This is a genomic window from Zhihengliuella alba (assembly GCF_039538765.1).
Lineage (GTDB): Bacteria > Actinomycetota > Actinomycetes > Actinomycetales > Micrococcaceae > Zhihengliuella > Zhihengliuella alba.
In genome coordinates this window covers 287,001-402,343 of sequence record NZ_BAABCJ010000001.1, presented here as the reverse complement: position 1 = coordinate 402,343, position 115,343 = coordinate 287,001, and the positions used below count along the sequence as shown (strand labels likewise).

The following is a 115,343-nucleotide window of genomic DNA, read 5'->3' as shown; positions in this document are numbered from 1 at the left end:
GCTGGTGGCGCTCGACGGCGGCCCCGTGGTCGCCGAGGGGATCTTCGGCGACCTCGTCCTCGCACCGCTGAGGCGTCAGGGAGTTCCCGTCGAAGCGATCTACGTGGATACTCCGCGCCTGCTCACGGCAGTGCGCCGTCTGGTCCGGGACGTGTCCGAGCGGCGCAAGCCGCTCCCGTTCCTGCTCAAGCGCGGATGGGCCCTGTTCCGTGCGGAGGGCGCGGTGCGCCGGCGCTACCTGGAGGCAGGTTTCGAGCCGATGCCCAAGCCTGCCGTGAAACGGCGTCTGGCGGAACTCGGCGCCTAGGACGCCAGAGATCAGGGCCGGAGCCGGCTCGGTCCGAGAACGGGCTCAGCCCAGGGGGCGCACCGTCAGGATCTGCTCGCTGCGCCCGAACGGTCCCTGCTCGTCGTGCAGGACTGCGGACGTCAGCCCGATCCCGTCCGTCCCGTAGGTCTGCTGTGACTCCAGTCCGAGCCACTCGCCCACCGGGGCGCGGTGCATGTGGATCTGGAGGTCCACGTTGGGGAACATCCAGGAGCCCGGTCCGGGCTCGGCGCGGGGAGCCACGCCATTGGCCGTGTCCACCATGCCCATCAGATGCGTCAGGGCCGAGGTCTCGTGCCCGTCGACCATGGGCAGCTCGTTGCGGATCCAGACGACGCCCCGGCCGGGACGTTGCCCGCCGGGCGCCACGCGGAACTGGAGCGACTCGATGTACCCGCCCGGCCACACACTCATTCCGGTCCAGTCCGGTAGATCATGCGGTCCCGCCACGGGAGCGTCCTCGAGCCCGGCGACCACGGCGGAGTCGCCGGTCTTCAGGCGCCACGCGCGGGCGACGATGCTCGTGCGGCCCTGCGCGACCATCTCGGCCTCGATCAGCTCGATCGTCCGGCCGGGGCGGACCATCCGCGTGCGGACCTCGAACTCGCCCCCGTGGATGATGCCGTGGATGTCCAGGCTGATGCGGGCCATGCGCATGTCGTCCCGGGGCTGGAACCGCTCCAGGGCGTGCGTCAGGATCCCCGTCGCCGGCGCCATGTGCTGCTCGTGCGGGTTCCAGGCGCCCTGGGCGTGGACGGTCGACCGGTAGCGGCCGTCGCCGAGGTCTCGGTAGAAGAAGTCGCCCACCGCGAGCTCGGGCAGGGCCTCCTGGGCCGACGTCTGCGTCATAGTCCTTCTCTCCTGGTCCGTGCCGTACCGTGCCATGTCTCGTCTCTCATCTCAGCGCAAGCGGCACCGCAACGCAAAACGCGCCTCGGCGTCGCCGCTAGGCTGGCCGGATGTTCGCTCTCGGATCGTCCCCGCGGCGGCTCCGGCGCCGCTCGGCTCTCGTGATCGCCGGCGCGGGCCTCGTGCCGCTGGGACTCGCGTCGCGCTTCCTGCTCGACGGCTGGCTCGGAGATGCCGCCGGCGGCGCCCTCTACGCTGCCCTCGTCTATCTGCTCGTGGCCCTGGTGCGCCCGGACCAGCGAGCGCTACCGATCGCCGCCCTGGCCTGGGGGCTCTGCTGCGCGGTGGAGCTGCTGCAGTTGACTGCCCTCCCCCGCGAGCTGGCAGCGTCGTTCCCACCCGCCGCGCTCGTGCTGGGGTCTACCTTCGTGGCGACCGATCCCATCGCCTATGCGGCCGGAGCCGCGCTCGCTGCATTCGCCGATCGGCTGTTGACCCCGGTGGGGCCGCGGGACGGTAGCGCCAACGAGGAGGGGCCAGGGGCCGATCGCAAGAAGCGATCGGCCCCTGGCCCCTCCGGGCCGCCGCGCCGGCGCTGAGGGCGGCGCGGCGAGCGGGATCAGCTCAGAAGTCCCAGTCCTCGTCCTCGGTGTTCACGGCCTTGCCGATCACGTACGAGGAGCCGGAGCCGGAGAAGAAGTCGTGGTTCTCGTCGGCGTTGGGGCTCAGCGCAGAGAGGATGGCCGGGTTCACGTCGGTGACGGACGTCGGGAACATCGCCTCGTAGCCCAGGTTCATCAGCGCCTTGTTGGCGTTGTAGTGCAGGAACTTCTTGACGTCCTCGCTCAGGCCCACGCCGTCGTAGAGGTCGTGCGTGTACTGCACCTCGTTCTCGTAGAGCTCGAAGAGCAGCTCGAACGTGTAGTCCTTGAGCTCCTGACGGCGCTCCTCGGTGAGCCGCTCCAGACCCTTCTGGTACTTGTAGCCGATGTAGTAGCCGTGGACGGCCTCGTCGCGGATGATCAGGCGGATGAGGTCGGCCGTGTTGGTGAGCTTGGCCCGGGAGGACCAGTACATCGGCAGGTAGAAGCCGGAGTAGAAGAGGAAGGACTCGAGCAGCGTCGAGGCGATCTTCTTCTTCAGCGGATCGTCGCCGTGGTAGTACGACTCGACGATGGTCGCCTTCTTCTGCAGGTTCTCGTTCTCGAGCGACCAGCGGAAGGCCTCGTCGATCTCCTTGGTGGAGCACAGCGTGGAGAAGATCGACGAGTAGCTCTTGGCGTGCACCGACTCCATGAAGGCGATGTTGGTGTACACGGCCTCCTCGTGCGGGGTCAGCGAGTCCGGGATCAGGGAGACGGCGCCCACGGTGCCCTGGAGGGTGTCCAGCAGCGTCAGGCCCGTGAACACGCGCATGGTGAGGGTCTGCTCCTCCGGGGTGAGCGTGGCCCACGACTGGACGTCGTTGGACAGCGGCACCTTCTCCGGCAGCCAGAAGTTGTTGACGAGGCGGTTCCACACCTCGACGTCCTTGTCGTCCTGGATCCGGTTCCAGTTGATGGCCTGAACGTGGCCGTGCAGCGCGACCTTATCGGTCATGTCCTCCCCTGACTTCCCTGGGTTCGTGTCTTGAGCGTACGACGGCGGGCGGGCTCGCCCGCCGTCGTACCGATTGGTTGCCGCGGGGCGACTACAGCATGCAGCTGACGCAACCCTCCACCTCGGTGCCCTCGAGGGCGAGCTGGCGGAGACGGATGTAGTAGATCGTCTTGATCCCCTTCTTCCACGCGTAGATCTGTGCGCGATTGATGTCGCGCGTCGTCGCCGTGTCCTTGAAGAAGAGGGTCAGGGACAGGCCCTGGTCGACGTGCTGCGTGGCAGCGGCGTACGTGTCGATGATCTTCTCGTACCCGATCTCGTACGCGTCCTGGTAGTACTCCAGGTTGTCGTTGTCGAGGTAGGGGGCCGGGTAGTAGACGCGCCCGAGCTTGCCCTCCTTGCGGATCTCGATCTTCGAGGCCACTGGATGGATCGAGGAGGTCGAGTTGTTGATGTAGGAGATCGAGCCGGTCGGCGGCACCGCCTGGAGGTTCTGGTTGTAGATGCCGTGCTCCATGACGGAGGCCTTCAGCGCGCGCCAGTCCTCCTGGGTGGGGAGGTGCGTGTCCCCGAAGAGCTCCTTGACCCGCTCGGTCTTCGGTGCCCACTCCTGCTCGGTGTACTTGTCGAAGAACGTGCCCGAGGCGTATTCGGAGTCCTCGAAGCCGCCGAACGGGCTGCCCGTCTCGATCGCCATCTGGTTGGAGACCCGCAGCGCGTGGAACAGCACCGTGTAGAAGTACATGTTCGTGAAGTCCAGCCCCTCCTCGGAGCCGTAGTGGACGCGCTCCCGTGCGAGGTACCCGTGCAGGTTCATCTGCCCCAGGCCGATGGCGCGCGAGGAGCGGTTGCCCTCGGCGATCGACGGGACGGAGGCGATGTAGGACATGTCGGCCACGGCCGAGAGGGCGCGGACGGCGGTCTCGATGCTGCGGCCGATGTCGGGCGAGTCCATCGTCTTGGCGATGTTCATCGAACCGAGGTTGCAGGAGATGTCCTTGCCGACGACCTCGTAGGTCAGGTCCTCGTTGAACGTCGACGGGGACGAGACCTGCAGGATCTCCGAGCACAGGTTGCTCATGGTGATCTTGCCGGCGATCGGATTGGCCCGATTGACCGTGTCCTCGAACACGATGTACGGGTAGCCCGACTCGAACTGGATCTCCGCCAGGGTCTGGAAGAACTCGCGGGCGTTGATCTTGGTCTTCTTGATCCGCGCGTCGTCGACCATCTCGTAGTACTTCTCGGTGACCGAGACATCGGAGAACGGCATCCCGTAGACGCGCTCGACGTCGTACGGCGAGAACAGGTACATGTCCTCGTTGCGCTTGGCCAGCTCGAACGTGATGTCCGGGACGACCACGCCGAGGGAGAGCGTCTTGATGCGGATCTTCTCGTCCGCGTTCTCCCGCTTGGTGTCCAGGAAGCGGTAGATGTCCGGATGGTGCGCGTGCAGGTACACGGCGCCGGCGCCCTGACGGGCACCCAGCTGGTTCGCGTAGGAGAAGGAGTCCTCGAGGAGCTTCATGACGGGGATGACGCCGGAGGACTGGTTCTCGATCTGCTTGATCGGCGCGCCGTGCTCGCGGATGTTGGTCAGCGAGAGGGCGACGCCGCCTCCCCGCTTGGAGAGCTGCAGCGCGGAGTTGATGCCGCGGGCAATCGACTCCATGTTGTCCTCGACACGGAGGAGGAAGCAGGAGACGAGCTCGCCGCGCTGGGCCTTGCCCGCGTTCAGGAACGTCGGGGTCGCCGGCTGGAACCGGCCCTCGATGATCTCGTCGACGAGTCGTTCGGCCAGGGCCTCGTCGCCGCGGGCCAGGTGCATGGCGACCATGCACACCCGGTCCTCGTAGCGCTCGAGGTAGCGCTTGCCGTCGAACGTCTTCAGCGTGTAGCTCGTGTAGAACTTGAACGCGCCGAGGAAGGTCTCGAAGCGGAACTTCTTGGAGTAGGCCCGCTTGTAGAGCCCGCGAATGAAGTTCATGGAGTACTGGTCGAGGGTCTCGCGCTCGTAGTACTCGTTCTTGACCAGGTACTCGAGCTTCTCGTCGAGGTCGTGGAAGAAGACCGTGTTGTTGTTCACGTGCTGCAGGAAGTACTGGCGCGCAGCGGCGCGGTCGGCGCCGAACTGGATCTTCCCCTCGGCGTCGTAGAGGTTCAGCATGGCGTTGAGCTCGTGATAGCCCAGCCCCTGCCAGGCTGCGGGGAGTTCCTTGCCGTCCTGGTTCACGGTCGACTCCGCGACTGGTGTTTCCAAAACTCTTCCAATCCTTGACGTACGTTGGCCACGTCTTCTGGCGTGCCCATCAGTTCGAACCTGTACAGCAACGGCACATCGCACTTCGCGGAGATCTTGCGTGCCGCGAGGCAGTAGGCCGAGCCGAAGTTCGTGTTGCCGGCGCCGATGACGCCTCGGAGCAGGCTCCGGTTCTCCTGCCGATTCAGGAACCGCATCACCTGCGGCGGGATCGAGTGCCTGCCGTCCTCGCCACCGTAGGTGGGGAGGAGGAGCACGAACGGCTCCGTGGCCACCAGCTCCGGCTCCCATCCGTAGAGCGGGATGCGTGCCGCCTCGACCCCGAGCTTGTCGATGAACTTCGCGGTGTTCTCCGAAGTCGACGAGAAGTAGACCAGGTGGCTGTCGGTCTGCGTCGGCCCGTCAGGCAACGGAGGTTGCGGCCTCGGCCAGCTCCTCGATCTTGTCCGGGCGGAACCCGGACCAGTGGTCGCTGTCGGTCACGACGACCGGCGCCTGCATGTAGCCCATCGCGCGGACCTGCTCCAGGGCCGACGGGTCCTGGGAGATGTCGACGCTCTGGTAGACGATGCCCTTCTTGTCCAGCGCGCGGTAGGTGGCGTTGCACTGCACGCAGGCCGGCTTGGTGTACACCGTGACGGTCATGGCTGTAATCCCCTTCGTCCCTGTTCGTTGGTGAAGTTGTCTCGAGAAGTCTGTTGCGACGTGCTGCCGCGATGGCCGTGGGCCGCTTCGCTGCGCGTCGTCGGTGGGGCGGATCTGCGTCCGTCGGGGCCGATTCCCGGGCCCTTCGGCCGGACGGATCCGCTTCGGCTCCGTCGCGATATCGATACTACATCTAGTGCTGACCCCATGGAGCGACCCCTAGATCTTGTCTTACAAGTATGTCATTAGACGGCTCGTGGGTCCACAGGCAGTGTGGAGAAACGAGGCCATTCCTGCCGCAGGAACTCGGCGTTCGCGTCCCTCTGTCCACATCCTGTGCAGACACCACCCACAACTTGGACCCGCCGCGTGTCGCCGCCGCGTCGGCGTGTCGTCCGCGGTGCCGGATCACCCCTCCTTGCGAGCAACCTCACCCGTGGCGTAGGAAGAGCGCATGGACTCCCCCAGCGCCCCCGCCCACGACCTCGAGCACGCCACCGTGCTCACCCTCAGCGTCTCCGAGATGGACAACAACGTGTACCTGGTGACCTCCAAGGCCACCGGCGCCCAACTCCTCATCGATGCCGCCGCCGACGCCCCGGCCATCGAGGGCCTGGTCCGGTCCGGCGCCGGCGACGCGGCCGCCCCGGCCCGCGTCGAGGTCATCGCCACCACGCACCAGCACTGGGACCATGTCCGCGCACTGGCCTCCCTCGCCCGGTCCACCGGTGCCGAGCTGGCCGCCGGGACGGACGACGCCGCCGCGATCGAGGAGAGCGAGTCCGTCACGGTCGGGCACCGGCTCGCCCACGGCGACACGCTCTCCGTCGGAGACCTCGAACTGTCCTGCGTGCACCTGCGCGGCCATACCCCCGGTTCCATCGCCCTGGTCCTGCGGGACCGGCCCGCCGGATCGCCCGAGGACGCCGAGGCAGCGACCCTCGTCTTCTCCGGGGACAGCCTCTTCCCCGGCGGCGTCGGCAACACGGGCGGGGACGCGTCCCGCTTCGCCCAGCTGTACGACGACGTCTCGAGCCGCCTGTTCGACGCGTACGACGACGCCGTCGTCCTGCCCGGGCACGGCGCCCCGACCACGCTCGCCGCCGAGCGCCCGTCCCTCCCGGAGTGGCGCGCCCGCGGGTGGTAGCTGCCCGGGCGCGCCCGGATAGGGTGGAGGCACCATGAATCTCATCGACTTGCTGCCCTCCGGATCCCACGGTGCCACACCGGAGACGACCTACGAGTCCTTCCTGCGGTGGGTCGAGGACCGCGGCATCGGACTCTACCCCGCACAGGACGAGGCCGTCATGGAGCTCGTCCAGGGGAACAACGTCATCCTGGCCACACCCACGGGGTCGGGGAAGTCGCTCGTGGCGGTCGCCGCGCACTTCTACTCCCTCACGCGGGGTGAGGTCAGCTTCTACACGGCGCCGATCAAGGCGCTCGTCTCCGAGAAGTTCTTCGCCCTCTGCGACATCTTCGGCGCCGATAATGTCGGCCTCATCACGGGGGACTCGTCGGTGAACGCCGATGCGCCGATCATCTGCTGCACGGCCGAGATCCTGGCCAACATGGCCCTGCGCGAGGGCGACCAGGCCGATGTCGGCACCGTGGTCATGGACGAGTTCCATTTCTACTCGGATCCGCAGCGCGGCTGGGCCTGGCAGCTGCCGCTGCTCGAGCTGCCCCAGTCCCAGTTCCTCCTGATGTCGGCCACGCTCGGTGACGTGACGCGGTTCGAGGACGAGCTCACCGCCCGGACGGGACGGCACACCACGACGGTCGCCCACGCCGAGCGCCCCATCCCGCTGCACTTCTACTATTCCGAGCAGCCGGTGCAGGAGCAGGTCGAGGAACTCCTCAGCACGCGCCAGACCCCGGTCTACATCGTGCACTTCAGCCAGCTCGACGCGATCGAGCGCGCCCAGGGGCTGTTGAGCGTGGCGATCTGCACGAGGGAGGAGAAGGAGCGCATCGCGGAGCTCGTCGGCGGCTTCCGCTTCTCGGCCGGGTTCGGCAAGACCCTCAACAAGCTCGTCCGGCACGGCATCGGCGTCCACCACGCCGGGATGCTGCCCAAGTACCGCCGGCTCGTGGAGCAGCTCGCCCAGGCCGGCCTGCTGAAGGTCATCTGCGGAACCGACACCCTCGGCGTCGGGATCAACGTGCCCATCCGGACCGTTCTCATCACCGCGCTGACCAAGTTCGACGGCACACGCATGCGGGCCCTGAACGCCCGCGAGTTCCATCAGATCGCCGGCCGCGCCGGGCGGGCCGGTTTCGACACCGCCGGCACGGTGGTGGTGCAGGCGCCCGAGTACGTGATCGAGAACAAGAAGGCCATAGAGAAGGCCGTCGCCAAATTCGGGGACGACTCCAAGAAGCTCCGGCAGATCCCCAAGAAGAAGGCGCCCCAGGGATTCGTCTCCTGGAGCGACAAGACCTTCGACCGGCTGGTCTCGGCGACCCCGGAGCCGCTCACCTCGAGCTTCAAGATCACGCACGCGATGATCATGAACCTCTTGGAGCGCCCCGGCGACTCGTTCGCCGCGGCCCGACGGCTGCTCACCGAGAACCACGAGACGCCCACGCGCCAGCGGGTCCTCCAGCGTCAGGCCCTCGGGATCCTGCGCGAGCTCATGGCGACCGGCGTCGTCGTCCGGCGGCAGGAGCCCGATGAGTACGGCAACATGCTGGCGCTGACCGTCGACCTGCCGCAGAACTTCGCCCTCAACCAGCCCCTCTCCCCCTTCGCCCTGGCGGCCTTCGAGCTGCTGGACCGGGAGGCGCCGTCGTACGCGCTCGACGTGGTCTCCATCGTCGAGGCGACCCTCGACGACCCGCGCCAGGTGCTCTCGCTGCAGGAGAAGAAGGCCCGCGGCGAGGCGATCGCCCGGATGAAGGCCGACGGCGTCGGCTACGACGAGCGCATGAACGCTCTGGACGAGATCACCTACGCCAAGCCCCTCGCGGACCTCCTCGAGGAGAACTTCGAGACGTACCGCCACGGAGCCCCGTGGCTGGGCGACTTCGAGCTGGCGCCCAAGTCGGTGGTCCGGGACATGTACGAGCGCGCGATGTCCTTCACCGACTACGTGAACTTCTACCAGCTGGCCCGTTCCGAGGGCGTGCTGCTGCGCTACCTGACCGACGCCTACAAGGCGCTGCAGCAGACCGTGCCGCAGGACGCGCTGCGCGAGGACCTCGAGGACCTCGTCGCGTGGCTCGGCGAGATGGTGCGCCAGATCGACTCGAGCCTGCTCGACGAGTGGGAGCAGCTGTCCCGCGGCGACATGCCGGAGGACCACCGCGACGAGATCGTGCCGCCCGAGCCGGAGCGGCTGACCTCCAACGAGCGCGCGTTCCGCGTGATGGTCCGGAACGAGATGTTCCGGCGCGTGCAGCTCTTCGCCGACGAGCAGGAGCAGTCGCTGGGCGAGCTGGACGCCGCCGCCGGGTTCGACGCCGACGCCTGGGCCGACGCGATGGACGAGTACTTCGACGAGCACGAGGACATCGACGACGGCCCCGGCGGGCGCGGCCAGGAGTACTTCATCCTCACGCAGGGCCGCGAGCGGTGGACCGTGCGCCAGATCTTCAAGGATCCGGCCGGGCACAAGGACTGGGGCATCGATGCCTACGTCGACCTGGCGGCCTCCGACGAGGCGGGCGAGGCGGTCGTGACCGTCACGCGCATCGGACGCCTGGACGGCTGACCCCCGGGCCCCGGCGACCGCGGAGGCGGAACGGGTCCGTCAGACGGTCCTCCGGAGCTCCGCGGCGCTGGATCCCGACGGCCCGGGTCCCGACGGGTCCCGACGGCTCGCGGGTCAGCCGCCCGTGGCCGCCGCGATCATCGTCGCCACGCTGATGCCGGTCCCGAGCAGGGCGTAGGCCGCCACGGGCACCGAGAACACCCACTCGCGCCAGGAGCCGGTGGCTCCGAGCACGGGGACGGCCACATGCCCGTTGCGGCGCCAGACACTGTTCACCACGGGGGCGTGGTGGAGGCTCCGCGGTCGCTTCCAGCGCAGCGGCCAGAGAGGATTGACTCCCCCGATCGTCAGCATGTCGCCGAGGATGTGGGCGGCGACGCCCACGCCGATGGCGGCGACGAACCACCGCGGGTCCTCCGGGCTGAAGAGCGCGACGGCGGCCCCGCAGAGCGCACCGACGACCCACGGGGTGCGCTGGAGCCGGTCCGGGATGAAGCGCAGGGCCTTGGCCGCGAGCGAGGCGAGCAGGATCGTGCAGAGCCCGGGCCCCACGTCGATCCGGCCGACGCCGGGCGAGTCGAGCTGCCAGAGCCCGGCGAGCCAGGCGACCACCATGAACGCGGCGATGCCGAGCAGCGAGTGGGTGCCCTGCCGGTGTCCGCCGGCGATCCGGCCGAGGAAGACCGACAGCGCATTGGTCACCGGCGGCAGCGAGCGGGCGATGGTCGCGTGCCGGTGGTCCGCGTCGGGCAGCAGCGCGGCGCCGGCGCAGACTAGTGCACCCGTCGCCACCCCGCCGGGTGCGTCGCCGAAGAGCCCGAGGCCCAGCGTGAGCGACTCCGGGACGGCGGCCCCCAGGACCGGGACGGCGTGGAGCCAGTCGAGGCGCACGGTGGCCTCGGACGCGAGCGCGACCCAGGCCGCCGCCCCGCAGGCGGCGTGATTTCCTCCCAGCACTACGGGGTGAGGACGAAGTCCCAGGGATCGGTATTGATCCCGCTGACCATGAGCTCGACGTCGAAGTCCTGGTCCAGCAGGACGTTCTCGAGCGCCTCGGCCGCCGCCGGCAGCCACAGCCACTCGCTGGCGAAGTGGGAGACGTCGATCAGGAACGGCCGTTCCCCGCGCGCGGTCTCCCGGGCCTCGGAGGCGGGGTGGTGACGCAGATCGGCCGTGACATAGACGTCGGCGTTCGCGCCGCGGACGGCGTCGAACAGGCTGTCACCGGCGCCGCCGCACACGGCGATCCGGCTGACGACGGCGTCGGCGTCTCCGGCCACGCGCACTCCCCCGGCGACGGCCGGCATCGCCGAGAAGACCCGCCGGGCGAAGTCGCCGAGCGTCGTCGCCTGCTCGAGGCGCCCCACCCGCCCGATGCCCTCCTCGGGGAGTCCGGCGTCGGCGACCGCGAGCGGTTCGACGTCCGTGAGCCCGAGGATGTCGGCCAGGACGTCGGAGACGCCCCCGACGGCGGAGTCACCATTGGTGTGGATCGTGAGCAGCGCGCACCCACCCTCGATGAGCTCGTGGACCACCTCGCCCTTGGCCGTGTTGTCGGCGACGGAGTTCACCCCGCGGAGCAGGAGGGGGTGGTGCGTGATGAGCAGGTCGACCTCGCGGCGGACGGCGTCGCGCGCGACCTCCAGCGTCGGGTCGACGGCGAACATGATGCGCCGCACGGGGCGGTGGATGCGGCCGGCCACCAGGCCGACGCGGTCCCACTGCTCGGCGAGCGAGGCGGGCCAGAGCTCCTCGACGGCCACCAGGACATCGCCCAGCGTGGGAGCCGGTCCGCTCTCCTGGTCCTCGGCCTCCGGGCCCGCCGTCTCCGCCGCTGAACCCGAGGCGGCGTCGGCCACCGGGGTGCCCTGGCCGTCCGCGGAGGCCGGATCCACCGGGGCCCCGCCGTCGTTCGTGGAGGCCTCCGGCGCGTCGGCCTGCTCAGCGGTCGTCCCGTCCTCCACCGCACCGGCCTCGGCCGTCCGGTCGGGCGATCCGTCCGTGGGCGTGGACTCCGGTCGAGTGGCCTGTGGATCCTCAGGCGTGGCGGCGTCGTTGCGCGATTCGTCCTGCATGCGTCTACCGTACCGGCGGGCGGCCGCACCGGGGCGCTGCCGTGCCGTTGCACCATCGTGCGCCACGTCACAGGCGCCGCGAAGGAATGCCTGCCCGGACCCGGACGTTGACCAGACTGTGACTGATACGAACCGCCAGCCATCGGACCGTGCCGCGACCTACTACCTCGGCGGAGGGTGCTTCTGGTGCCTCGACGCCGTCTACCGGAAGATCCGCGGCGTCGTCGACGTCGTCTCCGGATATCAGGGCGGGCACACGCCCGATCCCCACTACCGCGAGATCTGCGGCGGTCACACCGGCCACGCGGAGGTGGTCGCCGTGACGTTCGATCCGGAGGTGGTGCCGAGCGATGTCATCCTGTCGATCTTCTTCTCGATGCACGATCCGACCACGCTGAACCGTCAGGGGTACGACGTCGGCACGCAGTACCGCTCCGTCATGTTCTACACGGACGAGGAGCAGCGCAGGACCTTCCAGGCCGCGATCGAGCGGCATCAGGGAGACTGGGCCGCACCGATCGTGACCGAGGTGTCGCGGGCGCCGAGATTCTATCCAGCCGAGGACGTCCACCAGGACTTCTACGCGAAGAACCCCGGCGAGGGTTATTGCCAGGTCATAATCAACCCCAAGTTGAGCAAGGCGAGACAGTATTACGCCCCGTGGCTCATGGCCGCTCAGCACTGACTGGCGAACCTCGCGCCGGAGAATAGGGTGGACGCGTATGTGAGGGCGCGTCAGAGGCATCGCAGCACGCCCCGCTCCGAACCATCAGATAGGACAGTTCATGGGCAAGATCTATGACAACGTGACCGAACTCGTGGGCCGCACGCCGCTCGTGCGGCTCAACCGGCTCGCCGAGGGGCTCCCCGGGGACATCGCTGTGAAGCTGGAGTTCTTCAACCCCGCCAACAGCGTCAAGGACCGCATCGGCGTGGCGATCATCAACGCCGCCGAGCAGGCCGGCGAGCTCCGTCCGGGCGGGACCATCGTGGAGGGCACGTCCGGCAACACGGGCATCGCGCTGGCCATGGTCGGCGCCGCCCGCGGTTACCGGGTCATCCTGACGATGCCGGAGACCATGTCCACCGAGCGTCGCGTCATGCTCCGCGCCTTCGGCGCCGAGATCGTCCTGACGCCGGGCTCCGAGGGCATGCGCGGCGCTGTCGAGAAGGCCAAGCAGATCGTGGCCACGACGGAGAACGCCATCTGGGCGCGCCAGTTCGCGAACCCGGCCAACGCCGAGATCCACCGCGCCACCACCGGCCAGGAGATCTGGGACGACACGGATGGCGCGGTCGACGTCCTCGTGTCCGGCATCGGCACCGGCGGCACCATCACCGGCGCGGGCAACCTCCTCAAAGAGCTGAAGCCCTCCGTGAAGGTCGTCGCGGTGGAACCCAAGGACTCCGCCATCCTCAATGGCGGGACGCCCGGCCCGCACAAGATCCAAGGCCTGGGCGCGAACTTCGTGCCCGAGATCCTGGACACCAACGTCTACGACGAGGTGCTGGACGCGACCGTCGAGGACTCCGTCTCCACGGCACGCGAGCTCGGCACGCAGGAGGGCATCCTGGGCGGCATCTCCTCGGGTGCGGCGGTCTGGGGGGCGCTGCAGATCGCTGCTCGGCCCGAGAGCCAGGGCAAGCTGATCGTGGCCGTCGTGCCGGACTTCGGCGAACGCTACATCTCCACCCTGCTGTACGACGACATCCGCTGAACCGAAGGCTAGGCACCCCCACGTGAGTTTCCTGTCCCGGCTGAAAGAGGATCTGGTCGGCGCCCGCGCCCACGACCCCGCGGCGCGCGGCGACGTCGAGAACTTCCTGGCGTACCCGGGCCTTCACGCGATCTGGTTCCACCGCATCGCGCACCGCCTGTGGCAACGGCCCGGGCTGCGCCTGCCGGCCCGGTTGCTGTCCCAGTTCGCGCGGTTCCTGACGGGGATCGAGATCCACCCGGGAGCGACGATCGGCCGGCGGTTCTTCATCGACCACGGTTCCGGGGTCGTGATCGGCGAGACGGCCGAGGTGGGCGACGACGTGATGCTCTACCACGGTGTGACCCTCGGCGGCCGCTCGCTGGCCAAGACCAAGCGGCACCCCACGATCGGCGACCGGGTCGTGATCGGTGCGGGCGCCAAGGTCCTCGGACCGATCACGATCGGCTCGGACTCGGCGATCGGCGCGAACGCCGTGGTGGTGAAGGACGCTCCCCCGCACTCGATCGTGACGGGCATCCCGGCGACCAACCGTCCGCGGCGTCCGGAGGAGCACAAGCCTGCCGTCGATCCGGCGGAGTACGTGGACCCGGCCATCTGGATCTGACGGGACCCGGACGCGAAGAAGCCCCGCGGCGACTGCCGCGGGGCTTCTTCGCATGAGGCCGTCCCCACCCGGAGGTGGGGACGGCCTCCGATCCCGAGGGATCAGCGGGCGTAGTACTCGACCACGAGGTTCTCTTCGCAGGTCACGGGGACCTCGGAGCGCTTCGGGCGACGGACGAGCGTGGCCTGCAGCGACTCGAGCTTGACGTCCAGGTAGGACGGCACGGTCGGGAGGACGTCGCGGTGGGCGCCGGCCGCTGCGAGCTGGAACGGCTCGAACTTCTCGGAGCGCTCGTGGACCGCGATGACCTGGCCCTCGGTGACGCGGAAGGACGGGCGGTCCACGCGCTTGCCGTCGACGTTGATGTGGCGGTGCACGACCAGCTGGCGGGCGTGGGCGATGGTGCGGGCGAAGCCGGCACGCAGGACCAGGGCGTCCAGACGCATCTCGAGCAGCTCGACCAGGTTCTCACCGGTCAGGCCGGAGGTACGGCGGGCTTCCTCGAAGACGCGCGTCATCTGCGCCTCGCGGATGCCGTACTGGGCGCGCAGACGCTGCTTCTCGCGCAGACGGACTGCGTAGTCGCTGTCCTGCTTCTTGCGGGCGCGTCCGTGCTGGCCGGGGCCGTACGGGCGACGCTCCATGTACTTCTCTGCCTTGGGGGTCAGAGCGATGCCGAGGGCTCGCGAGATGCGAACCTTGCGGCGGGCACGGGTGTTGTTAGCCACGTGTCTCCTACTTTCGTTCGGCGGCTGCTTCCACGCTGGCCTCCATGATGGAGAGTTTCGGGGAGCCGCGCCCCGGAGTCCTACAACCGTCGAACCGGCCGGCCGCCGGAGCGGTCATCGGGCACGGAAAATCAACGGCTTGCCAGCCGACGTACCATCCTAGCACGCACGCCCGGGCGGCCCCGGGCGGCGGCCTCCGGGTTCAGCGGCCGCGGATGATCTCCCGCAGCCGGGCCAACCGCTCGGAGATGGAGCGCTCGGCGCCGTTCCCCGTCGGCGAGTAGTAATCGTGGCCCACGAGGTCGTCGGGGGCGTACTGCTGCTCCGCGACCCCGTGCGGTGCGTCGTGGGAGTACTCGTACCCGGCCCCGTGGCCGAGCTGCTTGGCCCCGGGGTAGTGGGCGTCGCGCAGATGGGCGGGCACCCCCTTGCCCCGTCCCCCGCGCACATCGGCGATGGCCGCGTCCAACGCCTTGTACGAGGCGTTCGACTTCGGGGCGGTGGCGAGATGGACGACCGCCTGCGCGAGCACGATACGGCCCTCGGGCATGCCGATGAGCTGCACCGCCTGCGCCGCCGACACCGCCATCGGCAGGGCGGTCGGGTCCGCCATGCCGACGTCCTCGCTGGCGCTGATGATGATCCGCCGGGCGATGAACCTCGGGTCCTCGCCCGCCTCGATCATCTTGGCCAGATAGTGCAGCGAGGCATCCACGTCGGAACCGCGGATGGATTTGATGAACGCACTGACGACGTCGTAGTGCTGGTCCCCGGCGCGGTCGTAGCGCTGGGCCGCCACATCCATGGCGCGCTCGGCGTCCTCCAGCGTGACGACCGCGCCGTCGCCGTCCGTCCCCTCGCCCGGCGCACCGTCATCCCCACCGCCCTCGCCGGCCACAGGACCTCCGGGCCCGCTGAGAGCGACGGCGGCGGCCGCCTCCAGGGCGGTCAGCGAGCGCCGCGCGTCGCCTCCGGAGAGCTTGACCAGGTGCTCGAGTGCCTCGTCGGTCAGGCTCACCGAGCCGTTGAGGCCCCGCTCCTCCTCGACCGCCCGGACCAGCAGGCTGCGGATGTCCTGGTCCTCCAGCGGCTTCAGGGTCAGCAGCAGCGAGCGCGAGAGCAGCGGCGAGACGACGGAGAAGGACGGGTTCTCGGTGGTGGCCGCGACGAGGACCACCCAGCCGTTCTCCACGCCGGGCAGGAGCGCGTCCTGCTGCGCCTTGTTGAACCGGTGGATCTCGTCGAGGAAGAGGACGGTGGTCCGTCCGTTGAGATCGCGGTCGGTCAACGCCTGGCTCATGACGCGGCGGACGTCCTTCACGCCGGCGGTGATGGCGGAGAGCTCCACGAACTTCCTGCCGGGCCCTCGCGCGATCACGTGGGCGAGGGTGGTCTTGCCCGTGCCGGGCGGGCCCCAGAGGATGACGCTGGTCAGGCCCGCGGGGCCGGCCTTGGCGCCCTGCGCCAGCTGGCGCAGGGGCGAGCCGGGACCGAGCAGATGCTGCTGCCCCACCAATTCGTCGAGACTGCGCGGGCGCATGCGCACCGCGAGCGGGGGCAGGGGACGGGTCCCGCCGTCGTCCGGCTCGCCGTCGTCGAAGGCCGCCAGGCCGCTGAACAAGTCACTCACGACTCCACCCTACTCATCCGGACCCACCGGATGGCCCGCGTTCGCCCTCGGGTGGAGCCCCGGTAGAGTCGCGTCCGGCACACCACGGACCGGACCACGGGAGGGACGAGCATGAAGGCGGTCGCGCAGCGCGTAGCGGAGGCACGGGTGACGGTCGAGGGCGAGCTCGTCGGATCGATCGGACCCGGCCTGCTCCTGCTGTTCGGGGTCACGCACGACGACGGCCCGGACGAGGCCGTCCGGCTCGCCGAGAAGATCTGGCGGCTCCGGATGCTCGAGGACGAGCAGTCCTGCGAGAGCGCAGGGGCCCCGTTGCTCGTCGTCAGCCAGTTCACCCTGTACGGGGACGTGCGCAAGGGGCGCCGCCCCTCCTGGTCGCGGGCCGCCGGGCGCAGCCACTCGGAGCCGCTCTACGAGGCGTTCGTCGAGCACCTCCGCTCGCTGGGCGCGGAGGTCGAGACCGGCGCGTTCGGGGCCATGATGGACGTGGCCAGCGTGAACTCGGGGCCGTTCACCCTCATCGTCGACACCGCTGACCTGCCGTAGGCCGCGCGCGCCCGGCTCCTGAGACACCGCCTGCTCGGTCACGCGGGTGAACCCCGGTCCCGACGCAGAACGACGGCGGCCGCGCCACCTCGCCGATCCCGGGTCCTGGGTCCGATCCGAGCGGGAGGGGCGCGGCCGCCGTCGTGCGTCCGGCACGCGGTGCCGGGGCGCCGCCGCTACTTGGCGGCGGCCGTCTGCTCCGCCGTCTCCGCGGAGTCTGCCTTCTTCGGCTCCGGCCGGGCATCCACTCCGGCCTCCTTGCGCTGCTGCGGCGTGATGGGGGCCGGGGCACTGGTGAGCGGGTCGAAGCCGCCGCCGGTCTTCGGGAACGCGATGACGTCGCGGATCGACTCGGAGTCGGTCAGCAGCTGCAGCACGCGGTCCCAGCCGAACGCGATGCCGCCGTGGGGCGGGGCGCCGTACTTGAAGCCCTCGAGCAGGAACCCGAACTTGGTCTGCGCGGACTCCTCGTCCAGGCCCATCAGGCGGAAGACGCGCTCCTGGACCTCGCGGTCGTGGATACGGATGGAGCCGCCGCCGATCTCGTTGCCGTTGCAGACGATGTCGTAGGCGTAGGACAGCGCGCTGGCCGGGTCCTGGTCGAACGTCTCCAGGTGCTCCGGCTTCGGCGACGTGAAGGCGTGGTGGACGGCGGTCCACTTGCCGGCGCCGACGGCGACGTCGCCCGAGGCGACCGCGTCCTCGGCGGACTCGAACATCGGCGCGTCCACGACCCACACGAACGCCCAGTCGCCCTCGGCGATCTGGCCGGTGCGGTGGCCGATCTCCACGCGGGCGGCACCGAGCAGCGCGCGGGAGGTCCGGGCCTCGCCCGCGGCGAAGAAGATGCAGTCGCCCGGCGCGGCGCCGACGGTGCCCGCGAGGTTCTCGCGCTCGAACTCCGTCAGGTTCTTCGCCACCGGGCCCGTGAGGGTCCCGTCCTCCTGGACGAGCACGTACGCGAGGCCCTTGGCGCCGCGCTGCTTGGCCCACTCCTGCCACGCGTCGAGCGTGCGGCGCGGCTGCGAGGCGCCGCCCGGCATGACCACGGCACCGACGTACGGGGCCTGGAAGACCCGGAAGGTGGTGTCCTTGAAGAAGTCGGTCAGCTCCGTCAGCTCGAGGCCGAACCGCAGGTCCGGCTTGTCCGAGCCGTACTTCTCCATCGCCTCGGCGTAGGTCATGCGGCGGATCGGCGTCTCGATGTCGACGTCGATCAGCCCCCACAGGGCCTTGACGATCTTCTCGCCGAGCTCGATGACGTCGTCCTGCTCCACGAACGACGCCTCGATGTCCAGCTGCGTGAACTCGGGCTGGCGGTCCGCCCGGAAGTCCTCGTCGCGGTAGCAGCGGGCGATCTGGTAGTACTTCTCGAAGCCGCCGACCTGCAGGAGCTGCTTGAACAGCTGGGGCGACTGCGGCAGCGCGTACCAGGAGCCGGGGGCCAGACGCGCCGGGACCAGGAAGTCGCGGGCGCCCTCCGGCGTGGAGCGCGTCAGGGTCGGCGTCTCGATCTCGATGTAGCCCTCGGTGTGCAGGACGTCGCGCGCCACCCGGTTGGCCTCGGAGCGGAGCCGGATGTTGCGGGCCGGCCGCGGACGGCGCAGGTCCAGGTAGCGGTGGCGCAGACGCGCCTCCTCGCCGACCTCGACGTGCTCGTCGATCTGGAACGGCAGCGGAGCCGACGTGTTCAGCACGGTCACGGTCTCGGCCATGACCTCGATCTCGCCCGTATCCAGCGCCGGGTTCTCGTTGCCCTCGGGGCGCCGCTCCACGGTGCCGACCACCTGGAGGACGAACTCGTTGCGCAGCGCGTGGAAGTCGTCCTCATTGCGCACCACCACCTGGGCCACGCCGGAGGCGTCGCGCAGGTCGAGGAAGGCCACGCCTCCGTGGTCCCTCCGCCGGGCGACCCAGCCTGCCAAGGTGACGGTCTGGTCAATGTGCTCTGCCCTGAGGGTTCCCAGGTCGTGAGTGCGCAGCACTGCGGTCCTTTCATAAGGGGTGAAGTCGAATCCCGCACGAGTTTACCGCTTCGGGCCAGCGCGCTCGTTTACCCTCTGTACAGATGCGCGCGGCATGCTGGGGCGTCGACCGGGCAGCCGCGGGGTGCCGGACTGGAGGAAGCGCATGACGGGAAGCAGCGTGGCCCACGGCCGGCTCGAGCGACGCCTGGGCGTCCTGGACGCCAGCGCGATCGGCGTGGGGTCCATGGTGGGGGCCGGCGTCTTCGTCGTGCTCGCCCCCGCGGCCCGGGCGGCAGGCGATCTCCTGCTGGCCGCCGTGCTCGTCGCGGCCGCGCTCGCGCTGGCGAACGCCCTGTCGACGGCGGCGCTGGCCTCCGTGCATCCGACCTCCGGGGGCGCCTACGCCTACGGTCGGGAGGAGCTCGGCGCCTGGCCCGGCTTCATCGCCGGGTGGGGCTTCGTCACCGGCAAGACGGCTTCCTGCGCCGCCATGGCTCTGGCGCTGGGCGCGTACCTCCAGCCCGACGCCGCCCGGCTGTGGGCCTCGGCCGCCGTCGTGCTGGTGACGGCGGTGAACCTGCTGGGCGTCACGCGCACGGCGGCCGCGGCGAAGATCCTCGTCCTGCCGGTCCTCGCGGTCCTCGTGTGGATCGCCGTGGCCGCGCTGGGCGCCGATCCCTCCGCCGCGGCGGCCGCGGCCCCGCAGCCCGGCACGCCCGGCGACGGCCCGGCCAGCGGATCGATGACCGGCATGCTCCAGGCGGCAGGACTCCTCTTCTTCGCCTACGCCGGGTACGCCCGCGTAGCGACGCTCGGCGAGGAGGTCCGGAACCCGCGGCGCACCATCCCGCTCGCGGTGATCGCGGCGCTGACCACGACGGTCGCGCTGTATCTGCTGCTCGCCATCGCCCTGTCCCGGTTCCTCGGCCTGCCGGGGCTCGCGGCCAGCGCCGCGCCGATCGCCGACGCCGGCCGGGCACTCGGCCTCCCGCCCACCGTCGTCGTGGCGGCGGCGTGCGTGGCGATCCTCGGCGCCCTGCTCTCTCTGGTGGCGGGCGTGTCCCGGACGCTGCTGGCCATGGCCCGGGAGGGTGACGTCCCGTCGGCCCTGGCCCGGATCGCCTCGCTCCGCGAGCTCCTCTCCCCCGGCACGCGCACCTCGATGCCGGCCGGGAGCCCGTCCGGTCGGCACCCCGTGCCCTGGGCGGGACAGGTCGCGGTGGGCCTGCTGGTCCTGGTGCTCGTCCAACTCGGGGACCTGGCCACGGTCATCGGGTTCTCGAGCTTCGGCGTCCTGGTGTACTACGGCGTCGCGAACCTGTCGGCCTGGCGGCTGGGCGCCCGGCGCCCCTGGTACTGCCCACGCTGGGTACCGGCCCTCGGCGCCGTCGCGTGCACCGTGGTGGCCGTCCTGCTCCCGCCGGCCTCGGTGCTCACCATGCTGGGCGTGTTCGCCGCCGGACTCGCCTACCGGTGGGCGCGGCTCCGGCGGGGGCGGTCCAGCGGTTGACGCGACGGCGGCCGACGCCCGGACGGACGCGAGCAAGAGCCGGCGCCCCAGGCGGCTCGGACGCCCCCCTCCTCGTGCCAGGTCCGCGGCCGAGCCCCGGCGGGCCGGATCAGTTCGCGACGATGCGCGGAGCCAGGTCCTCGGCCGGCGGGGCCCAGGACGCCGGATCCGCCGGGATCTGCTCGCCGGAGCGGATGTCCTTGACCTCGTGCGCGCCGTCGGAGCCGGTGAACCAGACGAACGGGATGCCGCGCCGGTCGGCGAACTTGATCTGCTTGCCGAACTTCTCCGCAGAGGCGGCGACTTCCGCACTGATGCCGCGCGAGCGCAGCTGGGCGGCGACGTCCTGGGCCTCCGACCAGGCGTCGTCGTTCGCGAGGGTCACGTAGACGGCGGTGGGCACGCTGCGCGACGCCACTGCCGTCCCCTCGGCGAGCAGCCGCGAGACGAGTCGGCTCACACCGATCGACAGGCCGACGCCGGGGAACGTGCGGCTGCCCTTCGAGGCCAGCGACTCGTAGCGGCCGCCGGAGCAGATCGATCCGAGCTGCTCGTGGCCGACGAGCATGGTCTCGTAGACCGTCCCGGTGTAGTAGTCGAGCCCGCGGGCGATGCTCAGATCGGCGACCACGCGCCCCGGGGCGCGGCGGACCGCCATGGAGACGACCTGCGAGAGCTCGTCGAGGCCCTGCTCGAGCAGCTCGTCCTGCACGCCGAGGGCGCGGACCTGGTCCACGAAGGACATGTCCTCGGTACGGATGGCCGCGAGGGCGAGCGCAGCGTCGGCCTGCTCGCCCGTGGCGCCGAGCTCCTCCCTGAGGAGCTCCTTGACCCGGGCGGGGCCGACCTTCTCCAGCTTGTCGATGCTGCGCAGCACCCCGGCGGTGTCGTCGAGGCCCAGGCCGCGGTAGAAGCCCTCGGCGAGCTTGCGGTTGTTCACCCGCAGTTTGAAGTCGCCGATCGGCAGGGCGGAGAGGGCCTCGGCGATGACCAGCGCCAGCTCGACGTCGTACTTGAACGGCAGCGCCCCGTCGCCGACCACGTCGATGTCCGCCTGCGTGAACTCGCGGAAGCGGCCGTCCTGGGGGCGCTCGCCGCGCCAGACCTTCTGCATCTGGTAGCGCCGGAACGGAAAGTTCAGGTGCCCCGCGTTCTCCACGACGTAGCGGGCGAAAGGCACGGTCAGGTCGAAGTGCAGGGCCAGCCCGTTAGGATCCTCCGCGGTCGCCGGCTCGTCGCCCTGCAGCCGCGAGAGGCCGTAGACCTCCTTATCGATCTCGCCCTTGCGCAGCAGCTGCCCGACGGTCTCCACGGCGCGGGTCTCGACGCTGCTGAACCCGTGCAGCTCGAAGATCCGGCGGAGCGTGTCCAGGACATGGAGCTCCACGAGCCGCTCGCCGGGGAGCCATTCGGGGAAGCCGGACAGGGAGGCCTTGCGTGCCATGGGCGGGAGTGCTCCTGAGTCGAATCGGTGGCGGGTTCGGGCCGGCGCACCAGGAGGGGCGCACTGCCTCCGGACGACGCGGACGGCGGGGCGCCCGGGGGCCGGACCGCCTCATTCTAGCGTCATGCCGGCCGCCGGTTGGGTGACAGAACGCGACTCGGTAGAGTGATGGACGAGACATGAACCCGCGGTGGCCCGGCCATGCGCGGCACGAGTGAAAGAGTTCCAGCGGTGACCGACAGTCAGCAATCCGACGACCAGCAGACCACAGGACCGACCCCTGCGGCCCCGACCCCCGCGGCGGTGAAGCCCTCGGCCGTGAAGCCCTCCGCGATCAAGCCGTCCGCCGTGAAGCCGGCGGCGAAGCCGGGTACCGGGACGAAGCCCGCCGCGGCGGCGGAGCCCGCGGTGACGCCCCCGCCGTCGTACTCCACGCCGCTGGACGAGGCACGGCGCTTCGCCCGGGTCACCGAGGACGGCCACGTGTTCGTCCTCGTCGACGGGCAGGAGCATCCCGTCGGCCAGTACCCGGACGCACCGCAGGACGAGGCGCTGGCGTACTTCGTGCGCAAGTACGACGACGTCGTGAACCAGGTGCTGCTGCTGGAGCACCGCGTGGCCGCCAAGGCCCCGACCACGGACATGGAGAAGACGCTCTCCGGGCTCGCCGAGCAGGTCGCGGCCCGCGGGATGGTCGGCGATCTGAAGGCGCTCGAGGAGCGCATCGCCAAGGCCCGCGAGGACGTCGCGGCCCTGCACGAGGCGGAGAAGCAGGAGCACGAGAAGGCCCGTGCCGCGCACCTCTCCGAGCGGGAGGCACTGGTCGCCGAGGCGGAGGAGCTCGCCGCGCAGGACCCGCAGAAGGTCCAGTGGAAGCAGGCCAGCCAGCGCATGAACGAGCTCTTCGACGCCTGGAAGCACGCGCAGAAGTCGGGCCCGCGGCTCGGACGCGGCACCGAGGACGCGCTCTGGAAGCGGTTCCGCGCGGCCCGGACCACGTTCGACCGGCACCGTCGGGGCTACTTCTCTCAGCTCGACGCGGACCATGCCGAGGCCAAGCGCGCCAAGGAGGCCCTGATCGCCCGGGCCGAGCAGCTCTCCTCGTCGACCGACTGGGGCCACACCGCCGCCGAGTACCGCAAGCTCATGGACGAGTGGAAGGCCTCCAAGCGGGCCGCCCGCAAGGACGACGACGCCCTGTGGGCGCGCTTCCGCGCGGCCCAGGACGTGTTCTTCAACGCCCGCAACGCCGCCAACGCGGCGATCGACGCAGAGTACGAGGACAACCTGAAGGTCAAGGAGCAGCTCCTCGAGGAGGCGCGGGCCATCCTTCCCGTGAAGGACCTGGGCGCGGCCAAGAAGGCGCTGGACTCCCTCCGCGAGCGCTGGGACCAGGCGGGCAAGGTCCCCCGCTCGGCCATGCAGCGCATCGAGGCCGGCCTCCGCCAGGTGGAGGACGCCGTGCGCGACGCCGAGGACGAGCAGTGGCGCCGTTCCAATCCGGAGACCAAGGCCCGGTCCAACAGCATGTTGGTCCAGCTGGAGGAGTCGATCGCCCAGCTCGAGCGCGAGCTCGAGGAGGCCAAGGCCGGCGGCGACGAGCGCAAGATCAAGAAGGCCGACGAGGCGCTGCAGGCCCGCAAGACCTGGTTGGAGACGGTCGCCGCGTCGGCGCAGGACCTCTCCTAGCGCCCCGCCGGGGCCGTTCTCCACAGGTCCGCCGGAACCAGAGGCCGCCGTCCACACCCGGACGGCGGCCTCTGGTCCGTCCGGGGCCGTCGGAGCCAGGCTGGGCGCATGACAGTTCCTCCCCCGAAACCCGGCCGCGGTCCGCACCGCCGGAGGGCGGCCCACGGACTCGCGCCCGTAGCAGCCCCCGCCGCTGCAGCCCGTCCCGGCTCCGGCGGCCCCGGCGACTCGAACGAGCCCCTCGTCGTGTTCCGTGCGTCCTCCCCCTTCGTGGTCGGGGAGCTCTCCGCCATGGCAGGCGAGGGCCTGCTGCGCCAGGTGCTCTCCGGGCTCTGGGTCGCCGCCGACGAGCGGGACTCCCCGCAGATCCGCGCCCAGGTCGCCGCCGGGGCGGCGGACCCGCTCGCCTTCACGGCCATCGGCGGGTTCTCCGCCGCCTGGATCTATGGGTGCGCGCCCGCACCCCGGCGTCTCGAGCTGTGCGTCGCCTCATTCCAGCGCCTCCCCCGGCCCGTGGCCGAGCGGACACCGGTGCGCTGCCTGGAGCAGGCGCTGGATCCGGCCGAGATCCAGCGGGTCGCCGGGGTCGCTGTCGTGGCCCCGCCGCGCACGGCGTTCGACCTGCTCTGGCGCGCCGAGGCCGACGACGTGGTGATTCGAACCATCAGCCGCCTGGTGGCGCTCCCGGTCCTCGGCGTGGACGCCGAGGCGGTGCGCCATGCGGTGGAGTCGACAGTGCGCCGACCCGGCAAGGCGCGGGCGCTCGGACGCCTCGACGAAGCCCGGCGGACCGCACTACGACTGGTCGACCCGCAGCCGCCGTCCGATCAGCCGCGCTGACCGGACGCCGTGGCCCGGTAGACGTCGTAGACGCCGTCGATGCGCCGGACCGCGTTGAGCACGTGGCTGAGGTACTTGGGATCGCCCATCTCGAAGGAGAACCGGCTCAGCGCGACTCGGTCGCGCGTCGTCGTGACGCTCGCAGAGAGGATGTTGACGTGGCTCTCGCTCAGCACACGGGTCACATCGGAGAGCAACGACTTCCGGTCGAGCGCCTCCACCTGGATCTCGACCAGGAAGAGGCTGGTCTTCGTCGGGGCCCATTCGACCTCGACGATCCGCTCCTTCTCCTCCGAGAGCGCCAGGAAGTTGCTGCAGTTGGCCCGGTGCACCGAGACGCCCGCACCACGGGTGACGAAGCCGGCGATCTCATCCGGCGGCACGGGGCCGCAGCAGCGCGCGAGCTTGGTCATGACGTCCCCGGCACCCTTGACGATCACGCCGGAGTCGCCGGTGGCGCTGCGCGGCTTGGCCGGGGACGTGAGCGGGACGTCGTCGAACTCCGACACCTCGTCCGGCTCCGCCGTCAGGGCGATCAGGTGCTCGATCACGTTCTGAGCGGACGTGTGGCCGTCGCCCACGGCGGCGTAGAGTGCGGCGATGTCGTTGTGCCGGAGCTCGTGCGCAACGGCGGAGAGCGTCTCGTGGGTCATGAGCTTCTGCAACGGCAGGTTGTGCTTGCGCAGCTCGCGGGTGAGGAGGTCCTTGCCCTTGTCGATCGCCTCCTCGCGGCGCTCCTTGCTGAACCACTGGCGGATCTTGTTGCGCGCCCGAGCACTCTTGACGAACCCGAGCCAGTCCTGGCTGGGGCCCGCGCCCTCGGCCTTGGAGGTGAAGATCTCGACCCAGTCGCCGTGGTGGAGCTCGCTGCTCAGCGGCACGAGCTTGCCGTTGACGCGCGCACCGATGGCCCGGTTGCCGACCTCCGTATGGACGGAGTAGGCGAAATCGATCGGCGTCGAGCCGGCGGGGAGGGCCATGACCTCGCCCTTGGGCGTGAAGACGAAGACCTCGGCCGCGTTGATCTCGAACCGCAGGCTGTCGAGGAACTCTCCCGGATCCCGGGTCTCCTCCTGCCAGTCGAGCAGACTGCGGAGCCAGCCCATGTCCTGCTGGCCCTGCTCCGGGGCCGCGCCCTTGTTGTGCTCCTTGTACTTCCAGTGCGCCGCGACGCCGTACTCGGCGCGCCGGTGCATCTCGTGCGTCCGGATCTGGATCTCCACCGGTTTGCCCTGCGGGCCGATCACCGTGGTGTGCAGCGACTGGTACATGTTGAACTTGGGCATCGCGATGTAGTCCTTGAACCGTCCGGGCAGCGGGTTCCACCGCGCGTGGAGGGTTCCGAGGGTCGCGTAGCAGTCGCGCACCGAGTCGACCAGGACGCGCACGCCCATCAGGTCGTGGATGTCGTTGAACTCTTTCCCGCGCACCACCATCTTCTGGTAGACGGAGTAGTAGTGCTTGGGCCGGCCGGTGACCGAGGCCTTGATCCTGGCCTGGTGGAGATCCTCGCCGATGAGCCGCCGGACCGTCGAGAGATACTTCTCGCGTTCGGGGGTGCGGTCCCCGACGAGCCTGACGACCTCCTCGTACACCTTCGGGTGCAGTGCCGCGAAGGACAGGTCCTCCAGCTCCCACTTGATGGTGTTCATACCCAGCCGGTGCGCCAACGGGGCGAAGATCTCCAGGGTCTCGCGAGCCTTCTTCGCGCTCGACTCCGGCGAGACATAGCGCCACGTGCGCGCGTTGTGGAGGCGGTCGGCGAGTTTGATCAGCAGAACGCGGATGTCCTTGGACATCGCGACGACCATCTTGCGGACCGTCTCGGCCTGCGCGGCGTCGCCGAACTTGACCTTGTCCAGCTTGGTGACGCCGTCCACGAGCATGGCCACCTCGTCGCCGAACTCCCGGCGCAGGTCGTCGAGCGAGTAGTCGGTGTCCTCCACGGTGTCGTGGAGCAGGGCTGCCGCCAGCGTGGTTCCGGTCATGCCCATCTCGGCCAGGATGGTGGAGACAGCGACCGGGTGGGTGATGTACGGGTCGCCGCTCTTGCGTTTCTGCCCCTCGTGGCTGCGCTCGGCGACAGCGAAGGCGTGCGTGATGAGGTCCAGGTCCTCGCGCGGGCTGTTGGCGCGGACCGTGCGCAGGAGCGGTTCGAGGATCGGCGGCTGCCCCATGGGCGAACGCCCCGCGAAACGGGCGAGGCGGGACATCGTCCGCCCGCGGCGCTGTCCATCGGCACTGGTTCGGTTCTCTGCCACAGCGTCTCCTTTCGAACACGGTCCGTCAGGTCAACGCACCCCTGACCTGCAGTGGGGTACCCCAAGGTTACTGCAGCCCGGAGGCCGCAGCGGACCAGGCCCGGAACGGGACCCTAGATGACGTGCGGGCCTTGAGGGCAGCTTGAGGCCGCGGTACCGTCCGGGCCGGCGCACACGGAAGCCCGCCCCGTTCGTGAGGAACGGGGCGTGCCCAGGGGTCTGTGACGCTGGCCGCTCGGCCAGCGTCGTGGTCCCGCCGTCGGGGGTGGAGCCTAGACCGCGGGGGCCGGATCCGCTGCGGAGCCCCGGGAGCCCGTGACCTCGTCGGCGTGCCGGCGGATCTCCGGCTCGCCGGCGCGCAGCTGCGCATACAGGGGCGCCTGGACGAAGAGCGTGGCGAGCGTTCCCACGATGACACCGACGAAAAGCGCGAGCGCGAGGTCCTTCAGCGTGCCCGCGCCGAGCAGGAACGAGCCGATGAAGAGGATCGAGCCGATCGGCAGGATGGCCACCACGGAGGTGTTGATCGAGCGCACCAGCGTCTGGTTGATCGCCAGATTCACGAGACCGTGGAAGGTGTGCTTGCGCTGGTCGCGGTAGTCCGCCGTGTTCTCTCGAATCTTGTCGAAGACCACCACCGTGTCGTACAGGGCGTAGCTGAGGATGGTGAGGAATCCGATGATCGCGCTCGGCGTGACCTCGAAGCCCGTGGCCGCGTAGATCCCGGCCGTGACGACCACGACGAAGAGCAGTCCCATGACCGCCGCCGCCGACATCTTCCAGGTACGGAAGTACACCGCCATGAGCAGTCCGACGAGGACGACGAAGGCGATCAGGCCGATGAGTGCCTGCTGGGACACATTCTGGCCCCATGTGGGCCCGATGTAGGTGCTGGTGACGTGATCCGCGGAGACGCCATACGCCGCCGCCAGCGCCTTCGCCACGGCCAGGGTCTCGTCGTCGCCCATCCGGTCGGTCTGGACCCGCATCGTGTCGCCCGTGATGGCGGTGACGCGGACGCCTTCGGCGTCGACCACCGACTCCACGGCCTCCTCGCCCGTCTCCACCGCCGTGTCAGCCACGCCGGAGACGACGAACTCGGAGCCGCCGCGGAAATCGATGCCGAGATTGAATCCGCCCTTGACCACCGGGACGAGCACGGCGGCGACGAGCAGCACAGCGGCGATGGCGAACCAGAGCCGCCGCCGGCCGATGAACTCGTAGGACTTCTTGCCCGTGTAGAGGTCGTTGCCCCACTGCGCGAGATTACGCATCGTCTGCTCCCTTGCCGCCGGTTCGGCCGGCGTCGGCTCTCGTGTCCCCGGATACTGCGGCCTCGACGTCGTCGGCGCCGTCCGGGCGCGAGCCCTCGTCTGCTCGCTCGGCGGCGAGCCGACGCCGCTCCGCGATCGTCATGCGGCGCTCCGCCTCGGCGTCGGACTGGCGCTTCGCCTTCTTCTTGCCCGCCGCGACGTCCGGGCTCGCAGGGAGCACCGGACGGACCTGGCCGGCGCCGCGGTAGAACGCGGCCACGCCCAGTGTCCGCGGGTCGAGACCGGAGGCGGGGTGCCCCTGGCCGAAGAAGCGCGTGCGCGCCAGGACCTGCAGCACCGGGTGGGTGAAGAGGAAGACGACGACGAGGTCCGCGATGGCGGTGAGGCCCAGCGTGAAGGCGAAGCCGCGCACGCTGCCGACTGCCATCACGTAGAGGACGACTGCGGCGAGGAGGTTGACCGCCTTGGAGGCCAGGATCGTGCGACGCGCCCGCAGCCAGCCGGCCTCCACGGCCGCGACGAGGTTGCGGCCGTCGCGCAGTTCGTCGCGGATGCGTTCGAAGTACACGATGAACGAGTCCGCGGTGAGTCCGATGGCGACGATGATGCCGGCGATGCCGGCGAGCGAGAGCCGGTAGTTCTGGGCCCAGCCCAGCAGCACCAACGCCAGGTAGGTGAGGATTCCGGCGACGACGAGCGAGGCCAGTGTGACCAGCCCGAGGGTTCGGTACTGGAAGAGGGAGTAGACAGCGACCAGGATCAGGCCGATGACGCCGGCGATCATGCCCATCTTGAGCTGGTCGGCGCCAAGGGTGGCGGAGATCTGCTGCTCCGACTGGATGTCGAAGCTGATCGGGAGCGCGCCGTACTTGAGCTGCTCCGCGAGTTTGGCGGCCGTCTCCTCGGTGAAGTTGCCGGTGATCTGCGCCCGGCCGTCGGGGATGACGACGTTGCTCGCCGGTGCCGAGACGATGACGCCGTCGAGCAGGATGGCGAACTGGTTCTGTGCTCCCTGGAGCGCGGTCAGCCGCTCGGTGACGTCCCGGAACTGCCGGGTGCCCTCGGAGTTGAACTCGATGTTCACGGCCCAGCCGCCCGAGACGTAGCCCTGGGCGTTGCGGACCTGCCCGTGCGAGGCATCGGCGATGGTGTCGCCATCGACCTCGACCGGGCCGAGAATGTATTTGGCCTGGTAGGCGGGGTCGCACGCGACCGTCGGCTCGCCCTCGGGGGCCGGCTCGATGGCGCGCTCCTGGATGGCCGTCTCGCAGTCGTACGCCTCGAACTCACGGTAGAGCTCGGGCGAGACCCAGTTGGTGTCCGAGGCCGACTCAGGCTCGCCGGTGGGCTTCGGGAGCTCCTCGTCCGTGGCCCGCTGGTCCTCGGGCGTCGGCCCGTAGCTGCCGCCCATGATGACCGGACGGAATTCCATGTTGGCCGAGGCCTGGATGAGCTCGCGGGTGCGGTTGTCCGGGGTCCCGGGCAGGGACACGACGATGTTGCTTCCGCCCTGGGTGGTGATCTCGGCCTCGCTGACGCCGGAGCCGTCGACGCGCTGCCGGATGATCTGCACGGCCTGCTCGAGCTGCTCCTGCGTGATCGCCTCGCCGCCGTCGACCCGGGGCGCCAGGATCATCTGGGTGCCGCCCTCGAGATCGAGGGCCAGCTTGGGGGTGGCCGCCGTCTGTCCGGTGGCCACCCCGGCGACGAGCGCGCCGCCGAGGGCCACCGTGAGGACGAACAGCCAGATGAGGGCACGCCGAGCGTGCCTGATGGGTTCGGCCATTGGTGGTGTTACTTTTCCTCGTCGTTCAGGCGGCGCTCGGTCTCCTCCGGCGTCTCGACCGCGGTCTGCGCGGGTGCTTCCTCCGCGGCGACGGGCTCGACGACCTTCGCGATGGCACCGGAGTGAACGGTGGCGGTAGTGCCCGGCGAGAGCTCGAGGACGACCTGGTTCTCCTCCGGGTTCTGCTCGAGGACGGTGCCGAACAGACCGAAGTTGGTCATGACCTGGGCGCCGATGTGCAGCTTGGAGCGCAGCTCCTCCTGGGCCTTCTTCGCCTTCTGCCGGCCGCGGAACATCATGAAGATCATGAAGGCCAGGGCGACGAGCAGGATGAGGTTCATGGGGTTGAAACCGGTGGCCTGCGTCTGCTCTGCGGACGCGGCGGTCAGAAGGGAAGTCAAGAGTCTTTACCTGTTTCTATAGAGGATCGGTTCCGATCGGGCCACGGCGCGCGCAAGCGCGGGGCCGCGGCCAGTCTAACGGGCCGGACTGTGACGCGCGGGACCTACGCCCCGGGCGAACGAGTTACTCCTCGAGCTCGAGTCGTTCCTGCCCCGCGATCGACGGGTTCGTCGTCGGCGCTGAGCCGGGGGCGTTCCGGGGCATGTCCAGGCCCAGATGGGACCAGGCCTCGGGCAGCGCGATCCTGCCCCGCGGGGTGCGCCCGAGGAGTCCCTCGCGGACGAGGTACGGCTCGGCGACCGTCTCGACGGTCTCGGTCTCCTCCCCCACCGCGATGGCCAGCGTGGAGAGGCCGACCGGCCCGCCCCCGAACTTCGTGCAGAGGGCCTGCAGCACCTGGCGGTCCAGCCGGTCGAGGCCACGGGAGTCGACCTCGTACATGTCCAGGGCCGCCGAGGCCAGCCGGGCGTCGATCTGCTCGACGTTGTGGACGAGGGACCAGTCCCGCACGCGGCGCAGCAGGCGGTTGGCGATGCGGGGCGTTCCCCGGGAGCGCGAGGCGATCTCGGTGAATCCGGCGGAGTTGATCCGCAGGTCCATCAGCATCGCGGAACGGCGCAGGACGAGTTCGAGCTCCTCGACCGAGTAGAACTCCAGGTGGCCGGTGAACCCGAAGCGGTCGCGCAGCGGTCCGGGCAGGAGGCCGGCTCTCGTCGTCGCGCCGACGAGGGTGAAGGGCGGCAGTTCGAGCGGGATCGCGGTGGCGCCGGCTCCCTTGCCGACCACGATGTCGACTCGGAAGTCCTCCATGGCCATGTACAGCATCTCCTCGGCCGGCCGGCTCATCCGGTGGATCTCGTCGAGGAAGAGGACCTCGCCCTCGCTCAGCGAGGAGAGAATCGCGGCCAGGTCTCCCGCGTGCTGGATCGCGGGTCCGGAGCTGATGCGCAGCGGGGCGTTCATCTCGGCCGCGATGATCATCGCCAGCGTGGTCTTCCCGAGCCCGGGCGGCCCGGAGAGCAGCACGTGATCCGCCGTGCGCTCACGGATCTTCGAGGCTTCGAGGACCAGTGAGAGTTGTTCACGGACGCGGTGCTGACCGACGAAGTCGTGCAGGTTCTTCGGGCGCAGCGCCGCCTCGAGCACCCGCTCGTCGGGTTCGCTCGTCGCCGCGGTCAAGGGGCCCTCCATCAGCGCATCCTCCCTGTGTGGGTCGTCGGCCATGGGTCAGCGCCCGGCCCGCTGCGGCCGCCGGCCGAGATCCGCCAGGATAGCGCGCAGGATCTGCGGCATGGTCCCGGTCGCGACGAGTTCGGGGTTGTCCGTCTCGAAGGCCTCCATGGCGCGGGTCGCGTCCTTCTCGTTCCATCCCAGACCGGTGAGGGCGTCGAGGACCGGTGCCTTCCAGCTGCTCTCGTCGGCAGGGGCAGTCGGCTGGTCCGTCGCCTCGCCGGTCGGCACGAGCTTCCCTGCGAGCTCCAGGACCATCCGCTGTGCCCCTTTGGTCCCGATCCCGGGGACCTTGGTCAGCGTCTTGGCATCGCCCTGAGCGATCGCGACCCGGACCTCCTCGGGGGTCAGGACCGCCAGCACGGCGAGAGCGATGCGCGGCCCGATGCCCGAGACGGACTGCAGCGTCTCGAACACCTCGCGGGCCCCGGTGTCGGCGAAGGCGAAGAGCGTCATCGACTCCTCGCGTACCACCATCGTCGTGTAGAGCGTCGCGTCCTGGCCCACGTGCAGCCCGGACAGCGTCTGGGGCGTGGCCTGCACCAGCATGCCGAACCCCCCGACCTCGATCACGGCGGAATTGAGTCCGACGTGCTGAACCACGCCCGCTAGCGAACTGATCATGCGTCCAAGAACCTCCGGCATCCGAACAAATCTACGAATACCCTACCCTCCGGTCGCCCGGGAATGGGGCAGCCTGGCCGGTGCGGAGTGCCTCAGCGGTGGGGGCCCCGCGTCGCCCGGCCTCCACGGGCCGCGCCCTTCCGGGCGGCGGCCTCGGCCTGGGCCCAGGCCCGCTGGGCGGGCGTCAGGCCACTCGAGCCACCGTTCGCCGTTCCGGAGGCATGTGAGCCGGGGGCGGCGCCCCGCCAGCCGTGGGTGATGGCCAGTGCCGCCGCGTCCGCCGCGTCCGCCGGCGTCGGCGGGGCGTCCAGGCGGAGGATCTTGGCGACCATGTACCCCACCTGGTCCTTGTCCGCCCGGCCGCTGCCCGTGACCGCGGCCTTCACCTCGGTCGGGGTGTGGAGGGCGACGGCGATGCCGCGCTTGGCGGCCTCGGCGATGACGATCCCGGAGGCCTGCGCCGTCCCCATGACGGTGCTGACATTGGTGTGGCTGAAGACCCGCTCGACCGCCAGAGCGTCGGGTGAGTACCGGTCCAGCCAGGCCTCGATGCCGCGGGAGATGCGGAGCAGACGCTCGTCGAGCGACGTGTCGGCCGAGGTGCCGATGACCATGACGTCCACGAGCGTCGCCCGGCGATCGGACTCGACGTCGACGACCGCGAGCCCGCACCGAGTCAGGCCCGGGTCGACCCCCACCACCCGCAGGGCCACCGGCTAGTCCTGCTCCAGCTCGGCCAGGACGTCGGCCGGGATGTCCACGTTCGAGTACACGTTCTGGACGTCGTCGAGCTCCTCGAGGGCATCGGCGAGCTTGAGGAACTTCCGCGCCGAGTCGGCATCGAGCTCCACCTTCATGGACGGGACGAACTCGACCTCGTCGCTCTCGTACTCGATGTCGGCCTCCTCGAGGGCGGTGACCACGGCACGCAGATCCGTCGGCTCGCTGATGACCTCGAAGTTGTCGCCGGCCTCCTGGACCTCGTCGGCGCCGGCATCGAGCACGGCGAGCAGGAGGTCGTCCTCCGTGAGGCCGTTCTTCGGCAGCGAGACGACGCCCTTCCGCGTGAAGAGGTAGCTCACCGAGCCCGGATCGGCGACGGTTCCGCCGCTGCGCGTGATCGCCAGCCGGGTCTCCGAGGCCGCACGGTTCTTGTTGTCGGTGAGGCACTCGACCAGCAGCGCCGATCCCTGGGGGCCGCGGGCCTCGTAGATGATCTCCGCGTAGTCGACCGCTTCACCGGTCAGACCCGCGCCGCGCTTGATCGCCCGGTCGATGTTGTCGTTGGGCACCGAGTTCTTCTTGGCCTTCTGGACAGCCAGTTCGAGCGCCGGATTGCCGTCCATGTCCGGCCCGCCGGCGCGGGCTGCGACCTCGATGTTCTTGGTCAGCTTGGCGAAGGCCTTCGCGCGCTTGGCATCGATGGCCGCCTTCTTGTGCTTGGTGGTTGCCCATTTGGAGTGGCCTGACATGCCTACGCTTCTCCTCTGATGATCTGGATGAATAGCCGGTGGATCCGCCGCTCGCCCGTGACTTCCGGATGGAAGCTGGTGGCCAGCAGATTGCCGGAGCGAACTGCAACGATTCTAGCGACCCCGCCCGCCTCGACTCCCCCGGCGTCGGGCTGGGCGTCGCCCGCACCGTGCTCGGCGGCCTCGTGCGCGTGCCGGTAGGTCACTGGGACGCTGGCGAGGACGTCCACCCCCTCGCCGACGGACTCGACCCATGGGGCGCGGATGAACACCGTGCGGACGGGCAGCGGGTTCCCGGGGTCGACCGCGTCCACCGACGGGATGTCGAGGTCCGCCTCGAACGAGTCCACCTGGCGCCCGAACGCGTTGCGCCGGACGAGCATGTCGATCCCGCCGAAGGTCTGCTGGGGCGCGCCGGAGAGATCGGTCGCCGGATCGGCGAGTCGGTCGGCGAGCAGGATCATGCCGGCACAGGAGCCGTAGACCGGCAGCCCCTTCGCGATCCGCTCCTTCAGCGGTCCGGCCACGCCGAACGTCCGGGCCAGCTTGTCGATGGCAGTGGACTCGCCGCCCGGCAGGACCAGCCCGTCGAGCCGCTCGAGCTCCTCGGGGCGGCGGACCTTGACGACGTCGGCGCCGCCGTCGCGCAAGGCGTGCTCGTGCTCTCGCACATCGCCCTGGAGGGCGAGGACGCCGACGAGCGGCCGTTCGAGGGCCGACCTGGGTGCTGGGGCGGGGGTCTGGTGCATTCCTCATCCGTTCTCGGAACGGTCCGGACGCCTCTGGTCCGGCCCGGACAACGGGTTACACCCTAGGCGGGTGGACCCGGACACCGCATCTCGGGGCGTAAAATCCGCCGTCCGGCGCGCCACCTGTGAAAGTCTTGCTGCATGAGCAATCCGTTACTGCAGCCGAGCCTCCTGCCTTTCCAGATGCCCGACTTCGCGGGTATCGCGGCCGACCACTACGTGGAGGCCATCCGGGCGGGCATCGAGGAGCAGTCGGACCAGCTGCGCGCCCTCTGCGCCGACACGGCGGAGCCGACGTTCGAGAACACGATCGAGGCATTCGAGCTCACCGGCGAGACCCTGCGGCGCGCCGTGCAGGCCTTCGGGGTCGTCAAACCCTCCCACGGTACCGAGGAGGTGCTCGCAGCCCACGCGGAGATCCAGCGGATGCTCTCCGCCCACCACGACGACGTCCACCTGGACGCGCGCCTCTACGCCCGGCTCTGCCAGGCGCCGAGCGAGGGGCTCGAGCCGGAGCAGGCTCGGCTCCGCGAGGAGACCCTGCGTCGCTTCCGGCAGGCCGGCGCGGATGTCGACCCCGAGGCGCAGCAGCGCCTCCGCGAGCTCAACGCCGAGCTCTCGGAGCTGTCCGCCGAGTTCTCGCGTCGGCAACTGGCCGGCCAGAACGCGGCCGCCGTCCATTTCGAGGACCCCGCGGACCTGCAGGGCCTCTCGGACGCGGAGACGTCCGCGGCAGCCGCCGCCGCGCTCTCCGCAGGGTACGACGGCGGCTACCTCCTGACCCTGGTGCTGCCGACGGGACAGCCGGCGCTGGCCCGGCTGAACCAGGCCTCCTCTCGCAAACGGCTCTTCGAGGCGTCGGTCGGACGCGGGCAGGACGGCGAGTACGCGACCCTCCACCTGGCCCGCGACATGGCCCAGCTCCGGGCGGTCCGGGCCGATCTGCTCGGCTACGCCAACCATGCGGAGTACGTCCTCGAGTCCCAGACGGCCCCCTCGCTGGAGGCAGTCCGGGAGCGTCTCCTCGGGCTCGCCGAGCGGGCCATGGCGAACGCCCGGGCGGAGCACGAGCTGCTCGAGCAGTACGCCGAGCTCCCGGTCCGGCCCTGGGACTGGTCCTTCTACTCGGAACTGGTCAAGCGGGACCGGTACAACCTGGACACCGCGGCGCTGCGGCCATGGTTCGAACTCAACGCCGTCCTCGAGCGCGGCGTCTTCGAGGCCGCCCACCAGCTCTACGGCCTCACCTTCGCCGAGCGCTACGACCTGCCCACCTACCATCCCGACGTGCGGGTCTGGGAGGTCTACAACGAGGACGGATCGGCCCTCGGCCTGTTCCTCGGCGACTTCTTCGCACGGCCCACCAAGGCCGGCGGCGCCTGGATGAACTCGCTGCGCCTCGGGGCGAGCGCGTTCTTCGAACTGCCCGTCGTCGTCAACAACTCGAATATCGCGCCCCCGGGAAACGGGCCGGCCCTGCTGTCCCTGGACGAGGTCCGGACGCTGTTCCACGAGTTCGGCCACGCCCTGCACGGGCTCTTCTCCGCGGCGAGGTACCCGTCGCTGGCCGGGACGGCAGTGCCCCGCGACTTCGTGGAGTACCCGTCCCAGGTCAACGAGATGTGGGCCCTGCACCCGCGGATCCTCGCGACCTACGCGTTCCACTACGAGACGGGCGAGCCGCTCCCCGAGGGGACCGCGGAGGCCATCGAGTCGGCCGCTCTCTGGGGCGAGGGGTACGCGACGACGGAGTACCTGGCCGCCGCGCTCCTCGATCTGGCCTGGCACACGCTCGCACCCGGCGAGCACATCGACGACGTTCCGGCCTTCGAGGACCAGGTCCTCCGCGACGCCGGGCTCGACCCCGACCTAGTACCGCCCCGGTACCGCACCGGCTACTTCAAGCACATCTTCGACGGCGCCTATGCGGCCGGCTACTACTCGTACATCTGGAGCCAGATCCTCGACGCCGACACGGTCGAGTGGTTCGAGGAGAACGGCGGCCTGGAACGTGCCAACGGGGACCGCTTCCGGCACGAGCTGCTCTCCCGGGGGAACACGCGCGACCCCCTCGACTCCTTCCGCGCCCTGCGCGGCCGGGATCCCGAGATCGGGCCGCTCCTCGCCCGCCGCGGCCTCGGCGACTGACCGACCCGTGCCCCCGCACGACCGACGCACCAGCAACAACTGAACAGAAGGATCCGATCAGGAACGTGGGCGGAATCTCTGCGGCACAGGCCGCACAAAAGTCGTGGCTCCAGGCCCTGGCCCTGGCCAGCGACGGACGCGTCTTCTCGACGCACGGATGCGACTGGGCCTGGCTGCCGACCCGGCGGCGTCTCGTCCTGCTCTTCCCCGAGCGTGTCGGCATCGCCGGCCTGCGCCCGGCACTGGCCGAGGGTGCCCGGCTCGGGGCCGCCCGGGTCGACGCCTGGCTCAACGCAGCCACTGCGGATGCGCCCCTCCGCGACCTCGGCTTCCGCGAGGGCGCCCCGGTGCTCTGGCACGAGGGTGCGCTCCACCGACGGGCCGGCGGGCGTACCGCCGGTGCCGCCTGGGCCGGTCGCGTGCGCCTCTCCCCCGACGTCCCGGAGGCCGCTGGCCGGGACCGGCTGGAGCTGAACGTCGCCACGCATTGGCGCAGCAGCCTCGGCGGGCGGCGGCACCCGGCGACCCAGCGCCGCATCGAGCACGCGGTCGCGCGCGAGGACGGCGTGCTGCGCGGGCGCGTATTCGGCCAGTTCACCCTGGATGGGGCCGTCTCCGTCCACGGACTCGCGGTCGCACCAGCGGAGCGCCGCCGCGGCATCGGCCGGGCGTTGCTCCACGGGCTCGTCGACTCGCTCTCGCGGTCTAACCTCCACGCGCTCGAACCGGGCGGCGGAACCGGCGCGGGCGGCGAGGCCGCGATGCCCGACGGCGGCGCGGGAGCCCGCGTGATGGTGGCGGCGACGCCGGCATCCGCCGGCTTCTTCGATGCTGCGGGCCTGCAGCTGGTCGGCCGCGGCCGCCTCCTCCGCCTGGACTGACGGCGAGCAGCCCCGGGCCCGGGGCGGGGGACCCCTCCGACGACGACGGCGCCGCCGCCCGCAGCGTGAAGCTGGGGGCGGCGGCGCCGTCGTGCTTCTCCCGCGCCGCTCGAGGCGGAGCGGGGACGTGCGTCCTACCAGCCGCGCTCGGCCAGGCGGTGCGGCTCCGGGATCTCGTCCACGTTGATGCCGACCATGGCCTCGCCCAGGCCGCGGGAGGCCTCGGCGATGACCGACGGGTCGTCGTAGAACGTGGTGGCCTTGACGATCGCGTTGGCGCGCTGCGCCGGGTTGCCGGACTTGAAGATGCCCGAGCCCACGAAGACGCCGTCGGCGCCGAGCTGCATCATCATGGCGGCGTCGGCGGGCGTCGCGATGCCGCCGGCGGTGAAGAGCACCACCGGCAGCTTGCCGGTCTGGGCGATCTCGCGCACCAGCTCGTACGGAGCCTGCAGCTCCTTGGCGGCCACGTACAGCTCGTCCTCCGGCAGTGAGCCCAGCCGCTGGATCTCGGCGCGGATCTGGCGCATGTGGGTGGTCGCGTTGGAGACGTCGCCCGTGCCGGCCTCGCCCTTGGAGCGGATCATCGCGGCGCCCTCGTTGATGCGGCGCAGGGCCTCGCCGAGGTTGGTGGCGCCGCAGACGAACGGCACCGTGAACTGCCACTTGTCGATGTGGTGCGTGTAGTCGGCCGGGGTCAGGACCTCGGACTCGTCGATGTAGTCGACGCCGAGGGACTGCAGGACCTGCGACTCGACGAAGTGGCCGATGCGGGCCTTGGCCATCACCGGGATGGAGACCGACCCGATGATGGACTCGATCATGTCGGGGTCGGACATGCGGGACACGCCGCCCTGGGCGCGGATGTCGGCGGGGACGCGCTCGAGCGCCATCACGGCGACCGCACCGGCGTCTTCGGCGATGCGGGCCTGTTCGGCGTTGACGACGTCCATGATGACGCCGCCCTTGAGCATTTCCGCCATGCCCCGCTTGACGCGATTGCTGCCGGTGACGGGTGCCTGCGAGGCTTCATTGGTGGACACGAACTACGTCCTTTCACAAGGGCTTGCTGAGTGGGAGCGGTGCAGGTGGACGCGACCGCGGAGTTCTCACGCGAGGGGCGTGACAGCAGGACTCTACAAGACATCGGCCGTGCGGACGTGATTTGGATGAAGGCCGCCCCGTCACCGCGGGCAACGTACGACGACGGCCGCCGCGGCTAGCGCTGGGCGGTCACCTGCGCGCGCACCCGGGCCATGCGCTGGACGATCGTCACGGCGCTGGCCGCGGCGAGCAGCAGGAGGACCACGAGCAGCACGACGGGCGGGAGCCCCAGGCCCACGAGCCCCGCCGCGACGAGCGTGGCGACGAGCCGCTCCGCACGCTCGGCGATGCCCGTCTGGGCGTCGTAGCCGAGGGACTCCGCCTTGGCGCGGACGTAGGAGACGATGCTCCCGAGGAACATGCAGAGGAGTGCGCCGGTCCCGATGGCCGGGGCCGCGCCGGCGGTGAAGAACCAGACCGCGAGGCCGGCGAAGACCCCGCCGTCGGCGACGCGGTCGAGGCTGGAGTCGAGAAAACTGCCCCAGCGCGTGTCCGCCTCGGTCCGCTGGCGCCGGCGGGACGCCTCCGGGAGGCGCGCCATCGTCCCGTCCACCACGTCGGCGAAGGCGAAGACCGCGATCACGAGAGTCCCCCAGAAGAGGTGCCCCAGCGGGAACAGGACGAGCGCGCCCACCAGGACGCCCGCGGTGCCGGCCACCGTCACCTGGTCGGGCGTGACCCCGCGGGCCAGGAGCCAGCGGGCCAGGGGCGTGAAGAGGCGGGTGAACAGCCCGCGCGCGTACTGGTTCAGCATGGCCGCGTCAGACGGTGTCCCACGCGCCGGCGATCTGCTCGCGCACGTCGGCCAGCGTCGCCGGGATGGCCTTGGTCTGCGCGATGATCGGGAAGAAGTTCCCGTCGCCGCCCCAGCGCGGCACGATGTGCTGGTGCAGGTGCGCGGCGATGCCCGCCCCGCCGGTGGTGCCCTGGTTCATCCCGAGGTTGAAGCCGGACGGGTTGGCGGTCCGGCGCAGGACGCGCATCGCGTGCTGGCTGAGGGCCGCGATCTCGGCGGTCTCCTCCACCGTGACGTCCGTGTAGTTGGGGACATGGCGGTACGGGCAGACGAGCAGGTGCCCCGGGTTGTAGGGGAACAGGTTCAGGACCACGAACGCCGTCTCGCCGCGGTGGACGATCAGCGACTCCTCGTCGCTGCGCTCGGGCGCTCGGCAGAACGGGCACGAGTGCTCGTCGGTGACCTGCTGCTGCCCGGCCTTGATGTACGCCATGCGGTAGGGCGTCCACAGCCGCTGGAACGAGTCCGGCACCCCGGGCAGCTCGAAGTCGTCCGTGGCCTCGGCGTCGCCGTCGGCCCCGGTGGCGCCCTCCGGCCGGGGCCCCGACGGTGCACCCGCCACCGCTACGCCTCCCTGGCGTCGATCGCCGCCACGATGCGCTCCACGGCCTCGTCCACGGGGATCCCGTTGTCCTGGCTGCCGTCGCGGAACCTGAAGGACACCGCTCCGGCCTCCGCGTCCTCGCCGCCGGCGATGAGCGTGAACGGGATCTTCTCCTTGGAGGCGTTGCGGATCTTCTTCGGGAACCGGTCGGACCCCAGATCCGACTCCGCGCGGACGCCGCGGGCGCGCAGCCTGGCGACGACGTCGTCTACGTACTCGTTGAACGTCTCGGCCACCGGGATGGCCCGGACCTGCACGGGCGCGAGCCACGCCGGGAACGCCCCGGCGTAGTGCTCGGTCAGGACACCCATGAAGCGCTCGATCGAGCCGAACAGGGCGCGGTGGATCATGACCGGGCGCTGGCGCGAGCCGTCGGCGGCCTGGTACTCCAGCTCGAAGCGCTCGGGCAGGTTGAAGTCCAGCTGGATCGTCGACATCTGCCAGGTCCGGCCGATCGCGTCGCGGGCCTGGACCGAGATCTTGGGGCCGTAGAACGCGGCTCCGCCCGGATCCGGCACCAGCTCGAGCCCGGAGGCCTCCGCGACCTCCTCGAGGGTGCGCGTGGCCTCGTCCCAGACCTCGTCGGAGCCGACGTACTTCTCCGGGTCCTTGGTCGAGAGCTCCAGGTAGAAGTCGTCCAGCCCGTAGTCCTTGAGCAGCCCGAGGACGAAGTTGAGCGTGGTGGTCAGCTCGTCCTTCATCTGCTCGCGGGTGCAGTAGATGTGGGCGTCGTCCTGGGTCATGCCGCGGACGCGGGTGAGCCCGTGGACCACGCCGGACTTCTCGTAACGGTAGACCTGCCCGAACTCGAACAGCCGCAGGGGCAGCTCGCGGTAGGAGCGGCCCCGCGAACGGAAGATCAGGTTGTGCATCGGGCAGTTCATCGGCTTCAGGTAGTAGTCCTGGCCGGGCTTGACGATCTCGCCGTTCTCGTCGCGGGTCTCGTCCACGTGCATCGGCGGGAACATGCCGTCCCGGTACCAGTCCAGGTGCCCGGAGACCTCGTACAGGTGCCCCTTGGTGATGTGCGGGGTGTAGACGAACTCGTACCCGGCCTCGGTGTGCCGCTGGCGCGAGTAGTCCTCCATCGCCTTGCGGATGATGCCGCCCTTGGGGTGGAACACCGGCAGGCCCGAGCCGAGCTCGTCCGGGAAGGAGAACAGGTCCAGCTCGGAGCCGAGCTTGCGGTGGTCGCGCCGCTCGGCCTCGGCGAGGCGCTCCTGGTACGCCTTGAGCGCCTCCTTGGTCGGCCACGCCGTGCCGTAGATGCGCTGGAGCTGCTTGTTCTTCTCGTTGCCGAGCCAGTAGGCGGCGGCCGTCCGGGTCAGCGCGAAGGCATTGGAGATCAGCTTGGTGGTCGGCAGGTGCGGGCCGCGGCAGAGGTCGCACCAGACGGTGTCGCCGGACTTGCGGTCCACGTTGTCGTAGATCGTGATCTCGCCGGCGCCGACCTCGACGTTCACGCCCTCGCCCGCCTCGTCCGCCTCCGCGGACTTGTCCAGCAGCGCGAGCTTGTACGGCTCGTCGGCCATGGCGGCGCGGGCCTCGTCCTCGGTGACCACGCGGCGCTCGAACCGCTGGCTCTGGTTGACGATCTTGAGCATCATCTTCTCGAGGGTCTTCAGGTCCTCGGGGGTGAACGGCTCCTCGACGTCGAAGTCGAAGTAGAACCCGTCCTTGATGTAGGGGCCGATGCCGAGCTTGGCGTCCGGCCGGAGCTGCTGGACCGCCTGGGCCATGACGTGCGCCGTCGAGTGGCGCAGCACGTCCAGCCCGTCCGGTGAGTCGATCGTGACCGGCTCGACGACGCTGCCGGCCTCGAGCTCGCGGTCCAGGTCGCGGAGCACGCCGTCGACCCGCATCACCACCACGTCCTTGGCGTCGCGGAAGAGCTCCGTGCCGGTGGTCCCGGCCGTCACCTCGCTCTGCTCGCCGTCGACGGTTACGGTGATCTGCTCTGACACGATCGGTCTCCTCATTTCGTTGTGGGGCTTCATGACTTGTGGCGTACGGGGACCACAGCCAGCCGCCGTTCAGCCTATCGGAGTGCTCGGCGGCCGACCAACCAGAACGGGCCGGCGCGGCGGCCGCCGCCACCCGTCGGCTGCGGCGGCCTTAAACACGTACGACGACGTCGCCGGGCGGCGTCGTCGTCGTACCAGGCGCTCGGCCCGCCGGACTCGAGCGGGCGGGTTCAGCCGAAGAGCGGCTGGCCCACGAACGGGTCGATGGCCAGGGCCACGAACACGATCGTCAGGTACGTGATGGAGATGTGGAAGACCTTCATGGCCTTGCGGTTCATGTCCGCCGGATCGTGCTCGCGGCGGGCCTCGCGGTAGAGCACGTGGGACTCGTAGACGAACCAGGCGCCGGAGACCGCGGCCAGCACCGTGTAGACGATGCCCGCGTACCCCATCGGGGCCAGCAGCAGGGAGCAGGCCACGGTGGCCCAGGCGTATAGCACCACCTGGATGGAGACCGTCCGGGCGCCGGCGATGGCGCCCAGCATCGGGATGCGGGCCGCGAGGTAGTCCTCGGAGTACTTCATGGACAGCGGCCAGTAGTGCGGCGGGGTCCAGAGGAAGATGAGCAGGAAGAGGATCAGGACCGGCCACTCGAGGGTGTTGGTCACGGCGGCCCAGGCGATCGGGACCGGCATGCAGCCGGCGATCCCGCCCCAGACGATGTTCTGCGAGGTGCGGCGCTTGAGGATCAGCGTGTAGAAGACCACGTAGAGCAGGATCGCGGCGACGCCCAGGACGGCCGTGAGCAGGTTGGCCCCGGCCCAGAGGACCGCGATCGAGGAGACGGCCAGCAGCCACGAGAAGACGAGCGCCTCACGCGGGGTGACGTCGCCGGTGACCAGGGGGCGGCCCTGGGTGCGGCGCATCAGCCGGTCCGCCTCGCGGTCGATGTAGCAGTTGAAGGAGCCGGAGGCACCCGCCGCCATGGCGCCGCCCACCAGCGTGGCGATCACGAGCCAGACGTCCGGGAAGCCGCGCTCGGCGAAGATCATCGTCGGCAGCGTGGTCACCAGCAGCAGCTCGATGACGCGCGGCTTGGTCAGCGCCACATAGGCACCGGCCTTCCGGCCCACGAACGCGCCGAGCGGCTCGCCGGGTTGACGCCGCGCCCGGCCCACGGGAGAGACGTCGCTGACAACGGACTTCACGGACATGCCACTCAGTTCTATGCAGGGAAACGGACAGACAGGCCCATCATACCCTTTTACAACGTGTAGAAAACGGTGGTGCGGGTGTGACGTGCGGGCCCCCGCCCGGACCGCGGCGCTTCGCCCTCAGCTGATCCGCAGAATCATGCGCAGTCACATGCCCCCGCAGCGGGCCTCTTCCGGCTATGGTGGGGAGCGAAAAGCGCCGGAGCCAATGACGGCCCCTTTGTTGTGGGCGGGCGATACCGAGTCGCCGTGAGTTCTCCGGCGTTCGAGCCTGACCCCTTCAAGAGAGGACCACAACGTGGCGCCACAGTCGGAAGTTATCGAATTGACTTGGACGCAGACGGACAAGCGTGCCGTCGACACCATCCGCGTCTTGGCGGCCGATGCAGTGGAGAAGGTGGGAAGCGGGCATCCCGGCACCGCCATGAGCCTCGCTCCGGCCGCCTACCTGCTCTTCCAGAAGCACATGCGCCATGATCCGACTGATCCCGAGTGGGTCGGGCGCGACCGCTTCATCCTCTCCCCCGGGCACACCTCGCTGACCCTGTACCTGCAGCTCTTCCTCTCCGGCTACGGACTCGAGCTCGAGGACATCGAGGCACTGCGCACCTGGGGCTCCAAGACGCCCGGGCACCCCGAGTACGGGCACACCGCCGGCGTGGAGATCACCACGGGCCCGCTCGGCCAGGGCCTCGCCTCGGCCGTCGGCTTCGCCTACGCGCAGCGCCGCATGCGCGGCCTCCTCGACCCCGAGGCGGCGCCGGGCACGAGCCCCTTCGACCACACCGTGTGGGTCATCGCCTCCGACGGCGACCTGCAGGAGGGCGTCACCTCCGAGGCCTCGTCGCTCGCCGGCCACCAGGAGCTCGGCAACCTGGTGGTGATCTACGACGACAACAAGATCTCCATCGAGGACGACACCGACGTGGCGTTCACCGAGGACGTCCTGAAGCGGTACGAGGCCTACGGCTGGCACACCCAGCGCGTGGACTGGACCGAGACCGGCGAGTACGTCGAGGACGTCCCCGCCCTGGACGCGGCGATCCGCGCCGCCAAGGCCGAGACCGGCCGCCCGTCGCTCATCTCGCTGCGCACCATCATCGGCTACCCTGCGCCGACGAAGCAGAACACCGGCGGCATCCACGGGGCCAAGCTCGGCGGCGACGAACTCGCGGCCCTGAAGGAGATCGTCGGCTTCGACCCGGAGCAGCACTTCGCGATCGACGACGAGGTCCTCGCCCACACGCGCAGCGTCGCCGAGCGGGGCGCCGAGGCTCGCCGCGCCTGGGAGGACGAGTTCTCCGCATGGTCGCAGCGCAACCCCGAGGGCGCCGCACTCCTGGAGCGCATCGAGAAGCGGGAGCTCCCCGACGGCTGGGAGACCAGCCTGCCCGAGTTCCCGGCGGGCGAGACCATGGCGACGCGCTCCGCGTCGGGCAAGGTCATCAACGCCATCGCCGATGTGCTGCCCGAGCTGTGGGGCGGCTCCGCCGACCTCGCCGGCTCCAACAACACGACGATCGCGAACGCTAAGTCCTTCAACCCGGCGTCCCGCACCACCGACATGTGGACGGGCGAGCCCTACGGCCGCGTCCTGCACTTCGGCGTCCGCGAGCACGCCGCCGCGTCGATCGTCAACGGCATCACGCTGGCGTCGAAGACGCGCGCCTTCGCCGGCACGTTCCTGATCTTCTCCGACTACCAGCGCCCCGCCGTGCGCCTGGCGGCCCTGATGGGCGTGCCGTCCATCTTCGTGTGGACGCACGACTCCATCGGCCTGGGCGAGGACGGCCCCACGCACCAGCCGATCGAGCAGCTGGCGTCGCTGCGCGCCATCCCGAATCTGGACGTCGTCCGGCCGGCGGACGCCAACGAGGTCGCGTGGTCCTGGAAGACCATCCTGGAGAACCACGAGAATCCGGCCGGCCTGGTGCTGACGCGCCAGAACCTGCCGGTCTACGATCGCTCGGCCCCGGGCTTCGGCGCCGCGTCCGGCGTGGAGAAGGGCGCGTACGTGCTCGCCGAGGCGCTCGACGCCGACGGCGAGGCGACGACTCCGGACGTGCTCCTGCTGGCCACCGGCTCCGAGGTGGAACTGGCCGTGGGCGCCCGTGAGCAGCTGGCCGCGGCCGGCGTCGCGGCGCGCGTGGTGTCCATCCCGTGCCTGGAGTGGTTCCAGAAGCAGGACGCCGGCTACCGCGAGTCGGTGCTGCCGGCAGCCGTCAGGGCCCGCGTCTCCGTGGAGGCGGGCGTGGCCCTGGGGTGGCGCGAGCTCGTCGGCGACGCCGGCCGCATCGTGTCCCTGGACCACTTCGGCGCGTCCGCCGACTACAAGACGCTCTACCGCGAGTTCGGGCTGACGGCGGAGGCCGTCGCCGACGCCGCTCGCGAGTCGATCGCCGCTGCCCAGTAATCCGTCCCGCGAAGCAGATTAAGGATTCACCCATGAGCAACCCGAACACCGCCGCCCTCTCCAAGGCCGGCGTCTCCCTCTGGCTCGACGACCTGTCCCGCGACCGGCTGAACAACGGCTCGCTGAAGGCCCTGATCGAGGAGAAGAACGTGGTCGGCGTGACCACCAACCCCTCGATCTTCGCCGCCGCCGTGAAGAACGGGGACGCCGCCTACGCGGAGCAGGTCAAGGAGCTGGCCGCCGCCGGCGCCGACGTCGAGGCCGCCGTCTTCGAGATCACCACGGCGGACGTCGCCGCCGCGTGCGACCTCTTCTCCGGGGTGTACGCCGAGTCGAACGGCTACGACGGCCGGGTCTCCCTCGAGGTCGACCCGCGCATGGCCGCCGACACCGCCGCGACCGCCGAGGAGGCCAAGCGCCTCCACGACAAGGTCGGCCGCGACAACGTCATGATCAAGATCCCGGCGACCGTGGAGGGCCTGGAGGCCATCACGGCGACCCTGGCCGAGGGCATCAGCGTCAACGTGACCCTGATCTTCGCCCTGGACCGCTACCGCGCCGTCGTGAACGCGTTCATGGAGGGCCTGGAGCAGGCCCGCGAGAACGGGCACGACCTGAGCCGCATCCACTCCGTGGCGTCCTTCTTCGTGTCCCGCGTGGACTCCGAGGTGGACAAGCGCCTCGAGGCGATCGGCACCGAGGAGGCCGCGGCGCTCAAGGGCCGCGCCGGGCTGGCCAACGCCCGTCTGGCGTACCAGGTCTACGAGGAGCTGTTCTCCACGGAGCGCTGGGGCTCGCTCGAGGCCGCCGGAGCCAACCGCCAGCGCCCGCTGTGGGCCTCGACCGGTGTCAAGGACCCGAACCTCCCCGACACGCTCTACGTCACCGGCCTCGTGGCCGAGGGCGTGGTGAACACCATGCCGGAGAAGACCCTCGACGCCACGGCCGACCACGCCGACGTCACCGGCGACACCGTCACCGGGACGTACACCGAGGCGAACGAGGTCCTCGACCAGCTCGCCGCACTCGGCGTGAGCTACAACGACGTCGTGGCGCTGCTCGAGCGGGAGGGCGTCTCGAAGTTCGAGGACGCCTGGGCCGAGCTGCTCGAGGACGTGCGCATCGCCCTCGAGGAAGCGCGGTAGGCATGAGCTCCTTCGATCTCCTCGCCACCGGGGCGGCCCGCGAGGCCGTCTCCGCGCACGTCGAGCAGCTCGTCGCCGATCGGGTCGCCTCGAGGCTGTTCGACCATGACGCGACCCTCTGGGGGCCGGACGCGGAATCCGAGGCCTCGATCCGGCTCGGGTGGGTGGACCTCTTCGCCGCCTCCCGCGAGCTCGTCGACCCCGTCGTCGCCCTGCGCGACGAACTGCGCTCCGAGGGCGTCACCCGCGTGGTGCTGGCCGGGATGGGCGGTTCCTCGCTCGCCCCGGAGGTCATCACGGCGACGGCCGGCGTCGAGCTCGTGGTCCTGGACAGCACGGACCCCGAGATGGTCTCGGCCGCCCTGGCCGACCGGCTCGAGGAGTCCGTCCTCGTCGTCTCCTCGAAGTCCGGCTCGACGGTCGAGACGGACTCGCAGCGCCGGGTCTTCGAGGGCGCGTTCACCCGCGCCGGACTCGACGCCGCGAGCCGCATCGTCGTCGTCACCGACCCGGGATCGCCCATGGACGAGTCGGCCCGCGCGGCCGGCTACCGGGCCGTCTTCAACGCCGACCCGAACGTCGGCGGCCGGTACTCGGCGCTGACCGCGTTCGGGCTCGTCCCCTCGGGGCTCGCCGGTGTGGACATCGCGGCTCTCCTCGACGAGGCCGAGGAGGCCGCCGAGTTCCTGCGGGAGGACGACCCGGACAACGCCGGACTGGTCCTCGGCGCCGCCCTCGGCGGCACCCGTCCCCTGCGCGACAAGATCGTCTTCGTCGACGAGGGCTCCGGCATCGTGGGCTTCGCCGACTGGGCCGAGCAGCTGATCGCCGAGTCGACCGGCAAGAACGGGACGGGGCTGCTGCCCGTCGTCGTCGAGCCGGGCGCACCGGAACTGTCGTCCGGCGCGCAGGACGTGCTGGTGGTGCGGCTCGGCTCGCCCGACGCCGACGTCGAGACCGGCGCCGACGCCGGGACGGACGCACCCGAGGTCCGTGTGGCGGGCTCGCTGGGCAGTCAGCTGATCGTCTGGGAAGTCGCTACCGTGGTCGCCGGCCGGCTGCTGGGGATCAACCCCTTCGACCAGCCGGACGTCGAGGCGGCGAAGAAGGCGGCGCGTGGCCTGTTGGACGAGCGGCCGGAGCCCGCTCCGGCGGACCTGGTCGACGGCGGCGTCGAACTGCGCGGCACGGCCGGGCTGCTCGACGGCGTGGAGGACCTGCCCGGTGCCCTGCGACGGCTCCTGGCGGATCTCCCGGCGGACGGCTATCTGAGCGTCCAGGCGTACCTGGACCGGGTCGGGATCCCCGACCTCTCGCGCGTGCGCGGCGAGCTGGCCGCGGCGGCCGGCCGCCCGGTGACGTTCGGCTGGGGGCCGCGGTTCCTGCACTCGACGGGCCAGTTCCACAAGGGCGGTCCCGCCGTCGGCGTGTTCCTGCAGGTCACTGCGGCCTCGGAGCGGGATCTCGAGATCCCGGACCGGCCGTTCTCCTTCGGCCAGCTCATCGAGGCCCAGGCCGCCGGCGACGCCGCGGTGCTCGCGGAACAGGGCCGCCCGGTCCTGCGCCTGCACCTCGCCGACCGCACGACGGCGTTGCAGCAGCTCCGCGACGCGGTCGCCTCGCTGTCCGCCTGACGGCGCCGACCTGACCGTCCGGCGGCTCGGGCCGGAGGGCCGGTCGGCGGCGTCGTGGACCCGACGCCGCCGGCCGGCCCAGCCCGCACGCCCACCCCGTACTCCCCCGCGGCCGCTGCGCGACCGCCCTTCCGCTTCCGTCCACGGATTGAACGGGGCCTTCCCTCGGGCCCCCTACAGGAAAGCACTCCATGCCACACTCCAGTCCCAATCCCCTGCGGGACCGCCGCGACCGCCGGCTCAGCCGGATCGCGAGTCCGTCCGCGCTGGTGTTCTTCGGCGTCACGGGCGACCTCGCCCGCAAGAAGCTCCTGCCCGCCGTCTACGACCTCGCCAACCGCGGCCTGCTCCCGCCGTCGTTCGCCGTCGTCGGCTTCGGCCGGCGCCCCTGGAGCGACGAGGAGTTCGTCGCGGAGGTCCGCGGCTGGGTCCAGGCGAACGCCCGGACCGAGTTCGACGAGACGGTCTGGCAGCAGCTCGCGGGCGGCTTCCGCTTCGTCACCGGCGGGTTCGACGACGACGACGCCTTCATCCAGCTGGGCGAGACGCTCGACGAGCTCGAGCGGAGCCGCGGGACCCGCGGCAACCACGCGTTCTACCTCTCCATCCCGCCGAACTCGTTCGAGCAGGTGTGCGAGCAGCTCTCCCGCCACGGCCTGGCGACCGCCGAGGAGGAGAAGGCCTGGCGCCGCGTGGTGATCGAGAAGCCCTTCGGGCACGACCTCCAGTCCGCCCGCGAGCTCAATGCGATCGTCGAGAACGTCTTCCCGCCGGACGCCGTCTTCCGGATCGACCACTACCTGGGCAAGGAGACGGTCCAGAACCTGCTGGCGCTCCGGTTCGCCAACCAGCTCTTCGAGCCGATCTGGAACGCCAACCACGTGGACCACGTGCAGATCACCATGGCCGAGGACATCGGCATCGGCGGCCGCGCGAGCTACTACGACGGCGTCGGTGCGGCCCGCGACGTCATCCAGAACCACCTGCTCCAGCTCCTGGCCCTGACGGCGATGGAGGAGCCGATCAGCTTCGACGCCGCGCATCTGCGCACGGAGAAGGAGAAGGTCCTGGCCGCCGTGCGGCTGCCGGAGGACCTCTCCACGGCGTCCGCCCGGGGCCAGTACACCAGTGGCCTGCAGGGCGGCGAGGAGGTGGTCGGGTTCCTCGACGAGGAGGGCTTCAACCCCGCCTCGAAGACGGAGACGTACGCCGCGTTGCGGCTCGACATCAACACGCGCCGGTGGGCCGGCGTCCCGTTCTACCTCCGGGCCGGGAAGCGTCTCGGCCGCCGCGTCACCGAGATCGCGGTGGTCTTCAAGCGCGCGCCCAATCTGCTCTTCCGGGACAACACCGAGGCCGACTTCGGGCAGAACGCCGTCGTCATCCGCGTCCAGCCCGACGAGGGCGCGACGATCCGCTTCGGCTCCAAGGTCCCCGGAACCCAGATGGAGGTCCGAGACGTGACCATGGACTTCGGGTACGGCCACTCCTTCACGGAGTCCAGCCCGGAGGCCTACGAGCGGCTCATCCTCGACGTGCTCCTCGGCGAGCCGCCGCTGTTCCCCCGGCACGAGGAGGTCGAGCTGTCCTGGAAGATCCTCGACCCGTTCGAGGAGTACTGGGCGTCGCTCGACGAGCAGCCCGAACCGTACGCGCCGGGCAGCTGGGGCCCCGCCGGCGCCGACGAACTGTTGGCACGCGATGGAAGGAGCTGGAGGCGCCCATGATCGTCGACCTGCCGGAGACCACGACCTCGCTCGTGGCCAAGAAGATCCAGAAGCTGCGCGAGACGGGCGGCGTCGTCGCCCTCTCCCGGGTCCTGACGCTCGTCGTCATCACCCAGCACGGACACGAGGAGGATGCCATCGCGGCGGCGAATCTCGCCTCGCGCGAGCACCCCTGCCGCATCATCGTCGTCGTCGAGGGCTCGGGCGACGAGCCGACGCGGCTCGACGCCCAGATCCGCGTCGGCGGGGACGCGGGCGCCTCCGAGGTGATCGTCCTGACGACGCACGGCGCCCTGGCGGAGCCGGACGAGTCCCTGATCTCGGGGCTGCTCCTGCCGGACGCCCCGATCGTCGCCTGGTGGCCCCACACCATGCCCGAGAACGCAGGCGAGACGCCCATCGGGCGGCTCGCGCACCGGCGCATCACCGACTCGCAGGCGGCCCCGGACCCGCGCGAGGCCCTGTTCAGGATCGCCCGCACCTACCGGGCCGGCGACACCGATCTGGCCTGGACGCGGCTCACCCTCTGGCGTGCCCAGCTCGCCTCCGTGCTGGACCAGGTGGACCCGGCCTCCGTCACGGACGTGACGGTCAAGGGCGCCAAGGACTCGCCCAGCACGGACCTGCTCGCCGCCTGGCTGACGCTGGCGCTCGGTGTTCCCGTCACCATCGGCTCGACGACCTCCGGCACGGGGGTCCGCAGCGTCCGGCTCTCGCGGGTCGACGGCGACGTGGTGCTCACCCGCCCGCACGGCCACGTGGCGGAGCTGTACCAGCAGGACCAGCAGGTCCAGCGGATCTCCATGCCGCGCCGGCCGCTCTCCGACTGCCTGGCGGAGGAGCTGCGCCGCCTGGATCCGGACGAGGTGTTCGGCGAGGTGGTCCGGCAGGGACTCCCCCGCACGAATCTGCAGAGCGTCACCACCAGCGAGCGCTGAGGCGCCGCAGACACCGGAAGGCCGGCCCCCGCATGGCGCGGGGGCCGGCCTTCCGGTGTCTGGGCCTCGCGTCCCGTCGAGCGGGACGGAGCGGTCAGGACTCGGCGCTGAAGCGCATGATCAGGCCGAGCGCGATAACGATCCCGCCCCAGGCCAGACCCATGCCGACCGTGAGCCGGTTCAGGTTCCGCTCGGCGACGCCGGACGAGTTCAGGTTGCTCGTCATGCCACCGCCGAACATGTCGGACATGCCGCCGCCGCGACCCTTGTGCAGGAGCACGAGCAGGATGAGCAGGAGGCTGGTGAGCCCGAGCAGGACCTGCAGGATGATCTTGAGGACGTCCACATCGGCCTTTCGGTAGTGGTCGCGTCGCGCCTAGTCGGTCACGAGGTGATGTTCGAACCGGACAATGTTAGCAAATTCACCGGCGTCCAGGCTGGCACCGCCGACGAGCACCCCGTCGACGTCGCGTTCGCGGAGGATCGACGCGGCATTCGCCGCCTTGACCGAGCCGCCGTAGAGCAGCCGGACCTTGGACGCCGTGTCGGCGTCGTACAGCTTCTCGATCTCGGCGCGGAGGGCGGCGCACATCTCCTGCGCGTCCTCCGGGCCTGCGACCTCGCCGGTGCCGATGGCCCAGACGGGCTCGTAGGCGACGACGAGCTCGGCGGCCTTCTCCGCGTCCAGCCCGTCGAGGTCGGCGCGCAGCTGCTCGAGCGTGTGCTCGACGTGCGTGCCGGCCTGACGGACCTCGAGGCCCTCGCCGACGCAGAGCACCGGGACCAGACCGTGACGGTAGGCGGCGTCGACCTTGCTGCGCAGCAGCTCGTCCGACTCCTGGTGCACCGTGCGGCGCTCCGAGTGCCCGACGAGCACGTAGGTGCAGCCCAGCCGGTCGAGGAACTGGCCGGAGATGTCGCCGGTGTATGCGCCGGAGTCGTTCGGCGACAGGTCCTGGCCGCCGTAGACGATCTCCAGATCGTCGCCGGCGATCAGCGTCTGCACGCCGCGGATGTCCGTGAAGGGCGGGAAGACCGCTACCTCGACCCGCTCGTAGTCGTGCTTGTTGTCGTCCAGCGTCCAGGCGAGCTTCTGGAGGAGCGTGATGCCCTGGACATGGTCCATGTTCATCTTCCAGTTGCCCGCGATGAGCGGACGGCGGACGTACTTGCCGTTGGTGCTGACAGTCATCACTGTCCTTCCAGGGCCGTCAGGCCCGGCAGTTCTTTGCCCTCGAGGTACTCGAGGCTGGCGCCGCCACCGGTGGAGATGTGGCCGAAGTCGTCCTCGTCGAAGCCGAGGCTGCGGACGGCCGAGGCCGAATCGCCGCCGCCGACCACGCTGAACGCCTCCGAGTCGGCGAGGGCCTGGGCCACCGTGCGGGTTCCGCCGGCGAAGGCCTCGATCTCGAACACGCCCATCGGCCCGTTCCAGAAGACCGTGTTGGCGCTGCGGATGAAGCTGGCGAAGCGCTCGGCGGACTCGGGGCCGATGTCCAGGCCGAGCCCGGTGGCGCCGAAGCGTCCCGACTCGAGCCCGTCGGCCGCGAGCACCTCGTGCTCCGCGTCCTCGCCGAACTTGCTGGCCATCACGATGTCCGTCGGCAGCACGATCTCGCAGCCGAGCTCCTTCGCCTTCCCGAGGTAGCCGCGGACGACGTCCAGCTGGTCCTCCTCGAGGAGGCTGCCGCCGACCGGGTGCCCGAGGGCCTTCAGGAAGGTGAACACCATGCCGCCTCCGATGAGCAGGTGGTCCGCCCGGCCCAGCAGGTTCTCGATCACGGCGAGCTTGTCGGAGACCTTGGAGCCGCCGAGGACGACGACGTAGGGCCGTTTGGGCGCCTCGGTCAGCGTCTTCAGGACCTCGACCTCCGTCCGCACCAGCTCGCCCTGGTAGGCGGGCAGCAGATCGGCGATGTCGAACACGGAGGCGTGCTTGCGGTGGACGGCGCCGAAGGCGTCGTTCACGTACGCGCCGTTCTCGCCGGTCAGCGCCTTCAGCTCACCGGCGAACTCCTGCCGCTCGGCCTCGTCCTTGCTGGTCTCGCGAGGATCGAAGCGGACGTTCTCGAGGATCAGCGCCTCGCCGTCGGCCAGCGCGCCCGCCTGGGCGCGCGCGTCCTCGCCGACCACATCGGTGGCGGTCCGCACCGGGAAGCCGGCGAGCTCGCGCAGGCGGTCCGCCGCCGGGGCGATCGAGTACTTCGGGTCCACGCTCCCCTTCGGCCGACCGAGGTGGGCCATGACGATGACTCGCGCGCCGGCGTCGACCAGCTGCGTGAGGACGGGCAGGGAGGCGCGGATGCGGCCGTCGTCGGTCACGGTGGAACCGTCGAGCGGCACGTTCAGGTCGCTCCGGACCAGAACGTGCCGCCCGCGGACACCATCAGCGATCAGCTCGTTGAGAGTGTGAGAAGTCATGGTGTCAGGCTATCCGATCGCTGCTCAGCGACCGAGCTTGCCGCCCACGAACTCGGTCAGGTCGACGAGGCGGTTCGAGTAGCCCCACTCGTTGTCGTACCAGGCCAGGACCTTGACGGTGTTGCCGATGACCTTGGTCAGCGGGGCGTCGAAGATCGCGGAGTGCGGGTCCGTGACGATGTCGGAGGAGACGATGGGCTCCTCGCTGTACTTCAGGTAGCCCTGCAGCGAGCCGGACTCGGCGGCCTTGGCGAACGCTGCGTTGACCTCCTCGACCGAGGTCTCGCGGGAGACCGTGACCGTCAGGTCGGTCAGGGAGCCGGTCGGGGTCGGGACGCGCACGGCGAAGCCGTCCAGCTTGCCCTTCAGCTCCGGCAGGACCAGGCCGATCGCCTTGGCGGCACCGGTCGACGTCGGCACCATGTTCAGGGCTGCGGCACGGGCACGGCGCGGATCCTTGTGCGGGCCGTCCTGCAGGTTCTGGTCGGCCGTGTAGGCGTGGACCGTCGTCATCAGGCCCTCGACGATGCCGAACTCGTCGTTCAGCACCTTGGCCACGGGGCCGAGGCAGTTGGTGGTGCAGGACGCGTTGGAGATGATGCTGTGCGCCTCGGCGTCGTACTTGTCCTGGTTGACGCCCATGACGATCGTGATGTCGTCGTCGGTCGCCGGTGCGGAGATGATGACCTTCTTCGCGCCGCCCGCGATGTGCTTCTTGGCGCCCTCGGCCTTGGTGAAGAATCCGGTGGACTCGACGACGATGTCCACGCCCAGGTCGCCCCACGGGAGATCGGACGGCTCGCGTTCGGAGAGGACCTTGATGGTCTTGCCGGCGATCTTGAGGCTGTCGCCCTCGACGACGACCTCGCCGGGGAAGCGGCCGAGGACCGAGTCGAGCTTGAGCAGGTTGGCGAGCGTCTCGATGTCGCCGAGGTCGTTGACCGCCACGATCTCGAAGTTGGCCTCCGCTGCGAAAGCGGCACGCAGGAAGTTGCGTCCGATGCGTCCAAAGCCGTTGATGCCTACACGAGTAGTCACGTGATATCTCCTTGCCGGAATGTGCGGCCACCACGGACCCGCTCGGAAGCGGTCGGAGTGGCCTGCTGACAGATTGGACACTCCGTTGTGCCGCCAGCTGGGCTGGCTGGGCGGTCGACGTGCGACCGGTTCCCTTGAGGTCACACTGTACGCCATTGCGGCACAATTGTGACCTACGCTACAGGTGCGGTTGATGTTCCGCAGCTGCCGGCGCATCGCTCTTGATGCAGCCGCGCGGCGTGGGACGAGAGGTGCTGGCGTACCAGCGATGCGCCGAACTGGAGAGGCTCGCGCTACTTCCGAGCCTAGCGCATGGGCAGGCCCCACCCCAGCAGTGCTACGTTCCCGCGACGCCGAGTCAGCTCACGGTGAACGCGCAGCCAGGGTCCGGGCGCGGCTCAGTTGTCCATGAACTCGGCGGCGACGCCCTCCTCCGTGCTGGGGATGCCCAGCTCGGAGGCGCGCTTGTCAGCCATGGCCAGCAGGCGCCGGATGCGGCCGGCGATCGCGTCCTTGGTCATCTGCGGCTCGGCCAGCCGGCCGAGCTCGTCGAGGCTGGCCTGTTTGTGCGCCACGCGGAGCATGCCGGCGTAGCGCAGGTGCTCCGGGACGTCGTCGCCGAGGATCTCGAGGGCGCGCTCGACGCGGGCGCCGGCGGCCACGGCGGCCTGGGCCGAGCGGCGGAGGTTCGCGTCGTCGAAGTTCGCGAGCCGGTTGGCGGTGGCGCGCACCTCCTTGCGCATGCGCCGCTCCTCCCAGGCCAGGAGGGTCTCGTGGGCTCCCATGCGGGTGAGCAGGGCGGCGATGCTGTCGCCGTCGCGGATGACCACGCGGTCCACCCCGCGGACCTCGCGGGCCTTGGCGACGATGCCCAGCCGCCGCGCGGAGCCGACGAGGGCCAGCGCCGCCTCGGGGCCGGGGCAGGTGATCTCCAGGGCCGAGGAGCGGCCCGGCTCGGTCAGCGAGCCGTGCGCCAGGAAGGCGCCGCGCCAGACGGCCTCGGCGTCCGCCGTCGAGCCGTTGACGATGACCGAGGGCAGGCCGCGGACCGGGCGCCCGCGGCCGTCGAGCAGGCCCGTCTGGCGGGCGAGCGCCTCGCCCTCGCGGACCACGCGCACCACGTAGCGGCTGCCGCGGCGCAGGCCCCCGCCGGAGACCACGATGATCTCCGCCTGGTGGCCGTAGACCTCGGCGATGTACTTGCGGATGCGGCGGGCGGAGGCCGCCAGGTCGAGCTCGGCCTCGATGACGATCCGCCCGGAGATGATGTGGAGCCCGCCGGCGAAGCGCAGGGTCGCGGAGACCTCGGCCTTGCGCTCGGACGACTTCTTGATGTCGAGCCGGGCGAGCTCATCTTTGACCGATGCGGTCAATGCCATGGCTAGGAAACCTCACTCGCTGAATCTGGGCTGCTGAACGTCGTGAACACGTCATGGTACGCGTTGGCGAGCCGCAGGGGGGAATGCACCGGGCGGCCCGGCGACGCCCCCACCTTATCGAAGAAGACGACGGCGCCGAGCTCTCCCGCGGCCTCCCTGAAGGCGTCCCGGTCCCCGACGGCGGAGGGGTCCGCGACGACGGCGTCGAAGCGCAGGTCGGGCGCGTGACGGCGCAGCACGCGGAGGTGATCCGGTGCGGAGAGGCCCGTGGTCTCGCGGGTCTGCGTGGTGAGATTCATGGTCAGCAGCCGCCGCGCGGGGGTCGTCTCGAGGGCCTGGCGGGCCTCCGGCAGGAGGAGGTGCGGCAGCACGGAGGTGTACCAGGACCCGGGCCCGAGGATCACCCAGTCGGCGAGCTCGATGGCCTCGAGCGCCTCCGGGCAGCCGGGGGCGTCGGCCGGCTCCAGCTCGACCGACTCGATCATGCCGATGCGGCTCGCCTCCGCGAGGTTCGCCTGCCCGGAGACGGTCCGGGCGACCAGCCCGCCGTCGTCGCCCTGGGCCAGGACGCTGCCGCGGATGTGCAGGGGCGTGCCGCTCATGGGGAGGACGGTCCCCCGGGCGCCGAGGAGCGCCCCCGCCCAGCGGAGTCCGTCCACGGTGTTGCCCAGCAGCTCCCAGAGCGTGACGATCAGCAGATTGCCCATCGCGTGGTTCTCCAGCGAGCTGGGCACGTCGCCGTGGCCCTTGAAGCGGTGCTGCATGACATCCCGCCAGGTGCGTCCCCAGTCGGAGTCGTCGCACAGGGCCGCCAGCGCCATGCGCAGGTCGCCCGGCGGCAGCACGTCGTACTCGGCGCGGAGGCGGCCGGAGGAGCCGCCGTCGTCCGCGACCGTGACGATCGCCGTGAGATCGGTGGTGAGGCGGCGCAGCGCCGCGAGCGAGGCCGAGAGCCCGTGACCGCCGCCGAGGGCCGCGACGCGCACCCGCGGGGAGTCCGACGGGGCGGTGCGCGGCGGGACCAGCGGGATCTGGCCGGTGAACATGGTCATGCGCTACTCCCGGCCCAGGTCCCGGTGATTGACCCGGACGGTCACGCTCGGGACCTGGCCGAGCCGGTGCGCCAACTCCTCGACGACGGCGACGGAGCGGTGCTTGCCGCCGGTGCAGCCCAGGGCGATGGTGGCATAGTGCTTGTTCTCGCGGCGGTAGCCCTCGATCACGGGCTTGAGCGCCTCCACGTAGCTCGCCACGAACTGCTCGACGCCCTCCGCCCCGAGCACGTAGTCCCGCACGGGCGACTCCTGCCCGGTGTGCGGGCGCAGCTCCGGCACCCAGTGCGGATTGGGGATGAAGCGCACGTCCGCCACGAAGTTCGCGTCCGCCGGCAGACCGTACTTGAAGCCGAAGCTCATGAGGTTCAGGCGGACCACGATCGGCCCGTCCTCGCTGAAGAGCTCGGTGATCTCGGTGGCCAGCGTGTGGATGTTCCGGTCCGTGGTGTCCAGCACGATCTCGGCCTTGGCCCGCAGCGGCTCGAGCAGCTCGCGCTCGGCGCGGATTCCGTCGAGCAGGCTGCCCTCCCCCTGGAGCGGGTGCGGCCGGCGCCCCTGCTCGAAGCGGCGCACCAGGGCGTCGTCGTCCGCGTCGACGAACAGCAGCCGGTAGACCACGCCCGCGGCCGTGAGCTCGCCCAGGGCGTCGCTCAGACGCGGGAAGAAGGAGTGGCTGCGCACGTCGAGGACGACGCCGAGCTTGTGCAGGGTGCCCCGCTCGCCGAGGTCGGTGAGCATCCGCAGCATCTGCGGCGGGAGGTTCTCCACCACGTACCACCCGTGGTCCTCGAGGGCGTGCGCGACGGTCGTCCGGCCGGCGCCGGACATGCCGGTGATCACCAGCAGCTCCGTCTCCTCGGGTTTCACGGCTTCCAGATCGGTAGTCATACCCGTCAGTCTATGGCCCGCGCGAGCCGGGTCCCCAGCCCCGCGGCCGACGGTCGGCTGTGGATCCGCCGTCAGTCCCCTGCCAGGGGGCTGTCAGCCCGAGGCGTCCCGGTCGCCCGGCGCCGGGTCGGCCCGCACGGGCACCGTGGCGGGCCCCGTGGCGGGCTCCGCGGACGGCGCCGAGGCCGCGGACAAGGAGCCGTCCACCTCGGGGGCGGATTCCGCCGCGGCCGCGGGGACGGTGGAGAGCGTCCGGGTCAGCGCGTCCGCCAGGGACGGGCCGATGCCGGGCACGGCCAGGAAGTCCTCGCGAGAGGCCGCGCGCATGCGCTTCAGCGATCCGAAGTGCTTCAGGACCGCGGTCCGCTTCGCCGGACCGAGGCCGGGCACGTCGTCGAGGACGCTGGCGACCATCGACTGGGAGCGCTTCTTGCGGTGGAACGTGATCGCGAAGCGGTGGGCCTCGTCTCGCACGCGCTGCAGGAGGTAGAGGGCCTGGGAGGCGCGGGGCAGGATGACGGGGAACTCGTCGTCGGGCAGCCAGACCTCCTCGAGGCGCTTCGCGAGGCCGACGACGTAGACGTCGTCGATGCCGAGGTCGACCAGCGCGCGGCTCGCAGCGGCGACCTGGGGCGGGCCGCCGTCGACCACGACCAGGGACGGCGGGTACGCGAACTTCTTGAGCCCGGAGTCGTCGTCGGCCGCGACCTCGCCGGAGACGACCGGGGTCGCGTTGGTCTGCTCCTCGAGGTAGCGCCGGAAGCGCCGGGTGATCACGTCGTACATGGCCGAGGTGTCGTCGCGCGCGGCCTCCCCCGTGATGGAGAACTTGCGGTAGTCGGACTTCTTCGGCAGCCCGTCCTCGACGACCACCATGGACGCGACCACGTTGGTGCCGCCGACGTGGGAGATGTCGTAGCACTCGATCCGCATCAGGGGGGTCGGGACGCCGAGGGTCTCCTGCAGCTCCTGGAGGGCGGCGGACCGGGTGGTGATGTCGCCGGCGCGCCGGGACTTGTGCAGTCGCAGGGCCTGCTCGGCGTTCTCCCGGACGGTCTCCATCAGGGTCGCCTTCTCGCCCCGACGGGGCACCCGGAGGTTCACGGCGGCCCCGCGGAGCGCCTTCAGCCACTCGCCGAGCTGCGCGGAGTCGTCGGGCTCGACGGGAACGAGGATCTCCCGCGGCAGGCGGTCACCGCCGGCGTCGGCCCCGTAGACCTGCTGGAGCAGATGGGTGACGAACTCGCCGGGCGTGGAGTCCTCGACCTTCTCGACGACCCAGCCGCGCTGGCCGCGGATCCGGCCGTTGCGGACGTGGAAGACCTGGACGGCGGCCTCGAGCTCGTCCTCGGCGAGGGCGAAGATGTCCGCCTCCGTGTCCTCGGCGAGGACGACGGCGTTGCGCTCGAAGACCCGCTTGAGGGCCTCGACGTCGTCACGCAGCCGAGCGGCCCGCTCGTACTCCATCGCGGCCGCGGCCTCGCCCATCTGCCGCTCGAGTGACCGGATGAACTTGGTGCCCTCGCCGCCCATGAACTGGCAGAGCTCGGCGGCGAGCTCGCGGTGGTCCTCGGGGCTGATGCGCCCGACGCACGGGGCGGCGCACTTGTCGATGTAGCCGAGCAGGCAGGGCCGGCCGGTCTGCTCGGCCCGGCGGAAGACGCCGGCGCTGCACGTACGGACCGGGAAGACGCGCAGGAGCGTGTCCAGCGTCTCGCGGATCGCACGGGCCGGGTAGAACGGGCCGAAGTACTTGACGTCCTTGCGCCGGTCGCCGCGCATGACCTGGGCCCGGGGGTACTTCTCCCCCATCGTGACGGCCAGATAGGGGTAGGACTTGTCGTCGCGGAAGACGATGTTGAACCGGGGCGTGAACTCCTTGATCCAGGTGTACTCGAGCTGGAGCGCCTCGAGCTCGCTGCCGACGACGGTCCACTCGACGCTCGAGGCGGTGTGGACCATGGCGTGGGTCTTGGGGCCGAGCTGGCCCGGGTTCACGAAATAGGAGCTCAGTCGCGAGCGCAGGTTCTTGGCCTTGCCGACGTAGACCACGCGCCCGCTGGGGTCGCGGAACCGGTAGACGCCGGGCCGAGTCGGGATGTCCTGGGTGCGCGGACGGTAGCTCTGCGGATCAGCCATGCAGTCGTCCTCCCCTGGGTGTCGGTGCGGCACTGCTCCTAGGTGCCGGTGGGTGCCTGATTGTACCGATCGCTGCGCTCCTGGCCGCTGAGCTCGGCGATGGCGTCGACGATCCGGTCCGTCGCCTGGCGGCGGGCCGGCAGCGGATGCTTCGCCCCGAGGTGCTCGAAGCGCAGGGGCTCGCCGATCTTCATCGTGAAGTGCTGCGGCCGGACCCGGTTGGAGCCGGCGGGCTGCAGCTTCTCGGTGCCGATGAGGCCGACCGGAACGACCGGCGCCCCGGTGGTGAGGGCCAGCCAGCCGACGCCGGTGCGGCCGCGGTAGAGCAGCCCGTCGCGGGACCGGGTGCCCTCGGGGTAGATGCCGATGCCGCCGCCGTCCTCCAGGATCTCGACGAGCTTGTCCAGCGCGGCCACGGAGGCGGCCTGCTCCCCGCGCTCGACGGGGATCGAGCCGACCGACTCGAAGAAGGCCTTCATGACCCGGCCCTTGGCGCCCGGCGTCGTGAAGTACTCGGCTTTGGCGAAGAACGCCACGGGACGCGGCATGAGCGCCTGGATGATGACGCTGTCCAGGAACGAGAGGTGATTGGAGGCCGCGATGAACGGGCCCTCGGTGGGGACGTTCTCCAATCCGGTGACGGTGGGACGGCAGAGCGTCTTCACGCCGCCGCGGACCGTCGCCCGCACCCCCTTGAAGACATCCATCAGTGCGCCTCCTCGGAGCCGGTTCCGGCCACCGCCGGCGCCTCGTCGGCCTCGCCGTGGTCCGCGGGGTCGCCCAGATCCGGCAGCAGGCGGCCGAGTGCGGCGCGCAGGGCTCCGGCCTCGGACACGACGGCGTCGGCGTCGGCCGCGGCCAGCTCGCCCTCGGGCGCGTAGCCCCACTCCACACCGATGCAGGGCAGCCCGTGGGCGTGGGCGCCCTCGATGTCGAAGTAGCGGTCGCCGACCATGACGGCGCGGCGCCCGCGCTCCTCCGGCCCGACCTCGGCGAGACCGAGGGCGGCGAGGGCCTCCGCCACGATCGCGGCCTTGCCGGCGTGCGGCTTGGCCTCGTCCGGGTCGGCGCCGTGGACCGTCTCGAAGAGCCCGTCGAGGCCCTGGATGCGGAGGAGCCGGCGCGCCATGTCGACCGGCTTCGACGTGGCGACGGCGCGGGCGATCCCGCGGCGGCCGAGGTCCTCGAGGAGGTCGACGATCCCGGGGTACACGCGGCTGTCCGCCATGCCGTGCGCGAGGTAGCCGGCGCGGTAGTGATCGATGATGCTCTGGACGTCCTCCGGGCGGACGCCGGGCACGGCGGCGACGCTGGTCGCCAGCGGCGGGCCGATCATGGCGTCCAGGACCTGCTGCGAGGGCACGGGCACGCCATGCGCGGCCAGTGCCTCGGCGATGCCGTTGGTGATGGCACCCGCGGGGTCGACGAGCGTGCCGTCGAGATCGAAAACGACGGCGCTCCGGGCGGCGGGGGCGGGATTCATCACCGGGTTATTCTGCCATGCCACGGCGGGCCCCGGCGCCGTCCATGCCGGACACGGCATACGCGGTGCCACGACGCGGACCGGCGCCGGCGGCCGGCGCGGGCGTCAGGATCCGCCGCGGCCCTCCAGGATCTCGGCGAGGAACCGGCCGGTGTGGCTGGCCTCGACCATGGCGACCCGCTCGGGTGTGCCCTCGGCGATGACCTGCCCGCCGCCGGACCCTCCCTCCGGCCCGAGATCGATGACCCAGTCCGCGCTCTTGATGACGTCGAGGTTGTGCTCGATCGTGATCACGGTGTTGCCCTTGTCGACGAGGCTCTGCAGGACCTTCAGGAGCTTGCGGATGTCCTCGAAGTGCAGGCCCGTGGTCGGCTCGTCGAGCACGTAGACCGCGCGCCCGTTGCTGCGCTTCTGCAGCTCCGCGGCCAGCTTGACGCGCTGCGCCTCGCCACCCGAGAGCGTGGTGGCCGGCTGGCCGAGCCGGACGTACCCGAGGCCGACGTCGACGAGGGTGTTGAGGTAGCGGGCGATCGGGGGGAAGGCCTCGAAGAAGCCGGCTGCCTCCTCGATCGGCATGTCGAGGACTTCGGCGATGTTGCGGCCCTTGTAGTGGACCTCGAGCGTCTCCCGGTTGTAGCGCGCGCCCTGGCAGACCTCGCAGGGGACGTAGACGTCCGGGAGGAAGTTCATCTCGATCTTCAACGTGCCGTCGCCCGAGCATGCCTCGCAGCGGCCGCCCTTGACGTTGAAGGAGAAGCGGCCCGGCCCGTAGCCGCGCACCTTGGCCTCGTTGGTCTCGGCGAAGAGCTTGCGGATGCGGTCGAACACGCCCGTGTAGGTGGCCGGGTTGGAGCGCGGGGTCCGGCCGATCGGGCTCTGGTCCACGTGGATGACCTTGTCGAGCTGGTCGAGACCGTTGACCCTGCGGTGGCGGCCGGCCACCTGCTTGGACCCGTTGAGCTTGTTGGCCAGCACCTTGTAGAGGATGTCGTTGACGAGGGTCGACTTGCCGGACCCGGACACCCCGGTCACGGCGGTGAGGACGCCGAGCGGGAAGTCGACGGTGAGGTCCTGGAGGTTGTTCTCGCGCGCCCCGACGACGGTGACCTGGCGCTTCCGGTCCACGGGGCGCCGCTTCTGCGGGACGGCGAGCGACTTCCGGCCGGAGAGGTAGTCGCCCGTCAGGGACTCCGTGTTCTCGAGCAGCCCGGCCAACGGGCCGGAGTGCACCACCTGGCCGCCGTGCTCGCCGGCGCCGGGGCCGATGTCGACGATCCAGTCGGCCTCGGCGATCGTGTCCTCGTCGTGCTCGACGACGATCAGGGTGTTGCCGAGGTCGCGGAGCCGGGCCAGCGTCTCGATGAGCCGCCGGTTGTCGCGCTGGTGCAGGCCGATCGAGGGCTCGTCGAGCACGTAGAGGACGCCGACGAGCCCGGAGCCGATCTGCGTCGCCAGGCGGATCCGCTGGGCCTCGCCCCCGGAGAGGGTCGCGGCGGGCCGCTCGAGGTTGAGGTAGTCGAGCCCCACGTCGAGGAGGAACTGCAGGCGCGCGGCGATCTCCCGCAGGACCTGCTCCGCGATCTGCCGGTCGCGCTCGCTGAGGGTGAGCGTCTCCAGGAAGGCGGCCGCCTCGCGCATCGGCATCCGACACACGTCGGCGATCGAGTGCCCGTTGACGCGCACGGAGAGCGAGGCGGGGTTCAGCCGGGCGCCGTCGCACTCCGGGCACGGGGTCTGCCGCATGTACTGCTCGTACCGGTCGCGGGCGTGGTCGGACTCGGTCTCCTGGTGCTTGCGGTGGATGTACTGCACCACGCCCTCGAAGCCGGTGCTGTACTTGCGCTCGCGACCGAACCGGTTGCGGTACTGGACCACCACCTTGTGGTCCTTGCCGTGCAGCAGGGCATTCTTGATCTTGGCGGGCAAACGGTGCCACGGCTCGTCGAGGGAGAACTCGAGCTCGGCGGCGAGGCCCTCGATGAGGCGCTGCCAGTACTCGCTGGTCGCCTGGCCGAGCGACCAGGGGGCGATGGCGCCCTCGCGGATCGACTTGGCGTCGTCGGGCACCACGAGCTGCTCGTCGACCTCGAGCCGGCTGCCGATGCCGGAGCAGGCGGCGCAGGCCCCGAAGGGATTGTTGAAGGAGAAGGACCGCGGCTCGATCTCGTCGATGGCCAGCGGGTGCTCGTTGGGGCAGGCCAGGTTCTCGGAGAAGTTCCGGCGCCGCTCCTCCGTGTCCTCGGCGAGGTCGACGAAGTCCGCGACGACGCGCCCGTCCGCGAGATTCAGTGCTGTCTCCACGGAGTCCGTGAGCCGCTGGCGGATCCCGTCCTTGATGACCAGGCGGTCCACCACGACCTCGATCGTGTGCTTGACCTGCTTGGCGAGCTTGGGCGGGTCGTTGAGCTGGATGACGTCGCCGTCCACGATGGCGCGCGAGTAGCCCTTGGTGGAGAGCTCCTGGAACAGGTCGACGAACTCGCCCTTGCGCCCGCGCACCACCGGAGCGAGGACCTGGAAGCGCGTCCGCTCCTCGAGCTCCAGCAGCTGGTCGACGATCTGCTGCGGGGTCTGCTTGATGACCGGCTCGTTGCAGACGGGGCAGTACATGACGCCGACGCGTGCCCACAGCAGGCGCATGTAGTCGTAGATCTCGGTGATCGTGCCGACGGTCGAGCGCGGATTGCGGCTCGTCGACTTCTGGTCGATCGAGACCGCCGGCGAGAGCCCCTCGATGAAGTCGACGTCCGGCTTGTCCACCTGGCCCAGGAACATGCGCGCATAGGAGGACAGGGACTCGACATAGCGCCGCTGCCCCTCGGCGAAGATCGTGTCGAACGCGAGGGAGGACTTGCCGGATCCGGACAGGCCGGTGAAGACGATGAGCGAGTCGCGCGGGAGGTCCACGCTCACATTGCGCAGGTTGTGCTCCCGGGCTCCCTCGACGACGAGGCGGGACTGGTCGTTGACCTTGGTCAGAGTGTTTGCGTCGCTAGCCACAGGCACATCCTAATCGAAAGTTCATTCGAACCCCGTCGTGTTCGGTGTCCGTTCGCCCACGGCGTGGGCGCTGCCGGTCAGCGCCGCCGGTCGAGGGCGGCGCCGGTCAGCGCCGCCGGTCGAGGGCGGCGCGCAGGTAGTCCACGGCCGTGGCGTCGTCGTACCCCGTCTGCGCCACGACGTCGGCGAACCGGTCCGCCGCGGCCGCGAGCCGTGCGCGCTGGTCCCCCGCACCGGCCTGGACCACCGTGCCGGCGCGGCCGCGGGTGGCCACGACGCCGGCCGCCTCGAGTTCCTTGTAGGCGCGGGCCACGGTGTTGACGGCGACCCCGAGGTCACCGGCGAGAGCGCGCACGGGCGGCAGCCGCGTGCCGACCGGCAGGGTGCCGTCGTCGACCGCCGCCGCGACCCGGCGCCGGATCTCCTCGAAGGGGTGCTCGGGGCCGGTCAGCTTCAGGAATCCCAGGTCAGTCACGTCCCTAGCCAACTAGGCTGGGCGCATGAGCGCAACTGTCCCGCCCATTCCCGGTCCCGCCGACGTCCCCGGGACGTCCCCGGTCGGCGAAGGCGCCCCGAGCGGACTGGCGATGGTCGGAGCCGGGGCCTCGCCGTCGGCCGACCGGCGGCACGAGGCGCGACTGGCGGTATTCCTGTCCGCCGCGCTGGTGGTGCTCTTCCTGACGGTGCGCTGGGTCGCCGACGTCGTGACGCCGGGAAGCCTCTTCGTCGTCTCGCTGCTGGCCCTCGTGCCACTGGCGATCTGCTGGTTCGGACTGCGGTGGGTAGATCGCTGGGACCCGGAGCCGTGGCCTCCGCTCGTCGCCGCGCTGGCGTGGGGCGCGGGCGCCTCGATCGCCGGGACGCTGCTGATCGGTGACCCCTTCGCCCGCATCGTGATGCCGCTGACGAGCATGAGCGACCCCGATCTGTTCGGCGCCGTGGTCCAGGCCCCCGTCGTCGAGGAGCTCTGCAAGGGGCTGGGCATCCTGCTGATCTTCCTGCTGGCGCGGTGGCAGTTCGACGGCCCCGTGGACGGCGTGGTCTACGGCGGCCTGGTGGGGGCCGGATTCGCCTTCACGGAGAATCTGCTCTACCTGTCGTCGGCGCTGGCCGAGACACCGACCGTTTTCTTGGAGACCTTCCTGTTGCGCGGGGTGTTCAGTCCGTTCGCCCACGTCTCCTTCTCGATCTTCATGGGAGCCGCGCTCGGCCTGGCCAATCTGCACGGACGCCGGCGCTGGCCCCTCTACCTGGCGGGAGGGTACGCACTCGCCGTCGGGGGTCACATGCTGTGGAACGGCGGCCTGGCGATCGGCTTCGACTCGTTCTTCGCGTTCTATCTGACCCTCCAGGTGCCGCTGTTCCTGATCCTGCTGGGCCTGGTGGTGTGGCTGCGGCTGCTGGAGCGCCGGCGCATCGGCGCCAGTTTGGGGCAGTTCGCGGCGTCGGGCTGGCTCGAGCCTGCGGAGGTGGCGGCGTTCGCATCCGCCGAGGGGAGGCGTCAGGCTCGGCGGTGGGCCCGGCAGACGGGCCGTGCCGACGAGGTCGAGCGGTTGACCCGGACGGCGGTGCGGCTGGCGGAGGTGCGGCAGCGGATCGAGAGCGGGAACCACGAGGCCCGGCTGGTCCAGCGGCAGGAGCACCTGCTGCGACGCCTCGTCCGGGACCGGGAAGCGGTGCTCGCCCCGCCCCGGCGGTAGGTCGCCCCCCGGGGTGCGGGATCGTGACCGCTGCGGTCAGCCGACCTGGTGCAGCCAGCGGACCGGGGCCCCCTCGGAGGCATGGCGGAACGGCTCGAGCTCCTCGTCCCAGGCCTCGCCCAGGGCGAGGGAGAGCTCGTGGTAGACCGCGGCCGGATCCCCGAGGCCCTGCTCGTACGCGAAGCGGATGCGGTCCTCGCCGACGACGATGTTGCCGGCGGCGTCCGTGGTGGCGTGGAAGATGCCCAGTTCGGGGGTGTGGGACCAGCGGCTGCCATCGGTGCCGGCGCTCGGCTCCTCGGTGACCTCGAAGCGCAGATGGGCCCATCCCCGCAGGGCCGACGCCAGCCGTGCACCGGTGCCCTGCGGGCCGGTCCACTCGACCTCGGCCCGGTACATTCCGGGCGCGGCAGGCTGAGGTATCCACGCGAGGTCCGTCCGCTGGTCGACGACCGAACCGATGGCCCACTCGATATGAGGGCACAGCGCAGTAGGGGCTGAGTGTACGTAGAGCACGCCCCGTGTCATGGGTGCAGACATGCCATCCTCCAGTTGCCGTTGGTACGTCTTCCCCTACGACCGACGGTTTCTCGCTGGAGTGCTGGAGGATCTGTCCCGCACTGCTGAACATTCTGCCTCAACTTGAAGCTTCGCGCCACCATTGCCCGTCCGGGCTGACCTGCGGTCATGCGCGCGGGTGCGCACGCTGATAGTTGGCCCGCAGTCGATCGACGGAGACGTGCGTGTAGAGCTGGGTCGTGGCGAGCGACGAGTGGCCGAGCAACTCCTGCACGGCGCGGAGGTCCGCTCCCCCGTCGAGCAGGTGCGTGGCCGCGGTGTGGCGGAGTGCATGGGGCCCTGTCGCGGCGGTGTCTCCGAGGGCTCGCAGCCGGTCCGCGACCACCTGCCGGGCCTGCCGTGGATCGAGCCTCCCACCGCGCCGGCCGAGCAGCAGAGCGCTGCCATGGGCCGTCCGGCCGTGGGCGTGCGCGTCCGCGGCCAGGACCGGTCGGCCGGCGGTGACCCACCGGTGGACCGCACCGGCGGCGGGGGCCCCGAAGGGGACCGTGCGTTCCTTGTCGCCCTTGCCGACCACCCTCAGGGTCCGGCGGCCGAGGTCCACATCGTCCACGTCGAGCCCTGTCAGCTCGCTGACCCGGATCCCCGTCGCGTAGAGCAGTTCGAGCAGGGCCGTGTCGCGCAGCGCGAGCGCCCGGCCGCTCGGGTCGTCGGCCGCACGGGCGCCGCCCGGCGGCGCGACCTGGTCCGCCGCCTGGGCCGGCTCGCTCTCAACGCCGGGCTGCGCCAGGTCCGATGCGTCGGCGAGGAGTCGCTCGACCTGTCCCCGCTGGAGCACAGCGGGCAGCCGGCGGCCTCTCCGGGGCGCGAGAAGACGCGCGGCGGGATCGGTCTCGATCAGGCCGTCGCGCTTGGCCCAGCCGAAGAAGGTCCGCACGGCGGCGGCCCGCCGGGCCAGCGTGGCGGGTGCTGCCCCGGCGGCGTGCAGCCGAGCCATCCAGTCGCGGAGGACGCCGAGGTCGATCCCGGCGAGGCCGCGCGCTCCCTGCGCCGTGGCGTAGGCGAGCAGGGAGGAGATGTCGGACCGGTAGGCGCGGACGGTGTGCTCGCTCCGGCCCTGCTCCAGTCGGGCATAGCGCTGGAAGCGGGCCAGGTCCTCGTCCCACCACGCATCGGACTGCTCTCCACGTTCCATGCCGGCCACTCTGCCAAAGCCGAGCGGGCGCCGTGGACCGCCACGCCGCGGCACCCGGTCGCCGCCTGGCGACGGACTCGGCTCATGCGGTGCGGCGCCAACCGCCGGCCGCCTCCACGGCGAGCCCGCGTGCCCTGAGCCGGGACAGGCCTCCAAGCACGGCACCGACGCCCAGACCCGCGACGGAGCAGAGCTTGTCCGGTGTGGTGACTCCCCGGGCCGGCAGCGCCTCGTAGAGCAGCAGATCCTGGACGTCGAGACCGTCGTGCCGCCGCGCCGGGCCGGGGTCGGGAGCCCTGTCCCCGGACCGGGCCGCCTGGCCCCCACCGGAGGTGCCGTCGAGCAGTCCGGCCAGCTCCAGGACGTCGGCGGAGCGTGTGACGGCGACGGCCGACCCCTCGCCCAGCAGTCGATGGCAGCCGGCCGAGTTGGCGGAGAAGATCGACCCGGGGACGGCCCCGACCTCCCGTCCGATCTCGGCGGCCCGCCGGGCGGTCGTGAGCGCCCCGGAGCGCCAGCGTGCCTCGACCACCACGGTCGCGCGACACAGCGCGGCGATCAAGCGGTTGCGCAGGAGGAAGCGCCAGCGCGTCGGCGACGACCCGGGCGGTACCTCGGCCAGGACGATTCCCTGCGCGGCGACCGATCGGATTAGCTCCTCGTTCCCGGCCGGATAGAACCGGTCCACTCCTCCGGCCATGACGGCGATCGTGGCGGGCCCTCCTTCCGGGTGCTGGGCGGAGAGCGCGGCCCGATGCGCGGCGGCGTCGATGCCGTAGGCGCCTCCGGAGACGACCACCAGGCCGCGGCCGACCAGCGGCGCCACGAGTTCGTGCGTGGCCCGGATGCCGTACTCGGTCGCGTCGCGGCTCCCGACGAAGGAGACCAACCGGCCGGCTCCCCGGCCGAGGCCGGTGGCGACGGCCTCCCGGCCCCGCCACCACAGGCAGAGCGGGGCACCGGGGCCCAGGGCGTCGAGCTGTTCCGGCCAGGCAGCGTCCTCGGGCGTGAGGATCCCGCCGCCGAGCCGTTCGACCGTGGCGAGGTCCCGCTCCGGCACGGCGTCGCCGAGCCGCGGGCGCCACCGCTCGATCCCGCCGGCCACGTGGAGCTCGCGCCGGCTCGCCGCGGCCGCCCCGAGGAGGTCGGCGACGTTCTGCTGCACGGACGCCGGGACCCTGGCCCCCTCCTCGGCGACGAGCTGCAGGGCCCCGACGGGCCCGAGAACCTGGACCAGGGCGGCACCGGTGAGATCACCGGGTTCGATGAGACGGGACAGCGCGGCGCGTGCCCGGCGGGGATCGTCGATGCTGCGCAGATGGCGGCTCATCCGGCGGACTCCCGGTGCTGTCGGAGCTGGAGGGCGATGTCGAAGTCGGGGCGCTCGGGACGGTCCGCCCCGCGCAGGTCGGCGATGGTCCATCCGATCCTCAGTACGCGGTCGATCCCCCGGGCGGACAGCCAGCCGTTCTCGGCTGCCCGGCTGATCTGGGCGAGCTCGGTCGGGGCCGGCGCCAGCTCGTTCCGCAACAGCCGCCCCGGGACCTCGGCGTTGCGGAGGATGCCGTGCGGCCCGAGCCGACGCTCCTGGCGGCTCCGGGCGGCGGCGACCCGTTCCGCGATGACCGCGCTGCACTCGGGCGCCGGGCCGGAGGACAGCTGCGTCGCGGGTACACGCGGAACATTGATCTGCAGGTCGATCCGGTCCAGCAGGGGCCCGGAGAGCCTGGACAGGTAGCGTCGACGGGCTATGGCCGTGCACTCGCACTCGCTGCCGACGGACCCGGTCCGGCCACAGGGGCAGAGATTCGCGGCGAGGACCAGTTGGAAACGGGCGGGGTAGGTGGCGGCGCCGCCGGAGCGATGCAGCGTCAGCTCGCCGGCCTCGAGGGGCTGGCGGAGTGCGTCGAGGACTCTGGCGGGGAACTCGGGCGCCTCGTCGAGGAAGAGGACGCCGCGGTGGGCGCGGCTCGCCGCGCCCGGGTGCGGTACGCCGCTGCCGCCACCGATGAGGGCGGCCATGGTCGCGTTGTGGTGAGGTGCCTCCAGCGGCGGTCTGCGCATCAGGCGGGTGATCGGCCGCCTCCCGTGCAGGGAGTGGATCGCGGTGACCTCGAGCGCCTGAGCGTCGTCGAGATCGGGCAGGATCCCCGGGAGTCGCTCGGCCAGCATCGTCTTCCCGGCGCCGGGCTCGCCGCTGAGCAGGACGTGGTGTCCCCCGGCGGCGGCGACCTCGAGGGCGTACCGGGCGAGCTCCTGCCCCCGGACGTCTGCGAAGTCGAGACCGGCGGAGGTCGTCGCAGCGGTGCGCGCAGCCGTGCCGGTCCCCGCGGACTGCCCGTCCACGTGGTGATCGGTGGGCACTGGGGCGTCGGCTCCGTGGCCCGCCCCGTGCCGGACGAGCAGCCCGGGGTCGACACCGAGGTGGGCGAGGAGCTCGGCGGCGTGCTCGAAGCCGCGGACGTCCACCCCGGGCACCAGCCGGGCCTCGTGGAGGTTCGCGCTCGGCACGACGACGCGGCGGATGCCCTGCGCCAGCGCCGCCATGACCGCGGGAAGGACGCCCGGGACGGTCCGGATCGTCCCGTCGAGTCCGAGCTCGCCGATGAAGACCGCGTCCGGTACGGACGGGATGGCCCCGTCCGCGCTGAGCGCGGCGACGAGGATGGCCAGGTCGAGCCCGGAGCCGCGCTTGGGCAGCGAGGCGGGCAGGAGGTTCACGGTGAGCCGCCGGGGGCTCAGCGCCACACCGGTGTTCCGTGCCGCCGACCGGATCCGGTCCCGGCTCTCCGCCAGGGACGCATCGGGGAGCCCGAGGAGCACGAAGGACGGCAGGCCGCCACCGATGTCCGCCTCGACCTCGACGATGTCCCCCTGGAGGCCGGTCAGGGCGACCCCCAGCGCCCGGCCCAGGGCGCTCACGCCGCCACGCCCCGGTAGTGGTCCACTCGGTACCCGTCACGGTCGAAGACGACGGCGACCACGTCGACCCGCAGATCGGCCTCGCGGCGCCCGTGCCGCCGCTGCCACTCCCAGGCGAGCCGGTGGAGCCGGGCCAGCTTCGGCCCGGCCACGGCCTCGGCCCCGTGGCCGAAGCGCTGCGACGTGCGCGCCTTGACCTCGACGGCCACGTCCGTCCCGCCGTCGTAGGCCACGATGTCCAGTTCCCCGAGCCTGCAGCGCCAGTTCCGCTCGACGACCGCGAATCCGATCTGGCCGAGATAGTGGGCGGCGAGGGCCTCGCCCCGTGCCCCGATGTCCTGATGGTGTGTCATGAGTACCTCCGGTTCCAAGCGTCGCCGGAAACGGAAGGACCCCGATCCAGTGGATCGGGGTCCTGTGGACTGCGCGCGGGGCGCTCGGCGCTGTGGAGGACGGGTGGGGGCCGTCAGGCCCCGTCCATCCCCGTCGCCTTCGGCACGGTCAGCTCGTCGTGCGCGAGCTCCTCGACGTTCACGTCCTTGAACGTGATCACACGGACCTGCTTCACGAACCGGGCGGTGCGGTAGACGTCCCAGACCCACGCGTCCTGCAGCGTCACGTCGAAGTACACCTCGCCGTCGGCCGAGCGCGGCGACACGTCGACCTGGTTGGCCAGGTAGAAGCGGCGCTCCGTCTCGACGACGTAGCTGAAGAGGTTCACCACGTCGCGGTACTCGCGGTAGAGCTGCAACTCCATGTCGGTCTCGTAGTTCTCGAGGTCTTCTGCGCTCATTTTCCCTCCTGGTTGAACGGCTATTGTCCCCTACCGCGCGGCCCCGGCGCGCACGCGCACGGTGCCTGGGCGGTCAGACGAGGCGCCAGCTGCGGCGGTGGCGTGCGCTCGGCCCGTGCGCGCGCAGTGCGGCGCGGTGCGTGTCGGTGCCGTACCCCTTGTTCTCGGCCCAGCAGAAGTGCGGTTCCTCCTCGTGGTACTGGACCATGAGCCGGTCCCGCTCCACCTTGGCCAGCACCGAGGCGGCGGCCACGCTGAGGCACGCGAGGTCGGCCTTGACGCGGGTGCTCACGCGCGGGAACGGCGGGCCGGGCTCCGCGTCCTGCGAGGCGATGGTCAGTGCCGCCTCGAAGAGGCTGGCCTGGGGACGCGGGCTGAGCCAGTCGTAGTTGCCGTCGACGAGGACGACGTCGGGGCGGTGGATGGTGCTGGCCGCCTCGAGCGCCCGGCGACCGGCGAGGCCGACGGCGGCCGAGAGTCCGACGTCGTCGATCTCGGCCGGGCTTGCATGCCCGACACCCCAGCCGAGGGCCCACTCCCGGATCGGGGCGACCAGCGCCTCGCGGGCCGCGGCGCTGAGGAGTTTGCTGTCGCGCGGACCTGCGAGGACTTCCGCGGCGACCGGGTCCACGACGACCACGCCGACCGTGACCGGGCCGGCGAGGGCACCGCGGCCCACCTCGTCGCAGCCCGCCACGAGCGCATCGCCCGGTCCGAGCAGGCCCGACTCGACACGCAGGTCGGGCGCCGCGGGGGCCTTGGTCCGGCCGGCGGTCCTGGCCCCGCCCGTGGGCCGGGTCCTGCCGGCGGTCGGCGAGCTGGCGGTCCTCGGCATGCTAGCGGTCCCCGCCCTCGCGCCCCGCGCCCGCACCGGAGGGCGGCCCGACCCGGGCGAACACGTCCTCCTCCGTGCTGAGCGGCTGGACCCGGTCCAGCGGCCAGGCGATCGCCACGGCCGTGCCCTCGACGTCGTCGATGTCGATGAAGCCGGCCCCGCGGTCGTGGTGGTACCGGGAGTCGGCGGACGCGTCGCGGTGGTCGCCCATGACCCAGATCTTCCCCTCGGGGACCGTGACGGCGAACGGGAGATCGGACGGCGCCGCGCCGTCACTGACGTAGGGCTCGTCGACGGGGGTCCCGTTCACCTCCACCCGGCCCTCGGTGCCGCAGCAGCTGACCGTGTCGCCGGGCAGGCCGATCACGCGCTTGACCAGGTGCTGGCTGGCCAGATCGGGGGCCAGGCCGACGAACACGAGCGCGTCCTGGAGCGGGTTCTGGTCCACCACGGGCGCCGGGCCCAGCCAGCCGAGCTCGTCCTGGAAGACGACGACGTCGCCGCGAGTCAGCTCGAACGGGCCCGGGACCATGAGGTTCACGAAGATGCGGTCGTTGATCTCCAGAGTCGGCTCCATGGAGCCGGACGGGATGTAGAACGCGCGGAAGAAGAAAGTCTTGATGACGAAGGAGATCACCAGGGCGGCCGCGACGATGAGGAGGACCTCGCGGAGCCAGGCCCAGCGTCCGGGACGGCGCCGGCCGGGCTCCCGTCCGGGCGTTGCCGCCGCGGCTGCGTTGTCGTTCACGACTGTCCTTCCGAATCCGTTCCGCCGACGGGTGCGCCGGCTCTGGCAACTCTAGTCACTGCTCCCGTCCGATGCGGGACGGGTCAGCGCGCCGGGTCAGTGCGCCGGGTCCGGCGCGTCCGCGGCGACGGGGCCGCTGTGCTCCAGGGGCCAGACGATCCGGTCCACCCGGCCCACGACGCGCTCGACCGGGATCATCCCGCCGCCCGGCGCGCCGAGGAGGGCCCGGGAGTCCGTGGAGTCGGCCCGATGGTCGCCCATGACCCAGATCCGGTCCCCGGGCACGATCACGTCGAACGATGTGGTGCTCGGCGCATCGCCCGGGTGGACGTACGGCTCGTCGACCGGAACGCCGTTGCGGACGAGCCGCCCGTCGGCGTCGCAGCAGACCACGTGGTCGCCGGGGGCTCCTACGACGCGCTTGACGAAGTAGTCGTTCCCGCCGGCGAGCCGCAGTCCCTTGAGCAGGTCCAGCACGACGTCGGGCGACCGGTACGGCGCCAGGGTCCCGGTGCCGTCGAAGACGACGACGTCGCCGGCCTGGGGCGCGTCGCCGTCGTAGGCGAGGCGGTTGACGAGCAGGCCGTCGCCGGGACGGAGGCCGGGCGTCATCGACTCGGAGTCGATGTAGAAGAAGTCGACGACGGTCGCGCGAACGACCAGCGCGAGGATCGCGGCGCCGGCGAGGACGGGGACGACGAAGCGCCAGTCCCGGGGACGGGACCGGCGCTTCGCGTGACCCCCCGTAGGGGCCGTGGTGGAGTCCAGCAAGACCGGGTCGGGCCTACTTGCCGGCGCTGAAGTCGCGCTTCTCCTTGATGCGGGCAGCCTTGCCGTGGCGGTCGCGCATGTAGTAGAGCTTCGCGCGGCGGACATCGCCGCGGCTCACGAGCTCGATCTTCTCGATGACCGGGGTGTGCACCGGGAAGGTGCGCTCCACGCCGACGCCGAAGGAGACCTTGCGGACCGTGAAGGTCTCGCCCACGCCGCTACCCTGGCGGCCCAGGACGAAGCCCTGGAAGACCTGGACACGGGTGTTCTTGCCTTCGACGATGTTCACGTGCACCTTGACGTTGTCGCCCGGGCGGAAGTCCGGGACGTCGCTGCGCAGGGATGCCGCGTTGACGGAATCGAGGATGTTCATATCGCTTCTCCTTCGATGGACGCCGCAGGTCATCCACCGTGGACGCGGTCCCGCAGCCGCTGACGCGGGAATGCGGGGACCGGAGGTGTTCGCGCCGGACGCGGGTTGGGCGTCCGGGTCCTGACTGTTGGTCGGCTCCCCCTGCGGCAGGAGGCCGGCCCAGTAGGCACGGAGCACCATTATTCCACAACCGGGGCGCAGACGCGGCCAGCGGCCGGGAGCCCACGGACCGTTAGGCGACGTGAGGCTGGACACCCTCGGGGGCGACGCGGAAGCCGAGCTCGCCGAGCAGGACGCGGTCGGCCTTGTCCAGCGACTCCGGATCCAGCTCGAGGATGAGGTCCGGGCGCCGGTCGGCGGTCCGGCGGAGCTGCTGGTCGCGGCGCCAGCGCGCGATCCGGGCGTGGTTGCCGGAGAGCAGGACCTCCGGCACGTCCCGCTCCTGCCACTGCGCCGGCTTCGTGTAGACCGGGTACTCGAGCAGGCCGTCGGAGTGCGACTCCTCGACGAGGGAGTCGGGATTGCCCACGACGCCGGGCAGGAGCCGGCCGACGGCCTCGACCATCGCCAGGACGGCGACCTCTCCCCCGTTGAGCACATAGTCACCGAGGCTGACGGGTCGGACGTCGAAACGGTCCTCGGCCCACTCGATGACGCGCTCGTCGATGCCCTCGTAGCGTCCGCACGCGAACACCAGGTGACGGTGCTCGGCGAGGTCGTAGGCCATGGCCTGGTTGAAAACGGCGCCCGCGGGCGAGGGCACGATCAGGACCGGGCGCTCGGCGGCCTCGGCCTCGGTGGAGGATGCGTCATCCACGGTTGCCGCGGCCGCAGGCGCGTCACCGACGGGACGGGTGGCTAGCGGTCCGGACTCGTCGATCCGTTCGAGCACCTCGGACCAGGGCTGGGCCTTCATGACCATGCCGGCGCCACCGCCGTACGGGGTGTCGTCGACGGTCCGGTGCCGGTCGTAGGTGTAGTCGCGGAGGTCGTGCACGGCCAGGTCGATGAGGCCGTCCCGGCGCGCCTTGCCGATCAGGGACAGATCCAGCGCGGCGAGGTACTCCGGGAAGATGCTGACGACGTCGATCCGCACGCCTAGCCCTCCTGCTCGCCGTTCGCGCGGTTCACGTCCAGCAGTCCGGGCGGCGGGGTCGCGACGACCTCCCCGGCCTCGAGGTCGACCTCGGGGACGATCTCCTCGACGAACGGCAGGAGCACCTCCTCGCCGTCGTCCAGCTCGACCTCGAGCAGGTCCTGGACGGCGCCGGAACGCAGGCCCGTCACCTGGCCGATCCGCTGCCCGTCGACGACGAGGGCGAGGCCGACGAGCTCGTGGGCGAACCACTCGTCGCTCTCCTCGGAGTCGGACTCCTCGTCGGCCTCGATGAAGAGGCGTGCGCCGCGGAGCTCCTCGGCGCGATTGCGGTCGGCGACCTCCTCGAACGTCAGCAGCAGGATCTCCTTGTTCCAGCGGGCCCGGGTGAGCGTGAGCGGTCCGTGCTGCTCGGGCTCGACGGCGAACACGCGGCCGGGGACGAAACGGTCCTCCGGCGCATCGGTCGTGATCTGCACCGTGACCTCGCCGCGGATACCGTGCGGCTTGCCGATGCGTGCCACCTGTAGGCGCATGACTACTCCTCGTGCTGGGTCTGCTGGGTGCTGGGTGCTGGTCCGTGGGGCCGGACCCGCCGGTCCATCCTAGTCGGGAACGGGCGCCCCGGACGCGAGAGGACCCGCACCCTCTGACGGTGTCAGTGGGTGCGGGTCCTCTCGGAAGGCGGTGCGGCTGACGGCCTAGCGGCGTCGGTCGGTGTCCACCACGTCGACGCGGACGGCTTCGCCGCCCGCGAGGCCGGCGACGACCGTGCGCAGGGCCTTGGCGGTGCGGCCCTGGCGGCCGATCACCCGCCCGAGGTCGTCCGGGGCGACCCGGACCTCGAGCACATCGCCACGTCGGTTCTCGCGGACGGCGACCTCGACCTCATCGGGCGAGTCGACGATCCCGCGGACCAAGTGGTCGAGGGCCTCAGCCAGCATCACTACTCCGCCTCGGTGGTCTCAGCCTCGGCGGCCTCCTCGGCCGGAGCCTCGGACTTGTCGGCCTTCGGGGTGATGGCCTCGGGCAGGATGACCGAGTCCTTCTCCGGGGCGACGTAGGCCTCGGAGGCGACCTTGGTCTTCAGGGTCCCCTCCTGGCCCTCGATGCCCTTGAACTTCTGCCAGTCGCCGGTGATCTTGAGGATCGCGGCGACCTGCTCGGTCGGCTGGGCGCCGACGGACAGCCAGTACTGGGCCCGCTCGGACTGGACCTCGATGAACGAGGGCTCCTCGGTCGGGTGGTACTTGCCGATCTCCTCGATGGCACGGCCATCGCGCTTGTTGCGCGAGTCCATGACGACGATGCGGTAGTACGGGGCGCGCGTCTTGCCGAAGCGCTTCAGACGAATCTTAACGGCCACTTGTGTGGTCACTCCTGTTTCTAAAGGGGCGAACCGCACACCTCTGCACCGTGGGGCGGGCCAGCGTGTGGGTTCTCAAGGACGAGATGCACGCGCAGTGAGAGGGACCGCGCGGATCAAGTACCCGCCCATTATGCCAGAGAACCCCCGGCGGGCGCGAACAGCCGCGGACGCGCGCCGCCGACTACTTCACGAACTTCTCGAAGCCCTTCGGCAGGTCCAGGCTGGACGGGTCGAAGTCCTGGGCGCCGGCCTGACCGAAGGCCGCACCGGTCGGGTTCGCCGTCTTGCGCTTCGCGGCCTCCTGCTCGGCCTGGGCCGCCTTGGCGGGGTTGCCGAACTTCTGCTTCTTCTTGCCCTTGCCGGCGCTCTTCTTCCCCCGTCCGGGGCCGCCACCGGGCATCCCGGGCATGCCGCCGCCGGCCGCCATCCGCTTCATCATCTTCTGCGCCTCTCCGAAGCGCTCGATGAGCTGGTTGACCTCGGAGACCTGCACACCGGATCCGCGCGCGATGCGGGCGCGCCGGGAGCCGTTGAGGATCTTCGGGGCGTTGCGCTCGTGCGGAGTCATCGAGCGGACGATCGCCTCGATGCGGTCGATCTGGCGCTCGTCGAACTGCTCGAGCTGCTGGCGCGAGATGGCCGAGCCCGGCATCATCGCGAGCATCTTCTTCATCGACCCCATCTTGCGGACCTGCTGCATCTGGGCGAGGAAGTCGTCGAGCGTGAAGTCCTCGCGGTCGGCGAACTTCTTCGCCATCCGCTGCGCCTCATCCTGGTCCCAGGACTTCTGGGCCTGCTCGATCAGGGTGAGGACGTCGCCCATGTCGAGGATCCGGCTGGCCATGCGGTCGGGGTGGAAGACCTCGAAGTCGCCCATGCCCTCGCCGGTGGAGGCGAACATGATGGGCTTGCCGGTCACGTGGCGCACGGACAGGGCGGCGCCGCCGCGGGCGTCGCCGTCGAGCTTGGAGAGCACCACGCCCGTGAAATCGACGCCCTCGTTGAAGGCCTGGGCCGTCTCGACGGCGGACTGGCCGATCATCGAGTCGATGACGAAGAGGACCTCGTCCGGCTCGACGGCGGCGCGGATGTCCGCGGCCTGCTGCATCATCTCGGCGTCGACGCCCAGGCGGCCGGCGGTGTCGACGATGACGATGTCGTGGAGCTTGGCGCGGGCTTCGGCGACGCCGTCGCGGGCCACGGCCACCGGGTCACCGGTGACGGACTCGGACTCGCTGGAGACGCCGGGGTGCGGGGCGTAGACGGGGACGCCGACGCGTTCGCCGTTGACCTGGAGCTGCTTGACGGCGTTCGGGCGCTGGAGGTCGCACGCGACCAGCAGCGGCGTGTGGCCCTCCGACTTCAGGTGCCGGGCCAGCTTGCCCGCGAGCGTCGTCTTGCCGGCGCCCTGGAGGCCGGCCAGCATGATCACGGTCGGCGGGTTCTTGGCCAGGTGCAGGCGCCGCGTCTCGCCGCCGAGGATGTCGACGAGCTGGTCGTTGACGATCTTGACGACCTGCTGCCCCGGGTTGAGGGACTTGCTGACCTCTTCCCCGAGCGCGCGCTCCTTGACGTGCGCCACGAACTCGCGGACCACGGGCAGCGCCACATCGGCGTCGAGCAGGGCGCGGCGGATCTCGCGGACGGTGCCGTCGATCTGCGCTTCGGTGAGACGGCCCTTGCCACCGAGGTTCTTGAAGGTAGCTGTCAGGCGGTCGGAAAGTGAGTTGAACACGTGCCGGTGACTTCTTTCGATCGGGCAGCTGCGCGGGGGTGCTCCCCCGCCGGATTCGACTACCTAGACTATCAATTCCCCGCCGGTCGAATCCCCACTGCCCTCCCGCGGCTCCCGACGAGGGCCGGCGACGGTTGAAGCGGCGGGAAGGGTGCCGACGACGACGGGCGGCGGTGCCTCGTCCGCACCGCCGCCCCTCGTCGTCGTCCTGCTGTCCCGCCGCGTCCTCAGAGGGCGGCGTCCCCCCGTTCGCCGGTGCGGACGCGGACGGCCTCCTCGACCGGGACGACCCAGACCTTGCCGTCGCCGGCGCGGCCGGTGTTGGCGGTGGCGACGAGCACGTCGACGATGTCGTCGGCCCACTCGTCCGAGACGAGGACCTCCACGCGGGCCTTCGGCAGCAGGTCCACGGTGTACTCGGCCCCGCGGTAGACCTCCGTGTGGCCGCGCTGTCGGCCGTAGCCGCTGGCCTGGCTGACGGTGAGCCCCTGGACGCCGTAGCTCTCGAGGGCCTCGCGGATGCCGTCCAGCTTGTCGGGACGGATGATGGCGGTCACGAGTTTCATGATCTGGCGCCTTCCTTCTGGGTTACTTGCTGAGTTCGAGGTGGCCGGAGGTGGCCGGGTGCGGGACGAAGCTGCCGGCGCTGGTTCCCAGGCCGCCGTACTCGTACCCCGTCTCCGCGTGCTCGGCGAGGTCGATTCCGGTCTGCTCGTCCGATTCGCTGATGCGGAACCCGATGGTCCGGTGGATCGCCAGGCCGATCGCCAGCGTGGCGAGGCCCGTGTAGGCCATGGACACGACGGCGGCGACGGTCTGGGCGCCCAGCTGCTCGAGACCGCCACCGTAGAACAGCCCGGTGTCGCGGGCGATGAACCCGAGGGCGAGCGTGCCGATCAGGCCGGAGACCAGGTGGACGCCGACGACGTCGAGCGAGTCGTCGTAGCCGAACCGGTACTTGAGGCCGACCGCGAGGGCGGAGGCCACACCGGCCACGAGGCCGAGTCCGACCGCGCCCAGCGGCGTCACATCGGCACAGGCGGGCGTGATGGCGACGAGACCGGCGACGACGCCCGAGGCGGCCCCCAGAGAGGTCGGCTTGCCGTCGCGGAGCCGCTCGGTCACGCACCAGGCGACGAGTGCGGCGCCCGGGGCGACCATGGTGTTGATCCAGATCAGCCCGGCCTCGGCCGGGTCGCTGGCCGCCCCGCCGTTGAAGCCGAACCAGCCGAACCACAGCAGGGCGGCGCCCAGCATGACGAAGGGGATGCTGTGCGGGCGCTGCCCGGGATCCCGGCCGAACCCCTTGCGCTGGCCGAGGATGAGCGCGAGCACCAGGCCGGCGACGCCCGCGTTGATGTGCACCACGGTGCCGCCGGCGTAGTCGATGGCCTCCCCGGCCCAACTGCCGATGGCGCCCTCTGCGGAGAGCAGGCCGCCGCCCCACACCCAGTAGGCCACCGGCGCGTAGACCACCGTGACCCAGACGGGGACGAACAGGCACCAGGCGCCGAAGCGCGCCCGGTCGGCGATGGCGCCGGAGATGAGCGCGACCGTGATGATCGCGAACGTCCCGGCGAAGCCCGCGGCGATCAGGTCCTCGGTGCCGATCAGCCCGGCGAGGCCGAACTGCTCGAAGGGATGGCCGAACAGGCCGCCGACGCTGCTGCCCCCGCCCGCCATCGAGTTGCCCCACAGCACCCACACCACGGCCGTGATGCCCAGCGCCACGAAGCTCATCATCATCATGTTCAGCACGCTCTTCGCGCGAGTCATGCCGCCGTAGAAGAAGGCGAGCGCGGGGGTCATGAGCAGTACCAGGGCCGCGCAGACCATCATCCAGACGTGAACCGGTTGCAGTTCCATGTCCGTCCTCCTGTGTTCGATAAGGGAATCAGGCGATCTCTCGCCTTCCCCTCCAGAGAACCGGAGTCGTGTTACCCCTCCCGCGCCGGTGCGTTTCGCCCGGGTAACGACGACGGCCGCCCCGTGAAGTTCACGTGGCGGCCGTGTAACGGGCGCGTTTCGTCGGCGTCCCCGGGAACGGGCCGGGCTGTCGCGCCCGGGTCAGGACCGGACCGGACCGTCTCAGCCGCCGAGCCCCCGACGGTGGAGCATGCGGAGGGTCCGGTCGGCCTTGCGCTTGACCCGGTAGCTCCTCCAGTGCCGTCCCCCGGGCAGCAGCGGCACGAGCGCGGCGGCGAGGAGCCGGGCGAACTCGTCCTGGCCGGCGTGGTTCAGGTGCAGGTCGTCGTAGAACAGCTCGGGCCGGCCGGCGACCAGCGCGGCGGCGTCGATGAACGCCGTTCCGGGGTACATCCGGACGTGCCGACGCACGGCGGCGACCAGGTCGCGGCGCAGGGTCATCACGCGGTCGTAGGTGGCGCGGTCGGCGAAGAGCCTCCGCAGGTACTCCGACTTCGCGTACGGTTCGTCCCGCATCGGCGACGTGGCCAGGACCAGGTTGATGTGGAAGGTCCGGCGGATGGTGCGGACGACGTCGAGCAACTGGTGCAGGGGCTCGAGATCGGCGCCGGTGACCGGTGCCTGGTACTCGCCGTCGGTCACCGGCACGAGCGGGGAGTGCCGCTCCGTCCGGGTCCAGTAGCCGCCCTCGCGGTCGAGCACGTCGGTGTCCGACTGCGGGACGAAGAGCACCACGGTGTCGTTGGGACGCAGCAGGGGCACGATCTTGTTCAGCAGCACGTTGATCAGCTGCAGCGTGGTCGCACCGGAGTAGCCGCCGTTGAAGCACCGGTGCACCGGTCCGCCGTCGCGCAGGCGGCGCTCGACCTGGGAGACGAAGCGGCGGTCCTCGTCCGCGTACATCGACTCGACCAGGGAGCCGCCGAGGAAGTAGACCGCCGGGCCCCGCAGACCGGTGTTGCCGGTCTGCAGGAACCCCTGGCGGTCGGTGTGGGCACGGAACGGACCGCGCGCCAGCGTCCCGTCGGTCCGCCGGCGGTACCGGTCGGCCGGCTCGTGCCAGACGTCGCGGTTGGGCGTCTGCTCCTTGAGCCGGATGAACCGCTTGCGCGGGGGCACGGCCGGTCGCTCAGTCCAGCAGCGCGTCGACGAAGTCGCCGGCCTCGAACGGGGCCAGGTCGTCGGCGCCCTCTCCGAGGCCGACGAGCTTCACGGGCACGCCGAGCTGGCGCTGGATCGCGACGACGATCCCGCCCTTCGCGGTGCCGTCGAGCTTGGTGAGCACGATGCCGGTGATGTCGACGACCTCGGCGAACACCTTGGCCTGGTTCAGCCCGTTCTGGCCGGTGGTCGCGTCGAGCACCAGCAGGACCTCGTCCACCGTGGCCTGCTTCTCGATGACCCGCTTGATCTTGCCGAGCTCGTCCATGAGTCCGACCTTGTTCTGCAGACGACCAGCGGTGTCGACCATGACGACGTCGACCTCCTGCTCCATCCCGGCCTTGACGGCCTCGAACGCGACCGAGGCCGGGTCCGCGCCGTCGACGTCGCTGCGCACGGTCGGCACGCCCACGCGGGCGCCCCAGGTGGCCAGCTGCTCGGCGGCGGCCGCGCGGAACGTGTCCGCGGCGCCGAGGAGCACGTCCTTGTCCTCCGCGACGAGGACGCGCGCCATCTTGCCGATCGTCGTCGTCTTGCCGACGCCGTTGACGCCGACGACCATGACGACGGCGGGGCGGCCCTCGCGCCGGTCGGACGCGATCGAGCGGTCCAACTCGGGGGCGAGCAGCTTGATCAGCTCCTCGCGCAGGATGGCGCGGACCTTCTCGGGCTCGCGGAGGCCCTCGACCGTGACCCGCTCGCGCAGGTTGTCGACGAGCTCCATGGTCGCGTCCGTGCCGAGATCGGCGAGGAGCAGCGTCTCCTCGATCTCGTCCCAGACGTCCTCGTCGATCCGGTCCTGGCTCAGCAGGCGGAGCAGGCCCTTGCCGAGGGCGTTGTTGGACTTGACCAGGCGGGCGCGCAGCCGGGCCAGGCGGCCCAGCGCGGGCTCGGGCACGTCGAGCGGGACGGCCTCGACCTCCGGCTCCTCGACCGGCACCTCGGTCTCGACCGCGTCGGTCTCGACGCCGTCGGTCCCGGCGGGCGGGGCGGCCTCCGGCGGGGCTTCGGTGGCGGACGCTCCGGCGCCGCCGGCAGGGGGATCGTTCTCGTCGCGGGTCGTCGGGTACGTTCCGGGCTTCGTCTTGCGGCCGCGCAGCAGGAAGGCGACCCCGATTCCGAGGCCGAGGACCACTACGACGGCGACGACGATGGTCAGGATCAATTCGATAGGCACCCGTCCAGCTTACCGACCACGCCTAGACTGGGCGGGCCATGACCACTCCCGCGCCCTCGCCCTCCCCCGTCAGACCCGCCATCCCCGTCGAGATCCGCGTCCTCATCGGCGCGGCGTTCGTGATCGCGATCGGCTTCGGGATCATCGCCCCGCTGCTGCCGCAGTACGCGGCCAGCTTCGGCGTGTCCGTGACCGCGGCGAGCGTCATCGTCTCGGTGTTCGCGTTCACGCGTCTGCTGTTCGCTCCGCTCTCCGGGCGCTTCACCGATCGCCTGGGCGAGCCGGTCGTCTACGTCGGCGGCGTGCTGATCGTCGCGGTCTCCACGATCCTCGTGGGACTCGCCGGCAGCTACGAGCAGCTGATCGTCTACCGCGCCCTCGGGGGAATCGGATCCACCATGTTCACGGTCTCGGCGATGTCGCTCATCGCCCGGCTCGCGCCGCCGGAGATCCGCGGACGCATCTCCGGGCTGTACGCCACCGCGTTCCTGCTCGGCAGCATCGCGGGGCCGGTGGTCGGCGGGCTGCTGGCCGGGTTCGGCTACCGGGTGCCCTTCTTCCTGTACGGGGGCGCGCTGGTGGTCGCAGCCGCGATCGTCCACTTCTCGCTGGCCCGCGTCCGCCGCCGGGCGGCGCTCGCGAGCGCCGACGGGGAGGCCGCGGGCGCGACGCCGGCCCCCGTGCCCGCACTGACCGTCCGGGAGGCGCTGGGCTCCCCCACGTACCGGGCCGCGCTCGTGTCCGGGTTCGCGAACGGCTGGACGAACTTCGGGGTGCGCGTGGCGATCCTGCCGCTGTTCGTCGCGCATGTCTTCACGCAGCACAGCGCCCAGCTCGCCGGCATCTCGCTCGCGGTGTTCGCTGCCGGCAACGCCGCCGTGCTCACGTTCTCGGGCCGCGTCACGGACCGCTACGGTCGGCGCGGACCGGTGATCGTCGGTCTCGCCGTGGGGTCGCTGGCCATGGGCGCGATGGGCTTCACCGAGAGCGTGGCGGTCCTCATGGCCCTGTCCGTGGTGGCCGGCATGGGCATCGGTTTCATGAACCCGGCGCAGCAGGCCGCGGTGGCCGACGTCGTCGGGCAGGGCCGAAGCGGCGGGAAGGTGCTCGCTGGCTTCCAGATGGCCACGGACCTCGGGGCGATCATCGGGCCGGTGCTCGCCGGCTCGCTGGCCGACCTCTGGGGCTACGAGTGGTCCTTCGGCGTGGCCGGCGCGGTCGGGCTGGTCGGCGTCACCGCCTGGCTGCTGGTTCCGGCGCGCCCAGCGGCTCCGCCGACTCCTCGGGATGCGCAGCCTCCGCAGGACGGACGGGCCCGGTCGACGGGGCCGACTGACGGCCCGCGGGGTGACGATCGCCGGCGTCCCGGTCCTCCGGCTCCGGATCGGTCCGCGCCAGGCGCTGACTGATCACCTGAGTGACGCCGTCGCCCCGCATGCTCACCCCGTAGAGTGCGTCCGCGACCTCCATGGTCCGATTCTGGTGGGTGATGACGATCAACTGGCTGGACTCGCGCAGCTCCTCGAAGATGGTGATCAGGCGCCCGAGGTTCGTGTCGTCGAGGGCAGCCTCGACCTCGTCCATGACATAGAACGGGGAGGGACGCGCCTTGAAGATCGCCACCAGCAGCGCCACCGCCGTGAGCGATCGCTCGCCGCCGGAGAGCAGCGAGAGCCGCTTGACCTTCTTCCCGGCCGGGCGGGCCTCCACCTCGATCCCGGTGTTGAGCATGTCGTCCGGGTCCGTCAGCACCAGCCGGCCCTCGCCGCCGGGGAAGAGCCGGCCGAAGACGCGCTCGAACTGTGCCTCGGTGTCCGCGTAGGCGGCCGCGAAGACCTCCTGCACGTGCTCCTCGACGTCGCGGATGATGTCCAGCAGGTCCTGTCTTGACTTGTTGAGGTCCTCGAGCTGACCGGTGAGGAACTTGTGGCGCTCCTCCAGGGCGGCGAACTCCTCGAGCGCCAGCGGGTTGACCTTCCCGAGGGCGGCGAGGTCGCGTTCGGCGCGCTTGAGCCGCTTCTGCTGCTCCGCCCGGTCGTAGGGGGCACCCGCCGGCACCGCGTTGCCGTCGTCGTCGACCTCCTGGCGGAGCTCGGCCCACTTGTCCTCGGACTCCGGCACGGGCACCGGGACGTGGGGGCCGTAGGTCTCGACCAGATGCTCCGGGGTCAGACCGAGCTCGTCGACGGCGCGCTCCTGCAGCTGCTCGACCCGGAGGCGCTGCTCCGCGCGGGCCATCTCGTCGCGGTGGGCCCGGTCGGTGAGCCGGGCCGCCTCGGCGGCCAGCTGCTCGACGATCCGCCGCGCGTCGCCGAGCTCGGCCTCCAGCCGGCGGCGGGTGGCCTCCGCCTCCTCGAGGCGGACCTGGGCAGTCTCCAGGGAGGCGGCCACGAGCCGGTCGCCGTAGGACGCGGCTTGCGCGACGGCGCGGGCGGCGGCGGCCTGGCGGGCGCGGATCGCGGCGCGCCGGGCCGCCTCCTCGCGGGCGCGGCGCTCGGTCTCCGCGGCGCGGCGAAGCGACTGGATGCGCCCGTTGAGGTTGGAGGCGCGCTCCTCGCCGCTGCGCAGGGCCAGGCGGGCCTCGACCTCGCGCTGGCGCGCGGACGCCGCGGCAGCGTTCAGCCGGTCCCGCTCGGCGCTGGAGGGCTCTGCCTCGTCGGCCGGTTCCTCCTGCGCGGCGTCGAGCCGGACGGCCAGGTCCTCGAGCGTCTCGAGCTCGCGGCCGATGCTCTCCTGCGCGGCCGCGGCCTGGGCCTCGAGCCGCTCGTTCTCGGCGTGCGCCTGCCGCAGGGTCGCTGACAGTCCCGCGAGCTCGCGGCTGATCGTGGCGTTCCTGGAGTCGGCGCTGCGCTGGGCCTCGCGGGCCTCCTCGGCGGCGTCCTGGGCGGCGCGCAGCTCCTGGCGCAGCGCCTCCATCCGCTCGGCCAGCTCGGCGTCGCCGGCCCGGGCGGAGGCGAGCTCGCCGTCGATGGCCTCCAGCTCTGCCTGCTGCTCGATCAGCGACGGGGCCTTCGCGGTGCCGCCCTCGATCGTCCCGACGGTGACGATGTCCCCGTCGGCCGTGACGGCACGGACGCCCGGTGCCGCGCTCACGGCGTCGAAGGCCCCGGCCAGATCGGGGACCACCACGGTGTCCGCCAGCAGGTGCCGGACGGCGAGCGCCACGGCCGGCGCCGGGGCGACGACGTCCATGGCGGACCGTGCCCCGGGGACGGCCGTGGTGGCCAGCCCAACGGGCTGCGGCCCGGAGTCGACCCCGGCATCGCCGGGGACGTTCTGCTCCGGCGTCTCGTCCTCCCGGTGTGCACTGCCCTGGGCTGGCCGCCGGGAGGCGTCCTTCCCGGGCGCGTCGGCGGCGCGGAGCAGGTGGAGTCGTCCGGTCTGGTCGTGCTTGACCTGCTCGACGAGCGTGCGGGCCGCCCCCGAGTCGGCCACGAGGGCCTCCGCGTATCCGCCGAGGGCGGCCGAGACGGCGGCTTCCCAGCCGGGCTCGACGCCCATGTGCTCGGCGAGGCGCCCCTGCAGCCCTTCGGGGGCTGCGGCGAGGACGTCGGCGCTGGCGTCGCGGCGCACGAGCGCGGCCTGCAGCGCGTCCCGGCGGGCCGCGAGCCCGGCGATCGTCCCGTGGCTGTCGCGCAGCTCGAGCTGGAACTCGTCGCGGCGGGTGGAGAGCTCGCCGACCCGGGCCGTGGCGGCGTCCAGTGCCTCCACGTGGGATTCGTCGCCGGTCTCCTGGTGGGCCGCCTGCTGCTCCAGGATGGTGAACTCCTCCTGGGCCCGCTCCCGGCGGTCGGCAGCCTCGCGGGCGGCGGCGCGGAGCCTGTCCCGCTCGCCTTCGGCGGCCTCCACCCGGCTCCGGGCCGCGGCCACCTGGCCCGCCAGCCGGGCCAGGCCCTCGCGCCGGTCCGCGGCCGCCCGGAGCAGCGTGGTCAGGCGCTGCTCCTCGGCGGAGGCCTCCTCCTCGGCCGCCCCGCGCTCGGCGACGGCCTCCTCGAGGGCCTCGGCGTACTCCTCGTTCTGCTCCTGCAGCTCCTCGAGCTCCTCCGCGAGCAGGTCCGCCTGCTCGGTGAGGCGGTCGGGGTCGCGGCCGCCGTCGTCCTCGGCGTCGTCGGACTGTCCGAGGAGACGGGCGCGCTCCCCGGCCAGCCGGGCGAGCGAGCGGAAGCGCTCCTGCGTCGAGCCGAGCTGGTAGGCGAGATCGCGGGCCGCGTTCGTCGCCGGCGTCGCGTGCGCCGCCTCGGCCTCGAGGGCGGCGAGCTGGCGCCGGGCTGCGTCGAGCCGGGCGTCGACGTCGGCCTGACGGGCCTTGACCTCGGCCTCCTCGGCGAGGTCCTGGGTCAGCGCCTCCTGCAGGGTGACCAGGTCGTCGGCCAGCAGACGGCACTTGGCATCGCGCAGGTCGTACTGGACGGTCTGGGCGCGGCGGGCGACGGCGGCCTGCTTGCCGAGCGGGGTGAGCTGACGCCGGATCTCGCCGGTGAGGTCCTGCAGGCGGGCGAGGTTGGCCTGCATCGCATCGAGCTTGCGGAGGCTCTTCTCCTTGCGCCGGCGGTGCTTGAGGATGCCGGCGGCCTCCTCGATGAAGCCGCGGCGGTCCTCGGGGGTGGCGTGCAGGACGCGGTCCAGCTGGCCCTGGCCGATGATGACGTGCATCTCGCGGCCGAGGCCGGAGTCGGAGAGCAGTTCCTGGATGTCCAGGAGCCGGCAGGGCTCGCCGTTGATGGCGTACTCGCTGCCGCCGGCCCGGAAGAGCGTCCGTGAGATCGTGACCTCTGAGTACTCGATCGGCAGCGCTCCGTCGGCGTTGTCGATCGTGAGCGAGACCTGGGCTCGCCCCAGGGGTGGCCGACCGGACGTCCCGGCGAAGATCACGTCCTCCATCTTGCCGCCGCGGAGGGTCTTCGCCCCCTGCTCGCCCATCACCCAGGCCAGGGCGTCCACCACGTTGGACTTCCCGGAGCCGTTGGGTCCGACGACGGCGGTCACGCCGGGCTCGAACTCGAAGGTGGTCGCGGACGCGAAGGACTTGAAACCGCGGATGGTGAGCGATTTCAGGTGCATGGCGTGGATGCCCTTCGGGGTTCGGTGGGTGGGTGCAGGAATCGCCAGCGCGCGGGGGCCGGCGACGGGGACGCGGTACCCAATTTACCGGTCCCCCAGTATTTTCGCGGGAACTCTGGCGGTCGAGTCCGCCCCGTTATAGCCTCGTGATCAAAGCTAGGGCTCCGAAGGATTCGGTCACCGATCGGATCGCCACGAGGCGTCCGCGTCACCGGGGGAATCATGGCATCTGCTGCACGGGCGTTCGATCCTCTTGTCCAGGGCAGGCGCGCCGCGCGGCACCTGTCCGGAACGGCCGGGAGGGCCCGCTCGGCGGGTGCACCCGAGGGCACCCAGGCGCCCGCGGGCCCGGAGCTGGTGATCGCGCGGCACTCCATCTCGGCCCGCGGGGACCGTACCGCCCTGGCACCCGAGCCGGCCATCGGCCCGCCCGGCACCGGCGCACTCCTCCCCCGCCGCGTCCAGCGCCGGCGGCTCCAGCACCGCCGGCTGCAGCGCGCCCGGCTCCGGCAACGGAGCGTCCAGGGCATGGCCATGGTCGCCATCGCGGCGCTGGCGGTGCTCGGCGCCGGCGGCAGCACGCTCACCGCTGCCTCGGCCGAGGAACGGCACATCGGATCCGTCCCGGTGGCGGACGTGGTGGCGACGGCGTCGGCGGGGCCGGTCGGCCACGGACGGGTCGCCCCCGTCGTCGTACCCCTGGGGTCCGGCGGCGATCCCGGCACCCTGACCGCCGCCACCCGCGGCGGCCCCGAGGTCTCCGCGGACGGCAGCGCCGCCGACGGTGAGTCCGTGGTCCGCGCGCTCGACACCGTCCAGCTCGTGGGGGCCGCCGCCGGCCTGCCGGGCGGTCTCCGGTTGGCGCACCCAGTGGCGAACTTCAGACTGACCAGTCCGTTCGGCTGGCGCAACAACCCCACCGGGCCGGGCCGGCACATCCACATCGGCCAGGACTACGCGGTGCCCTGCGGCGCCCCCGTCCGCGCGTCCGAGGCCGGCACAGTGGTCCAGTCGGCCTGGGCGGGCCACTCCGGCTACCGCGTCCGCATCAGCCACGGCCACGGCATCGACACCGCCTACAGCCACAACTCCGTGCTGATCGCGAAGGTGGGAGAGCAGGTCGAGCAGGGACAGCTGATCGCCCTGGCCGGGACCACGGGCAACTCCACCGGCTGCCACGTCCACTTCGAGGTCTACCGCGGTGGGAAGTGGACCAATCCGGCCGCCTACGTGCCGCGCGTCCCCGGACAGCCCATCCCCCTGACGCCCGAGGAGCTGGAGCGCATCCGAACCGCCGACAATCCCCCGCGCGGCGCCGACCCGACGCAGGGGGCGTCCGACCGTCCAGTGGTCCCCGCCGGTTCCGCGCGGCCCGACCCGGAGTCGACGCCTCCCGCCCGCTCCCCGGACCCCACGCCGCCGGCGCCCAAGCCGGGCACCCCCTCCGGCACGCCCTCGCCGAGCGCCCCCGCGAGCCCCGACCCGACACCGACGACGCCGGGGACCCCCGCCCCCTCCAAGCCGGCACCCTCGACTCCGGCGCCGTCGACACCACCGGCATCGTCGGCCCCGCCGAAGACTCCGGTGCCGACGACTCCGCCGAGCACGCCGGCCCCGTCCGATCCAGCGCCCGCGGAGACCGCCTCCGGCAGCCCGTCTCCCTCGCGCTCCACAACCCGGAGCCCGGCAGCCACCGAGTCGGCGCCCGCGGCGAAGAGGACTCCGGCCACGGACGCCGCTCCGTCGTCCGCACCCGTGGAGCGGACGTTCTCCACCGTCGTCGACGCAGCGGAATCGCTGACCGGCCTGGCCCCGTAGCGCAAGCGGCCCGGCGTCCACCGGTCGGCCCGACGGGGCCCTTTTCGGCTCAGTCCTTTCTCAGGTTGTGACGGACTCCTCCGCCTGCGCGCGAGTCCTCCGACTCAGCGGACCTTGTGAGGCTCTAAAGTAGAACGAGCACACAAGCGAAAGGCGTCAGCGAGCACATGACGGAACAGGTCACGCCGATCGGCGGCATCAAACGGGTCCGGGTCTCACCCCAGGGTCTCGTCAAGGTCGGCGCCCGGCCCGGATTCTTCGAGTACGTTCGCCAGATCTGGCAGTTCCGCTCGTTCATCCACTTCGACTCCCGCTCCCGCATCGCCACCGGCAACAGCGACGACGCCCTGGGCCGGATCTGGCTGGTCCTGAACCCGATCCTCAACGGCGCCACGTACTTCTTCGTCTTCGGCCTCTTGCTGAACACGGGCGACAAGATCCCGAACTTCATCGCCTACCTGATCATCGGGACATTCATGTTCCGGTTCACGACGGGCGCGATCACCCAGGGCGCCCGGGCCCTGAACAACAACCAGTCGATGATGCGCGCGTTCAATTTCCCCCGCGCCACGCTGCCGCTGGCGGTGAACGTCCGCGAGTTGATGTCCCAGGTCATCGTCATCGCCACCATGATGGTCCTGATCCTGGCCATCCCGCCGCTGGAGGAGATCACCTGGCTGTGGTTGCTCATCGTCCCGGTGGTGATCGTCCAGTTCCTCTTCAACCTGGGCCTCAGCCTGCTGCTGTGCCGGATCGTGACCCGGTTCCCCGACGTGGTGAACCTGATCTCCTTCGGCACCCGCATCTGGCTCTACCTCTCCTGCGTCTTCTTCTCGCTGGAGCGCTTCGAGAACAATCCCGCGATCTACCAGGCGATGCAGCTGAACCCGCTCTTCTGCGTCCTGGACATCACGCGCGACATCCTGCTCTACGGGAACGTCCCGGGCCTCGAGCGCTGGACCGTGCTCGGCGTGTGGACCATCGTCCTGTTGATCGTCGGATCGATCGCCTTCTGGAAGGCCGAAGAGTCCTACAACCAGGAAAGGGCCTAGCGGCATGACGGAGCAGAACCTCGAGCAGGGCGTCACCGAGGACGCCGCCCGGAGCGACGCGCCGGGCCTGGACCGCGACGTCGCCGTCGTCGTCGACCACGTGTCCATGACCTACAAGGTCCGGGCCAAGGAGGACGACGCCCGACGCACGCTCCGCCGCCGCGCGCAGGACTTCATCGGGACCACCACGGTGGACGTGCACGCCCTCAAGGAACTCACGTTCGTGGCGCACCGGGGCGAGAGCGTCGGCGTCATCGGGACCAACGGCTCCGGCAAGTCCACGCTGATGAAGATCCTGACCGGCCAGATCAATCCGACGAGCGGCACCGTGCACGCGACCAGCACGCCCGTCATGCTCGGCGTCAACGCGGCCCTGCAGCCGCAGATCTCCGGCAACGACAACATCACGCTCGGCTGCCTGGCCATGGGCATGACGCGGAAGCAGCTCGAGGCGAAGCGGGAGAGCATCATCGCCCTCGCCGGACTGCAGGACTCGATCCACCTGCCCCTGAAGTCCTACTCCTCGGGCATGTCCGCGCGCCTGCAGTTCGCGATCGCCACGTCGATCGACCCGGACATCCTCATCATCGACGAGGCCCTCAACACCGGTGACGCCCAGTTCCGGGAGAAGACCCGCCAGCACCTGGACTCCCTGCGCGGCCAGGCCGGCTGCGTCTTCCTGGTCAGCCACTCCCTCGGCACCATCCGGGAGATGTGCAGCCGGGTGCTCTGGATCGAGCGCGGCGAGCTGATCATGGACGGCGATCCGGCGGAAGTCACCGAGCAGTACAACTCCTACGCCGGCCAGATGGGCCGCGGACGGGTCAAGCGCCCCCGCCAGCAGCGGGACGCACTCAAGAAGCAGCTGGTCAGGACCGAAGTCGTGTGGAGCCCGTAGTGGCCCGGCCCAACGCCGCCCACTTGCCCGCCGGCGTCCGGAAGATCGCCCGCGCCGGCCGGGCCCGCGCCCTGCGCGCGAAGGACCGCGCCACGGACCGCGCCACGCTGCTGGCGCTGCGCGCCGCGATGCCGGCATGGCGGGAGAGCATCCCGGAGAGCGCCTGGCCCGCCTTCGGGCCCCGCGACAGGCGCGCCGTCGCCGACGTGGACGACCCGGTCTCCTATTTCCTGCCCCTGACCGAGGCGTGGCGGCTGGGACCTGTCCTGCGGGCGGACGCCCGCAACAGCGTGGTCCTCCTCCTCGCCGCAGCGGGACGCCCCCCGGCGCTCCCGGCGGCGGAGCGGGCCCGGTTCTTCGTCCTCGTCTCCGTGGACGGCTCCGACATCCCGACGCCGCCTGAACTGCCGCGTGGCTCGCGCGTCCTGCGCGTACCCCAGCCCACCGCCGGGCAGTATCTGGCCCTGCTGAACTCCTGCGCGGCCGTGTGGGCAGCCCACGACGGCGACGAGGAACGGCTGGCGCCGTGGATCCTCGCCTCGCGGCTGGCCGGCGTCCCGGTCCGCCGCGTCGTCCCGGGCGCGCGGCCGGTGCCGCAGCCGCGCTACCGGGACGAGCCCGGCTACGGCGGCGGCCCCTGGGGTGCCCAGCGTCGCCGCACGCGCCTCGATGTCCTTCGGGAGCTGTCCACCGCGACCGCCGGCCCCTCGTCGGCCCCCGGCGGGGACGACGGGGACACGGCCGGCCCGGGGGCGTCGCCGGCCGACGAGCAGAACGCGTCGAGCGCGGCCGGGTCTGCCGAGGCCGACGGTCCGCCGCGCGCACTGGTGCGCGAGTCCCGGCGGATCCTGCTGGCCGGGCACGATCTGAAGTTCACACACGAGATCGTCGCCGCGCTCGAGGCGGGCGGACACGAGGTCCTCGTGGACCAGTGGGAGGGGCACAACCGCCACCGGACCGACCGCTCCCGGCAGCTGGCGGCCGACGTCGACGTGGTCTGGTGCGAATGGGCGCTCGGCAACGCCGTGTGGTTCACCCGGAACGTCCCGGCCTCCACCCGTGTGGTCACCCGCTTCCACCTGCAGGAGATCCTCACCGACTTCCCCCGCCACATCGGGTTCGAGGGCGACCGGCACATGATCTTCGTGGGCGAGCACGTCCGCCGCGAGGCGAACCGGCACTTCGGCTGGGCACGCGTGAAGTCCAGCACCATCACGAACGCCGTGCGTGTCCCGGAGCAGGCCGCCCTGGGCGACCCGCACCGGATCGGCATGGTCGGGGTAACCCCGGCCCGCAAGGGCCTGGCGACGGCGCTGGACCTGCTCGAGGAGCTGCGCGCCGTCGACCCGGACTACGTGCTGCACCTGAAGGGCTACCGTCCGACCGACTACGCGTGGTTCCGCGAGCGCTCCACCGAGCAGGCCTACTTCCAGGAGCAGTACCGCCGGATCGAGCAGTCGCGGTTGCTCCGCGGTGCGGTCCACTGGGACGGGTACAGCGCGGACCTGGACCCCTGGTACGCCGAGATGGGCGTGGCGCTCTCCACCAGCGACTTCGAGTCCTTCCACTTCACGCTCCCCGACGGCGCCGTGCGCGGGGCCGTACCCCGCTCCATCGCGTGGCCGGGCAGCGACCTGCTCTACCCGCAGCAGTGGCTGGCGGCCGACGCCGCCGAACTGGCCGAGTCGATCCTGCCGCTGCGCGACCCGGAGGTCCACGCCGCCGCGGTCACGGAGGCCGCAGCCTACTGCCGCGCCCGCTACGCGACGGACGTCGTGGTGGAGCAGTTCGTCGGCGCCCTGCTCGGCTGACACCGCCCATTCACCGCACACGGGATGAGGAGCAACGGATGACCCACGGGCAGCGCCCCCACATGGCGATGCTGGTCGGCAACCTGGTGGTCGGGGACTCGCGGGTCCTCAAGTCCGCCGAGAGCGCCGTGAAGGCCGGCTACCGCGTCACGATCGTCGGCGAGCGGAACCGGACCGTGACTTCCTTCGGCGCGCACGAGGACATCCCGGTCTACCGCCTCGCCATCCCGTTCGAACGGACCATCCGCCACCAGGCCGAGGTCGCGTTCGGTTCCGCCTCCAACGCCTGGCGGTCGCGACTGCTCGGGGCCATGCTCGGCGAGGACGACGTCGATGCGGACGCCGTCGAGCGCCGGCACCGCCGGCCCGCTGCGACGAGCGCGCCGCTGACTCGAGCGGCCCTGGCAGCGCGGAGGGCGTTGACCGCCGACGCGCTCACGGGCCGGGCCGGGCCCCTCGGCGGGGGCCGCTACCGCCGGCTGTGGCCGCAGATCGAGGACTACGAGGAGGCGTTCCTCCGGGCTCTCGTGGCGCTCGAGCCGGATCTCGTCCACGTGCATGACCGGCACCCGCTGCCCGCGGCCGACACGTACGCGGCCTGGCGCGCCGAGCAGGGACGCCCGGTCCGCTGGGTGTACGACGCCCACGAGTGGCTCCCCGGCGTCCACTTCGCCGGCGGCCCGGCGGCCCGCGCGGCATGGCTGGCCGCAGAGCGCGACACGATCCGCCGTGCCGATGCCGTCATCTCCGTCTCCGACGAGCTCGCAGACCGCATGCAGCGCCGGCACCGGCTGCCGGAACGCCCCGCCGTGGTGGTCAACGCACCCTCCGCCGGACGCCACCCGATGGAACCGGCCGACCGCCGCACGCTGCGCGAGGAATGCGGACTCGACGCCGCGACCCCGCTGCTCGTGTACGTCGGGAAGCTCTCCGAGTCGCGCGGCATCCTCGACGCCGTCGCGGCCCTGGCGCACCTGCCGGGCGTCCACCTGGCGTTCGTCGCGAACCGGGACCCCCGGCTGCGCGAACGCCTGCGCGCCGCGGCGGCCGAGCTGGGTGTCGCAGACCGCGTGCACCTCCACGACTACGTCCCCGCCCGCCATGTCACTTGGTACGCGTCCTCCGCCACCGTGGGGCTGAGCCCCCTGCATCCGACCACCGCGCACGAGGCCGCGCTCCCGACCAAGATCCGCGAGTACATCCAGTCCGGCCTGCCGCCGGTGGTCTCCGACCTCGCCGCGCAGGCCTCCTTCGTCCGCGAGCACGGCATCGGCACGGTGCACCGCCCCGCCGATCCCGAGGATCTGGCCCGGGCGGTCTCCGAGGCGCTCGACGGCGCGGGCCGGTACCGGGAGCGGCTGACCGAGGACTTCGTCCGCGGGCACACCTGGGAGGGCAGCGAGCCCGTCCTGCAAGCGGTCTGGAGCGGGCTCCACCGGGTCCACGCGACCGGCGCCGCCAGCGACCCAGTCCACGCGACCGGCGCCGCCAGCGACGCGAGGGATGCCGACGACGGCGCCACCGCCAGTGCCGAGGCGCCGGCCGGGGACGTCCCGCCGCCGCGGTGCCTCGTCGTCGGACCGGCCACGCCCGGGGTCCGGACGGTCCTCACGGTCGCCGCCGATCTCGCCGGCGACCCCGCCGACGACTCCACCGACGACTCCGCCGACGCCCAGAGCCGTCCGCCGTTCGCGTCGATCGCGCGGCCCGCCGCCCCGGAACGGGCCGACCTGCACGGCCAGCTCGATGGCCTGCCCGAGGCCGCCGCCGTCGTCGCCGAGATCGCCCGCGGAACGCGATCCGTGGTCCTCGGCGACGCGCTCCCCGCACTCAATGGGCACGCCGGCTCACCGCTGGCCGAGCGACTGGTCCTGGAGGCGCTGGGTGCCCGCACGGCCGCCATCCTGGATCCAGACGCCCTCTACGCCCGGGCCAGGCTGCGCGCGGCGCACCCGGCCCACCCACTGGTCGAGCTCGACGGTGCCGGCGCAACCCGCTACGACCAGCAGACCGCTCGCACCCGCGAGGGCCTGCGGCACGGACAGTGGCCCGTCCTGACCTGGGGCGAACTAGCAGCCCGCCAGTTCCCGGAAGCCGTCTGGCTTCCCTATCCGGCACCCCGCGCGTGGTCCGCGACCTCCGGGTGGTCCGCAGCGGACGATCCCGCAGCCGACGATCCCTCCGCGTCGAGGGCGCCGGGCTCCGGACCGGACGTCGCCGACGGAGCGGCCCGTGTCCTGATCGCCGGCGTCCGCCGTTCGACCGCCGAGAACCGGCGTCTCGCGGAGGCGTCGGCGGCCTGGCGGACCGAGGGGTGCCACGTCGTCGAGCTGCCCGCCTTCACGCCCGGGTCCGCGGTGCCCCAGGCGCTGCTGGAGTCGATCGGCGGCCGCACGGTGCTCGTCGACGCGCTGGCCTCCGGGGAGCCGTCCCCGGTCGCCGTCATGGCATGGGCCCACGGGCTCACGGTGGTCGGCGGGACGCCGCATCCGCTCCGGGAGGATCTGGCCCGCACCGCTCCCCTGCTCGTCACCGACCTGGACGCCCTCCAACAGACGGTGCTGCGGGCGGTCGCCGATCTCGCGGACCAGGCGGCCGCGCAGGACCGCCGGGCTGCGGCACTCGACTATGTGGAGCGAGTCCACCGGCAGGAGTTCCTGACCCGGCTCAGCCGCGCCCTCGGCACGCCCTGACCGCTCGGCCGTCCTCTGCTGACCGACCCCGCTCTGCTGACCGCACGGGACTGATCAGCGACCACCGGGCGGCGGGCGCCGGCGGCGGCACCGGCTCAATGCGGCCGGCCCGCCGTCCGCGCACCTAGCCGTTCAGGAGCGGGACGCCGGCTCCCGGTCCTTCCCTACGGCGTCGTTCCGCACGGCGCTCAGAAGGCTCTCCAGCCGGTCGATCCGGGCCGTCCAGCTCTCGGTGACGCGCGCGCTGCGGATCGCGTCCGTGTAATCGTGCCGGCTCATGGTCTCGAGGGTCTCGGCCACGGAGGCGGCGGACCGCTCGCAGACGGCTCCGATCCCGTTTGACTCGACGAACTCCGCGATCGCCATGTCCCGGTAGGTCAGCAGCGGGAAGCCCTTCTCCAGCATGCTGACGGTCTTGTACGGGAAGGCGAAGCGCGCGTACTCGCTGTCCAGCAGCACCGTGCCGATGGTGGCACCGTCCCGGGGCGTGTAGACATCCAGCTCGTCCGTCGTGATCGAGACCCGCGGGTCGTCCTCGAGGCCGTGCGCGGCCAGGAACCGGACCAGGTTCTCGACCTCCGCCGGGCGGACGAGGAAGTCGAAGCGGAAGCGGTCGGCCGGCAGGGAGATGATCGCGCGCAGGTAGCTGTCCATCGCGTAGAACGATCCGACGCCGCCGGCATAGAGCAGCGTGGTCGTCTCCGAGACGCTGGCGTGCGGTCTCACGGCGTTGGCCGCGGCGACCGCCGGGGGCATGGCCGCCCAGCGGTACTCCGTGTCGTCGTGCCCGGCCAGCATGCCCTTGAAGCCCTCGGCCGAGGCCTCGCAGGGCGCCAGCAGCAGGTCCGTCCCGTGTCCGGCGATCGAGAGCTCGCGGAGCCCGCGCTCGACGAACTCCTGTTTGCGCTCGGGATCGTCGAGGAAGTCGGCGTCCTTCTCGAGCCAGTGCAGATCGCGGACGAACCAGGCGCTCCGTCCGCCGGCCGCGCGGAAGGCCGCGAACAGGCGCTCGAGTCCGTCCAGTGTGGTGTCGAACGGAATGGGCGACGTCGAGTTCTCGCCGTAGAGCAGACCCGCCGGCCGTCCCTCGCGGAGCAGCCGGAAGATGAGGTCGGTCCGGCGCTCGAAGACCTTCGGCGTCGAGTAGACGCGCACGGCGGGACCGCGCTCGTCGAGGGCCTCGGCCATGTTCCGGACGCGCTGCGGGCGCGCGCCGTTGGTGCGGTCCTCCAGCGGGGAGGTCGAGAAGAACACGTCCAGCGGGCCCTCCGACTCGAGGGCGCGCAGTTCCTCGTGCAGTCGCGGCACGGGCCGCTCCATGGTCCGCCGGAGCGCGACCATCGGGTCGACGTCGGCGGCGGAGGCGACCGCCGCGGGCGCCCCGCCCCCGGCGGCGCTCTCGGCGGACCCGAGCATCCCGTCCAGGAGCTCCCCCATCCGGGCGCCGCGGCCGGTCCGCTCGAATCCGGCCCGATCGGCCCAGTAGCCCATGCCGATGGTGTCCTCGACGATGAACCGGTCGCGCGTCTGTGGTGCCAGGAGCGCGTCGGCGAGTGTGCTGTGGTCCCGGGAGACGCCGATGAGCACGGCGTGGGTGAAGCCGGCCAGCCGCGTGCTTGCGATGTCGTCGAACCGACGGTTCCGCTGTGCGTCGCGCAGGCGGTACAGGGAGGCGGCCGAGACCGCCTCGGCCGTTCCCCCGTGACGTTCCGCGACAGCGTCGAGCATGGCGCGGTAGGCGTCCACCCGGGCCTCGGGCATCCCCTCGGGGTGGAGCACCGCGACCCGCGGGCCCTCGGCCGACGCGGCGGCGCCCGGTCCCAGCAGCGGCCGCAGGCTGCCGACGGGCCGTTGCACGTGCAGGAGGTGCGCGCTGTTGGAGCCCTTGGCCAGCGCCTTGTCGAACTCGTACTCGTCCTCCAGGAGGATCCGGCCGGTCGCGCTGGTCAGGGCGGCGAAGTCCTCGGCGAGGACAGGGCGGGCCGAGGAGAAGTCGAGGTCGCCGCGCCACAGCAACGGGGTGAAGGCGCGCTCGCAGTGCCGCGCCATCGCGCCACCGGCGGCCAGGCCGGAGGCGACGACGTCGTCGTACTCGCCGCCGTCGACGAGGAGCTGGTAGAAGCTGTTGAGCGCGTTGCCGGTGCTGCGGTAGCTCCAGGTGCGCACCCACTCGGGGACGACCTTGGCCGGGTGGTAGGCACGGCGGCGCAGCCACTGGGCGCTGCGGGTGTCGAACACGTCGACGGTGTGGCCCGCGTCGTCGAGCACGTCGACCCACAGCGCCTCGGCCGGGCTCATCCCGGACGTGAGCAGGAGGATCTTCATGACTGGCTCCCTTCGCTGACGGCGCCGTCGTCCTGTCCGGTGATCCCGAGCAGGCGCAGCTCCTTGCCGATGGTGGCCTCGGGGCCACTCTGGCGGGCGACGCGCTCGGCTGCTGCGGCGGACATCCGCAGGAAGCGGTCCGGGTCCTCGAACAGCCGGACCAGGCCCGCGACCATGGCGTCCGCGTCCTCTGCCGGGGCGAGCACGGCGCAGTCCTCGTCGACGAACTCGGGGATCGCGCTGACGGTGTTGGTGACGGGGACGAGGCCGCTGGCCATGGCCTCGTCGCGGGAGACGCCCTGGGAGTCCAGGCGGCTGGGGACCAGGAAGACACCGTAGTCCCGGTGCAGCAGGGCGATCTCGTCCTGGGAGGCGAAGCGCCGCTCGACCGTGACGTTCGGGTCCTCCTCGAATGCGGACTCGAAGCCGCCGAAGTGCCGCCCGTCGCCGATGATCCGGGCCTCGATGCGGTCCCAGTACTCCGTCTCGCGGAGCTTCTTCAGGACGTCGACGGCGATGTCGCTGCCGTAGTTGAGGTTGCTGGCCGAGCGCACCCAGAGCAGCTTGAAGCGCTGCTCCGGGTCCTTCGGAAGGTAGCGGAAGAGCTTGGTCTCGATGACGTTGTGGACCACCTCGTAGCGGGAGGCCGGGTAGACGAGCTCCATGTCCTCCTGGGAGGCGCGACGCCACCAGTCGGAGACGAAGACGAATTTGACCGGACCCCACGGGTGCGCCAGGACCTCGCGCCAGAGGCCCTGCCGGTCGACGGTGTCCGCGATCGCGGCGTCGACCTGGTCCGGCGTCCGGTAGTTGTAGAGGGTGCGGATCCAGCGACGCGACTCGAACCCGTGCATGAAGCAGTAGAACGCCTGGCCCTTGAGGCCGTCTTTGAGCTGGTCCCAGATGTAGCGGCCCATGAAGTGGGCGCTGACGCTGCGATAGGTGCGCCGGCGCAGCAGCTCCCGCGCCTCGGCGCCGTCGCCGGTGATGACCGCGACGCCGTCGTACGTGTACACGGACGGCTCGGTCTCCGGGCCGATCACGACGACGTGGACCTGGGCGCCCGCCTCGAGATAGTACTTGATGCGGCGGTGGACGAACCCGTTGCCGTACTCGTTGCCGATGCTCGGGTAGACGTTGACGACGACGAGGTGCGTGCCCGCGGCCGGATCGTCCTCGGGGCCGGCGACCTCCAGGTACTCGTCCACCAGCTCGCGGCTGGCCTCGTCCTGCCCGGCGTCGGCGGGGACTGCGCCCTCGGCGGCCCGGGCGAGCGTCTGCTCGGCGAACAGCCGCCGGCGCAGGTGGGCCGCCTCGAGCTGGAGGTAGGTGGAGACCTCCCCCGCCGTGTAGGTGCTGCCGCGGTTGACGAGCGGGACGTGCGCGTCCGAGAACGCGGTGCCGCGCGCGCTCCTCCGGCGGGCCGGGGAGGCACCGCGCAGGGCGCGGTCCAGGCGGCGCTTCAGCTGGGAGTCCGGCACCAGCTCGAACATCTCGCGTCCGGCGGTCTTGACCGGCTTGGGGAGCCGGCGCGCGGCGCGGCCCACGGCCCCGGCCAGCTGCCGGCCGTTGCGGCGGATCGGTCCTGGCAGCTGCGGGGTCATAGCTGGATGCTCTGGTCGGTGCGGGCGGATTCGAGCATGGCCTCGGCGACGCGGAGGGTGTCGAGGCCCTCGCGCATGGAGACGTGGCCGGTGCCGGTGCCGCGGATGGCGTCGCGGAAGGCCTCGTGCTCGGTCTTGAGCGGTTCGGCCTTGGCGAAGGCGTAGCGGGTGACGTTGCCCTCGGAGACGCCGCGGAAGGCGGAGAGCGCGTCCCATTCGTGGGGGACGCTGCCGTTCTCGTAGAAGGTCAGGTCCGCGGTGACGGTGTCGGCGACGAACGCTCCGCGTTCGCCGGTGACGATGGTCAGGCGTTCCTTCATCGGCGAGAGCCAGTTGACGATGTGGTTCGTGATGACCCCGGAGGCCAGGCGGCCGGTGGCGACGATCATGTCCTCGTGGGGGCGTCCGGAGGCGGTGTAGGTCTTCGCGTTCACGTCGGCGTACGGGGACTGGGCGATCCAGGCGGTGAGGTCGATGTCGTGGGTGCCGAGGTCCTTGACGACTCCGACGTCGGCGATCCGGGACGGGAAGGGCCCCTGCCGGCGGGTGGCGACCTGGTAGATGTCCCCGAGCTCGCCGGCGGCGATCCGGGAGCGCAGCTGCTGCAGGGCGGGGTTGAACCGCTCGATGTGCCCGACGGCGCCGACGAGGCCGGCGGACTCGAAGGCCTCGACGAGGCGGGCCCCGGCGGTCGCATTCTCCGCGATGGGCTTCTCGACCATCACGTGCACCCCGGCGGCGGCGAGCTTCATGCCGACCTCCTCGTGCAGGCCGGTCGGCACGGCGCACATGACCGCGTCGACGCCGTGCTCGATGAGCTGCTCGACCGTCTCGTAGAGGGGCAGGCCGGCGGCCGCGCCGTGCTTGTCCCCGTAGGGATCGGCCACGGCGACGAGCTCGGTCCCCTCGATGGTGCGCATCACCCGGGCGTGGTGCCGGCCCATCATGCCCAGGCCGATCAGGCCCGTGCGGATCACCCGGTGCCCGGCGCCGCCTGCCTCGGTGCTGATGGTGGTGCTGGTGCCGCCGCTCATGCGCCGGCCTCCGCGGTGACGGTGTTCACGGCCTCGACGATCCGCTCCAGGTCCGCCGGGGACAGGGACGGGTGCACCGGCAGGGAGAACACGGAGGCCGTCGCGGCGCGCGTGTTCGGCAGGTCCACGGCGGAGTCGCCGCCCGTCCTGGCGAAGGAGGGCAGCTCGTTGGTCGGCACCGGGTAGTACACGCCCGTGCCGATCCCGAACTCGTCCTTCAGCCGGGCCAGGATCGAGGCCCGGGCCGGGGCGAGCGCCTCCGGCAGGGCCACGGTGTACTGGTGGTAGACGTGCTCGGCGCCGTCGAGGACCACCGGGGTCCGCACGTGCTGCAGGTTCGCGTCCAGGAACGCCGCATTCGCCTGGCGCTGGGCCGTCCACCCGGCGACCTTGGTCAGCTGGACCCGGCCGATCGCGGCATGGATGTCGGTCATCCGGTTGTTGAACCCGATGAGCTCGTTCTGGTACTGGGTCTCCATGCCCTGGTTGCGCAGCAGGCGCATCCGCCGGCGCATCTCCTCGGAGTCCACCGAGACCATGCCGCCCTCGCCGCTGGTCATGTTCTTCGTCGGGTACAGGCTGAACATCGCGAACGTGCCGAACGTGCCCACGGACCGGCCGCCGAGCTTGGCCCCGTGGGCCTGCGCGGCGTCCTCGAAGACCAGCAGCGAGTGCTTCTGCGCGATCGCGGCCAGCTCGTCCATCCGCGCCGGGTGCCCGTACAGGTGCACCGGCATGATCGCCTTCGTCCGCGCACCGACCAGGGACTCCACGTGCGCGGGATCCAGCGTGTAGGTCTCCGGGTCGATGTCCGCGAAGACCGGCGTCGCCCCCGTGAGCGCCACCGAGTTCCCGGTCGCAGCGAACGTGAACGCCGGGACGATGACCTCGTCGCCCGGCCCGATGCCGGCCGCGAGCAGGCCCAGGTGCAGACCCGAGGTGCCCGAGTTCACGGCCACGCAGTCCCGGCCCTGGACGAGCTCGCGGGCGAACTCCTCCTCGAACGCGGCGACCTCAGGGCCCTGCGCGACCATACCGCTGCGCAGCACCCGGTCCACCGCCGCCCGCTCCTCGTCCCCGATGATCGGCTTCGCCGGCGGGATGAAATCAGTCATGGAGTCTCCTCTTCCTTCACGAGTACGTCGCCATCCTGGCGGTAGAGCTCACCGGTGTCCGGGCACACCCAACGGTCCTCGCGGTCCCCGGCTCGCTGCTCGAGCTTGCGCCCGGTGGTGCCCACCCACCCGATCCGGCGGGCCGGGACCCCGGCGACGAGTGCATGGTCCGGCACGTCGCGGGTCACGACGGACCCGGCGGCCACGAGCGCCCACCGCCCGATCCGGACCGGGGCCACGCAGACGGAGCGCGCGCCGATGGAGGCGCCGCGGCCGATGGTGACGCCGACCGCCTCCCAGTCCGCCGCGGACTTCTGGGTCCCGTCGGCGTTGATCGCCCGCGGGTAGGTGTCGTTCGTCAGGACGACGGCGGGGCCGATGAAGACCCCGTCGCCGAGCTGCGCCGGCTCGTAGACCAGCGCGTAGTTCTGGACCTTGCAGTTGTCCCCCATCACCACGCCGGTGCCCACGTAGGCACCGCGGCCGATGATGCAGTTCTCGCCCAGGACGGCGTCCTCGCGCACCTGCGCGAGGTGCCAGATCTTCGAGCCGTCGCCGATGCTGGCCGCCGTCGAGACGTCGGCGCCCTCGGCGGTGAGGAAGCCGGTTCCGCTCTGCTCGCCCACGGTGCTCAGGCGGTCTCGGCGGGCAGGCCGATGACCCGGCGGGCCACGCCGTCCCAGACGGCGGGGTCGGTCGTGTTCCGCCCGTCGACGAGGGACCGGATGCCCGGCAGGTCGGCCGGGGCCAAGGTCCTGTAGTCGGCGTGGTCGGTCTGAATCACGGCCGCCTCGACCGGCTCGCCCAGGTGGTACGGGGCGAACCCGAGCCCGGAGAGCTCCTCGTCGGTGTAGAGCGGGTCGTGGACCAGGACCTCGGCCCCGTGGGCCGTGAGCGCCTCGACCGTGGCGAAGACACCGGAGAACGCGGTCTCCTTCACCCCGCCGCGGTAGGCGGCGCCGAGGACCACGACGCGCTGGCCGGCCAGATCCCCGTGGACGCCGGCGAGCATCCCCACCGCGAAGGCCGGCATGTCGGCGTTCGCAGCACGCGCGGTCGCCACGATCGAGGCCTCCGGGTCATTCCACAGGTACAGGCGCGGGTACACCGGGATGCAGTGCCCGCCCACGGCGATGCCGGGGCGATGGATATGGCTGTACGGCTGGGAGTTCGAGGCCTCGATCACCTTGTAGATGTCGATCCCGTTCTCCCCGGCGAAGCGGGCGAACTGGTTCGCCAGGCCGATGTTCACATCCCGGTACGTGGTCTCGGCCAGCTTCGCCAGCTCGGAGGCCTCCGCGCTGCCGAGGTCCCACACCCCGTTCGGACGCGGCAGGTCCTCGCGCTCGTCGAAGTCCAGTACGGACTCGTAGAACTCCACCGCACGCCGCGCGCCGGCCTCGTCCAGCCCGCCGACCAACTTCGGGTACTTGCGCAGGTCCGCGAAGACCCGCCCCGTGAGCACGCGCTCCGGGGAGAACACCACGTGGAAGTCCCGGCCCTCGACGAGCCCGGAGCCCTCCTCCAGCATCGGCTTCCACCGCGTCCGGGACGTGCCCACCGGCAGCGTCGTCTCATAGGACACCAGCGTCCCGGGCGTGAGGTGCTTCGCCAGCTCGGTCGTCGCGGCGTCCATCCACCCGAAGTCCGGCTTCGCGTCAGCATCGACGAACAGCGGCACCACCAGCACCACCGCGTCGGCCCCGGGGATTGCATCCGCGTAGTCCGTCGTGGCCCGCAGCGCACCCGAGCCGACCGTCTCCGAGAGCTTCTCCTGCAACTGGGACTCGCCCGGGAACGGCTCGGTCCCGGCGTTCACCAGATCCACGACCCGCTGGTTCACATCGACTCCGACCACCTCGTGGCCCTTCGTCGCGAACTGAACCGCCAACGGAAGCCCGATCTTGCCGAGCGCGATCACTGCGATCTTCACCAGTACGTTCCATCCTTCGTGTGTCAATGGGAGGTCCGGGGGCGCATCGCCGGGGGCGGTGCGCTCAGGACGCGGGCGCGCCGGGCGCGTCGATCCCGACCAGACTAGCACCGGCGGTGGGCCGATCCGGGGCGCTGCGGCCGTGGTGGCGCGAGGAATTCGCCGGTGCCGGGTCACGTCCCGGCGGCGTCTCGGGTGGTCTCGCGACGGGCCCTGGCAGCCGGTGCCTCAGGCCTCCGGACGGAGGCCCATGAGGGCGAGCTCGCGCCCCACGGTCTGCTCGGGCAGACTGCGGCCGCGCACGTTCCGGAGGGCCCGCTGGGCGCGGGTCAGATACTCCGCGGGGTCGTCGAGGAGCGCGAGGATGCCCTCGGCCATGGCCTGGACGTCCTCCGGCGGGGCCAGGACCGACTCGGTGCCGTCGACGAACTCGGGGATCGCGGCGACGGCGTTGGTCACGGGCACGCAGGCGCAGGCCATGGCCTCGTCGCGGGAGACGCCCTGGGTGTCCAGCCGGGACGGCACGAGGGCGATCCCGTGGCTCCGGTACAGCTCCCCGACCTCCCGCTGGGAGGCGAACCGCTGCTCGATCCGCACGTTGGGCTCCCCGTCGAGGCGTTCGGAGAACTCACGCAGGTGCGGCCCCTCGCCGATGACCGTGATCTGCAGCCGCTCCCAGTGACGGCTCGAGCGCAGCTCCGCCAGGGCGCGGGCGGCGAGGTCGGCCGCGTAGTTGGGCCGGCTGGCGGAGCGCACCCAGACGAGTCGGAAACGGTCCTCTGCCGTCCGCGCGGCGGCCCCGGCGCCGGGGTGGAAGACGGCGTCGTCGATGACGTTGTTGATGACGCTGGTGCGCTCGGCCGGGAAGTCGACGTGCATGTCCTCCTGGCAGGCGCGGCGCCACCAGTCGGAGACGAACACGTAGCCGGCGGGCCCGTCCGCGGCGTCGAGGACGTGGCGCCAGAACCTCTGGCGGCGCTCGGTCGCGGCCACGTGGGCCGGCAGTCGCGGATCGTCGAGCCCGACGTTGCACAGGGTCCGCACCCAGTGCCGCGCCTCGAAACCGTGGATGTACACGTACCAGTCCAACGCGGACCGGTACTCCCCCACGGAGGCCCAGAGGTACTCGTTGAGGAAATGGGTGCTGGCGCTCGTGTAGGTGCCTCGCAGCCCTGCTCCGGCCTCGACGGCGGCCAGCAGGCCGCGCAGTACGGGTCCGCTGCCGGAGAGGACGCGCACGCCGTCGTACTCGTAGATCTCCTGCGGCACTTTGGTACCGGTCACGACGACGTCGACTGCGACCCCCGCCTGCTGGTAGAGCCTCACGCGACGGTGGACGAACCCGTTGCCGTACTCCGCCCCGGGGCGGGGGTAGTTGTGGACGATGACCAGATGGCGTGTCCCGGGCGCGTCCGGCCGGGCCGGCGACGGAGCGCCCACACGCGCGGGCTGCTGGCCGGCGAGGTACTCGGCGGCCAGCGCGCGCTGCTCGTCGGTGGGATCGGCGACGGCCGGCCCCTCCCAGGGTTCGGCGCCGACGCGGGCGCGCAGATGTGCATTGTCCAGGGCCAGCGCGGTGACCGCCTCCGCCGTGGTGAGAGTGCTCGGGAGCTGCCTGTTCCAGTCGGGCGCTGCGGTGTCCGCGCGAGTCTGCGGCTCGGCAACGCCGCCCGGCCGGGGGGCGCTCGCCGCCGTCCGGGACCGGATCCGGCCCAGTGCAGAGCCCAGCGCCCCCTCCGCGGCACCGGCCCGGGCGCTCCTCAACGCCCGGTCCAGCCCGCGACGGGCCCGCGCCGGGAATCGCATGGGCTAGTCCTGCCCCAGGAGCAGACCCAGCCAAAGCCGGTTGACCTCGCGCTCGTCGAAGCGTCCCGCGATCCCCCGGGCGTGTTCGACGAGCTCCGCCCGCCGTCGTGGGTCGCCGTCGGTCTCGAGGATGAAGCCGGCCGCCGCGGCGGTGTCCGGGACCACGAAGTCGCCGCCGAAGATGCCGTGCACGCCGGGGCGCTCCCACAGGACCGGCAGGGCACCGCTGGCCATGCCCTCGGCCGGGGCCAGGTGGAAGCTCTCCGTGGTGCTCGGCGAGAGGACCCAGCCGATCTTGGAGAGCCAGTTGCCCATATCGGCTCCGAACGGCTCGAAGGCCACCGCGTCGGCGATCCCGCTGCGGCCGAGCCGGGCGAACCAGTCCAGATAGGCCTCGCGCTGCTCGGTCTTGCGCCACTCGTGCGGGTACTCCCACGGGAGCCGGCCGCGGATGTGCAGGGTGTAGCGGTCGTCCTGCTCGTGCAGGAGGCGGAGCGTGTCGAGGGCGCGGTCGAGCCGCTTGCGCAGCGGAACGATCCCGACGAGGCCGAGCCGGAACTCGGCGCCCTCGGTCTTCGGCCGGTCGAGGTCGGCGACGCTGACCGCGTTGGGGACCACGGTGACCTGCTCGACCGGGAGGCCCAGCCGCTCGCAGACCATGTCGCGATAGAGCCCGGAGACCGTGACGAACCGGTCGACGCGGGCCGTGTCCAGGTCGTCCAGCCAGCGGCCCCGCAGCTCGAACATGTGCAGCCGCACCACGAGGCGCTGGCCGTCCCGCTTGTGATCGGCGTACCAGACGGCATTGGGTCCGGCCCACTCGCACATGACGACGTCGGCCCAGTCCAGCAGGTGCTTCGACGCCGCCTCGTCGTGGCGGTGGAGGGACTCCCAGCGATCGAAGCGCACGTCGATGTCCGGGCGGGAGACCAGCAGGTCCACGAGTTCCCCGGCGAACTTCAGGTCGTGCCCGGCGATCAGGATCCGGCGCGGACGGCCGCCGCCGGCCGTGTGCAGCGGCGCGGCGGCCTCGTCCGGCAGGACGCGCTCGAGGTAGCCGCGCAGGACGTGGGCGCGGGCGCTGACGCGGTACGGGTCCGCGACGGCGCGCACGCGCTCCGCCAGCCCGCCGAGGTGCGGCAGCGCAGCGACGACGGTGCGGGCGATGTCCGCGGGGCTGTCGCGGGCCGCGTCGATGAAGAGCGGGTAGTCGGCGCCGAGGAGCTCCTCGTGCAGCGAGGTGCGGTTCAGCAGCGGCGGGACGCCGAGGGCGCAGCTCTCCAGGACCTTCGTGGAGAGCTCGACGCTGAGGTCGAGCGCGGGCGAGCGCCAGCCGAGGGAGAGGTCCGCGACACTGGTCAGCTCCGTGGCCCCGGCACGGTCGTGCGCGCCGGCCCAGAAGACGTCGTCGCGCGGCGCCTCCATGACCTCGCGCATCCGGTGCGGCCAGAGCGGTTCCTCGTCGGAGCGCTGGACCTTGTCGCCGACCATGGTCAGCTCGGCGGTGTGCCCGAGGGCGCGGAGCTCGTCGACGATGTCCGGCATGAGGTCGGTGCGCCAGTCGCGGGCGAACTTGCCCGTGTAGACGAGCCGGATCGGCCGCTCCGTGCCGGCCTCGCCCTCGCGTGCCGCGGGCTCGCCGGCCGGCTCGGCGCCGAGCGCGTCGGGGACCATCGGCGTGAGCTCGACGGTCCGGCCGGCGGCGGCCGGCACGGCGGCCTCGAGCACGGCACGTGCCTGCGGGGTCTGGGCCAGGACCAGGCGGCTCGACTCGGCGATCTCGCCGAGCGTGGCCCGGCGGCGGGCGTCCATCGACTCGGCCGGGTAGGAGAACTCGGTGACGTAGGACCAGAGCCGGCCGGCGAACGCCTCGCGGGCGGCCAGTTCGGCGCACATGTGGATGCCGCGGACGAAGACGACGTCGTAGGGATCCCGGGCGTCGAGCGCCTCCAGCGCGTCGGCCGCCTCGGCGCAGCTCATGGTGGGGTGGCCGGCCCGGACCGGGGCGGCCACCACGTCGACGCCGGGCACCGTCCGCAGCACGCCGGAGAGGAGATCGCGCTTCTCGGCGGCTTTGAGCTGGACGTCGACGCTGGCGCCCGCGGCAGCCCACGCCTCGGCCATCGACGTCAGCCAGACGGCGGAACCATCGAGGACGTTGAGGTCGACGTCCCCATAGAGGAGGACGCGGACCTGGTCGCGGGGCAGGGCGGGGCTCATGCGGTGCATCCCATCACGTGGCGGACGACGTCGATCAGGCCGCGGGGCGCGTCCCCGGGGTCCTCGGTCGGATGCTCGGGCCCTCGGGGGCCGTCGACGAGCTCGACCCGGTGGTCCTGGCGGAGTGCGGCGCCGCCGGGGGTGAAGCGGCCGGGCCCGCGGTCGACGACCCAGACGGTCGCGCCGTGGGCGCGCGCACGGTCGATGGCCGCGTGGAGTTCGGAGAAGAGGCCGGTTCCGGCCGCGGTCAAGCCGCCGGCCCACAGGCCGCCGAATCCGTCCAGGTCGACGAGCAGGGCCTCGGCGCTCGTCTCCCCGGCGGTGGCCGCTGCAGTCCCCGGGGCGAGCGGGACGACGTCGTACTCGGCGTCCGCGAGCGCGGTCGCGAGGTCCGGGGCCACGATCCCGGCGATGCGCCGGCGCTGCGTCGGCAGGGCCGGGCCGGCGGACCGTAGGGCCGCAACGAGCCGGTCGGCCCGGTGCGGGTCGTCGCCGCCGGCGGCTGCGGCGCGCCCGGAGCGGGCGGCGACGCCGGCCGGCTGCGCGTCCAGCGCGAGGCCGAGGGGGTCGGTGGGACCGGTGGCGCCGCGTCCGCGGCGACCGCGCGGCGTGCCGGCTCGGGCCGGCAGCGCCGCCTTGAGGCGGCGCTGCACCGGCTCGGGCAGCGTCCGGGCGCCGCGGCGGAGCACCCGCTTGATCTGCTTCTTCTGCTCCGGGCTCAGGTTGCGCTGGACCAGCTTCACTGGCTGGCGGAGGTAGCGTCGCAGATTCATGCGGTGAGGGTGCTCCTGTCGGCTAGGCGCGGTTCAGCAGGCCGCGGCTGTCCACCACGTGCTTGCCGTCGAACGCGGTGGTCTCGAGGGCCTTGAACTGGCTGTGGTCCACGAGGATCAGCACCGTCCCGGCCTGCTCGAGGGCGTCCTCGATGCTCGCCAGTTCGATGTTGCGCCGGTTGGCCAGCTGCTTGGGCAGCGTGTCGATGTGCGGTTCCACGGCGAGGATGGTGCGGTCCGTGTACTGGTCCGCGAGGTCGCCGGCGATGTGGACGGCCGGCGACTCGCGCAGGTCGTCGATGTCCGCCTTGAACGCGAGGCCGAAGACGGCGATCGGCGCCGTGGCGTCCTGCTCCTTGGCGACCTGGTCGATGACCCACTCCGGCTTGGCGTCGTTGGTCTCGCGGGCCTGGCGGATGAGCTTGGCCTCCTCGGGGGCCGCCGCGACGATGAACCACGGGTCCACGGCGATGCAGTGGCCGCCGACGCCGGGGCCGGGCTGGAGGATGTTCACGCGCGGGTGGTGGTTGGCGAGCTTGATGAGCTCCCAGACGTTGATGCCGAGCTTGTCGGAGATGACGGAGAGCTCGTTGGCGAACGCGATGTTCACGTCGCGGAAGGAGTTCTCGACCAGCTTGGCCATCTCCGCGGTCACGGCGTCGGTGAGGAGGATCTCGCCCTCGCAGAACCGCTGGTACAGGTCGCGGGCGGCCCAGGCCGCCTCCGGCGTGATGCCGCCGACGATGCGGTCGTTGGTGACGAGCTCGATCATGACGCGCCCCGGCAGGACGCGCTCGGGGCAGTGCGCGACGAGCAGGTTGTCCAGGCTCAGGTCCGGGCGCAGCGCCAGGATGTGGTCCGCCAGGTGCTGGGTGGCCCCGGGAGGCGAGGTCGACTCGAGGATGATGAGCTCGTCGCCGCGCAGCTGCGGGGCGATGTTGGTGCCGGCGGCCTCGATGTAGGAGAGGTCTGCCGACTTGTCGTCGTTGAACGGCGTGGGCACGGCGACGATGTAGGCGTCCGCCGGCGGGGTCTCGAGCGAGGCCTTCAGGGTGCCCTCGGCGACGGCCTTGGAGACGTGCTGGCCGAGGTCCGGCTCGACGAACGGGACCTCGCCGCGGTTCACGGCGTCGACGGTGTTCGGGTTGACGTCCACGCCGATCACGGTAGTGCCGTTCGTGGCCAGGATCGCGGCGGTGGGCAGGCCGATGTAACCGAGGCCGATCACGGCGACGGTCTTGATCTCAGTCATTGAAGTCTTCCTGTAGTGGTTCGGAGCGGCGCGTACGGCGGCCCTCCCGGTAAGGCGCGGTTCCCCAGACGCGTGACGCCCACGGACCAAAACTCCTCCAGTATAGGAGCCGGATTGGGCCTGAACGGGGCCATTGAATTATGAAACCTCAATATCCATGTGACGCTTCACTCACCTCGCGCCGCGGAAGGCTCGTCGGGCCGCTCGAGCAGCCCGCGGTAGACCTGCTCGTACTTCTCGGCGTTGGCGGACCAGGTCCGCTCCTCGAGGGCCCAGGCCCGTCCGGCGTGCCCCAGACGCGCCGCCTCCTCCCGATCGGACAGCAGCTCGCCGAGCTTGGCGGCCAGATCGGCGACGTCGCCGGGGGCGAAGCGTCGGCCGTTGACGCCGTCGTGCACCAGCTCGGCGAGGGCTGGCAGATCGGTGGCGACCACGGGGCGGCCGCTGGCGGACGCCTCCACGGACTTCAGGGGCGTCACCTGGCGGGTGACCTCGAGGTCCTTGCGCGGGACGGCGAAGACGGAGAGCGCCTGATGGTACAGGTGCGCCTTCTCCCGGGGGACGCGGCCGGCGAAGACCACACGGTCCGCGATGCCGAGGCTCACCGCCTGGTGCTTCAGGGCCGGCAGGGCGGCGCCGTCGCCGGCCACGAGGAGCCGCGTGCGGGGATGCTGCGCGTGGAGGAGGGCGAACGCGCTGAGCAGGTCGTCGAGTCCCTCGTAGGCGACGATGCTGCTCACGGTGCCCACGTACGTCCAGCCGGGGTCCAGGCCGAGGGCGGCCTGGGCGGCGGAGGGTTCGAGCGGTTCGGCGAGGAATGCCTCGCCGACGGCGTTCGGGCAGATCCGGATCCGGGCGGCCTCGACCCCTGCGGCGACGAGCTCCGACTTCATGGCCTCGCCGAGCGTGACGACCGCGTCGGCACTGCGCGCCACGTCGGCCTCCCGCTCCTTGAAGTACCGGTACCGCTCGGATGTGCGCGCCTCCGCGGGGCGGCCGGAGGCCCAGGTGTCGGCGAGCTGGCCGCGCACCTCGTAGACCCAGGGGATGCCGTGGGCCTCGGCGACGGCCCGGACGACCACCGCGTTGAGGAAGTCGGTGGTCGTGTGCAGCAGGGCGGGCCTGACCTGCCCGACGATTCCCGCGAGGGCGTCGGCGTACTGCTGGATCCGGCCGGAGAGGCCCCCGCGGATCGCCGGCGGCAGGATCCGCCGGTACGTCAGCCCGTCGACGACGTCCTGGTCCGCCGCGAGGGGCTTGCCGACCTGCACCGGGTAGCCGATCCGGGTGGTCGCCGAGACGTCCCAGCCGTCTTCGGCGAGAGCGGTCAGGATCGAGTGCGACCGCTGCGCATAGCCCGAGCCGGTGTGCGGCAGCGAATTGGTCAGCACGTGCATGATCCGCCCGTCGGCCGGCCGGTACCCGCGCGGGGCGGTGACCGCGGGGCGGGAGCCCGCGTACACGTCCAGTTCGGAGGCGTAGCGCCGGTGGAGGGCGGCCGCCGGGCCGCCGCGTCCGGCGAGCAGCTCCACCGCCTCGGTCATGCTGCCCAGGTGCCAGGCCAGGCGGGCGCGGGCGGCCGCCGCAGCGGACGTGTCGGGCAGGACCTCGAGGAGCTGGCGGGCGGCCTCGACGTCGCCGACGGCCGTGGCCACCTCGGCCAGCCGCCGCGCGGTGCCGGCGGGGAGCTCGTTCCGGCGTGCGACGGCGTCCGCCAGGTTGGCCTCCAGCCGCACCGTGTCGCCGTTGACGGCGGCGGCGATGTTGCCCACCGTCGAGTCGGTGCCCCGGACGGTGTCGGCGACGCGTCTCGCCACGGCGTGGACCGGCCGCTGGGGTAGCCGTCGGGCGGTCTGCAGCGCAAGGACCACGGGGTCGTCGGTCAGGTGGTCCCAGACGGTGTGCGCCGTGAGCCGCAGGTTGGTGGCCAGCTGGCCTGCCTGCTGGATGGGGCTCGGGCCGGGTGCGCTGCTCATGGTGCGGGGGTCCCTCTCGTCACGGTCTCGATCAGCTCGGCGTAGCGACGGCCGAGCCGCCGGAGGTCGCAGTTCTCCGCCACCCAGGCCCGGCCGGCCGGAGGGACGGAGAGGCGTGCGGGCCGTTCCGCCAGGTCCTTCCAGACGGCCGCGATGGTCGCCGGGTCCGGGTCGACGACGTCGGCCGCGCCCGTCGCCGCGAGGAGCCGTGCCGCCTCGCCGCGCACGACGGCCGTGATGTGCTTGCCGATCGCGAGGAGCTCGTAGGTCTTGGAGGGGATGGTCCACTCGAAGCTGGGCCAGTCGTCGCGCAACGAGACCACGCAGGTGTCCGCCCACGCATAGTGGGCGAGCGTCTCGTCGCCGTGGCTCGGCGGCTGGAAGTCGACGTCGGCCCCGACGCGGCGGGCGTACTCCTCGAGCTCCGTCTTCCGCGCTCCGTTGCCGACGAATCGGAGACGCACGGCGTCGCCGGCGAGCCGGGCGGCGTCGATCAGCTTCTCGAGGCCCTGGCTCTCGCCGTGGTTGCCCAGGTAGAGCACGCGCAGCGGGGCGTCGAACGGCTCGCGGGACGGTACGGGCGCGGGGAGCTGCTCGGCGGGGAACCCGTTGTAGACGGTCTCCACGCGCCGGGCGCCGCGCTGGCGGAGGACGTCGGCGAATCCCTCCGTCACGGTGACCACCAGGTCGGCACGCCGCTGCACGAAGGTCAGCACGCGCTCCATCAGCCCCGGGCGCGCGGACTTCACGATCTGGGCGTCACGGGCCAGGTCCGGCCAGGCGTCGCGCATGTCCACCACGAGCCGGGTCCGGCGCAGACGCGCCACGGCGTATCCGGCGGCGATGTTCGGCAGTGCCGGAACGGTGACGACCACGACGTCGGGGCGCGGCGCCGTCAGGGCTCGGGGCACCATCAGCACCGCGGAGATGAGGTTGCTGGCCAGTTTGCTGAGCCGGGCCTCGGTATGCCGGATGAGCGGGACCCGGCGGATGCGCTCTCCATGGCTGCCGCGCTCGTCGCCGATCACGGTTCCGCGCCTGGCACGGCTCACCGAGGCGGGGGCGAGGTCCGGGTGGGCGACCGGGGTGACGACGTCGCACGCCCAGCCACGCCGACGGAACTCGCCGATGAAGGCGGCCCAGCGACGCTGCGGGGCGGTGACCTCCGGCCCGTAGGAGTGCGTCAGGAGCAGTACGCGCACGTCACTTCCCCGCCTGCGGCTGCTCGTTCTCGCCGGCATCGGGCTCTTCGCCGGTCGGCGGATCGGCGACGACGTCGGGATTGATCGGCTGGCCGTAGGCATTGGTCCCCACGCCGCTGTCGAGGAACTCCTCGAGGCGGTCGGTGCGCAGGGCGTGGCTGAGCGCCTGGAGGGCCTCTTCGTCCTGGCGGATGATGTCGGCGCCGCCCGGCCCCTTGGCGGGCGGCCCTGTGGGGATCGTGAAGAAGTGGACGTCCTCGGTGCGGATGTCCTTCAGCTGGATCCCCAGGCCCACCATGGTCCCGGCATCGAACGTCTCGTCGACGGTCAGGTACTCGGAGAATCGGTCGACGACGTCGTGGACCTTCACCGGGTTGGAGAGGGTTCCGCCGTTGAGGATCTCCTTCATGACGGCCTTGATGAACAGCTGCTGGTTCGCCACCCGCTGGAAGTCGCCCTCGGCGAACGCCTTGCGCTCCCTCACGAAGCGGAGGGCCTCGTTGCCCTCGAGGTGGACTGTCCCCTCCTCGAAGCAGGTGGGCGAGGCATGGCCGGTGCAGAAGGCGTTCGGGTTGTCCACGGTCACGCCGTCGAGGGCCTCGGTGAGGGAACTGAAACCACCGAAGTCGATCGAGGCGACGTTGTCGATCTGGATCCCCAACAGGTCCTCCACGGTGTCGACCACCAGCGGGTACCCGCCCGTGTTGAAGGCCGAGTTGATCTTCCGCTGGCCGTGGCCGGGGACGTCGACCCACAGGTCGCGGACCAGGGACATGACGTAGACGCCGCTGCGGTCCTCCGGGATGTGGACCAGCATCATGGTGTCCGATCGCTGGCCGTCCTCGCCCTTGACCGCGGCGACGTCGCTGCCCTCCCCGCGGGAGTCGGAACCGAGCAGGAGCAGGTTCTGGGCCCCGTGCACGTTGGACACCGTTCGCCCGTTCAGGCCGGCGTCGACCTTGGTCGTCTTGGAACCGAAGGTCGACACGAGGTTGCCCACGTAGCCGGTGGCGCCCACGACCGCGACGAGGACCACCGCCACGGCCGCGAGGAGCACCGCGCGACGACGATTGAATCTCCGTCGCTGGGAGCGGTGTCGCGGCGTGTAGCTCGAAGGCGAGTCGGATCGTAACAAGCTCGAGGCTCCTCGGGTGTCGGCGGCGTGGTCGGCGGTGCGCCGAACCGCGGAGGCTGACAATGCACCCTCGCAAGGGGCGGCTCTCCTGGCGGGCCGACCGCCGGTGGGCGGTCCAGCGTCGGCGAACTTGTCGACTTTAGCCGGTCTGGCTGTGAATACGCTTGAGGCGCGGCCTTCGCTGGCAGCGGGGACAGCGGTAGCTCGAGCGGCCCATGAAGGGCTCCCGGAGGATCCGGCCGCCGCAGCGCAGGCAGTCCCGGCCCTCCCGCCCGTACGCCTGCAGGGATCGGGAGAAGTACCCCTACTTCCCACGTTAGGTACATTGAAAAACTGTGAGCCTCCGATGATGTGTTTCCGCTGGCCAGAGGCCACATCACCGCAGAATGGCGCGCGAATGATGCATGCTGCCTACACACCAGAGTACGGCCTCAGAACTTCAACATGCCAACGGCCCGGTCGAAGGAAGAATCGGACACCCGCGACAGCGGGCACAGGACTCCTCCGCCGTCGAAGATGGGCTCTACGTCGTCTGCGACGCAGACCCGACCTCCTGCGCTATCGCGGAGGCCGGGTCTCGTCTCGTTCCACTGATGGTCGCTGGCCTGCTCTGCCACCAGGGGTTCAGTCTGCTTCTGGGACTCGTCCTTAGACGGCGTTGCGACCCTGTGCGGCGGAGGTCGGCAAGTCGCTCTTGCTCAGCGCCTCGCCGACCCGTACGGCGTCGGTCCAGGCAGCGGTGTCGGCGACGGCGGCCCAGTTCGAGTGGAGCAGCGCCATGAGGGTCTCGTGGACCTGCTGAGCGGACGCGCTCCCGGCCTCGTTGGCGAGATCGACCGCACCGGTCGCGTCGGAGAGGACCTCGACGGCGAAGCCGAGGGGCTCGGCGGCGGCCGCGGATCCGATCACGCAGTTGTTGGTCATGTAGCCCACCAGGGTGATGGTGTCGACGCCCTGCTCGCGCAGCCATTGCTCGAGATCGGTGCCGGCGAAGATGCTCGAGAACTGCTTTCGCACGCGGTGCGCGGCGCGCTCCTCGTGAGCGGCGACCGCTGGGTGGTTCTCCCAGATCGACGATCCGGCGGCGAAGACCGGTGCCTCGGCGGGCAGCTCGTGCTGCACGAGCACGACGGGGACGCCGGCCTGCTCTGCGGCCTCGAGAGCTGAGTCGATGCGGGCGATCGAGGCGTCGCGGTCCGGGTACTGGATCGGCAGGAGGCCCTCGAAGTATTCCTGTTGGGCGTCGATGACGATGAGGGCTCGGCGGGGTGCGGTCATGATTTTCTCTCCTATGTGATGGATGATGCTGTGGTCGTGTGGCTGGGTGGTGTTCGATGGCTAGGGACGGCGAGGGATGGCTGCCCAGAGATCGGTTAGCTGGTGACTGCGGCTTCC

97 protein-coding genes and 1 pseudogene (2 of these 98 cut by a window edge) are annotated in these 115,343 nt (G+C 71.3%); 25 read left to right on the top strand and 73 right to left on the bottom strand.

Annotated elements, in window-relative coordinates; translation table 11 throughout:
* Window positions 1-307, top strand: partial view of a uridine kinase family protein gene (locus ABD784_RS01770; protein ID WP_344879073.1) — the 3' portion only. It extends 296 nt beyond the left edge of the window; 307 of the gene's 603 nt are visible here — the last part of the coding sequence; the start codon falls outside the window, past its left edge; its stop codon occupies window positions 305-307.
* A 45-nt stretch (window positions 308-352) separates the two neighbouring features.
* On the opposite strand, the gene ABD784_RS01765 is transcribed toward ABD784_RS01770, so the two are convergent.
* Complete coding sequence (locus ABD784_RS01765; protein WP_344879070.1) at window positions 353-1,177, bottom strand: thioesterase family protein; 825 nt, start codon at window positions 1,175-1,177, stop codon at window positions 353-355.
* A gap of 110 nt (window positions 1,178-1,287) precedes the next feature.
* Between ABD784_RS01765 and ABD784_RS01760 the strand changes: the two genes are divergently transcribed.
* Window positions 1,288-1,776 (top strand): ribosomal maturation YjgA family protein, encoded by a 489-nt coding sequence (locus tag ABD784_RS01760; RefSeq protein ID WP_344879067.1) that lies wholly within the window; start codon window positions 1,288-1,290, stop codon window positions 1,774-1,776.
* A gap of 25 nt (window positions 1,777-1,801) precedes the next feature.
* On the opposite strand, the gene nrdF is transcribed toward ABD784_RS01760, so the two are convergent.
* The 4 genes from nrdF to nrdH all read right to left on the bottom strand — a co-directional run bounded on the left by nrdF (window position 1,802) and on the right by nrdH (window position 5,681).
* On the bottom strand, window positions 1,802-2,776 hold the full coding sequence (nrdF, locus tag ABD784_RS01755) for a class 1b ribonucleoside-diphosphate reductase subunit beta (protein WP_344879064.1): 975 nt from the start codon (window positions 2,774-2,776) through the stop codon (window positions 1,802-1,804).
* Window positions 2,777-2,867: 91 nt separating this feature from the next.
* On the bottom strand, window positions 2,868-5,009 hold the full coding sequence (gene nrdE, locus ABD784_RS01750; RefSeq protein WP_344881241.1) for a class 1b ribonucleoside-diphosphate reductase subunit alpha: 2,142 nt from the start codon (window positions 5,007-5,009) through the stop codon (window positions 2,868-2,870).
* Window positions 5,006-5,446, bottom strand: a complete 441-nt coding sequence (gene nrdI / locus ABD784_RS01745) for a class Ib ribonucleoside-diphosphate reductase assembly flavoprotein NrdI (protein ID WP_344879061.1) — start codon at window positions 5,444-5,446, stop codon at window positions 5,006-5,008. Before nrdI ends, nrdE begins: the two co-directional genes overlap by 4 nt.
* On the bottom strand, window positions 5,439-5,681 hold the full coding sequence (gene nrdH, locus ABD784_RS01740; protein ID WP_309079717.1) for a glutaredoxin-like protein NrdH: 243 nt from the start codon (window positions 5,679-5,681) through the stop codon (window positions 5,439-5,441). Before nrdH ends, nrdI begins: the two co-directional genes overlap by 8 nt.
* A 454-nt stretch (window positions 5,682-6,135) precedes the next feature.
* On the opposite strand from nrdH, the gene ABD784_RS01735 reads away from it, so the two are divergent.
* Window positions 6,136-6,828 (top strand): MBL fold metallo-hydrolase, encoded by a 693-nt coding sequence (locus tag ABD784_RS01735; RefSeq protein ID WP_344879058.1) that lies wholly within the window; start codon window positions 6,136-6,138, stop codon window positions 6,826-6,828.
* A gap of 34 nt (window positions 6,829-6,862) precedes the next feature.
* A complete protein-coding gene (locus ABD784_RS01730; protein ID WP_344879054.1) occupies window positions 6,863-9,397 on the top strand; it encodes a DEAD/DEAH box helicase in 2,535 nt (844 codons plus the stop codon).
* Window positions 9,398-9,511: 114 nt separating this feature from the next.
* Here ABD784_RS01730 and ABD784_RS01725 read toward each other — a convergent pair whose 3' ends face one another.
* Window positions 9,512-10,354, bottom strand: a complete 843-nt coding sequence (locus ABD784_RS01725) for a metal-dependent hydrolase (RefSeq protein WP_344879050.1) — start codon at window positions 10,352-10,354, stop codon at window positions 9,512-9,514.
* Entirely contained in the window at window positions 10,354-11,472 is a 1,119-nt protein-coding gene (locus ABD784_RS01720) for a Nif3-like dinuclear metal center hexameric protein (protein WP_344879048.1), read from the bottom strand. Before ABD784_RS01720 ends, ABD784_RS01725 begins: the two co-directional genes overlap by 1 nt.
* Window positions 11,473-11,590: 118 nt before the next feature.
* On the opposite strand from ABD784_RS01720, the gene msrA reads away from it, so the two are divergent.
* The 3 genes from msrA to epsC all read left to right on the top strand — a co-directional run bounded on the left by msrA (window position 11,591) and on the right by epsC (window position 13,797).
* On the top strand, window positions 11,591-12,157 hold the full coding sequence (gene msrA / locus ABD784_RS01715) for a peptide-methionine (S)-S-oxide reductase MsrA (RefSeq protein ID WP_344879044.1): 567 nt from the start codon (window positions 11,591-11,593) through the stop codon (window positions 12,155-12,157).
* 100 nt (window positions 12,158-12,257) lie between these two features.
* Window positions 12,258-13,190, top strand: a complete 933-nt coding sequence (cysK, locus tag ABD784_RS01710) for a cysteine synthase A (protein ID WP_344879041.1) — start codon at window positions 12,258-12,260, stop codon at window positions 13,188-13,190.
* A 22-nt stretch (window positions 13,191-13,212) separates the two neighbouring features.
* Entirely contained in the window at window positions 13,213-13,797 is a 585-nt protein-coding gene (epsC, locus tag ABD784_RS01705) for a serine O-acetyltransferase EpsC (RefSeq protein ID WP_344879038.1), read from the top strand.
* 101 nt (window positions 13,798-13,898) lie between these two features.
* Here the strand turns inward: epsC and rpsD are convergent, their stop codons facing one another.
* On the bottom strand, window positions 13,899-14,525 hold the full coding sequence (gene rpsD / locus ABD784_RS01700) for a 30S ribosomal protein S4 (protein ID WP_344879035.1): 627 nt from the start codon (window positions 14,523-14,525) through the stop codon (window positions 13,899-13,901).
* A gap of 202 nt (window positions 14,526-14,727) precedes the next feature.
* Window positions 14,728-16,155 carry a replication-associated recombination protein A gene (locus ABD784_RS01695; RefSeq protein WP_344879032.1) on the bottom strand — a complete coding sequence of 476 codons (1,428 nt, stop codon included), beginning with the start codon at window positions 16,153-16,155 and terminating at the stop codon, window positions 14,728-14,730.
* A gap of 111 nt (window positions 16,156-16,266) precedes the next feature.
* On the opposite strand from ABD784_RS01695, the gene dtd reads away from it, so the two are divergent.
* On the top strand, window positions 16,267-16,701 hold the full coding sequence (gene dtd, locus ABD784_RS01690) for a D-aminoacyl-tRNA deacylase (protein WP_344879029.1): 435 nt from the start codon (window positions 16,267-16,269) through the stop codon (window positions 16,699-16,701).
* Between the two features lie 176 nt (window positions 16,702-16,877).
* Here dtd and aspS read toward each other — a convergent pair whose 3' ends face one another.
* Window positions 16,878-18,686 carry an aspartate--tRNA ligase gene (gene aspS, locus ABD784_RS01685; RefSeq protein ID WP_344879026.1) on the bottom strand — a complete coding sequence of 603 codons (1,809 nt, stop codon included), beginning with the start codon at window positions 18,684-18,686 and terminating at the stop codon, window positions 16,878-16,880.
* Between the two features lie 145 nt (window positions 18,687-18,831).
* Here aspS and ABD784_RS01680 point away from each other — a divergent pair, with 145 nt between their 5' ends.
* On the top strand, window positions 18,832-20,178 hold the full coding sequence (locus ABD784_RS01680) for an APC family permease (protein ID WP_344879022.1): 1,347 nt from the start codon (window positions 18,832-18,834) through the stop codon (window positions 20,176-20,178).
* A gap of 109 nt (window positions 20,179-20,287) precedes the next feature.
* Here the strand turns inward: ABD784_RS01680 and hisS are convergent, their stop codons facing one another.
* Entirely contained in the window at window positions 20,288-21,622 is a 1,335-nt protein-coding gene (hisS, locus tag ABD784_RS01675) for a histidine--tRNA ligase (RefSeq protein WP_344879019.1), read from the bottom strand.
* A 231-nt stretch (window positions 21,623-21,853) separates the two neighbouring features.
* Between hisS and ABD784_RS01670 the strand changes: the two genes are divergently transcribed.
* Together ABD784_RS01670 and ABD784_RS01665 are read left to right on the top strand one after the other, a co-directional pair.
* On the top strand, window positions 21,854-23,311 hold the full coding sequence (locus ABD784_RS01670) for a DUF349 domain-containing protein (RefSeq protein WP_344879017.1): 1,458 nt from the start codon (window positions 21,854-21,856) through the stop codon (window positions 23,309-23,311).
* A 108-nt stretch (window positions 23,312-23,419) separates the two neighbouring features.
* A complete protein-coding gene (locus ABD784_RS01665; RefSeq protein WP_344879014.1) occupies window positions 23,420-24,151 on the top strand; it encodes a hypothetical protein in 732 nt (243 codons plus the stop codon).
* On the opposite strand, the gene ABD784_RS01660 is transcribed toward ABD784_RS01665, so the two are convergent.
* From ABD784_RS01660 to pdxT, 9 genes are all read right to left on the bottom strand, one after another.
* Window positions 24,139-26,364 (bottom strand): RelA/SpoT family protein, encoded by a 2,226-nt coding sequence (locus ABD784_RS01660; RefSeq protein WP_344881238.1) that lies wholly within the window; start codon window positions 26,362-26,364, stop codon window positions 24,139-24,141. The genes ABD784_RS01665 and ABD784_RS01660 overlap by 13 nt on opposite strands.
* A gap of 320 nt (window positions 26,365-26,684) precedes the next feature.
* Window positions 26,685-27,686: a protein translocase subunit SecF gene (gene secF, locus ABD784_RS01655; RefSeq protein ID WP_344879011.1), complete on the bottom strand. Its 1,002-nt coding sequence runs from the start codon at window positions 27,684-27,686 to the stop codon at window positions 26,685-26,687.
* Window positions 27,679-29,472, bottom strand: a complete 1,794-nt coding sequence (gene secD / locus ABD784_RS01650; RefSeq protein WP_344879009.1) for a protein translocase subunit SecD — start codon at window positions 29,470-29,472, stop codon at window positions 27,679-27,681. Before secD ends, secF begins: the two co-directional genes overlap by 8 nt.
* 8 nt (window positions 29,473-29,480) lie before the next feature.
* On the bottom strand, window positions 29,481-29,873 hold the full coding sequence (gene yajC, locus ABD784_RS01645) for a preprotein translocase subunit YajC (RefSeq protein WP_344879007.1): 393 nt from the start codon (window positions 29,871-29,873) through the stop codon (window positions 29,481-29,483).
* 124 nt (window positions 29,874-29,997) lie between these two features.
* On the bottom strand, window positions 29,998-31,065 hold the full coding sequence (gene ruvB / locus ABD784_RS01640) for a Holliday junction branch migration DNA helicase RuvB (protein ID WP_344879003.1): 1,068 nt from the start codon (window positions 31,063-31,065) through the stop codon (window positions 29,998-30,000).
* Between the two features lie 36 nt (window positions 31,066-31,101).
* Window positions 31,102-31,728, bottom strand: coding sequence for a Holliday junction branch migration protein RuvA (gene ruvA / locus ABD784_RS01635; protein WP_344879001.1), 627 nt, complete (start codon window positions 31,726-31,728; stop codon window positions 31,102-31,104).
* A gap of 92 nt (window positions 31,729-31,820) precedes the next feature.
* Window positions 31,821-32,441 carry a crossover junction endodeoxyribonuclease RuvC gene (ruvC, locus tag ABD784_RS01630; RefSeq protein ID WP_344878999.1) on the bottom strand — a complete coding sequence of 207 codons (621 nt, stop codon included), beginning with the start codon at window positions 32,439-32,441 and terminating at the stop codon, window positions 31,821-31,823.
* Between the two features lie 3 nt (window positions 32,442-32,444).
* Window positions 32,445-33,200, bottom strand: a complete 756-nt coding sequence (locus tag ABD784_RS01625) for a YebC/PmpR family DNA-binding transcriptional regulator (protein WP_344878996.1) — start codon at window positions 33,198-33,200, stop codon at window positions 32,445-32,447.
* Between the two features lie 2 nt (window positions 33,201-33,202).
* A complete protein-coding gene (gene pdxT / locus ABD784_RS01620) occupies window positions 33,203-33,949 on the bottom strand; it encodes a pyridoxal 5'-phosphate synthase glutaminase subunit PdxT (protein ID WP_344878993.1) in 747 nt (248 codons plus the stop codon).
* Between the two features lie 141 nt (window positions 33,950-34,090).
* Here pdxT and ABD784_RS01615 point away from each other — a divergent pair, with 141 nt between their 5' ends.
* Together ABD784_RS01615 and ABD784_RS01610 are read left to right on the top strand one after the other, a co-directional pair.
* A complete protein-coding gene (locus tag ABD784_RS01615) occupies window positions 34,091-36,097 on the top strand; it encodes a M3 family metallopeptidase (RefSeq protein ID WP_344878991.1) in 2,007 nt (668 codons plus the stop codon).
* A gap of 65 nt (window positions 36,098-36,162) precedes the next feature.
* Complete coding sequence (locus tag ABD784_RS01610) at window positions 36,163-36,978, top strand: GNAT family N-acetyltransferase (RefSeq protein ID WP_344878988.1); 816 nt, start codon at window positions 36,163-36,165, stop codon at window positions 36,976-36,978.
* Window positions 36,979-37,112: 134 nt separating this feature from the next.
* Here ABD784_RS01610 and pdxS read toward each other — a convergent pair whose 3' ends face one another.
* The 5 genes from pdxS to ABD784_RS01585 all read right to left on the bottom strand — a co-directional run bounded on the left by pdxS (window position 37,113) and on the right by ABD784_RS01585 (window position 42,660).
* Window positions 37,113-38,021, bottom strand: a complete 909-nt coding sequence (gene pdxS, locus ABD784_RS01605) for a pyridoxal 5'-phosphate synthase lyase subunit PdxS (protein WP_344878985.1) — start codon at window positions 38,019-38,021, stop codon at window positions 37,113-37,115.
* 176 nt (window positions 38,022-38,197) lie between these two features.
* Window positions 38,198-38,836 (bottom strand): phosphatidylinositol phosphate synthase, encoded by a 639-nt coding sequence (pgsA, locus tag ABD784_RS01600; protein WP_344878982.1) that lies wholly within the window; start codon window positions 38,834-38,836, stop codon window positions 38,198-38,200.
* A gap of 7 nt (window positions 38,837-38,843) precedes the next feature.
* The gene (locus ABD784_RS01595; protein ID WP_344878979.1) at window positions 38,844-39,440 is read right to left on the bottom strand and encodes an HIT family protein; all 597 of its coding nucleotides are present in this window, start codon (window positions 39,438-39,440) and stop codon (window positions 38,844-38,846) included.
* A 2-nt stretch (window positions 39,441-39,442) separates the two neighbouring features.
* Window positions 39,443-41,461, bottom strand: coding sequence for a threonine--tRNA ligase (gene thrS, locus ABD784_RS01590; protein WP_344881234.1), 2,019 nt, complete (start codon window positions 41,459-41,461; stop codon window positions 39,443-39,445).
* 215 nt (window positions 41,462-41,676) lie between these two features.
* Entirely contained in the window at window positions 41,677-42,660 is a 984-nt protein-coding gene (locus tag ABD784_RS01585) for a heme o synthase (RefSeq protein ID WP_344878976.1), read from the bottom strand.
* Between the two features lie 298 nt (window positions 42,661-42,958).
* On the opposite strand from ABD784_RS01585, the gene tkt reads away from it, so the two are divergent.
* The 5 genes from tkt (at window position 42,959) to ABD784_RS01560 (ending at window position 50,517) form a co-directional block, all read left to right on the top strand.
* Entirely contained in the window at window positions 42,959-45,073 is a 2,115-nt protein-coding gene (gene tkt, locus ABD784_RS01580) for a transketolase (RefSeq protein ID WP_344878973.1), read from the top strand.
* A gap of 32 nt (window positions 45,074-45,105) precedes the next feature.
* Window positions 45,106-46,218 (top strand): transaldolase, encoded by a 1,113-nt coding sequence (gene tal, locus ABD784_RS01575; protein ID WP_344878970.1) that lies wholly within the window; start codon window positions 45,106-45,108, stop codon window positions 46,216-46,218.
* A gap of 2 nt (window positions 46,219-46,220) precedes the next feature.
* A complete protein-coding gene (locus tag ABD784_RS01570) occupies window positions 46,221-47,852 on the top strand; it encodes a glucose-6-phosphate isomerase (protein WP_344878967.1) in 1,632 nt (543 codons plus the stop codon).
* A gap of 191 nt (window positions 47,853-48,043) precedes the next feature.
* On the top strand, window positions 48,044-49,579 hold the full coding sequence (gene zwf / locus ABD784_RS01565) for a glucose-6-phosphate dehydrogenase (protein WP_344878964.1): 1,536 nt from the start codon (window positions 48,044-48,046) through the stop codon (window positions 49,577-49,579).
* On the top strand, window positions 49,576-50,517 hold the full coding sequence (locus ABD784_RS01560) for a glucose-6-phosphate dehydrogenase assembly protein OpcA (RefSeq protein ID WP_344878961.1): 942 nt from the start codon (window positions 49,576-49,578) through the stop codon (window positions 50,515-50,517). Before zwf ends, ABD784_RS01560 begins: the two co-directional genes overlap by 4 nt.
* A 94-nt stretch (window positions 50,518-50,611) precedes the next feature.
* Here the strand turns inward: ABD784_RS01560 and secG are convergent, their stop codons facing one another.
* From secG to ABD784_RS01500, 12 genes are all read right to left on the bottom strand, one after another.
* Window positions 50,612-50,863 carry a preprotein translocase subunit SecG gene (gene secG, locus ABD784_RS01555; protein ID WP_344878958.1) on the bottom strand — a complete coding sequence of 84 codons (252 nt, stop codon included), beginning with the start codon at window positions 50,861-50,863 and terminating at the stop codon, window positions 50,612-50,614.
* A 30-nt stretch (window positions 50,864-50,893) separates the two neighbouring features.
* Complete coding sequence (tpiA, locus tag ABD784_RS01550) at window positions 50,894-51,709, bottom strand: triose-phosphate isomerase (protein WP_344878955.1); 816 nt, start codon at window positions 51,707-51,709, stop codon at window positions 50,894-50,896.
* Window positions 51,709-52,938: a phosphoglycerate kinase gene (locus tag ABD784_RS01545; RefSeq protein ID WP_344878952.1), complete on the bottom strand. Its 1,230-nt coding sequence runs from the start codon at window positions 52,936-52,938 to the stop codon at window positions 51,709-51,711. The genes tpiA and ABD784_RS01545 overlap by 1 nt, the downstream gene beginning before the upstream one ends.
* Before the next feature lie 24 nt (window positions 52,939-52,962).
* Window positions 52,963-53,976 carry a type I glyceraldehyde-3-phosphate dehydrogenase gene (gene gap, locus ABD784_RS01540; RefSeq protein WP_344878949.1) on the bottom strand — a complete coding sequence of 338 codons (1,014 nt, stop codon included), beginning with the start codon at window positions 53,974-53,976 and terminating at the stop codon, window positions 52,963-52,965.
* Window positions 53,977-54,374: 398 nt separating this feature from the next.
* Window positions 54,375-55,355 carry a DNA-binding protein WhiA gene (gene whiA / locus ABD784_RS01535; RefSeq protein ID WP_344878946.1) on the bottom strand — a complete coding sequence of 327 codons (981 nt, stop codon included), beginning with the start codon at window positions 55,353-55,355 and terminating at the stop codon, window positions 54,375-54,377.
* 2 nt (window positions 55,356-55,357) lie between these two features.
* The gene (locus ABD784_RS01530) at window positions 55,358-56,407 is read right to left on the bottom strand and encodes a gluconeogenesis factor YvcK family protein (protein WP_344878943.1); all 1,050 of its coding nucleotides are present in this window, start codon (window positions 56,405-56,407) and stop codon (window positions 55,358-55,360) included.
* Window positions 56,408-56,410: 3 nt separating this feature from the next.
* Window positions 56,411-57,298 carry an RNase adapter RapZ gene (rapZ, locus tag ABD784_RS01525; protein ID WP_344878940.1) on the bottom strand — a complete coding sequence of 296 codons (888 nt, stop codon included), beginning with the start codon at window positions 57,296-57,298 and terminating at the stop codon, window positions 56,411-56,413.
* A gap of 93 nt (window positions 57,299-57,391) precedes the next feature.
* The gene (uvrC, locus tag ABD784_RS01520; RefSeq protein ID WP_344878937.1) at window positions 57,392-59,437 is read right to left on the bottom strand and encodes an excinuclease ABC subunit UvrC; all 2,046 of its coding nucleotides are present in this window, start codon (window positions 59,435-59,437) and stop codon (window positions 57,392-57,394) included.
* 38 nt (window positions 59,438-59,475) lie between these two features.
* Window positions 59,476-60,144, bottom strand: a complete 669-nt coding sequence (locus ABD784_RS01515) for a lysophospholipid acyltransferase family protein (protein WP_344878934.1) — start codon at window positions 60,142-60,144, stop codon at window positions 59,476-59,478.
* Window positions 60,144-60,920, bottom strand: coding sequence for an HAD hydrolase-like protein (locus tag ABD784_RS01510; RefSeq protein WP_344878931.1), 777 nt, complete (start codon window positions 60,918-60,920; stop codon window positions 60,144-60,146). Before ABD784_RS01510 ends, ABD784_RS01515 begins: the two co-directional genes overlap by 1 nt.
* 105 nt (window positions 60,921-61,025) lie before the next feature.
* Window positions 61,026-63,920, bottom strand: coding sequence for an excinuclease ABC subunit UvrA (gene uvrA, locus ABD784_RS01505; RefSeq protein ID WP_344878928.1), 2,895 nt, complete (start codon window positions 63,918-63,920; stop codon window positions 61,026-61,028).
* Between the two features lie 106 nt (window positions 63,921-64,026).
* A complete protein-coding gene (locus ABD784_RS01500) occupies window positions 64,027-64,395 on the bottom strand; it encodes a GntR family transcriptional regulator (protein ID WP_344878925.1) in 369 nt (122 codons plus the stop codon).
* 25 nt (window positions 64,396-64,420) lie between these two features.
* Between ABD784_RS01500 and ABD784_RS01495 the strand changes: the two genes are divergently transcribed.
* Window positions 64,421-65,620, top strand: coding sequence for a PrsW family intramembrane metalloprotease (locus ABD784_RS01495; protein WP_344878922.1), 1,200 nt, complete (start codon window positions 64,421-64,423; stop codon window positions 65,618-65,620).
* A 36-nt stretch (window positions 65,621-65,656) separates the two neighbouring features.
* Here the strand turns inward: ABD784_RS01495 and ABD784_RS01490 are convergent, their stop codons facing one another.
* From ABD784_RS01490 to ftsY, 19 genes are all read right to left on the bottom strand, one after another.
* The gene (locus ABD784_RS01490; RefSeq protein ID WP_309081866.1) at window positions 65,657-66,160 is read right to left on the bottom strand and encodes a DUF3145 domain-containing protein; all 504 of its coding nucleotides are present in this window, start codon (window positions 66,158-66,160) and stop codon (window positions 65,657-65,659) included.
* A 145-nt stretch (window positions 66,161-66,305) separates the two neighbouring features.
* Window positions 66,306-67,334, bottom strand: coding sequence for a tyrosine recombinase XerC (locus tag ABD784_RS01485; RefSeq protein ID WP_344878920.1), 1,029 nt, complete (start codon window positions 67,332-67,334; stop codon window positions 66,306-66,308).
* Between the two features lie 82 nt (window positions 67,335-67,416).
* Window positions 67,417-68,664, bottom strand: a complete 1,248-nt coding sequence (dprA, locus tag ABD784_RS01480; RefSeq protein ID WP_344878918.1) for a DNA-processing protein DprA — start codon at window positions 68,662-68,664, stop codon at window positions 67,417-67,419.
* Complete coding sequence (locus tag ABD784_RS01475; protein WP_344878915.1) at window positions 68,661-70,256, bottom strand: YifB family Mg chelatase-like AAA ATPase; 1,596 nt, start codon at window positions 70,254-70,256, stop codon at window positions 68,661-68,663. The genes dprA and ABD784_RS01475 overlap by 4 nt, the downstream gene beginning before the upstream one ends.
* Window positions 70,253-70,609 carry a YraN family protein gene (locus ABD784_RS01470; protein ID WP_344878912.1) on the bottom strand — a complete coding sequence of 119 codons (357 nt, stop codon included), beginning with the start codon at window positions 70,607-70,609 and terminating at the stop codon, window positions 70,253-70,255. The genes ABD784_RS01475 and ABD784_RS01470 overlap by 4 nt, the downstream gene beginning before the upstream one ends.
* 113 nt (window positions 70,610-70,722) lie before the next feature.
* Window positions 70,723-71,049, bottom strand: coding sequence for a DUF2469 domain-containing protein (locus ABD784_RS01465; RefSeq protein WP_309081871.1), 327 nt, complete (start codon window positions 71,047-71,049; stop codon window positions 70,723-70,725).
* A gap of 73 nt (window positions 71,050-71,122) precedes the next feature.
* The gene (locus ABD784_RS01460) at window positions 71,123-71,884 is read right to left on the bottom strand and encodes a ribonuclease HII (protein WP_344878909.1); all 762 of its coding nucleotides are present in this window, start codon (window positions 71,882-71,884) and stop codon (window positions 71,123-71,125) included.
* 1 nt (window position 71,885) lies between these two features.
* Window positions 71,886-72,632 carry a signal peptidase I gene (lepB, locus tag ABD784_RS01455; RefSeq protein ID WP_344878906.1) on the bottom strand — a complete coding sequence of 249 codons (747 nt, stop codon included), beginning with the start codon at window positions 72,630-72,632 and terminating at the stop codon, window positions 71,886-71,888.
* Window positions 72,633-72,728: 96 nt separating this feature from the next.
* Window positions 72,729-73,403 carry a signal peptidase I gene (lepB, locus tag ABD784_RS01450; RefSeq protein WP_344878903.1) on the bottom strand — a complete coding sequence of 225 codons (675 nt, stop codon included), beginning with the start codon at window positions 73,401-73,403 and terminating at the stop codon, window positions 72,729-72,731.
* A gap of 13 nt (window positions 73,404-73,416) precedes the next feature.
* The gene (gene rplS, locus ABD784_RS01445) at window positions 73,417-73,776 is read right to left on the bottom strand and encodes a 50S ribosomal protein L19 (RefSeq protein ID WP_309081875.1); all 360 of its coding nucleotides are present in this window, start codon (window positions 73,774-73,776) and stop codon (window positions 73,417-73,419) included.
* A gap of 232 nt (window positions 73,777-74,008) precedes the next feature.
* A complete protein-coding gene (trmD, locus tag ABD784_RS01440; RefSeq protein ID WP_344878900.1) occupies window positions 74,009-74,872 on the bottom strand; it encodes a tRNA (guanosine(37)-N1)-methyltransferase TrmD in 864 nt (287 codons plus the stop codon).
* Window positions 74,873-74,874: 2 nt separating this feature from the next.
* On the bottom strand, window positions 74,875-75,408 hold the full coding sequence (gene rimM / locus ABD784_RS01435; protein ID WP_344878897.1) for a ribosome maturation factor RimM: 534 nt from the start codon (window positions 75,406-75,408) through the stop codon (window positions 74,875-74,877).
* A 165-nt stretch (window positions 75,409-75,573) separates the two neighbouring features.
* The gene (locus ABD784_RS01430) at window positions 75,574-75,816 is read right to left on the bottom strand and encodes an RNA-binding protein (protein ID WP_309081983.1); all 243 of its coding nucleotides are present in this window, start codon (window positions 75,814-75,816) and stop codon (window positions 75,574-75,576) included.
* A gap of 2 nt (window positions 75,817-75,818) precedes the next feature.
* Window positions 75,819-76,238 (bottom strand): 30S ribosomal protein S16, encoded by a 420-nt coding sequence (rpsP, locus tag ABD784_RS01425; RefSeq protein ID WP_309081878.1) that lies wholly within the window; start codon window positions 76,236-76,238, stop codon window positions 75,819-75,821.
* Window positions 76,239-76,422: 184 nt separating this feature from the next.
* Complete coding sequence (gene ffh, locus ABD784_RS01420) at window positions 76,423-77,976, bottom strand: signal recognition particle protein (protein ID WP_344878894.1); 1,554 nt, start codon at window positions 77,974-77,976, stop codon at window positions 76,423-76,425.
* Window positions 77,977-78,203: 227 nt separating this feature from the next.
* Window positions 78,204-78,542 (bottom strand): P-II family nitrogen regulator, encoded by a 339-nt coding sequence (locus ABD784_RS01415; RefSeq protein ID WP_309081880.1) that lies wholly within the window; start codon window positions 78,540-78,542, stop codon window positions 78,204-78,206.
* 22 nt (window positions 78,543-78,564) lie between these two features.
* Window positions 78,565-79,842: an ammonium transporter gene (locus ABD784_RS01410; RefSeq protein ID WP_344878891.1), complete on the bottom strand. Its 1,278-nt coding sequence runs from the start codon at window positions 79,840-79,842 to the stop codon at window positions 78,565-78,567.
* Between the two features lie 222 nt (window positions 79,843-80,064).
* On the bottom strand, window positions 80,065-81,021 hold the full coding sequence (locus ABD784_RS01405) for an SGNH/GDSL hydrolase family protein (RefSeq protein ID WP_344878888.1): 957 nt from the start codon (window positions 81,019-81,021) through the stop codon (window positions 80,065-80,067).
* Between the two features lie 10 nt (window positions 81,022-81,031).
* Window positions 81,032-82,234, bottom strand: a complete 1,203-nt coding sequence (gene ftsY / locus ABD784_RS01400) for a signal recognition particle-docking protein FtsY (RefSeq protein ID WP_344881231.1) — start codon at window positions 82,232-82,234, stop codon at window positions 81,032-81,034.
* 44 nt (window positions 82,235-82,278) lie between these two features.
* Between ftsY and ABD784_RS01395 the strand changes: the two are divergent.
* Window positions 82,279-83,535, top strand: a pseudogene (locus tag ABD784_RS01395) (MFS transporter); the annotation flags it as partial.
* Here the strand turns inward: ABD784_RS01395 and ABD784_RS01390 are convergent.
* Complete coding sequence (locus ABD784_RS01390; RefSeq protein ID WP_344878884.1) at window positions 83,474-87,301, bottom strand: AAA family ATPase; 3,828 nt, start codon at window positions 87,299-87,301, stop codon at window positions 83,474-83,476. The pseudogene ABD784_RS01395 and the gene ABD784_RS01390 sit on opposite strands and share 62 nt — an antisense overlap.
* Window positions 87,302-87,523: 222 nt before the next feature.
* Here ABD784_RS01390 and ABD784_RS01385 point away from each other — a divergent pair, with 222 nt between their 5' ends.
* The 5 genes from ABD784_RS01385 to ABD784_RS01365 all read left to right on the top strand — a co-directional run bounded on the left by ABD784_RS01385 (window position 87,524) and on the right by ABD784_RS01365 (window position 95,573).
* Window positions 87,524-89,119 (top strand): peptidoglycan DD-metalloendopeptidase family protein, encoded by a 1,596-nt coding sequence (locus tag ABD784_RS01385; protein WP_344878882.1) that lies wholly within the window; start codon window positions 87,524-87,526, stop codon window positions 89,117-89,119.
* Window positions 89,120-89,286: 167 nt separating this feature from the next.
* Entirely contained in the window at window positions 89,287-90,171 is an 885-nt protein-coding gene (locus tag ABD784_RS01380) for an ABC transporter permease (protein WP_344878879.1), read from the top strand.
* 4 nt (window positions 90,172-90,175) lie between these two features.
* Entirely contained in the window at window positions 90,176-91,069 is an 894-nt protein-coding gene (locus ABD784_RS01375) for an ABC transporter ATP-binding protein (protein ID WP_344878876.1), read from the top strand.
* Window positions 91,069-92,880 carry a glycosyltransferase family protein gene (locus tag ABD784_RS01370; RefSeq protein ID WP_344878873.1) on the top strand — a complete coding sequence of 604 codons (1,812 nt, stop codon included), beginning with the start codon at window positions 91,069-91,071 and terminating at the stop codon, window positions 92,878-92,880. The genes ABD784_RS01375 and ABD784_RS01370 overlap by 1 nt, the downstream gene beginning before the upstream one ends.
* 38 nt (window positions 92,881-92,918) lie before the next feature.
* Window positions 92,919-95,573: a glycosyltransferase gene (locus ABD784_RS01365; protein WP_344878871.1), complete on the top strand. Its 2,655-nt coding sequence runs from the start codon at window positions 92,919-92,921 to the stop codon at window positions 95,571-95,573.
* Window positions 95,574-95,705: 132 nt separating this feature from the next.
* Here the strand turns inward: ABD784_RS01365 and ABD784_RS01360 are convergent, their stop codons facing one another.
* From ABD784_RS01360 to ABD784_RS01285, 16 genes are all read right to left on the bottom strand, one after another.
* Window positions 95,706-97,898 carry a hypothetical protein gene (locus ABD784_RS01360; RefSeq protein WP_344878868.1) on the bottom strand — a complete coding sequence of 731 codons (2,193 nt, stop codon included), beginning with the start codon at window positions 97,896-97,898 and terminating at the stop codon, window positions 95,706-95,708.
* On the bottom strand, window positions 97,895-99,502 hold the full coding sequence (locus ABD784_RS01355) for a glycosyltransferase family 4 protein (RefSeq protein ID WP_344878865.1): 1,608 nt from the start codon (window positions 99,500-99,502) through the stop codon (window positions 97,895-97,897). Before ABD784_RS01355 ends, ABD784_RS01360 begins: the two co-directional genes overlap by 4 nt.
* Window positions 99,499-100,536, bottom strand: a complete 1,038-nt coding sequence (locus ABD784_RS01350; RefSeq protein ID WP_344878862.1) for a Gfo/Idh/MocA family oxidoreductase — start codon at window positions 100,534-100,536, stop codon at window positions 99,499-99,501. Before ABD784_RS01350 ends, ABD784_RS01355 begins: the two co-directional genes overlap by 4 nt.
* Window positions 100,533-101,651, bottom strand: coding sequence for a DegT/DnrJ/EryC1/StrS family aminotransferase (locus ABD784_RS01345; protein WP_344878859.1), 1,119 nt, complete (start codon window positions 101,649-101,651; stop codon window positions 100,533-100,535). Before ABD784_RS01345 ends, ABD784_RS01350 begins: the two co-directional genes overlap by 4 nt.
* Window positions 101,648-102,277, bottom strand: a complete 630-nt coding sequence (locus ABD784_RS01340; protein WP_344878856.1) for an acyltransferase — start codon at window positions 102,275-102,277, stop codon at window positions 101,648-101,650. The genes ABD784_RS01345 and ABD784_RS01340 overlap by 4 nt, the downstream gene beginning before the upstream one ends.
* Before the next feature lie 5 nt (window positions 102,278-102,282).
* Window positions 102,283-103,584 carry a nucleotide sugar dehydrogenase gene (locus ABD784_RS01335; protein ID WP_344878853.1) on the bottom strand — a complete coding sequence of 434 codons (1,302 nt, stop codon included), beginning with the start codon at window positions 103,582-103,584 and terminating at the stop codon, window positions 102,283-102,285.
* A 228-nt stretch (window positions 103,585-103,812) separates the two neighbouring features.
* On the bottom strand, window positions 103,813-105,390 hold the full coding sequence (locus ABD784_RS01330) for a glycosyltransferase family 4 protein (protein WP_344878849.1): 1,578 nt from the start codon (window positions 105,388-105,390) through the stop codon (window positions 103,813-103,815).
* A gap of 3 nt (window positions 105,391-105,393) precedes the next feature.
* Complete coding sequence (locus ABD784_RS01325; RefSeq protein ID WP_344878846.1) at window positions 105,394-107,610, bottom strand: glycosyltransferase; 2,217 nt, start codon at window positions 107,608-107,610, stop codon at window positions 105,394-105,396.
* Window positions 107,607-108,383 (bottom strand): hypothetical protein, encoded by a 777-nt coding sequence (locus ABD784_RS01320; protein WP_344878843.1) that lies wholly within the window; start codon window positions 108,381-108,383, stop codon window positions 107,607-107,609. The genes ABD784_RS01325 and ABD784_RS01320 overlap by 4 nt, the downstream gene beginning before the upstream one ends.
* A 22-nt stretch (window positions 108,384-108,405) precedes the next feature.
* On the bottom strand, window positions 108,406-109,635 hold the full coding sequence (gene wecC / locus ABD784_RS01315) for a UDP-N-acetyl-D-mannosamine dehydrogenase (RefSeq protein WP_344878840.1): 1,230 nt from the start codon (window positions 109,633-109,635) through the stop codon (window positions 108,406-108,408).
* Window positions 109,636-109,802: 167 nt separating this feature from the next.
* Window positions 109,803-111,611 (bottom strand): glycosyltransferase family 4 protein, encoded by a 1,809-nt coding sequence (locus ABD784_RS01310; protein ID WP_344878837.1) that lies wholly within the window; start codon window positions 111,609-111,611, stop codon window positions 109,803-109,805.
* Entirely contained in the window at window positions 111,608-112,813 is a 1,206-nt protein-coding gene (locus ABD784_RS01305) for a glycosyltransferase family 4 protein (RefSeq protein ID WP_344878834.1), read from the bottom strand. Before ABD784_RS01305 ends, ABD784_RS01310 begins: the two co-directional genes overlap by 4 nt.
* A 1-nt stretch (window position 112,814) precedes the next feature.
* The gene (locus tag ABD784_RS01300; RefSeq protein WP_344878831.1) at window positions 112,815-113,870 is read right to left on the bottom strand and encodes an LCP family protein; all 1,056 of its coding nucleotides are present in this window, start codon (window positions 113,868-113,870) and stop codon (window positions 112,815-112,817) included.
* 217 nt (window positions 113,871-114,087) lie between these two features.
* On the bottom strand, window positions 114,088-114,201 hold the full coding sequence (locus ABD784_RS01295; RefSeq protein WP_425582924.1) for a zinc finger domain-containing protein: 114 nt from the start codon (window positions 114,199-114,201) through the stop codon (window positions 114,088-114,090).
* A 395-nt stretch (window positions 114,202-114,596) separates the two neighbouring features.
* A complete protein-coding gene (locus ABD784_RS01290) occupies window positions 114,597-115,226 on the bottom strand; it encodes a cysteine hydrolase family protein (protein ID WP_344878829.1) in 630 nt (209 codons plus the stop codon).
* Window positions 115,227-115,321: 95 nt separating this feature from the next.
* Window positions 115,322-115,343, bottom strand: the 3' end of a protein-coding gene (locus ABD784_RS01285; RefSeq protein ID WP_344878826.1) for a dihydrolipoyl dehydrogenase family protein. 1,433 nt of this gene lie beyond the right edge of the window; 22 of the gene's 1,455 nt are visible here — the last part of the coding sequence; its start codon lies beyond the right edge, outside the window; its stop codon occupies window positions 115,322-115,324.

Excerpts from the sequence above, each read along its gene's own strand:
- ABD784_RS01325 (WP_344878846.1), bottom strand. The coding sequence starts at position 107,610 with ATGAGCCCCGCCCTGCCCCGCGACCAGGTCCGCGTCCTCCTCTATGGG.
- ABD784_RS01365 (WP_344878871.1), top strand. The coding sequence starts at position 92,919 with ATGACCCACGGGCAGCGCCCCCACATGGCGATGCTGGTCGGCAACCTG.
- ruvB (WP_344879003.1), bottom strand. The coding sequence starts at position 31,065 with ATGGAGGGCCCCTTGACCGCGGCGACGAGCGAACCCGACGAGCGGGTG.
- ABD784_RS01720 (WP_344879048.1), bottom strand. The coding sequence starts at position 11,472 with ATGCAGGACGAATCGCGCAACGACGCCGCCACGCCTGAGGATCCACAG.
- ABD784_RS01680 (WP_344879022.1), top strand. The coding sequence starts at position 18,832 with ATGACGGGAAGCAGCGTGGCCCACGGCCGGCTCGAGCGACGCCTGGGC.
- uvrC (WP_344878937.1), bottom strand. The coding sequence starts at position 59,437 with ATGGCTGATCCGCAGAGCTACCGTCCGCGCACCCAGGACATCCCGACT.
- ABD784_RS01495 (WP_344878922.1), top strand. The coding sequence starts at position 64,421 with ATGAGCGCAACTGTCCCGCCCATTCCCGGTCCCGCCGACGTCCCCGGG.
- ABD784_RS01465 (WP_309081871.1), bottom strand. The coding sequence starts at position 71,049 with ATGAGCGCAGAAGACCTCGAGAACTACGAGACCGACATGGAGTTGCAG.
- ABD784_RS01345 (WP_344878859.1), bottom strand. The coding sequence starts at position 101,651 with ATGACTGATTTCATCCCGCCGGCGAAGCCGATCATCGGGGACGAGGAG.
- ABD784_RS01530 (WP_344878943.1), bottom strand. The coding sequence starts at position 56,407 with ATGACCATGTTCACCGGCCAGATCCCGCTGGTCCCGCCGCGCACCGCC.
- dprA (WP_344878918.1), bottom strand. The coding sequence starts at position 68,664 with ATGAGCCGCCATCTGCGCAGCATCGACGATCCCCGCCGGGCACGCGCC.
- pgsA (WP_344878982.1), bottom strand. The coding sequence starts at position 38,836 with ATGCTGAACCAGTACGCGCGCGGGCTGTTCACCCGCCTCTTCACGCCC.
- ABD784_RS01545 (WP_344878952.1), bottom strand. The coding sequence starts at position 52,938 with ATGACTTCTCACACTCTCAACGAGCTGATCGCTGATGGTGTCCGCGGG.
- ABD784_RS01360 (WP_344878868.1), bottom strand. The coding sequence starts at position 97,898 with ATGAAGATCCTCCTGCTCACGTCCGGGATGAGCCCGGCCGAGGCGCTG.
- ABD784_RS01380 (WP_344878879.1), top strand. The coding sequence starts at position 89,287 with ATGACGGAACAGGTCACGCCGATCGGCGGCATCAAACGGGTCCGGGTC.
- rimM (WP_344878897.1), bottom strand. The coding sequence starts at position 75,408 with ATGCGCCTACAGGTGGCACGCATCGGCAAGCCGCACGGTATCCGCGGC.
- ABD784_RS01735 (WP_344879058.1), top strand. The coding sequence starts at position 6,136 with ATGGACTCCCCCAGCGCCCCCGCCCACGACCTCGAGCACGCCACCGTG.
- ABD784_RS01355 (WP_344878865.1), bottom strand. The coding sequence starts at position 99,502 with ATGACCCCGCAGCTGCCAGGACCGATCCGCCGCAACGGCCGGCAGCTG.
- ABD784_RS01765 (WP_344879070.1), bottom strand. The coding sequence starts at position 1,177 with ATGACGCAGACGTCGGCCCAGGAGGCCCTGCCCGAGCTCGCGGTGGGC.
- ABD784_RS01330 (WP_344878849.1), bottom strand. The coding sequence starts at position 105,390 with ATGCGATTCCCGGCGCGGGCCCGTCGCGGGCTGGACCGGGCGTTGAGG.
- ABD784_RS01660 (WP_344881238.1), bottom strand. The coding sequence starts at position 26,364 with ATGTCCCGCCTCGCCCGTTTCGCGGGGCGTTCGCCCATGGGGCAGCCG.
- ABD784_RS01290 (WP_344878829.1), bottom strand. The coding sequence starts at position 115,226 with ATGACCGCACCCCGCCGAGCCCTCATCGTCATCGACGCCCAACAGGAA.
- ABD784_RS01665 (WP_344879014.1), top strand. The coding sequence starts at position 23,420 with ATGACAGTTCCTCCCCCGAAACCCGGCCGCGGTCCGCACCGCCGGAGG.
- zwf (WP_344878964.1), top strand. The coding sequence starts at position 48,044 with ATGCCACACTCCAGTCCCAATCCCCTGCGGGACCGCCGCGACCGCCGG.
- ABD784_RS01615 (WP_344878991.1), top strand. The coding sequence starts at position 34,091 with ATGAGCAATCCGTTACTGCAGCCGAGCCTCCTGCCTTTCCAGATGCCC.
- hisS (WP_344879019.1), bottom strand. The coding sequence starts at position 21,622 with ATGGCACGCAAGGCCTCCCTGTCCGGCTTCCCCGAATGGCTCCCCGGC.
- ABD784_RS01320 (WP_344878843.1), bottom strand. The coding sequence starts at position 108,383 with ATGAATCTGCGACGCTACCTCCGCCAGCCAGTGAAGCTGGTCCAGCGC.
- ABD784_RS01390 (WP_344878884.1), bottom strand. The coding sequence starts at position 87,301 with ATGCACCTGAAATCGCTCACCATCCGCGGTTTCAAGTCCTTCGCGTCC.
- ABD784_RS01760 (WP_344879067.1), top strand. The coding sequence starts at position 1,288 with ATGTTCGCTCTCGGATCGTCCCCGCGGCGGCTCCGGCGCCGCTCGGCT.
- ABD784_RS01350 (WP_344878862.1), bottom strand. The coding sequence starts at position 100,536 with ATGAGCGGCGGCACCAGCACCACCATCAGCACCGAGGCAGGCGGCGCC.
- tpiA (WP_344878955.1), bottom strand. The coding sequence starts at position 51,709 with ATGACTGTCAGCACCAACGGCAAGTACGTCCGCCGTCCGCTCATCGCG.
- whiA (WP_344878946.1), bottom strand. The coding sequence starts at position 55,355 with ATGGCATTGACCGCATCGGTCAAAGATGAGCTCGCCCGGCTCGACATC.
- ABD784_RS01730 (WP_344879054.1), top strand. The coding sequence starts at position 6,863 with ATGAATCTCATCGACTTGCTGCCCTCCGGATCCCACGGTGCCACACCG.
- ABD784_RS01470 (WP_344878912.1), bottom strand. The coding sequence starts at position 70,609 with ATGACACACCATCAGGACATCGGGGCACGGGGCGAGGCCCTCGCCGCC.
- pdxT (WP_344878993.1), bottom strand. The coding sequence starts at position 33,949 with ATGCACCAGACCCCCGCCCCAGCACCCAGGTCGGCCCTCGAACGGCCG.
- ABD784_RS01515 (WP_344878934.1), bottom strand. The coding sequence starts at position 60,144 with ATGGATGTCTTCAAGGGGGTGCGGGCGACGGTCCGCGGCGGCGTGAAG.
- ABD784_RS01485 (WP_344878920.1), bottom strand. The coding sequence starts at position 67,334 with ATGGAACGTGGAGAGCAGTCCGATGCGTGGTGGGACGAGGACCTGGCC.
- ABD784_RS01375 (WP_344878876.1), top strand. The coding sequence starts at position 90,176 with ATGACGGAGCAGAACCTCGAGCAGGGCGTCACCGAGGACGCCGCCCGG.
- ABD784_RS01510 (WP_344878931.1), bottom strand. The coding sequence starts at position 60,920 with ATGAATCCCGCCCCCGCCGCCCGGAGCGCCGTCGTTTTCGATCTCGAC.
- thrS (WP_344881234.1), bottom strand. The coding sequence starts at position 41,461 with ATGAGGAGACCGATCGTGTCAGAGCAGATCACCGTAACCGTCGACGGC.
- ABD784_RS01460 (WP_344878909.1), bottom strand. The coding sequence starts at position 71,884 with ATGCCGAGGACCGCCAGCTCGCCGACCGCCGGCAGGACCCGGCCCACG.
- rapZ (WP_344878940.1), bottom strand. The coding sequence starts at position 57,298 with ATGACTACCGATCTGGAAGCCGTGAAACCCGAGGAGACGGAGCTGCTG.
- ABD784_RS01625 (WP_344878996.1), bottom strand. The coding sequence starts at position 33,200 with ATGTCAGGCCACTCCAAATGGGCAACCACCAAGCACAAGAAGGCGGCC.
- ruvA (WP_344879001.1), bottom strand. The coding sequence starts at position 31,728 with ATGATCAGTTCGCTAGCGGGCGTGGTTCAGCACGTCGGACTCAATTCC.
- cysK (WP_344879041.1), top strand. The coding sequence starts at position 12,258 with ATGGGCAAGATCTATGACAACGTGACCGAACTCGTGGGCCGCACGCCG.
- ABD784_RS01560 (WP_344878961.1), top strand. The coding sequence starts at position 49,576 with ATGATCGTCGACCTGCCGGAGACCACGACCTCGCTCGTGGCCAAGAAG.
- ABD784_RS01385 (WP_344878882.1), top strand. The coding sequence starts at position 87,524 with ATGGCATCTGCTGCACGGGCGTTCGATCCTCTTGTCCAGGGCAGGCGC.
- ABD784_RS01585 (WP_344878976.1), bottom strand. The coding sequence starts at position 42,660 with ATGTCCGTGAAGTCCGTTGTCAGCGACGTCTCTCCCGTGGGCCGGGCG.
- ABD784_RS01410 (WP_344878891.1), bottom strand. The coding sequence starts at position 79,842 with ATGGAACTGCAACCGGTTCACGTCTGGATGATGGTCTGCGCGGCCCTG.
- nrdH (WP_309079717.1), bottom strand. The coding sequence starts at position 5,681 with ATGACCGTCACGGTGTACACCAAGCCGGCCTGCGTGCAGTGCAACGCC.
- secF (WP_344879011.1), bottom strand. The coding sequence starts at position 27,686 with ATGCGTAATCTCGCGCAGTGGGGCAACGACCTCTACACGGGCAAGAAG.
- secD (WP_344879009.1), bottom strand. The coding sequence starts at position 29,472 with ATGGCCGAACCCATCAGGCACGCTCGGCGTGCCCTCATCTGGCTGTTC.
- wecC (WP_344878840.1), bottom strand. The coding sequence starts at position 109,635 with ATGACTGAGATCAAGACCGTCGCCGTGATCGGCCTCGGTTACATCGGC.
- ABD784_RS01415 (WP_309081880.1), bottom strand. The coding sequence starts at position 78,542 with ATGAAACTCGTGACCGCCATCATCCGTCCCGACAAGCTGGACGGCATC.
- ABD784_RS01570 (WP_344878967.1), top strand. The coding sequence starts at position 46,221 with ATGAGCTCCTTCGATCTCCTCGCCACCGGGGCGGCCCGCGAGGCCGTC.
- ABD784_RS01310 (WP_344878837.1), bottom strand. The coding sequence starts at position 111,611 with ATGAGCAGCGCACCCGGCCCGAGCCCCATCCAGCAGGCAGGCCAGCTG.
- rplS (WP_309081875.1), bottom strand. The coding sequence starts at position 73,776 with ATGAACATCCTCGATTCCGTCAACGCGGCATCCCTGCGCAGCGACGTC.
- ABD784_RS01430 (WP_309081983.1), bottom strand. The coding sequence starts at position 75,816 with ATGCTGGCTGAGGCCCTCGACCACTTGGTCCGCGGGATCGTCGACTCG.
- dtd (WP_344879029.1), top strand. The coding sequence starts at position 16,267 with ATGAAGGCGGTCGCGCAGCGCGTAGCGGAGGCACGGGTGACGGTCGAG.
- nrdF (WP_344879064.1), bottom strand. The coding sequence starts at position 2,776 with ATGACCGATAAGGTCGCGCTGCACGGCCACGTTCAGGCCATCAACTGG.
- tal (WP_344878970.1), top strand. The coding sequence starts at position 45,106 with ATGAGCAACCCGAACACCGCCGCCCTCTCCAAGGCCGGCGTCTCCCTC.
- ABD784_RS01490 (WP_309081866.1), bottom strand. The coding sequence starts at position 66,160 with ATGTCTGCACCCATGACACGGGGCGTGCTCTACGTACACTCAGCCCCT.